The 111,715-nt window shown below is 73.1% G+C and carries 103 protein-coding genes, 1 tRNA gene and 1 pseudogene (2 of these 105 running past the window's edge); 36 read left to right on the top strand and 69 right to left on the bottom strand.

The annotated features are described in order from the left end of the window. The 4 genes from ABD954_RS18865 to ABD954_RS18850 form a co-directional block, all read right to left on the bottom strand. Positions 1-360: the 5' portion of a coiled-coil domain-containing protein gene (locus ABD954_RS18865; RefSeq protein ID WP_345487209.1), read on the bottom strand. It extends 732 nt beyond the left edge of the window; 360 of the gene's 1,092 nt are visible here — the first part of the coding sequence; it begins with the start codon at positions 358-360; its stop codon lies off the left edge, out of view. 131 nt (positions 361-491) lie between these two features. Beyond that, positions 492-1,481, bottom strand: coding sequence for an ABC transporter substrate-binding protein (locus ABD954_RS18860; protein WP_345487208.1), 990 nt, complete (start codon positions 1,479-1,481; stop codon positions 492-494). A gap of 18 nt (positions 1,482-1,499) precedes the next feature. Further along, on the bottom strand, positions 1,500-2,165 hold the full coding sequence (locus ABD954_RS18855) for an ABC transporter permease (RefSeq protein WP_345487207.1): 666 nt from the start codon (positions 2,163-2,165) through the stop codon (positions 1,500-1,502). Further along, on the bottom strand, positions 2,162-2,857 hold the full coding sequence (locus ABD954_RS18850) for an ABC transporter permease (RefSeq protein ID WP_345487206.1): 696 nt from the start codon (positions 2,855-2,857) through the stop codon (positions 2,162-2,164). Before ABD954_RS18850 ends, ABD954_RS18855 begins: the two co-directional genes overlap by 4 nt. 182 nt (positions 2,858-3,039) lie before the next feature. Between ABD954_RS18850 and ABD954_RS18845 the strand changes: the two genes are divergently transcribed. Next, positions 3,040-4,077 carry an ABC transporter ATP-binding protein gene (locus ABD954_RS18845; protein WP_345487205.1) on the top strand — a complete coding sequence of 346 codons (1,038 nt, stop codon included), beginning with the start codon at positions 3,040-3,042 and terminating at the stop codon, positions 4,075-4,077. Here the strand turns inward: ABD954_RS18845 and ABD954_RS18840 are convergent. Further along, positions 4,064-5,176: an alpha/beta hydrolase gene (locus ABD954_RS18840; protein ID WP_345487204.1), complete on the bottom strand. Its 1,113-nt coding sequence runs from the start codon at positions 5,174-5,176 to the stop codon at positions 4,064-4,066. The genes ABD954_RS18845 and ABD954_RS18840 overlap by 14 nt on opposite strands. A gap of 172 nt (positions 5,177-5,348) precedes the next feature. Between ABD954_RS18840 and ABD954_RS18835 the strand changes: the two genes are divergently transcribed. From ABD954_RS18835 to ABD954_RS18810, 6 genes are all read left to right on the top strand, one after another. Further along, positions 5,349-7,202 carry a phosphatidylglycerol lysyltransferase domain-containing protein gene (locus ABD954_RS18835; RefSeq protein ID WP_345487203.1) on the top strand — a complete coding sequence of 618 codons (1,854 nt, stop codon included), beginning with the start codon at positions 5,349-5,351 and terminating at the stop codon, positions 7,200-7,202. Between the two features lie 38 nt (positions 7,203-7,240). Continuing rightward, entirely contained in the window at positions 7,241-8,101 is an 861-nt protein-coding gene (gene folP, locus ABD954_RS18830; RefSeq protein WP_345487202.1) for a dihydropteroate synthase, read from the top strand. A gap of 62 nt (positions 8,102-8,163) precedes the next feature. Beyond that, positions 8,164-8,562: a nuclear transport factor 2 family protein gene (locus ABD954_RS18825; RefSeq protein ID WP_382745735.1), complete on the top strand. Its 399-nt coding sequence runs from the start codon at positions 8,164-8,166 to the stop codon at positions 8,560-8,562. A 131-nt stretch (positions 8,563-8,693) separates the two neighbouring features. Further along, positions 8,694-9,053: a dihydroneopterin aldolase gene (gene folB / locus ABD954_RS18820; protein WP_345487200.1), complete on the top strand. Its 360-nt coding sequence runs from the start codon at positions 8,694-8,696 to the stop codon at positions 9,051-9,053. Further along, positions 9,050-9,649 carry a 2-amino-4-hydroxy-6-hydroxymethyldihydropteridine diphosphokinase gene (gene folK, locus ABD954_RS18815; protein ID WP_345487199.1) on the top strand — a complete coding sequence of 200 codons (600 nt, stop codon included), beginning with the start codon at positions 9,050-9,052 and terminating at the stop codon, positions 9,647-9,649. The genes folB and folK overlap by 4 nt, the downstream gene beginning before the upstream one ends. Before the next feature lie 58 nt (positions 9,650-9,707). Beyond that, positions 9,708-10,196 (top strand): DUF3180 domain-containing protein, encoded by a 489-nt coding sequence (locus tag ABD954_RS18810; RefSeq protein ID WP_345487198.1) that lies wholly within the window; start codon positions 9,708-9,710, stop codon positions 10,194-10,196. 85 nt (positions 10,197-10,281) lie between these two features. On the opposite strand, the gene folE is transcribed toward ABD954_RS18810, so the two are convergent. From folE to dacB, 6 genes are all read right to left on the bottom strand, one after another. Next, on the bottom strand, positions 10,282-10,887 hold the full coding sequence (gene folE, locus ABD954_RS18805) for a GTP cyclohydrolase I FolE (protein WP_345487197.1): 606 nt from the start codon (positions 10,885-10,887) through the stop codon (positions 10,282-10,284). Positions 10,888-10,998: 111 nt separating this feature from the next. Beyond that, complete coding sequence (ftsH, locus tag ABD954_RS18800) at positions 10,999-13,023, bottom strand: ATP-dependent zinc metalloprotease FtsH (protein ID WP_345487196.1); 2,025 nt, start codon at positions 13,021-13,023, stop codon at positions 10,999-11,001. Positions 13,024-13,212: 189 nt separating this feature from the next. Beyond that, positions 13,213-13,752, bottom strand: coding sequence for a hypoxanthine phosphoribosyltransferase (hpt, locus tag ABD954_RS18795; protein WP_132917781.1), 540 nt, complete (start codon positions 13,750-13,752; stop codon positions 13,213-13,215). 42 nt (positions 13,753-13,794) lie between these two features. Continuing rightward, positions 13,795-14,817, bottom strand: a complete 1,023-nt coding sequence (gene tilS / locus ABD954_RS18790) for a tRNA lysidine(34) synthetase TilS (protein WP_345487195.1) — start codon at positions 14,815-14,817, stop codon at positions 13,795-13,797. Positions 14,818-15,013: 196 nt separating this feature from the next. Next, on the bottom strand, positions 15,014-16,153 hold the full coding sequence (locus tag ABD954_RS18785; RefSeq protein ID WP_345487194.1) for a zinc-dependent metalloprotease: 1,140 nt from the start codon (positions 16,151-16,153) through the stop codon (positions 15,014-15,016). A gap of 71 nt (positions 16,154-16,224) precedes the next feature. Then, a complete protein-coding gene (gene dacB / locus ABD954_RS18780) occupies positions 16,225-17,652 on the bottom strand; it encodes a D-alanyl-D-alanine carboxypeptidase/D-alanyl-D-alanine endopeptidase (RefSeq protein ID WP_345487193.1) in 1,428 nt (475 codons plus the stop codon). Between the two features lie 105 nt (positions 17,653-17,757). Here dacB and ABD954_RS18775 point away from each other — a divergent pair, with 105 nt between their 5' ends. Together ABD954_RS18775 and ABD954_RS18770 are read left to right on the top strand one after the other, a co-directional pair. Then, positions 17,758-18,249 carry an inorganic diphosphatase gene (locus ABD954_RS18775; RefSeq protein WP_345487192.1) on the top strand — a complete coding sequence of 164 codons (492 nt, stop codon included), beginning with the start codon at positions 17,758-17,760 and terminating at the stop codon, positions 18,247-18,249. Positions 18,250-18,415: 166 nt separating this feature from the next. Next, positions 18,416-20,074, top strand: a complete 1,659-nt coding sequence (locus tag ABD954_RS18770; protein ID WP_345492288.1) for a threonine/serine exporter family protein — start codon at positions 18,416-18,418, stop codon at positions 20,072-20,074. Positions 20,075-20,270: 196 nt separating this feature from the next. On the opposite strand, the gene ABD954_RS18765 is transcribed toward ABD954_RS18770, so the two are convergent. Continuing rightward, complete coding sequence (locus ABD954_RS18765) at positions 20,271-20,963, bottom strand: DedA family protein (RefSeq protein WP_345487191.1); 693 nt, start codon at positions 20,961-20,963, stop codon at positions 20,271-20,273. 185 nt (positions 20,964-21,148) lie between these two features. Between ABD954_RS18765 and ABD954_RS18760 the strand changes: the two genes are divergently transcribed. Next, positions 21,149-21,517, top strand: coding sequence for a YbjQ family protein (locus tag ABD954_RS18760; RefSeq protein ID WP_345487190.1), 369 nt, complete (start codon positions 21,149-21,151; stop codon positions 21,515-21,517). A 33-nt stretch (positions 21,518-21,550) separates the two neighbouring features. Next, positions 21,551-22,966: a glutamate decarboxylase gene (gad, locus tag ABD954_RS18755; RefSeq protein WP_345487189.1), complete on the top strand. Its 1,416-nt coding sequence runs from the start codon at positions 21,551-21,553 to the stop codon at positions 22,964-22,966. Between the two features lie 11 nt (positions 22,967-22,977). Here the strand turns inward: gad and ABD954_RS18750 are convergent, their stop codons facing one another. The 7 genes from ABD954_RS18750 to ABD954_RS18720 all read right to left on the bottom strand — a co-directional run bounded on the left by ABD954_RS18750 (position 22,978) and on the right by ABD954_RS18720 (position 30,258). Next, positions 22,978-23,982: a beta propeller repeat protein gene (locus ABD954_RS18750; RefSeq protein WP_345487188.1), complete on the bottom strand. Its 1,005-nt coding sequence runs from the start codon at positions 23,980-23,982 to the stop codon at positions 22,978-22,980. A gap of 436 nt (positions 23,983-24,418) precedes the next feature. After that, positions 24,419-25,264: an ABC transporter permease gene (locus ABD954_RS18745; RefSeq protein WP_382745719.1), complete on the bottom strand. Its 846-nt coding sequence runs from the start codon at positions 25,262-25,264 to the stop codon at positions 24,419-24,421. Next, positions 25,261-26,229, bottom strand: coding sequence for an ATP-binding cassette domain-containing protein (locus ABD954_RS18740; protein ID WP_345487187.1), 969 nt, complete (start codon positions 26,227-26,229; stop codon positions 25,261-25,263). The genes ABD954_RS18745 and ABD954_RS18740 overlap by 4 nt, the downstream gene beginning before the upstream one ends. A gap of 136 nt (positions 26,230-26,365) precedes the next feature. Next, positions 26,366-26,998 carry a PadR family transcriptional regulator gene (locus ABD954_RS18735; protein WP_345487186.1) on the bottom strand — a complete coding sequence of 211 codons (633 nt, stop codon included), beginning with the start codon at positions 26,996-26,998 and terminating at the stop codon, positions 26,366-26,368. Between the two features lie 113 nt (positions 26,999-27,111). Beyond that, the gene (locus ABD954_RS18730) at positions 27,112-27,675 is read right to left on the bottom strand and encodes a DinB family protein (protein WP_345487185.1); all 564 of its coding nucleotides are present in this window, start codon (positions 27,673-27,675) and stop codon (positions 27,112-27,114) included. A 78-nt stretch (positions 27,676-27,753) separates the two neighbouring features. Beyond that, positions 27,754-29,232 (bottom strand): aldehyde dehydrogenase family protein, encoded by a 1,479-nt coding sequence (locus ABD954_RS18725; protein ID WP_345487184.1) that lies wholly within the window; start codon positions 29,230-29,232, stop codon positions 27,754-27,756. A 153-nt stretch (positions 29,233-29,385) separates the two neighbouring features. Continuing rightward, positions 29,386-30,258, bottom strand: coding sequence for a helix-turn-helix domain-containing protein (locus ABD954_RS18720; protein WP_345487183.1), 873 nt, complete (start codon positions 30,256-30,258; stop codon positions 29,386-29,388). 334 nt (positions 30,259-30,592) lie between these two features. On the opposite strand from ABD954_RS18720, the gene ABD954_RS18715 reads away from it, so the two are divergent. After that, positions 30,593-31,108 carry an ATP-binding protein gene (locus ABD954_RS18715; RefSeq protein ID WP_345487181.1) on the top strand — a complete coding sequence of 172 codons (516 nt, stop codon included), beginning with the start codon at positions 30,593-30,595 and terminating at the stop codon, positions 31,106-31,108. Between the two features lie 99 nt (positions 31,109-31,207). Here the strand turns inward: ABD954_RS18715 and ABD954_RS18710 are convergent, their stop codons facing one another. The 5 genes from ABD954_RS18710 to rpmG all read right to left on the bottom strand — a co-directional run bounded on the left by ABD954_RS18710 (position 31,208) and on the right by rpmG (position 33,441). Further along, positions 31,208-31,420: a DUF397 domain-containing protein gene (locus tag ABD954_RS18710; protein WP_345492284.1), complete on the bottom strand. Its 213-nt coding sequence runs from the start codon at positions 31,418-31,420 to the stop codon at positions 31,208-31,210. A gap of 159 nt (positions 31,421-31,579) precedes the next feature. Then, positions 31,580-31,846 carry a 30S ribosomal protein S18 gene (rpsR, locus tag ABD954_RS18705; RefSeq protein WP_382745717.1) on the bottom strand — a complete coding sequence of 89 codons (267 nt, stop codon included), beginning with the start codon at positions 31,844-31,846 and terminating at the stop codon, positions 31,580-31,582. A 3-nt stretch (positions 31,847-31,849) separates the two neighbouring features. After that, the gene (locus tag ABD954_RS18700) at positions 31,850-33,019 is read right to left on the bottom strand and encodes a CobW family GTP-binding protein (protein WP_345487180.1); all 1,170 of its coding nucleotides are present in this window, start codon (positions 33,017-33,019) and stop codon (positions 31,850-31,852) included. Further along, complete coding sequence (locus tag ABD954_RS18695) at positions 33,019-33,273, bottom strand: type B 50S ribosomal protein L31 (RefSeq protein WP_345487179.1); 255 nt, start codon at positions 33,271-33,273, stop codon at positions 33,019-33,021. Before ABD954_RS18695 ends, ABD954_RS18700 begins: the two co-directional genes overlap by 1 nt. A 3-nt stretch (positions 33,274-33,276) precedes the next feature. Next, positions 33,277-33,441, bottom strand: coding sequence for a 50S ribosomal protein L33 (gene rpmG, locus ABD954_RS18690; protein ID WP_149184451.1), 165 nt, complete (start codon positions 33,439-33,441; stop codon positions 33,277-33,279). 73 nt (positions 33,442-33,514) lie between these two features. Between rpmG and rpmB the strand changes: the two genes are divergently transcribed. Together rpmB and rpsN are read left to right on the top strand one after the other, a co-directional pair. Then, a complete protein-coding gene (rpmB, locus tag ABD954_RS18685; RefSeq protein WP_345487178.1) occupies positions 33,515-33,751 on the top strand; it encodes a 50S ribosomal protein L28 in 237 nt (78 codons plus the stop codon). Continuing rightward, the gene (gene rpsN, locus ABD954_RS18680) at positions 33,751-34,056 is read left to right on the top strand and encodes a 30S ribosomal protein S14 (RefSeq protein ID WP_345487177.1); all 306 of its coding nucleotides are present in this window, start codon (positions 33,751-33,753) and stop codon (positions 34,054-34,056) included. Before rpmB ends, rpsN begins: the two co-directional genes overlap by 1 nt. Positions 34,057-34,215: 159 nt before the next feature. On the opposite strand, the gene ABD954_RS18675 is transcribed toward rpsN, so the two are convergent. The 6 genes from ABD954_RS18675 to ABD954_RS18650 form a co-directional block, all read right to left on the bottom strand. Beyond that, on the bottom strand, positions 34,216-35,145 hold the full coding sequence (locus tag ABD954_RS18675) for a hypothetical protein (RefSeq protein WP_345487176.1): 930 nt from the start codon (positions 35,143-35,145) through the stop codon (positions 34,216-34,218). Next, positions 35,142-35,732, bottom strand: coding sequence for a SigE family RNA polymerase sigma factor (locus tag ABD954_RS18670; protein ID WP_345487175.1), 591 nt, complete (start codon positions 35,730-35,732; stop codon positions 35,142-35,144). The genes ABD954_RS18675 and ABD954_RS18670 overlap by 4 nt, the downstream gene beginning before the upstream one ends. 84 nt (positions 35,733-35,816) lie before the next feature. Then, positions 35,817-36,398 (bottom strand): hypothetical protein, encoded by a 582-nt coding sequence (locus tag ABD954_RS18665; protein WP_345487174.1) that lies wholly within the window; start codon positions 36,396-36,398, stop codon positions 35,817-35,819. A 102-nt stretch (positions 36,399-36,500) separates the two neighbouring features. Further along, positions 36,501-38,690: an FUSC family protein gene (locus tag ABD954_RS18660; RefSeq protein WP_345487173.1), complete on the bottom strand. Its 2,190-nt coding sequence runs from the start codon at positions 38,688-38,690 to the stop codon at positions 36,501-36,503. A 346-nt stretch (positions 38,691-39,036) separates the two neighbouring features. Further along, positions 39,037-40,221, bottom strand: coding sequence for a DUF2786 domain-containing protein (locus ABD954_RS18655; protein WP_345487172.1), 1,185 nt, complete (start codon positions 40,219-40,221; stop codon positions 39,037-39,039). Then, positions 40,218-40,622, bottom strand: coding sequence for a winged helix-turn-helix transcriptional regulator (locus tag ABD954_RS18650; protein WP_345487171.1), 405 nt, complete (start codon positions 40,620-40,622; stop codon positions 40,218-40,220). Before ABD954_RS18650 ends, ABD954_RS18655 begins: the two co-directional genes overlap by 4 nt. Before the next feature lie 91 nt (positions 40,623-40,713). Between ABD954_RS18650 and ABD954_RS18645 the strand changes: the two genes are divergently transcribed. The 4 genes from ABD954_RS18645 to ABD954_RS18630 all read left to right on the top strand — a co-directional run bounded on the left by ABD954_RS18645 (position 40,714) and on the right by ABD954_RS18630 (position 46,222). Further along, positions 40,714-41,541 carry an NAD(P)H-binding protein gene (locus ABD954_RS18645; RefSeq protein ID WP_345487170.1) on the top strand — a complete coding sequence of 276 codons (828 nt, stop codon included), beginning with the start codon at positions 40,714-40,716 and terminating at the stop codon, positions 41,539-41,541. 485 nt (positions 41,542-42,026) lie between these two features. Continuing rightward, the gene (locus ABD954_RS18640) at positions 42,027-42,761 is read left to right on the top strand and encodes an ABC transporter ATP-binding protein (protein WP_382745733.1); all 735 of its coding nucleotides are present in this window, start codon (positions 42,027-42,029) and stop codon (positions 42,759-42,761) included. Beyond that, positions 42,755-45,223 (top strand): FtsX-like permease family protein, encoded by a 2,469-nt coding sequence (locus ABD954_RS18635; RefSeq protein WP_345487168.1) that lies wholly within the window; start codon positions 42,755-42,757, stop codon positions 45,221-45,223. The genes ABD954_RS18640 and ABD954_RS18635 overlap by 7 nt, the downstream gene beginning before the upstream one ends. A gap of 378 nt (positions 45,224-45,601) precedes the next feature. Further along, the gene (locus ABD954_RS18630) at positions 45,602-46,222 is read left to right on the top strand and encodes a hypothetical protein (RefSeq protein ID WP_345487167.1); all 621 of its coding nucleotides are present in this window, start codon (positions 45,602-45,604) and stop codon (positions 46,220-46,222) included. 48 nt (positions 46,223-46,270) lie between these two features. Here the strand turns inward: ABD954_RS18630 and ABD954_RS18625 are convergent, their stop codons facing one another. Next, complete coding sequence (locus tag ABD954_RS18625; RefSeq protein WP_345492280.1) at positions 46,271-46,726, bottom strand: DUF4265 domain-containing protein; 456 nt, start codon at positions 46,724-46,726, stop codon at positions 46,271-46,273. Between the two features lie 350 nt (positions 46,727-47,076). Next, positions 47,077-47,994: an NADP-dependent oxidoreductase gene (locus ABD954_RS18620; protein WP_345487166.1), complete on the bottom strand. Its 918-nt coding sequence runs from the start codon at positions 47,992-47,994 to the stop codon at positions 47,077-47,079. Between the two features lie 154 nt (positions 47,995-48,148). Between ABD954_RS18620 and ABD954_RS18615 the strand changes: the two genes are divergently transcribed. Continuing rightward, a complete protein-coding gene (locus ABD954_RS18615) occupies positions 48,149-49,540 on the top strand; it encodes a LuxR C-terminal-related transcriptional regulator (protein ID WP_345487165.1) in 1,392 nt (463 codons plus the stop codon). A 344-nt stretch (positions 49,541-49,884) separates the two neighbouring features. Continuing rightward, positions 49,885-51,597, top strand: coding sequence for a bifunctional 3'-5' exonuclease/DNA polymerase (locus ABD954_RS18610; protein ID WP_345487164.1), 1,713 nt, complete (start codon positions 49,885-49,887; stop codon positions 51,595-51,597). 45 nt (positions 51,598-51,642) lie between these two features. On the opposite strand, the gene ABD954_RS18605 is transcribed toward ABD954_RS18610, so the two are convergent. After that, on the bottom strand, positions 51,643-52,920 hold the full coding sequence (locus ABD954_RS18605) for a hypothetical protein (RefSeq protein WP_345487163.1): 1,278 nt from the start codon (positions 52,918-52,920) through the stop codon (positions 51,643-51,645). A 107-nt stretch (positions 52,921-53,027) separates the two neighbouring features. Continuing rightward, positions 53,028-53,537 carry a SigE family RNA polymerase sigma factor gene (locus tag ABD954_RS18600; RefSeq protein WP_345487162.1) on the bottom strand — a complete coding sequence of 170 codons (510 nt, stop codon included), beginning with the start codon at positions 53,535-53,537 and terminating at the stop codon, positions 53,028-53,030. Between the two features lie 250 nt (positions 53,538-53,787). On the opposite strand from ABD954_RS18600, the gene ABD954_RS18595 reads away from it, so the two are divergent. Continuing rightward, positions 53,788-54,180 carry a DUF6479 family protein gene (locus ABD954_RS18595; RefSeq protein ID WP_345487161.1) on the top strand — a complete coding sequence of 131 codons (393 nt, stop codon included), beginning with the start codon at positions 53,788-53,790 and terminating at the stop codon, positions 54,178-54,180. 15 nt (positions 54,181-54,195) lie between these two features. Beyond that, complete coding sequence (locus ABD954_RS18590; protein WP_345487160.1) at positions 54,196-54,711, top strand: sigma factor-like helix-turn-helix DNA-binding protein; 516 nt, start codon at positions 54,196-54,198, stop codon at positions 54,709-54,711. A 169-nt stretch (positions 54,712-54,880) separates the two neighbouring features. Here ABD954_RS18590 and ABD954_RS18585 read toward each other — a convergent pair whose 3' ends face one another. Beyond that, on the bottom strand, positions 54,881-55,222 hold the full coding sequence (locus ABD954_RS18585; protein WP_345487159.1) for a VOC family protein: 342 nt from the start codon (positions 55,220-55,222) through the stop codon (positions 54,881-54,883). A gap of 615 nt (positions 55,223-55,837) precedes the next feature. Between ABD954_RS18585 and lepB the strand changes: the two genes are divergently transcribed. Beyond that, a complete protein-coding gene (gene lepB, locus ABD954_RS18580) occupies positions 55,838-56,602 on the top strand; it encodes a signal peptidase I (RefSeq protein ID WP_345487158.1) in 765 nt (254 codons plus the stop codon). Positions 56,603-56,649: 47 nt separating this feature from the next. Here the strand turns inward: lepB and ABD954_RS18575 are convergent, their stop codons facing one another. From ABD954_RS18575 to ABD954_RS18500, 16 genes are all read right to left on the bottom strand, one after another. Beyond that, entirely contained in the window at positions 56,650-56,799 is a 150-nt protein-coding gene (locus ABD954_RS18575) for a hypothetical protein (protein ID WP_345487157.1), read from the bottom strand. Between the two features lie 109 nt (positions 56,800-56,908). After that, positions 56,909-56,982: transfer RNA gene (locus ABD954_RS18570), tRNA-Thr, on the bottom strand. 96 nt (positions 56,983-57,078) lie between these two features. Continuing rightward, the gene (locus tag ABD954_RS18565; RefSeq protein WP_345487156.1) at positions 57,079-58,626 is read right to left on the bottom strand and encodes an alpha/beta hydrolase; all 1,548 of its coding nucleotides are present in this window, start codon (positions 58,624-58,626) and stop codon (positions 57,079-57,081) included. A gap of 250 nt (positions 58,627-58,876) precedes the next feature. Further along, entirely contained in the window at positions 58,877-60,079 is a 1,203-nt protein-coding gene (locus ABD954_RS18560) for a DNA polymerase III subunit delta' (protein WP_345487155.1), read from the bottom strand. Positions 60,080-60,489: 410 nt separating this feature from the next. After that, a complete protein-coding gene (tmk, locus tag ABD954_RS18555) occupies positions 60,490-63,846 on the bottom strand; it encodes a dTMP kinase (protein WP_345487153.1) in 3,357 nt (1,118 codons plus the stop codon). A gap of 130 nt (positions 63,847-63,976) precedes the next feature. Then, positions 63,977-66,841 carry a type I DNA topoisomerase gene (gene topA, locus ABD954_RS18550; protein WP_345487152.1) on the bottom strand — a complete coding sequence of 955 codons (2,865 nt, stop codon included), beginning with the start codon at positions 66,839-66,841 and terminating at the stop codon, positions 63,977-63,979. A gap of 256 nt (positions 66,842-67,097) precedes the next feature. Then, positions 67,098-67,295 (bottom strand): hypothetical protein, encoded by a 198-nt coding sequence (locus tag ABD954_RS18545; protein ID WP_345487151.1) that lies wholly within the window; start codon positions 67,293-67,295, stop codon positions 67,098-67,100. A gap of 305 nt (positions 67,296-67,600) precedes the next feature. Continuing rightward, a complete protein-coding gene (locus ABD954_RS18540; protein ID WP_345487150.1) occupies positions 67,601-68,392 on the bottom strand; it encodes an ABC transporter permease in 792 nt (263 codons plus the stop codon). 12 nt (positions 68,393-68,404) lie between these two features. Further along, complete coding sequence (locus tag ABD954_RS18535) at positions 68,405-69,190, bottom strand: ABC transporter permease (RefSeq protein WP_345487149.1); 786 nt, start codon at positions 69,188-69,190, stop codon at positions 68,405-68,407. After that, a complete protein-coding gene (locus tag ABD954_RS18530; RefSeq protein WP_345487148.1) occupies positions 69,187-70,365 on the bottom strand; it encodes an ABC transporter ATP-binding protein in 1,179 nt (392 codons plus the stop codon). The genes ABD954_RS18535 and ABD954_RS18530 overlap by 4 nt, the downstream gene beginning before the upstream one ends. A 58-nt stretch (positions 70,366-70,423) precedes the next feature. Then, complete coding sequence (locus ABD954_RS18525) at positions 70,424-71,434, bottom strand: ArsR/SmtB family transcription factor (protein WP_345487147.1); 1,011 nt, start codon at positions 71,432-71,434, stop codon at positions 70,424-70,426. Between the two features lies 1 nt (position 71,435). Continuing rightward, entirely contained in the window at positions 71,436-72,983 is a 1,548-nt protein-coding gene (locus ABD954_RS18520) for a DUF7059 domain-containing protein (RefSeq protein WP_345487146.1), read from the bottom strand. Between the two features lie 357 nt (positions 72,984-73,340). Then, a complete protein-coding gene (locus ABD954_RS18515) occupies positions 73,341-73,982 on the bottom strand; it encodes a prolipoprotein diacylglyceryl transferase (protein WP_345487145.1) in 642 nt (213 codons plus the stop codon). Between the two features lie 176 nt (positions 73,983-74,158). Beyond that, complete coding sequence (locus ABD954_RS18510; protein ID WP_345487144.1) at positions 74,159-76,513, bottom strand: sodium-translocating pyrophosphatase; 2,355 nt, start codon at positions 76,511-76,513, stop codon at positions 74,159-74,161. 280 nt (positions 76,514-76,793) lie between these two features. Next, positions 76,794-77,252: an ATP-binding protein gene (locus ABD954_RS18505; RefSeq protein WP_345487143.1), complete on the bottom strand. Its 459-nt coding sequence runs from the start codon at positions 77,250-77,252 to the stop codon at positions 76,794-76,796. 62 nt (positions 77,253-77,314) lie between these two features. Further along, on the bottom strand, positions 77,315-77,668 hold the full coding sequence (locus tag ABD954_RS18500) for an STAS domain-containing protein (RefSeq protein WP_345487142.1): 354 nt from the start codon (positions 77,666-77,668) through the stop codon (positions 77,315-77,317). Between the two features lie 79 nt (positions 77,669-77,747). On the opposite strand from ABD954_RS18500, the gene ABD954_RS18495 reads away from it, so the two are divergent. After that, positions 77,748-80,225 (top strand): DEAD/DEAH box helicase, encoded by a 2,478-nt coding sequence (locus tag ABD954_RS18495; RefSeq protein WP_345487141.1) that lies wholly within the window; start codon positions 77,748-77,750, stop codon positions 80,223-80,225. Between the two features lie 194 nt (positions 80,226-80,419). Here the strand turns inward: ABD954_RS18495 and ABD954_RS18490 are convergent, their stop codons facing one another. The 7 genes from ABD954_RS18490 to ssd form a co-directional block, all read right to left on the bottom strand. Beyond that, positions 80,420-80,809, bottom strand: coding sequence for an Rv3654c family TadE-like protein (locus ABD954_RS18490; RefSeq protein WP_345487140.1), 390 nt, complete (start codon positions 80,807-80,809; stop codon positions 80,420-80,422). Further along, entirely contained in the window at positions 80,806-81,147 is a 342-nt protein-coding gene (locus tag ABD954_RS18485) for a TadE family type IV pilus minor pilin (protein WP_345487139.1), read from the bottom strand. The genes ABD954_RS18490 and ABD954_RS18485 overlap by 4 nt, the downstream gene beginning before the upstream one ends. Continuing rightward, positions 81,134-81,367: a DUF4244 domain-containing protein gene (locus ABD954_RS18480; RefSeq protein ID WP_345487138.1), complete on the bottom strand. Its 234-nt coding sequence runs from the start codon at positions 81,365-81,367 to the stop codon at positions 81,134-81,136. The genes ABD954_RS18485 and ABD954_RS18480 overlap by 14 nt, the downstream gene beginning before the upstream one ends. 154 nt (positions 81,368-81,521) lie before the next feature. Continuing rightward, positions 81,522-82,259 carry a type II secretion system F family protein gene (locus tag ABD954_RS18475; protein WP_345492278.1) on the bottom strand — a complete coding sequence of 246 codons (738 nt, stop codon included), beginning with the start codon at positions 82,257-82,259 and terminating at the stop codon, positions 81,522-81,524. Between the two features lie 26 nt (positions 82,260-82,285). Then, entirely contained in the window at positions 82,286-83,149 is an 864-nt protein-coding gene (locus ABD954_RS18470) for a type II secretion system F family protein (protein ID WP_345492276.1), read from the bottom strand. Between the two features lie 5 nt (positions 83,150-83,154). After that, a complete protein-coding gene (locus ABD954_RS18465) occupies positions 83,155-84,306 on the bottom strand; it encodes a TadA family conjugal transfer-associated ATPase (protein WP_345487137.1) in 1,152 nt (383 codons plus the stop codon). After that, positions 84,303-85,346 (bottom strand): septum site-determining protein Ssd, encoded by a 1,044-nt coding sequence (gene ssd / locus ABD954_RS18460; protein WP_345492274.1) that lies wholly within the window; start codon positions 85,344-85,346, stop codon positions 84,303-84,305. The genes ABD954_RS18465 and ssd overlap by 4 nt, the downstream gene beginning before the upstream one ends. A gap of 674 nt (positions 85,347-86,020) precedes the next feature. Here ssd and ABD954_RS18455 point away from each other — a divergent pair. Further along, the gene (locus tag ABD954_RS18455) at positions 86,021-86,920 is read left to right on the top strand and encodes an HAD family hydrolase (RefSeq protein ID WP_345487136.1); all 900 of its coding nucleotides are present in this window, start codon (positions 86,021-86,023) and stop codon (positions 86,918-86,920) included. Between the two features lie 309 nt (positions 86,921-87,229). On the opposite strand, the gene ABD954_RS18450 is transcribed toward ABD954_RS18455, so the two are convergent. Continuing rightward, positions 87,230-88,048, bottom strand: coding sequence for a Fic family protein (locus ABD954_RS18450; protein ID WP_345487135.1), 819 nt, complete (start codon positions 88,046-88,048; stop codon positions 87,230-87,232). Between the two features lie 102 nt (positions 88,049-88,150). Between ABD954_RS18450 and ABD954_RS18445 the strand changes: the two genes are divergently transcribed. Further along, entirely contained in the window at positions 88,151-89,137 is a 987-nt protein-coding gene (locus ABD954_RS18445; RefSeq protein ID WP_345487134.1) for an ATP-binding protein, read from the top strand. A gap of 194 nt (positions 89,138-89,331) precedes the next feature. On the opposite strand, the pseudogene ABD954_RS18440 reads toward ABD954_RS18445, so the two are convergent. Then, positions 89,332-90,650 (bottom strand): annotated as a pseudogene (locus ABD954_RS18440) (polysaccharide deacetylase family protein). 256 nt (positions 90,651-90,906) lie between these two features. Between ABD954_RS18440 and ABD954_RS18435 the strand changes: the two are divergent. The 6 genes from ABD954_RS18435 to ABD954_RS18410 all read left to right on the top strand — a co-directional run bounded on the left by ABD954_RS18435 (position 90,907) and on the right by ABD954_RS18410 (position 98,974). After that, positions 90,907-93,381, top strand: a complete 2,475-nt coding sequence (locus ABD954_RS18435; RefSeq protein WP_345487133.1) for a SulP family inorganic anion transporter — start codon at positions 90,907-90,909, stop codon at positions 93,379-93,381. A gap of 193 nt (positions 93,382-93,574) precedes the next feature. Further along, positions 93,575-95,530, top strand: a complete 1,956-nt coding sequence (acs, locus tag ABD954_RS18430) for an acetate--CoA ligase (protein WP_345487132.1) — start codon at positions 93,575-93,577, stop codon at positions 95,528-95,530. 282 nt (positions 95,531-95,812) lie between these two features. Further along, positions 95,813-97,210 (top strand): Na+/H+ antiporter NhaA, encoded by a 1,398-nt coding sequence (gene nhaA, locus ABD954_RS18425; protein ID WP_345487131.1) that lies wholly within the window; start codon positions 95,813-95,815, stop codon positions 97,208-97,210. Between the two features lie 37 nt (positions 97,211-97,247). Then, the gene (locus ABD954_RS18420; protein ID WP_345487130.1) at positions 97,248-97,742 is read left to right on the top strand and encodes a phage holin family protein; all 495 of its coding nucleotides are present in this window, start codon (positions 97,248-97,250) and stop codon (positions 97,740-97,742) included. Continuing rightward, positions 97,739-98,686 carry an alpha/beta fold hydrolase gene (locus ABD954_RS18415; RefSeq protein WP_345487129.1) on the top strand — a complete coding sequence of 316 codons (948 nt, stop codon included), beginning with the start codon at positions 97,739-97,741 and terminating at the stop codon, positions 98,684-98,686. The genes ABD954_RS18420 and ABD954_RS18415 overlap by 4 nt, the downstream gene beginning before the upstream one ends. Before the next feature lie 99 nt (positions 98,687-98,785). Next, positions 98,786-98,974, top strand: a complete 189-nt coding sequence (locus ABD954_RS18410) for a hypothetical protein (RefSeq protein WP_345487128.1) — start codon at positions 98,786-98,788, stop codon at positions 98,972-98,974. Between the two features lie 172 nt (positions 98,975-99,146). On the opposite strand, the gene ABD954_RS18405 is transcribed toward ABD954_RS18410, so the two are convergent. The 3 genes from ABD954_RS18405 to nth form a co-directional block, all read right to left on the bottom strand. Then, on the bottom strand, positions 99,147-100,346 hold the full coding sequence (locus ABD954_RS18405) for a MarP family serine protease (RefSeq protein WP_345487127.1): 1,200 nt from the start codon (positions 100,344-100,346) through the stop codon (positions 99,147-99,149). 48 nt (positions 100,347-100,394) lie between these two features. Beyond that, positions 100,395-101,093: an NUDIX hydrolase gene (locus ABD954_RS18400; RefSeq protein WP_345487126.1), complete on the bottom strand. Its 699-nt coding sequence runs from the start codon at positions 101,091-101,093 to the stop codon at positions 100,395-100,397. A gap of 74 nt (positions 101,094-101,167) precedes the next feature. Then, on the bottom strand, positions 101,168-102,238 hold the full coding sequence (gene nth, locus ABD954_RS18395; RefSeq protein WP_345487125.1) for an endonuclease III: 1,071 nt from the start codon (positions 102,236-102,238) through the stop codon (positions 101,168-101,170). A 144-nt stretch (positions 102,239-102,382) separates the two neighbouring features. Here nth and ABD954_RS18390 point away from each other — a divergent pair, with 144 nt between their 5' ends. Continuing rightward, entirely contained in the window at positions 102,383-103,057 is a 675-nt protein-coding gene (locus ABD954_RS18390) for a Crp/Fnr family transcriptional regulator (protein WP_046910193.1), read from the top strand. A gap of 99 nt (positions 103,058-103,156) precedes the next feature. Here ABD954_RS18390 and ABD954_RS18385 read toward each other — a convergent pair whose 3' ends face one another. The 5 genes from ABD954_RS18385 to sp36 form a co-directional block, all read right to left on the bottom strand. Continuing rightward, positions 103,157-104,041: a prohibitin family protein gene (locus ABD954_RS18385; RefSeq protein WP_345487123.1), complete on the bottom strand. Its 885-nt coding sequence runs from the start codon at positions 104,039-104,041 to the stop codon at positions 103,157-103,159. 108 nt (positions 104,042-104,149) lie between these two features. Continuing rightward, positions 104,150-104,980: an MBL fold metallo-hydrolase gene (locus tag ABD954_RS18380; protein WP_345487122.1), complete on the bottom strand. Its 831-nt coding sequence runs from the start codon at positions 104,978-104,980 to the stop codon at positions 104,150-104,152. Continuing rightward, positions 104,977-106,107, bottom strand: a complete 1,131-nt coding sequence (locus tag ABD954_RS18375; protein ID WP_345487121.1) for an NUDIX hydrolase — start codon at positions 106,105-106,107, stop codon at positions 104,977-104,979. Before ABD954_RS18375 ends, ABD954_RS18380 begins: the two co-directional genes overlap by 4 nt. Positions 106,108-106,217: 110 nt before the next feature. Beyond that, the gene (locus ABD954_RS18370) at positions 106,218-106,691 is read right to left on the bottom strand and encodes a RidA family protein (protein ID WP_345487120.1); all 474 of its coding nucleotides are present in this window, start codon (positions 106,689-106,691) and stop codon (positions 106,218-106,220) included. Beyond that, positions 106,688-106,849, bottom strand: coding sequence for a Sp36 family protein (gene sp36 / locus ABD954_RS18365; protein WP_005314434.1), 162 nt, complete (start codon positions 106,847-106,849; stop codon positions 106,688-106,690). The genes ABD954_RS18370 and sp36 overlap by 4 nt, the downstream gene beginning before the upstream one ends. Before the next feature lie 143 nt (positions 106,850-106,992). On the opposite strand from sp36, the gene bagA reads away from it, so the two are divergent. Together bagA and bagB are read left to right on the top strand one after the other, a co-directional pair. Next, the gene (gene bagA / locus ABD954_RS18360) at positions 106,993-107,955 is read left to right on the top strand and encodes an ATPase BagA (RefSeq protein ID WP_345487119.1); all 963 of its coding nucleotides are present in this window, start codon (positions 106,993-106,995) and stop codon (positions 107,953-107,955) included. A gap of 164 nt (positions 107,956-108,119) precedes the next feature. Further along, positions 108,120-109,409: an ATPase BagB gene (gene bagB, locus ABD954_RS18355; protein ID WP_345492272.1), complete on the top strand. Its 1,290-nt coding sequence runs from the start codon at positions 108,120-108,122 to the stop codon at positions 109,407-109,409. Between the two features lie 98 nt (positions 109,410-109,507). On the opposite strand, the gene ABD954_RS18350 is transcribed toward bagB, so the two are convergent. Then, the gene (locus tag ABD954_RS18350; RefSeq protein ID WP_207926774.1) at positions 109,508-109,852 is read right to left on the bottom strand and encodes a WhiB family transcriptional regulator; all 345 of its coding nucleotides are present in this window, start codon (positions 109,850-109,852) and stop codon (positions 109,508-109,510) included. A 361-nt stretch (positions 109,853-110,213) separates the two neighbouring features. Between ABD954_RS18350 and ABD954_RS18345 the strand changes: the two genes are divergently transcribed. Beyond that, positions 110,214-111,715, top strand: partial view of a transglycosylase domain-containing protein gene (locus ABD954_RS18345; RefSeq protein ID WP_345487118.1) — the 5' portion only. Its footprint extends 751 nt past the window's final position; only the first 1,502 of its 2,253 coding nucleotides appear in the window; the start codon lies at positions 110,214-110,216; the stop codon falls past the right edge of the window.

The raw sequence follows: 111,715 nt of genomic DNA, 5'->3' as shown, positions 1-111,715 counted from the left end.
GCGGAGTCCGGCCAGCTCGACGCGCTTGGCGCGGAGCTTGGCGTCGAGGCGGGCGCGCAGCTCGCGCGACTCCTCCAGGTCGGACTCCAGTTCGGCGATCCGCTCCTCGGTCTTCCACTGGTCGGCGGTGCGGGCCCGGTTCAGCTCGGCCACCTGGCGGCCGGCGCTGCGGTCCCAACTGCGCATGAGGACGGCACCGGTGACGGCGGCGGCCGCCGCGGCGGCGACGAGCAGCCGCAGCACCACGGGGTCACCGAGCAGCCAGGCGACCGCGGCACAGACGACCGACGCCCCGGCGACCGCGGAGGGCGGCAGGAGCTTGTGCAGAGGTGGGGAATGGCGGTGACGTCCACGTGGCATGGCCTGAAATTTACCGTGCGTAGGCGCGGTATGGGGGGTCGGCCCGGCAATCTCTTGGCGAGTTCTCGTCGTCGCCTGCCGGGGGGATCCTCATTCCCCGCCGGGCCCGGCCGACTCCCCTTACCCGGCGCCTACTTCTTGAGCAGCCCCTTCGACTCCAGATAGTCCTTCGCCACGTCCTCGGGCTTCGCCCGCTCGGCGTCGACCTTGCGGTTGAGTTCGGCGAGATCCGCCGTCGTCAGCACCTTCGTGATCTTGTCGAGGGCGGCGGCTATCTCCGGCGATCCGGCGTCCTTCGCATTGACCACGGGAAGGACGTTGTCGGCGTTCTGCAGCTTCTTGTCGTCGGCGAGGAAGACCAGTCCGAAGGACTCGACGGTGGCGTCCGTGGTGGTGGTCAGGACGAGCTGGTCGATCCCGTCCTTGACGGCCTGCTTGGCCTGCGGGGTGCCGACTCCCCGGGGGTCGACGCCGATGACGTCGATGCCGTAGGTCTTCTTCAGGCCCGGCGCGCAGAAGGGCCGGATCTCGCATTCGTCACCGGCCGCGATCTTCACCTTCAGCTTGGCGCGGCCGAGATCGGAAAGCGTCCTCAGCTTGTTCTTCTCCGCGAATTCCCTGCTCACGGCGAAGGCGTTCTGGTCGACGGCCCGGCCGGCCGCGAGCACCTTCAGTCCTCGCGGCTCGGCGAGCTTCTTCAGCGCCTCGGTGGTGGCGGCCACGTCTCCCGAGGCGACCGGCTTCTCCACGGGCGCCTTGGGGCCGTTCGCCTTCGCGTTGAGGAATTCCGCGAGGGTCGCCGCGTATTCCGGAACGACGTCGATCTCGCCCTTCTCCAGGGACGGTTCGTACAGCTCGCGGTTCTTCACCGTGGTGACGCTCGCGGAGTATCCGGCGTCGTCGAGGACCTGGGCGTAGAGCTCGGCCAGCACCTTCGACTCGGTGAACGCCGCGGCGCCGACGACGATCGCGCCCTTGCCGCCGCCCGTGCTCCCGCCCGGGGAGCCGCCCTTCGACTGCTCCAGGCTGTCGCCGCCGCACGCGGCGAGCGATGCCGTCAGTGCCGCCGTGCCCAGTGCCGCGCCCACGAGGCGCGAGGTCCTGCTCACACAATCACCCATCTCCGTCGTTGTCCTTGCTCACCGCGGGGCGCCCCGGCCGAGGAGCCGGTCCGCGGCCACCAGCAGCACCTCCACGAGGAGCGCCAGCAGAGCCACGAGCACGGCGCCGGCGACCACCCGCGGGGTGTCGTACGTGTTGAATCCGGCGGTGATGATCCGGCCCAGGCCGCCCTGGCCGACCATGGCGGCGATCGTCGCCGTGGCGATCACCTGCACGGCCGCCGACCGCAGACCCGTCATCAGCATCGGCCGGGCGAGCGGAAGTTCCACCGCGCGGAAGAGCTGGCCGCCGGACATGCCCATGCCGCGCGCGGCCTCCACGACGGCGCGGTCCACCTCCCGTACGCCCACATAGGCGTGAGTGAGCAGCGGGGGTATCGCGAACAGCACGAGCGCGGCCACCGTCGGCACGTACCCCGCGTTGCGCAGCGGCGAGACCATGAACAGGCCGAGGACGGCGAAGACGGGGACGGCCCGGCCCGCGTTGGAGACGTTGACGGCGAGGGCGCCGCCCCGGCCCAGGTGCCCGAGCCACAGGCCCAGGGGAAGGGCGAGGGCGCAGGCCAGCAGCAGGGCGGTCCCGCTCACGTACAGGTGCTCGGCGAGCCGGTGGGCGATGCCGCTCTCGCCCGACCAGTTCGCGCCGGTGCTCAGCCAGCTCCACGCGTCCGCGACGACCGTCATCCCGGCCTCCCCGCCGTGCGCCGGGCCCGCGGCCGCGTCCAGGGGGTGAGGAGCCGCTGGAGGCCGAGCAGCAGCAGGTCGGCGGTGACGGCGAGCAGCACGCACAGCACGGAGGCGGCGAGCACCTGGGCCTTGAAGAAGGTGGGCAGCGCGTCCTCGATGAGGTTGCCGAGGCCGCCGCGGCCGACGATGGAGCCGACCGTGGTGAGCGCGATCGTGGAGACCGTCGCCATCCGTATGCCGGCCATCAGCGCGGGCAGCGCGAGGGGGAGTTCGACCTCCCAGAGCAGCCGGCCCGGCCCGTACCCCATGCCGCGGGCGGCCTCCCGCGTCTCGGCGGGCACGGCCGCGAGCCCGGCGAGGACGCCCCGCACGAGGATGGTCAGCGAATACAGCACGAGCCCGGTCACCACGAGCGCCGAGGACAGTCCGAGGAAGGGCAGCAGCAGCGAGAACATCGCGAGGGACGGGATCGTGTAGAGCAGGGTGGTGAGTCCGAGCACGGGCCCGGCGAGGCGCGGTCTGGCCCGCACGAGCAGCGCGAGGGGAAAGGCCACGGCGAGGCCGAGCAGCACCGACACGGCGGTGATGCCGACGTGCTGGAGGGTGGCGTCCGTCAACTCCTGGGCGCGGCTGCGCAGATACGCACCGCAGATCCAGTCGTTCGCCACCAGGCAGTCCGCCGCGGCCATGTCCACCCCCCGTCACCACGCGCCCTTCTCACCGGGCGGAAGACCCGGACCGAAGATCGAACGTCTGTCTGGCGACCCTAACTCCCGCCACCGACAGTCCGCCGGGAATCCCCCAGAAGCGCCACGATGTGGAAATACTTCCTTCACACAGACCCGGCCGCGAGGGGTCAGAATGGGGAACCATGATCCGGTTCGAGCACGTGACCAAGCGGTACGAGGACGGCACCACCGCGGTGGACGACCTCTCCTTCGAGGTCGCCGAAGGCGAACTGGTCACGCTCGTCGGCCCGTCCGGCTGCGGCAAGACCACCACGATGAAGATGGTGAACCGGCTCGTCGAGCCCACCGAGGGGCGGATCCTGATCGGCGGCGAGGACGTCTGCGCCCTCGACCCCGTCCGCCTGCGCCGCACCATCGGCTACGTCATCCAGCAGGTCGGCCTCTTCCCGCACCGCACCGTCCTCGACAACACGGCCACCGTCCCCGCCCTGCTCGGCTGGAAGAAGGCCCGGGCCCGCGAGCGCGCCGCCGAGCTCCTCGACCTGGTCGGCCTCGACCCCGGCACGTACGGCCACCGCTACCCCGCACAGCTCTCCGGCGGCCAGCGCCAGCGCGTCGGCGTGGCCCGCGCCCTCGCCGCCGACCCGCCCGTGCTCCTCATGGACGAGCCCTTCGGCGCCGTCGACCCGGTCGTCCGGGAACGGCTCCAGACCGAGTTCCTGAGCCTGCAGGCCACCGTCCGCAAGACGGTGCTGCTCGTCACCCACGACCTGGAGGAAGCGGTCCGGCTCGGCGACCGGATCGCCGTCTACGGCCAGGGCCGCATCGAGCAGTTCGACACCCCCGCCACCGTGCTCGCCGCCCCCGCCACCCCGTACGTCGCCGATTTCGTCGGCGCCGACCGCGGCCTGAGGCGACTCGCCGTCACCCCCGTCACCGAGGCCGACCTGGAGGACCCGCAGGCACCGCAGGACCCACACGGCCCGCAGGCACCGCAGGACCCACAGGCCGGCCGGGACCCGCTGGGCGCCGGCCCGGCCGCGGCCGCCGTTCCCCTCGGTGCCTCCCTCAAGGACGCCCTCGCCGTCCTCCTCCAGCACGACTCCGGACGCATCGCCGTGCACGCCCCCGACGACCCCGGCCGCGTACTCGGCACCCTCACCACCGCAGGCGTCCACCGCGCCCTGCGCAGGGCACCCCAGTCGGTCAGCTCGCGCTGAGGCGCCCGCTCATCCACACCAGACCCGGCGGGATCTCCCGGTTCCAGGTGTTGAAGTTGTGGCCCCCGCTGTCCAGCGTGATGGACGAGACCCGCGCCGGGGCCTTCACCTTCTTGATGAAGGCGAGCGTCCCCTTCAGGTTGCCCTCGCCCTTCTTCGACGTCGTCACCAGGAACGACGACTTCCCCTGCGGCCGGTTGTCCAGGCTCCACAGCAGGTCCGCACGCTTGCGCAGCTCCTTTTTCCCGTGGAACAGATCACCGGTCGTCACGTCCTCGGCCGCCTTGTAGTACGCCGAGAACCCCGCACCCGCCGCGAACCGGTCCGGGTGGTGCAGCGCGATCTTCAGAGCGCAGTAACCGCCGGTCGAGTTCCCCATGAAGCCCCAGTTCCGCGGCTTCGTCCCCACTCGGTACGTCTCCGAGATGGCCTTCGGCAGGTCCTCGGCGAAGAACGTCTCCGTCTGCGGCCCGCCCGGGATGTCCACGCACTCGGTGTCCCGCGGCGGCGCCACCGTCGGACGCAGCATCACCAGGATCATCGGCTGCATCTTCTTGTCCTTGACCTGCTGGTACGCCGTCTTCGGGTACTTCAGGCCCTTCAGCAGGTTCTCCGCCGTACCCGGGTAGCCGGTCAGCACCACCGACGCCGGGAACGTGGACTTCGCGTACCGCCCCTGGAAGTACTCCGGCGGCAGGTACACGTACGCCGGCGAGTCGATCTTCGACTTCTCGCCCGCGATGACCACCTTCTGTATCTGCCCGCCGACCGCCGGCCGGCTCCCGCCCGGCACGTCCAGCGCCTGCGTACCGACGACCTTCACGTCCCTGGAGCCGGCCGAGTGGTCCACCACCACGCCCATGTCCTGCTCCTGACCGAACAGGTCGGCCCAGGAGCCGTAGAACAGGAACGAGTTGTTCGCCGCGAGCCCCACCGAGGCGAACAGCGTCAGCTGGGTGGCGAGCAGCAGCCCGACCCGCCCCAGGACGGACTTCCAGCCGCCACGCGCGAGCCGCGGCCACAGCCAGATCGTGGCGACGAAGAACACCACGGCCAGCGCTACCGCCAGGGCGAGGACCTTGTTGCTGGTGAGACCCATGAGACGTCCGAGCTTTCTTCCTGATTTTTCCCTGAAAATTTCCCTGACGGCGAGTGAACCCGCCCCATCGCTCCTCCGTCCTAGAAGGCGCAAACCTCCGGCACGCCCGCCCGACCAGCGCGGCCCGCCGGATCAACGATCTCTCGCGAAGCCACGGGAAGCACGGGAAACGATGTCTGTCACGGTAGATGGGGACAAATCTCGATCGGTTCCGGATCGCGTACGCCGGATTCTGCGCGGCCCCCGACCCGAAAAGGTCCCCGCCCTCGTCGGAACCGCCTGCACGCTCATCGGCCTGATCGACATCGCCGCCGGCGTCTTCCCGCGCTTCCGCGCCAGCCGCATGCACGCCCTCGCCGAAGTCCTCCCCGGCACCCTCGGACCGCTCTCCGCGGCCCTCTCCCTCAGCGCCGGCGTCCTGCTGCTCCTGCTCGCCCACGGCCTCAAGCGCAACAAGCGCCGCGCCTGGCGCGCCGCCGTCGTCCTCCTCCCCCTCGGCGCCGTCGCCCAGTTCGTCTGGCGCCACTCCCTGGCCGGCGCCCTGCTCTCCCTCGCCCTCCTGGCCCTCCTCGTCCGCCACCGCGACGAGTTCGCCGCCCTGCCCGACCCCCGCAGCCGCTGGCGCGCCCTCGCCAACTTCGTCGTCATGGGCGCCGGATCCATCGCCCTCGGCCTCGTCATCGTCAGCGCCCACCCCCGCCGCATCGTCGGCAGCCCCAGCCTCACCGACCGCCTCGAGCACGTCCTCTACGGCCTGTTCGGCTTCGAAGGCCCGGTCGCCTACACCCGCGGCGTCGACTGGACCGTCGGCTACTCCCTCGGCGCCCTCGGCATGCTCACCGCGCTGACCACCATCTACCTCGCCTTCCGCCCCGAGCACCCCGCCGCCCGCCTCACCGAGGACGACGAGACCAAGCTCCGCGCCCTCCTCGACAAGCACGGCGCCCGCGACTCACTCGGCCACTTCGCCCTCCGCCGCGACAAGGGCGTCGTCTTCTCCCCCAGCGGCAAGGCCGCCGTCTGCTACCGCGTCGTCTCCGGCGTCATGCTCGCCAGCGGCGACCCCATCGGCGACGTCGAAGCCTGGCCCGGCGCCATCGAACGCTTCATGGACGAAGCCAAGGCCCACTCCTGGACCCCCGCCGTCATGGGCTGCTCCGAGACCGGCGGCCACGTCTGGACCCGCGAGACCGGACTCGACGCCCTCGAACTCGGCGACGAGGCCATCGTCGACGTCGCCGACTTCTCCCTCTCCGGCCGCGCCATGCGCAACGTACGCCAGATGGTCAAGCGCATCGAACGCAACGGCTACACCACCAAGGTCCGCCGCGTCGCCGACCTCAGCGACGCCGAACTCGACCGCATCCGCCGCGCCGCCGACGACTGGCGCGGCACCGACACCGAACGCGGCTTCTCCATGGCCCTCGGCCGCATCGGCGACCCCGGCGACGGCGAGGCGGTCATAGCGACCGCCCACAAAGAGGACGACCCCGACACCCCCGGCACCCCCTACGGCGACCTGAAGGCGATCATCCACTTCGTCCCCTGGGGCCCCGACGGCATGTCCCTCGAACTCATGCGCCGCGACCGCTCCGCCGACCCCGGCATGAACGAGCTCCTCATCGTCGCCGCCCTCCAGAACGCCCCCCGCCTCGGCATCAAGCACGTCTCCCTCAACTTCGCCATGTTCCGAGCCGCCCTCGCCCGCGGCGAGAAGATCGGCGCCGGCCCCGTCCTGCGCCTCTGGCGCGGACTGCTCGTCTTCCTCTCCCGCTGGTTCCAGATCGAATCCCTCTACAAGTTCAACGCCAAGTTCCAGCCCCGCTGGGAGCCCCGCTTCGTCGTCTACCGCAAAAGCCGCGACCTCCCCCGCATCGGCTTCGCCGCCATGCAGGCCGAGGGCTTCGTGAACCTCAGCCTCCCCAGCCCCCTCGCCCGCCTCACCCGCCGCACCCGCACCACCGCCCCCCGCCCCTGCGCCCACATCGTCCCCACCCAGACCGAACACGAGGTCCGCGCCGCCTGACCCCGCCCCGCCCCCCGAGCAGGCCCTACGCTGGACGCATGAGTACGACGATCGACCGGGGCACGCCACTCGGCCTGCCGGAGTGGAACCGCTGCGCGGTCATGGGCGTGGTCAACGTGACCCCCGACTCCTTCTCCGACGGCGGCCGCTGGTTCGACACCACGGCCGCCGTCAAACACGGCCTCGACCTCGTCGCCCAAGGCGCCGACCTCGTCGACGTCGGCGGCGAATCCACCCGCCCCGGCGCCAGCCGCGTCGACGAGGACGAAGAACTCCGCCGCGTCATCCCCGTCGTCCGCGGCCTCGCCGCCGAAGGCGTCACCGTCTCCGTCGACACCATGCGCGCCGGCGTCGCCGCCCGCGCCGTCGACGCCGGCGCCCGCCTCGTCAACGACGTCAGCGGCGGCCTCGCCGACCCCGCCATGGTCCCCGTCGTCGCCGCCGCCGAAGTCCCCTTCGTCGTCATGCACTGGCGCGGCTTCAGCAAGGACATGAACAGCCTCGCCGTCTACGACGACGTCGTCCACGAAGTCGTCACCGAACTCCGCACCCGCATGGAAGCCGTCATCGACGGCGGCATCGCCCCCGAACGCCTGATCGTCGACCCCGGCCTCGGCTTCGCCAAGCTCGCCCCCCACGACCTCGCCCTCGTCGCGCACCTCCCCGAGCTCCGCGCCCTCGGCCGCCCCCTCCTCGTCGCCGCCTCGCGCAAACGCTTCCTCGGCCACGTCCTCGCCCACGACGGCGCCACCCCACCCCCCGCCCGCGAACGCGACGCCGCCACCGCCGCCGTCTCCGCCATCGCCGCCCACGAAGGCGCTTGGGCCGTCCGCGTCCACGAGGTCCGCGCCACCGCCGACGCCGTACGCGTCGCAAGAGCCGTCGAAGGAGCCAGGTGACCCCCGCCACCGAGGCCGACCGCACCGCCGTCGAAGCCACCAACACCGCCTTCTACGAAGCGATGGAACAAGGCGACTTCGACACCGTCACCGACCTCTGGCTCGACGACCCCGCCGCCCCGGTCTCCTGCGTCCACCCCGGCTGGCCCGTCCTCACCGGCCGCGGCGAAGTCCTCCGCTCGTACGCCCTGATCATGGCGAACACCGATTACATCCAGTTCTTCCTCACCGACATCGAGATCTCCCTCGCCGGCGACGTGGCCATCGTCACGTGCACCGAGAACATCCTCAGCGGCGGCCCCGCCGAGGACGGCGCCGAACTCGGACCCCTCCTCGGCGAGCTCGTCGTCGCCACCAACGTCTTCCGCCGCACGTCAGAGGGCTGGCGCATCTGGTCCCACCACGGCTCCCCCGTCCTGCCCGACACCGACGACGACAACGCCCCCGACACCGACTCCTGAGCCCCCCGCCCCGCCTCCCACCAGAGGCGCCGCCCCGGCTGTCAGCACCCGCAGGTAGATTCGATGGTGGACACCCGGCCGTCCGCACCCGGCTGCGTGGCCACCGACCTACGACAGCAGGAGTGATTCGCGTGGATCGTGTCGCGCTGCGCGGCCTCAAGGCCCGAGGACACCACGGCGTCTTCCCCAAGGAACGCGAAGAGGGCCAGACCTTCATCGTCGACCTCACCCTCGGCCTCGACACCCGCCCCGCCGCCGCCGACGACGACCTGACGAAGACCGTCCACTACGGCATCGTCGCCGAAGAGGTCGTCGACGTCGTCCAGGGCGAGCCCGTCGACCTCATCGAAACCCTCGCCGAACGCATCGCCCAGCAGTGCCTCAAGCACGCCGGCGTCCAGGAGGTCGAAGTCGTCGTCCACAAGCCGGACGCACCGATCACCGTCCCCTTCGACGACGTCACCATCACCATCACCCGGAGCCGCGCATGAAGCCCCCGCACAGCGACCCCACCGTGCAGCCCGTACCGGCCGCGGTGACCGCCGCCGTCGACGCGGCCGACATCACCCTCTCCAACCCGAAATGGGCCGTCCTCGCCCTCGGCGCCAACCTCGGCAACCGCCTGGAAACCCTCCAGGGCACCGTCGACGCGCTCGAGGACACCCCCGGCCTCCGCGTCAAAGCCGTCTCCCCCGTCTACGAGACCGAGCCCTGGGGCGTCGATCCGGGCACCCAGCCCTCGTACCTCAACGCCGTCGTCCTCGTGAAGACCACGCTCCCCCCCTCCTCCCTCCTCGAACGCGCACACGCCGTCGAAGAAGCCTTCCACCGGGTCCGCGAAGAGCGCTGGGGGGCCCGCACCCTCGACGTCGACATCATCACGTACGCCGACGTGACCTCCGACGACCCCCTCCTCACCCTCCCCCACCCCCGCGCCCACCAGCGCGCCTTCGTGCTCGCCCCCTGGCACGACGTGGACCCCGAGGCCCAGCTCCCCGGACACGGACCCGTCACGCAGCTCCTCGCCACCGTCGGCCACGAAGGCGTCACGCCGCGCACCGACCTGGAACTCCGACTCCCCGAGTAGTCGTTACGCTCCTGACAGACACCACGGACAGGCGCACGGACCACACGAAGGGCACCCGGTGAAACAACTGCGGCTCAAAGTGCTCGCCGGACTCTTCGTCGCGGCCGGCATCCTCTCCTGGGGCGCCGCCCGCCTCTGGGACTCCGTCGGCACGCTCCCCAGCGTGCCGCTCGCCGCCCCCATCGTCCTCGCCGCCATCGCCGTCGTCCTCACCGCCACGGCCCTCTCGCTGCGCGCCCGCCTCAGGGCCCAGCGCGAGCGCCGTCCCGGCGCCAAGGGCGTCGAGCCCCTCATGGCCGCCCGCGCCGTCGTCTTCGGCCAGGCCAGCGCCCTCGTCGCCGCCCTCGTCGCCGGCATGTACGGCGGCACCGGCGTCTTCCTCCTCGCCTCCCTCGACGTCCCCGCCCGCCGCGACCAGGCCCTCTACGCCGGCTTCTCGGTCCTCACGGCCATCGGCGTCATCGCCGCCGCCCTCTTCCTGGAGCACGTCTGCAAGCTCCCGGAAGACGGCGACGACACCGGCAGCGGCCCCGCCCCGGCCGCCTGACCGCCCCTTTCCGCGTTCCCGCGCTACCAGGGCTCCCGTACGAGGTGCCCCTTCACCAGGAACGTCGGGTGCGGACAGCCCTCTACTAACGGGCCAATATCAGGGACATGGCCTCAGCTCGTGTAGTAGCGTCACGAAGTTGGCCACGAACCGCCGAGGTCGTCGTCTTCGCGCCCGGCTTCCGGATGCCGCGCAGCGACATGCACATGTGCTCCGCCTCGATCACGACGATCGCGCCACGCGCCTCGAGGACCTCCATCAGCGAATCGGCGATCTGCGTCGTCAGCCGCTCCTGCACCTGCGGACGACGCGCGAAGACATCGACCAAGCGGGCCAGCTTCGACAGACCGGTGATTTTGCCCGTTTCAGCCGGGATGTAACCAATGTGAGCCACGCCATGGAATACCAACAAATGATGCTCACACATACTGGTCAGTTCGATGTCCTTCACGAGCACCATTTCGTCGTGCCCCAGGTCGAACGTCGTCGTCAGGACATCCTCCGGCTTCTGCCAGAGCCCCGCGAACAACTCCCTGTACGCCCGCGCCACCCGCGCCGGCGTTTCGCGCAGCCCCTCGCGGTCCGGGTCCTCCCCGACCGCGATGAGGAGCTCCCGTACGGCGTTCTCGGCGCGCTTCTCGTCGAACTCGCCGATCGTGCCCTCGCCGTCCAGCGTCACCGGGTCGGTCATGTGTGCCTCGTTCCGTCTGTCTGACATGGCGCGAAAAAAGCCGCGCCCCCACAGGCTAGAACCTGTGGGGGCGCGGCTTCCATTCCGGGCCCGTCGCCGGGTTTACGGAGCTCAGGACTCCGGGGTGTCCTCGGGGGCCACCTCGATGGGCTTGGTGGTGTCCACCGAGGGGGTCGTGGAGGAGGAGCCGTTGGCGCTGTTGGTCAGGGCCAGCTCCTTGGGGGAGAGGACGGGCGGGCGGGTGGAGGGGGTGCGGCGGGAGGAGCCGGTCCAGGCCGGGCGGGCCGGGCGCTTGACGATGGGGGCGAAGATCTCCGCGATCTCCTCCTTGCCCAGCGTCTCCTTCTCCAGCAGCGCGAGGACGAGGTTGTCGAGGACGTCGCGGTTCTCGACGAGGATCTCCCACGCTTCGTTGTGGGCGGTCTCGATGAGCTTCTTGACCTCTTCGTCGACCAGCGCGGCGACTTCCTCGGAGTAGTCGCGCTGGTGTGCCATCTCGCGGCCGAGGAAGGGCTCGGTGTTGTCGCCGCCGAACTTGATGGCGCCGAGTCGCTCGGTCATGCCGTACTGGGTGACCATCGCGCGGGCCGTGGCGGTGGCCTTCTCGATGTCGTTGGCGGCGCCGGTGGTCGGGTCGTGGAAGACCAGTTCCTCGGCGGCGCGGCCGCCCAGCATGTAGGCCAGCTGGTCGAGCATCTCGTTGCGGGTGGTCGAGTACTTGTCCTCTTCGGGGAGGACCATGGTGTAGCCCAGGGCGCGGCCGCGGGACAGGATGGTGATCTTGTGGACCGGGTCGGAGTTGGGTGAGGCCGCCGCGACGAGGGCGTGGCCGCCCTCGTGGTAGGCGGTGATCTTCTTTTCCTTGTCCGACATGATCCGGGTGCGCTTCTGGGGGCCGGCGACCACGCGGTCGATGGCCTCGTCGAGCGCCTTGTTGTCGATCAGCTTCTTGTCCGAGCGGGCGGTCAGGAGGGCCGCCTCGTTGAGGACGTTGGAGAGGTCGGCGCCGGTGAAGCCGGGGGTGCGGCGGGCGACGGCTCCCAGGTCGACGTCGGGGGCGACGGGCTTGCCCTTCTGGTGGACCTTGAGGATCTCCAGTCGGCCCTGCATGTCGGGGCGGTCGACGGCGATCTGCCGGTCGAAGCGGCCGGGGCGCAGGAGGGCGGGGTCGAGGATGTCGGGCCGGTTGGTGGCGGCGATGAGGATGACGCCGCCCTTCACGTCGAAGCCGTCCATCTCGACGAGGAGCTGGTTGAGGGTCTGCTCACGCTCGTCGTGTCCGCCGCCGAGGCCGGCGCCGCGGTGGCGGCCGACGGCGTCGATCTCGTCGACGAAGACGATCGCGGGTGCGTTGGCCTTGGCCTGCTCGAAGAGGTCGCGGACGCGGGAGGCGCCGACGCCGACGAACATCTCGACGAAGTCGGAGCCGGAGATCGAGTAGAACGGGACTCCGGCCTCGCCGGCGACGGCGCGGGCGAGGAGGGTCTTGCCGGTGCCGGGCGGGCCGTAGAGCAGCACGCCCTTGGGGATCTTGGCGCCGACGGCCTGGAACTTGGCGGGTTCCTGGAGGAATTCCTTGATCTCCTGGAGTTCCTCGACCGCCTCGTCGGATCCCGCGACGTCGGCGAAGGTCGTCTTGGGGGTGTCCTTGGTGATGAGCTTGGCCTTGGACTTCCCGAAGTTCATGACGCGGGAGCCGCCGCCCTGCATCTGGTTCATCAGGAAGAGGAAGACGACCACGATGAGGACGAAGGGCAGCAGGGAGAGGAGGACCGAGACGAAGGGGGACTGCTTCGTCGGGGAGACGGTGTAACCGCCCTCGATCTGTCCGGCTTCGAACTTCTCCTGGAGCTTGTCGGCCAGGTCGGCGCCCTGGGTGCCGATGTAGCTGGCCTGGACCTTGCTGCTCTTGTCGATCTTCTGGCCGTCGGCGAGCTCGATCTTGACGATCTGCTCGTCACCGGTGGTGAGCTTTGCGCTTTTGACCTGGTTCTTGTCGATCGCCTGGACGACCTTGCCGGTGTCCACCGTCTTGTAGCCCTCGGACGAGCCGACGACCTGCATCAGCACGACCACGGCGAGGACGGCCAGCACGATCCACATGACCGGCCCGCGGAAGTATCGCTTCACGTCCATCCATACGGGGCGTGCTCGACGCCCCGTCCCTCCTGCCCGTAGGTGAATGCTGCTGAGTAGCTGCTGTTGTTTGGAGCTGCGGTATGAAAAAGCTGTTCTTCGGACGGTACCCCAGCATTGTCACCCGCGGCCGTCTTCCTTTGCTTCAACGGTGGGACGGCGGTGCGGGTTCCCATGGGGTGCGGGCCCTCAGCCGCCGTAGACGTGGGGGGCGAGGGTGCCGACGAACGGGAGATTGCGGTACTTCTCGGCGTAGTCGAGGCCGTAGCCGACGACGAACTCGTTGGGGATGTCGAAGCCGATCCACTTGACGTCGATGGCGACCTTGGCGGCGTCCGGCTTGCGCAGGAGGGTGCAGACCTCCAGGGAGGCCGGCTCGCGGGAGCCGAGGTTGGACAGGAGCCAGGAGAGGGTCAGGCCCGAGTCGATGATGTCCTCGACGATCAGGACGTGCTTGCCCTTGATGTCGGTGTCGAGGTCCTTGAGGATGCGGACGACGCCGGAGGACTGGGTGCCGGCTCCGTAGGAGGAGACAGCCATCCAGTCCATGGTGACGGGGGTGGACAGGGCGCGTGCCAGGTCCGCCATCACCATCACGGCTCCCTTGAGGACGCCGACGATGAGCAGGTCCTTGCCCGCGTACTCCGCGTCGATCTTCGCGGCCAGTTCGGCCAGCTTCGCGTCGATCTCTTCCTTGGTGATGAGCACCGACTTGAGGTCGGTGCCCATGTCCTTCTCGTTCACCCGGGTCACTTTCGTTGCAGCCTTGCGTCAGCCTTGCCGAATCACCAGTCTGCCACCCTGGCGGCGTGCCTCGACGCGGCCGGGCAGGTTGATGGCTCCTTGGCCGCGCCAGCCGGTGATGAGCCGGTCGAGTTCTTCGATGTGGCGGGCGAAGAGGGAGCCGGCGGGGGCGCCTTCGGCGATGACGGCGCGGCGCAGGATGCGGCGGCGTACGGCGGGGGGAAGCCCGTGGAGCTTGGCGCATTCGAGGCGGCCGGCTTCGTCGCGTACGGCGGCTTCGGCGTCGGCGGCCCAGGAGTCGAGGGCGTCGGCGTCGTCGCGGGAGAGCTGGGCCGTTCGGGCGAGGGCTTCGACGACGCCCTTGCCGAGTGCTTTTTCGAGGGCGGGCAGGCCCTCGTGGCGGAGGCGGGAGCGGGTGTAGGCGGGGTCGCTGTTGTGGGGGTCGTCCCATACGGCGAGTTCCTGGGCGATGCAGGCCTTGCGGACGGTCTGGCGGTCGAGCTCCAGGAAGGGGCGGCGGTAGCGGCGTGCGGTGCCGGAGACGGCGGCCATGCCGGAGAGGGAGCGGATGCCGGAGCCGCGGGCGAGGCCGAGGAGGACGGTTTCGGCTTGGTCGTCGCGGGTGTGGCCGAGGAGGACGGCGGCGGCGCCGTGGCGTTCGGCCGCGTCGTCGAGGGCGGCGTAGCGGGCGTCGCGGGCGGCGGCTTCGGGTCCTCCGTCGCGGCCGACGGTGACGGCGATGGCTTCGACGGGGTCGAGGCCGAGTGCGGTCATGCGGTCGGTGACTTCGGTGGCGCGTTGGCCGGAGCCCTGCTGGAGGCCGTGGTCGACGGTGATGCCGCCGGCGCGGACGTGGAGCTTGCGGGCTTCGAAGGCGAGCGCGGAGGCGAGTGCCATGGAGTCGGCGCCGCCGGAGCAGGCGACGAGCACGAGGGGGTGTTCGCCGGGTGCCGTGCCGGGGGTGGTGGTGTCGCGGTGTTCGGTGAGGACGTCGTGGAGTACGCGGCGGACCGCCAGGCGTATCGCCGCGACCGCGGGATGGGGACCCATGTCCGGTGCCCTTCGTGGTGAGTGTGGGTGCCTCGGTCGGTGTCTTAACGGTCGGAAGTGGGGGTTCGGTCACTGAGAGTGCGTCGATGGTGACAGAACCTGGCCGTTACCCGAGCATTGCACGCCTTACCCGCCGTCTACGGTCCCTCGGATGGGTGATGGTGGGGGTGTTCTTCGGTCATGCGACGCAGCTGTCTCAGGAGTCTGCCCTACGGTGCACCCTCGCCACCCAGTCGGCGGGGTGGGCGATCTCGGTTTTGGTGGGGAGCGTGTTGGGAGAGGTCCACACGCGGTTGAAGCCGTCCATGCCGACCTGGTCGACGACGGCGCGGACGAAGCGTTCGCCGTCGCGGTACTGGCGGAGTTTGGCGTCGAGGCCGAGGAGCTTGCGCAGGGCGAGGTCGAGGCGGGAGGCGCCGCGGGCGCGGCGCTGCTGGAACTTCTCGCGGATCTCGGTGACGGAGGGGACGACGTCGGGGCCGACGCCGTCCATGACGTAGTCGGCGTGGCCTTCGAGGAGGGACATGACGGCGGTGAGGCGGCCGAGGATCTCGCGTTGTTCCGGGCTCTGGACGAGTTCGACGAGGGAGGGGGCGGGTTCGCCCTGTTCGCCTTCGGGGCGGCTGCCGGTGAGGGCTTGGACGGCTTCGCGGAGGCGTTCGATGACGGTGCCGGGGTCGACGTCGGTGGCGGCGAGGAATGACTGGATCTCGCCTTGGAGGTGGTCGCGGAGCCAGGGGACGGCGGTGAACTGGGTGCGGTGGGTTTCCTCGTGGAGGCAGACCCAGAGGCGGAAGTCGTGGGGGGAGACGTCGAGCTCGCGTTCGACGTGGACGATGTTGGGGGCGACGAGGAGGAGTCGTCCGGCGCCGTCGGTGCCGGCGGGCAGGTCGCGGGTGGCCGGGGCGAAGGTTTCGTACTGGCCGAGGATGCGGCTGGCGAGGAAGGACAGGAGCATGCCGAGTTCCACGCCGGTGACCTTGCCGCCGACGGCGCTGAGGACGGTGCCGCCGGGGGTGCCGGCGCGGCGTTCCTGCATCTTGTCGAGGAGGGGGGACAGCAGTTCGCGGAAGCCGGCGACGTTGGCCCTGATCCAGCCGGCGCGGTCGACGACGAGGACGGGTGTGTCGTCGGGCTCGTGGCCGTCGGGGACCATCCGGGTGTAGGCGCGGACGTGTTCCTCGGCGGCTTTGGCGTGTCTGCGGAGTTCCGCGACGACCGCACGGGCCTCGTCCCTGCTCACCTCGGGGCCCGGACGTACCAGGCGGGTCGCCGTCGCGACGGCGAGATTCCAGTCGACCATCCCCGATGTGCCTGCACCACCGATGCTCGTCATGCGTCAACCGTACGTTCTCGGCGTGCGTTCGGTGAGGGTTCGGGTGAGTCTTTCGCCCGGGTCCGGCCCGGTCAGCGGGGTGGGGCGAGGGCGGCGGAGAGGCGGTCGAGGGCGGGGCGGGCGGTGAACGGGGAGGTGGTGTCGCCGGCGAGGAAGGCGAAGGCGAGGAGGCGGCCGTCGGCGGTGACGACGGTGCCGGCGAGGGTGTCGACGCCTCTGAGGGTGCCGGTCTTGGCGCGTACGGTGCCGGCTCCGGGGGCGGTGGCGGGGTCGTCGTAGCGGTCGGCGAGGGTGCCGCTGAAGCCGCCGACGGGCAGTCCGGTGAGGACGGGGCGCAGGGTGGGGCGGGTGGGGTCGGCCGCGCGGGTGAGGATGCCGGTGAGGAGGGCGGCGGAGATCCGGTCGCGCCGGTCGAGGCCGCTGCCGTCGGCGAAGCGGGCGCCGGCGAGGGGCAGGCCGAGGCGGGCGAGCTCGTCGTGGACGGCCTTCGCGGCGCCGGTGAAGCTGGCGGGCTGCCGGTGGGCGAGGGCGGTCTGGCGGGCGAGGGCCTCGGCGAGGTCGTTGTCGCTGTGGGTGAGGGTGCGTTCCACGAGGTCGGCGAGGGGTGCGGAGTCGGTGCGGGCGAGGGGTGCGGCCTTCGCGCCCCGGGGGGCTTTGCCGGGGGCGGGGGCGCCCTGGACGGTGATGCCGGCCTGGTGGAGGAGGTCGGCGAAGGCGGTGGCGGTGTCGCGGGCCGGGTCGGAGCTGCGGGCGGCGGTGCCGGTGCGGCTGTCGTCGAGCCGGCCGGCGTTGGTCATGAGGGCGGTGACGGGGGCGAGGTTCTCGTTGGGGCCGATCGGGTGGAGGGTGGGCCCCTGGTAGAGGCTGGTGTCGTAGGCGAGGCGTACGGACGGGGTGCCGCGGGCCTTGAGGGCGCGGGCGGTGGCGCCGGCGAGGGCCCGCAGGCGGGTGTGGTCGAGGGTGGGGTCGCCGCCGCCGACGAGGGTGACGGTGCGGCCGTCGGGGCCGGCGGTCGTGGTGGTGGCGATGCGGTGGTGGGGGCCGAGGGCGGAGAGCGCCGCGGTGGTGGTGGCGATCTTGATGGTGGAGGCGGGGGTCATGGGGGTGGCGGCGCCTTCCCCGTAGAGCTGCCGGCCGGTGCCGGCGTCGACGACGGACGCGGTGCGCAGCGGGCCGAGGGCGGGGTCGGCCAGGAGGGGGACGAGGGCGGCGGCGAGGTCGTCGCCCGGTCGGGTGGTCGTGCCGGTGGCCCCGGCCGCGTCGAGGGCGCGGAGCACTCCGGCGGCGCTGGGGGCGGGGGCGGGACGGCGCGGGGCGGGGCCGCCGGGGGCGCCGGCGTGATGTGCGCCACCTGTCGTCGCGAGGGTGACCGCTCGGGCCCGCTCGGCCTTACGCTGACCCGTGTCCCACGGGCCGGCCGCGGCCACCGCGCCGGTGGCCAGGGCCAGACCGAGCACGGCGGAGCCCGCCACGAGCTGCCAGGTTCTCGGCTCCGGCATGTGATGACCAGCCCCTTTCGCGATCAGGACCCTGCGTGAGGGACACTTAACCACCGCGCGTCGTCGCGAGCATTGACATGTGTTGATTCAGGAGGAGATCCACCCGTGGAGTTCGACGTCACCATCGAGATCCCCAAGGGGTCGCGGAACAAGTACGAGGTCGACCACGAGACCGGTCGGATCCGCCTGGACCGCCGTCTCTTCACCTCGACCGCCTACCCGACGGACTACGGCTTCGTCGAGAACACCCTCGGCGAGGACGGCGACCCGCTGGACGCGCTGGTCATCCTGGACGAGCCGACCTTCCCGGGCTGCCTGATCAAGTGCCGTGCCATCGGCATGTTCCGGATGACGGACGAGGCCGGCGGCGACGACAAGCTGCTGTGCGTGCCGGCGACGGACCCGCGGATGGAGCACCTGCGCGACATCCACCACGTGGCGGAGTTCGACCGCCTGGAGATCCAGCACTTCTTCGAGGTCTACAAGGACCTGGAGCCCGGCAAGTCCGTCGAGGGCGCCGACTGGGTCGGCCGCGCCGAGGCCGAGGCCGAGATCGAGAAGTCGTACGCGCGCTTCAAGGAGCAGGGCGGCCACTGAGGCTCGTGTTGCTCCGGGCGGGTCGGGCGTCGTGGCCTGATCCGGTCGTGTGAGAGGGCGGTGCACCTGCTGAGGTGCGCCGCCCTTCGCGCGTTCATACTGGCGGGAGCCGGGCTCGTATGGGGCCCGGACGTGCGGGTACGAGGCCGGAATGAGGGCGAGCAGAGTGGTGGCGAGGCCGGACGGGCCGGAGGAGGTCCCGGAGGACCGCAAGCCGCCGTCGGACGAGGCACGCAGCGCGTTCGTCCCGCCGGCCGGTGTGGAGCCGCCCGAGCCGGTGGAGGACGAGCATCCGACGTCCGAGTTCGCGCTCCCGCAGGGGCTGGCTCCGGAGCCGCCGGTGGAGCAGGAGGGTTCCGCCTTCGCCCCGCCGTCGACGTACTCGGTGCAGGACTCCCCGCCCGCCTTCACGCCCGCGTACGGCATACCGCTGGTGAGGATGGCGCAGGACGCGCCGTGGCAGGACCGGATGCGGACGATGCTGCGCCTTCCGGTGGGCGAGCGGCCGATGCCGGAGGCGCCGCGGAAGGCGGACGAGGGCGGGCCGCCGGTGCCGCGCGTGCTGGACCTGACGCTGCGTATCGGTGAGCTGCTGCTCGCGGGCGGTCAGGGCGCGGAGGACGTCGAGGCGGCGATGTTCGCGATCTGCCGTTCCTACGGGCTCGACCGCTGCGAGCCGACGGTGACGTTCACGCTGCTGTCGATCACCTACCAGCCGTCGCTGGTGGACGACCCGGTGACGGCGAACCGTACGGTGCGGCGCCGGGGCACCGACTACACCCGCCTGGAGGCGGTCTACCAACTGCTCGCCGACATCAACGACCCGGACCACGAGGTGTCGCCGGAGGAGGCGTACCGGCGGCTGGCGGAGATCCGCCGCAACCGGCATCCGTATCCGGGGTGGGTCCTGACGAGTGCGGCCGGGGCGCTGGCGGGTGCGGCGTCGGTGCTGGTGGGCGGCGGTGCCACGGTGTTCTTCGTGGCGGCTCTCGGGGCGATGCTGGGTGACCGGCTGGCGTGGCTGTGCGCGGGGCGGGGGCTTCCGGAGTTCTACCAGTTCCTCGTGGCGGCGATGCCGCCGGCCGCGATGGGGGTGGCGCTGACGGTGCTCCACGCCGATCTGCGGCCCTCGGCGGTGATCACGGGTGGCCTGTTCGCGCTGATTCCGGGGCGGGCCCTGGTGGCGGCCGTGCAGGACGGTCTGACCGGCTTCTACATCACGGCGTCGGCCCGGCTCCTGGAAGTCGGGTACTTCTTCGTGGCGATCGTGGTGGGCGTGCTGTCGGTGCTGTACGTCGCGGTGCAGTTCGGCGCGCAGCTGAACCCGGAGGGGTTGCTCGATCCGGTCGAGCGGCCGGCGACGCAGATCGTGGCGTCGATGGTGCTGTGCGCGACCTTCGCGATCCTGTTGCAGCAGTCGCGGGCGACGGTGTTGTTCGCGACGCTGAACGGCGGGGTGGCGTGGGTGATCTACGCGTCGATCGCGGTGACGGCCGACGGCTCGACGGTGATGGCGACGGCGGTGGCGGCGGGGCTCGTGGGCCTGTTCGGGCAGCTGATCGCCCGCTACCACCACACGTCGTCGCTGCCGTACGTGACGGCGGCGATCGGGCCGCTGCTGCCGGGGTCGGCGACGTACTTCGGGGTGCTGGCGATCGCCCAGAACAACCTGGACCAGGGCTTCGCCTCGTTGGCGAAGGCGTCGGCCCTGGCGCTGGCGATCGCCATCGGCGTGAACCTGGGAGGCGAGCTGGCCCGTCTCTTCATGCAGGCCCCGGGCGCGGCGGCGGCCCGCCGCGCGGCCAAGCGGACCCGCGGTTTCTGACCCTTTTCTGAAGCTGGGTCCGCCCTTGGGCGGGTGAGCCGAAGGGCGCCGCGGGCATCGAAAGGGAGAGCGCGCGGAGTCCGCGAGGAACGAGCGGACGAGCGGACCAGCGGACGAGCGGACGAGCACGGTCGACCGTCGATGCACGCTGAAGGCGCCCGGAGGTGAACCGAGCCTCAAAAAGAGGGGGCCTGCTTCAGCGCTTGGCGTGGCGGCCGCGCTCCGGGTTGGGGGTGCCGGGGGCGTCGTCGTCGTTCTGCTGCTGCTTCTTCGACTGGGAGCGGGCCCGCAGGTACTCGATCACGATCGGGATCACGGAGATCAGCACGATGAGGATGAGGATGGCCTCGATGTGCTCGTGGACGAAGTCCACCTTGCCGAGCGACGCGCCGAGGAGCGTCACGCCCGCGCCCCACAGGATGCCGCCGATGATGTTGAAGGTGATGAACGAGCGGTAGTTCATCCGGCTGACGCCGGCGATGATCGGCGTGAAGGTGCGGACGATCGGCACGAAGCGGGCCAGGATGAGGGACTTCGGGCCGTGCTTCTCGAAGAAGTCGTGGGCCTTTTCGACGTTCTCCTGCTTGAAGAGCCGGGAGTCGGGGCGCTTGAAGAGGGCGGGGCCGACCTTGCGGCCGAAGAGGTAGCCGACCTGGTCACCGATGATGGCCGCGGCCACGATCAGCGTGCACACCAGCCACAGCGGCTGGTCCAGCTTGTCGGTGGTGACGAGCAGGCCGGTGGTGAAGAGCAGGGAGTCACCGGGCAGGAAGAAGCCGATGAGCAGTCCGGACTCGGCGAAGACGATGACGAGGACACCGATCAGACCGAAGGTCTGGATCAGATAGTCCGGGTCCAGCCAGCTCGGTCCGAGGGCAAGCGTGTTCACGGGTTCCGGGCTCCTGCGGTCGGTGGGGGCGGGAAGGTCACGTGGGGGATTGTCGTACGGGACGGCCGCCCCAAGCTATCAACGTACGGTGAACGTCCTCGGTTCCACCCGGCTCCCGGCCGGCCCAGTCCCGGATGCGCGCGGGCGGTGCGGGCCCCAGGCTGAGCCGCAGGAGGTGGATGCGCATGGGCATCGACGAGTACGGCGGCGGTCAGGTGGCCCAGTCGGACGTGCTGGTGGTCACCACGAACGACGTGCCGGGACACGAGGTTCGGCAGGTGATCGGCGAGGTGTTCGGGCTGACGGTCCGCTCGCGGCATCTGGGCAGCCAGATCGGCGCGGGTCTGAAGTCGATGATCGGCGGGGAGCTGAAGGGGCTGACGAAGACCCTGGTGGAGACCCGTAACCAGGCGATGGAGCGTCTGGTGGAGCAGGCGCGGGCGCGGGGCGCGAACGCGGTGCTGATGTTCCGTTTCGATGTCACGGAGGCCGCCGACGTGGGCACGGAGGTGTGTGCGTACGGCACCGCCGTGGTGATCGCGCCGCGCGTCTAGGGCGGCCCGCCCGCTTCCAGGAAGGAGTTCGTCGTGGCGCTGCACCAGGGTCCCGAGGAGCAGGACGGCGCCCCCTTCCGGCGCCTGGCCTTCAACCCGTTCTACGGTGAGGCCGACCCGGTCGGCGGCATGACCGAGGCTCCGCCTCGCCACCGGCTGCCCGACGGGCCGCTGCCGCCGGCGACGGCGTACCGGCTCGTCCACGACGAGCTGATGCTCGACGGCAATTCCCGGCTCAATCTGGCGACCTTCGTCACCACGTGGATGGAGCCGCAGGCCGGGGTGCTCATGGGCGAGTGCCGCGACAAGAACATGATCGACAAGGACGAGTATCCGAGGACGGCCGAGCTGGAGCGCCGCTGCGTCGCCATGCTGGCCCAGCTGTGGAACGCGCCCGATCCGTCGGCCGCCGTCGGCTGTTCGACCACCGGCTCCAGCGAGGCCTGCATGCTGGCCGGACTGGCCCTCAAGCGCCGCTGGTCGCAGCGCAACGCGGACCGCTATCCCGGTGCCCGGCCGAATCTGGTGATGGGCGTCAACGTGCAGGTCTGCTGGGAGAAGTTCTGCAACTTCTGGGAGGTCGAGCCGCGCCTGGTGCCCATGGAGGGCGACCGCTTCCACCTCGACGCCGCCTCCGCCGCCGCGCTGTGCGACGAGAACACCATCGGTGTGGTCGCCGTCCTCGGCTCCACGTTCGACGGCTCCTACGAGCCCGTCGCCGACATCTGCGCCGCCCTCGACGATCTCCAGGCCCGCACCGGTCTCGACGTCCCCGTCCACGTGGACGGGGCCTCCGGCGGCATGATCGCCCCCTTCCTCGACGAGGACCTCGTGTGGGACTTCCGGCTGCCTCGGGTCTCCTCGATCAACACCTCCGGGCACAAGTACGGACTGGTCTATCCGGGCGTCGGCTGGGCGCTGTGGCGCTCGCCCGCCGAACTGCCCGAGGAACTCGTCTTCCGGGTCAACTACCTGGGCGGCGACATGCCTACCTTCGCCCTCAACTTCTCCCGCCCCGGCGCCCAGGTCGTCGCGCAGTACTACACCTTCCTCCGGCTGGGCCGGGAGGGCTACCGGGCGGTCCAGCAGGCCGGCCGGGACGTCGCCCGCGGCCTGGCCGAACGGATCGAGGCCCTGGGCGACTTCCGCCTGCTGACCCGGGGCGACCAGCTGCCGGTCTTCGCCTTCACCACCGCACCCGACGTCACCTCCTTCGACGTCTTCGACGTCTCGCGCCGCCTGCGCGAACACGGCTGGCTGGTCCCCGCCTACACCTTCCCCGCGCACCGGGAGGACCTGTCGGTGCTGCGGATCGTCTGCCGCAACGGCTTCTCCGCGGACCTGGCCGGGCTCCTCGTCGAGGACCTGCGCCGGCTGCTGCCCGAGCTGCGGCGCCAGCCGCACCCCTTCACCCGGGACCAGGGCGCCGCGACCGCCTTCCACCACTGAGCGGCGCGGCCTCACGCACCGCCGCCGACCGGGTCCTCGCAGGCCAGCCGGAACTCCGACCAGCGCACCCCGTCCCGGGTCGTCGCGTAGGCGCAGCGGTCGCCGGCCTCCCGCAGCAGCCCGATCCCGGTGCGCCGCACCCAGGAGGAGCCCCACTCCGTGGCCGCGAAGGTGCGGCCGCCGTCCTCGCTCGTGTACGCCCGCAGGTCCGCGTCGACCCGCAGCCGGCCGCCGGGGCCGGGCACCGGCAGGCCCAGGAGGCTGCGCGGCTCCGCGTCGGGCCGGGTGGTCCGCACGCGGGTCCAGGTCCGGCCGCCGTCGGCCGAGCGGTACAGGGCCCGCAGCGGGTTCTTCACCGGCTCGCCGCCGTCGAGCTCGCCCAGCTCCGCCGCGTACACCGCGTCCGGGCCGACCACGACGGCGACTCCGTGGGCGGGCCGGCCGGGCGTGCTCGGCAGCGGGGTCGGCGACCAGCTGCGGCCCGCGTCACGGGAGACGGCGAGCGCGGTCCTTCCGGTGAGCGGATCGGTGCCCGACACCCACCACGAGCCGTCCGGCTCCGGCACGGCGGCCGGGCGCGGATGCGCCCCGAGCGCGGGCACCCGGGCCAGCGCCCGGCGCCGCCCGTCCTGCGGGGAGATCACGACCAGCCGTTCGCGGGCGCACTCCTCCGGCGTGGCCGCCGGGGGCGCCACGCACGCGGTGGTGAGGACCGCGCCCGCCGGTATCAGCGGGGCCGTGCCGGCCGTGCGCCGGTCGACCGCCCGCCAGCTGCGGCCCCCGTCCCGGGTGAACCAGGTCCGCTCGGGCTCCTCCCCTCCCCCGTCCTCGATCAGCGCCCGGCCCGGCCCGAGCACCGTCAGCCCGGCCGAGACGCCCCGCGAGGGCGGTATCTCCGGAAGGGGCGTGGGCCGCAGCGCCCAGGACCGCGCGCCACGGTCGAGGGCGGCGACCTGCTGGCGGCAGAAGCCGCCGTCCGGCCGCGCCCGGTCCGTCACGCACTGGACGAGCAGCACGAAGCCGCTGCCGTCCGCCGCGAAGCCGAGGCTGTGCGCCCAACCGGGGAGGCCCGGCGCGGACGGTATCCGCGCCGGAGGCCCGTACGGCGCCGGCGTCGCCGTGCCCGCAGGCGGCGGACCTCCCGCCGGCGGTGCGGAAGGCCCGCCGGCCGGTCCGGCCGGCCGGGGCGCCCCCGTACAGGCGGCGAGCACCAACAGGAGCAGCGCGGCACACACCACCGTCCGGGAACCGCGCGTGGAACGACGTGTGGAACGGTGCGTGGAACGACATGTGGAACCGCGCGTGGATCGCCCCATCGAACTCCCCCTGTCCTCGGTCCGTCGCGGTGAAGACCCGCTGCCTCTGTTACACCGCCCACCGCCTCCGGGTTCCCACCTCCGCCCCGCCTTTTTCCGGAGCCGGCCGCCCCGCTATCTCCAGCCGGCCGCCCCGCTATCTCCCGAGCCGGCCGAACTTCCGCACGGCCAGCGGGAAGAACACCGCCGTCAGCACCACCGGCCACACCACCGCGGCGCCGACCCAGCCCGGTTCACCGCCCGGGCCGCCGCACAGGTCCCGTACCGCCGTCGCCGTCGCCGACATCGGGTTCCACTCCACGGCCGCGCCCAGCCAGGCCGGCATGGCCTCCGGCGAGGCGAACGCGTTCGACAGGAAGCCCACCGGCCAGACCAGGATCTGCACCGCCTGCACCAGCTCCGCCCGCCCCGCGACCAGGGCGAGGTAGATCCCGATCCACAGCATCGCGAACCGCAGCAGGAGCAGTAGCCCCATCACCCCCAGGAAGGCCCAGAGACCCCCGTGCGCCCGCCAGCCGATCGCGTAGCCGACGCCCGTCATCAGGAGCAGGCCCACCGTCGACTGGAGCATGTCGGCGGCCGCCCGGCCCACGAGCACGGCGCCGTCGGTCATCGGCATCGAACGGAATCGGTCGATCACGCCCTTGTTCAGGTCCCGCGTCACCGCCGTCATGGTGCCTTCGAGCCCGAACACCATGGTCAGGGTGAGCATGCCGGGCACGAGGAAGTCGACGTAGTCGCCCTCGACCGCGCGGCCGCCGCCGACCAGGTAGCCGAACATCAGCAGCATCATGACCGGGAAGACCAGTCCGACCACGACCTGGACGGGCTGCCGCGCCCAGTGGGCCAGTTCCCGCCGGGTCATGGTCCAGCAGTCGCTCACCGCGTTCGCCGCGGTCGTGCGGCCGCCCCCGTACGCCGCGGTCGTGCGGCCGCCCCCGTACGCCGCGGTCGTGCGGCCACCCGCGTCCACCGCGCTCATGCGGCCACCTCCTCGCGCTCACCGGTCAGATGCAGGAAGACCTCGTCGAGGGTCGGCCGCCGCAGGGCGATGTCCTCCGCCTCGATGCCGGCCTCCTCCAGGGCCCGTACGGTCCTGGCGAGGGAGGCCATCCGGTCGTCCACGGGCGCGCTGACCCGCCGCCGGTCGCGGTCGACCTCCGTCTCGCCGGGGACGAACGGGAGCAGCTTCACCGCCTCGTCGAGCCGGGCCGCGTCCCGTACGACCACGTCGATGCGGTCCCTGCCGACGCGGGTCTTCAGTTCGCCGGGGGTGCCGTCGGCGACCACCCGGCCGCGGTCGACGACGGAGACGCGGTCGGCGAGCCGGTCGGCCTCCTCCAGGTACTGGGTGGTCAGCAGGACGGTCGTCCCGGCCCCGACCAGGGAGCGCACCGAGTCCCACACCTCGCCCCGGCCGCGCGGGTCGAGCCCGGTGGTCGGCTCGTCGAGGAAGAGCACCTCCGGGTCGGTGATCAGCGACGCGGCCAGGTCGAGCCGTCGCCGCATGCCTCCGCTGTACTGCCGTACCGGCTTGCGGCCGGTGTCGACGAGCCCGAAGCGCTCCAGGAGCTCGTCCGCGCGCCGCCCGGCGCCCCGCGCCCCCAGGTGGTGCAGCCGCCCGAACATCTCCAGGTTCTGCCGGCCGGACAGGTCCTCGTCGAGGGCCGCGTGCTGGCCGAGCAGTCCGATCCGCCGCCGGACGTCGGCGGCCTGCCGGCGTACGTCGTACCCGGCCACCCGCACCTCGCCCTCGTCGTGGCGCAGGAGGGTGGACAGGACCCGTACGGTCGTGGTCTTCCCGGCGCCGTTGGGGCCGAGCAGGCCGTGCACGGTGCCGCGCCGGACGGCCAGGTCGAGGCCGTCGAGTGCCTTCTTCTCGCCGTAGCGCTTGTGCGCACCGTCGACGACGATCGCGTGTTCCGCTTCTCTTGGGTCGGCTGGCATACCCGTTCCTCCCGAAAAATCCGTAGTCAAATTTGACCACTCGCCCGCGCCGGAGGGTATGCCCCGCGGGGAAGTTAGTCAAACTTGATTAGCTGTCGCAGTCGCCCGGTGATCAGCTGTCGCAGCCGCCCGGCGATCAGCTGTCGCGCCGACGGTCCGCCGCGTAGGGGTTCTCCTGCCCCTCCGCGAGGACGCCGACGAAGGGCTCGCCCTCCCCGGCGAAGGTGTACGCCCCCGCCTCGATCCGGTCGATCAGACCGAGCGTCCACTCCCGGCCCGCGTCGGCCGTGTGCACCCACAGGTGCATGATCTCCCCGATGTGGCCGAGCTGACCCGGCCCGCCCTCGGGCGTGTAGTACTCGGTGACCGACGCCCGCCACTCGTCCAGGCCCCGCACCCGCGCCCGCAGCAGCTCCACGGCCTCCGCGCGCGGCAGGTCCACGATGAAGCCGATGGCGGAGGACAGCACGTCCATCTCCTGGTCGTACGTGGCCAGGGCCTCGCGCAGCAGCCGGAAGTACTCCGCCAGGCCCGCGTCCGTGATCTCGTACTCGACCCGCGGCGGGCCGCCGGCCGTGCTCGGCGCGATCTCGTCGGCGACCAGCAGTCCCTGCTTCGCCATCTGCTTGAGCGCGTGGTAGATCGAGCCGGGCTTGGCGTTGGACCACTCGTGCGCGCCCCAGAACTCCAGGTCGTTGCGCACCTGATAGCCGTGGGCGCGGCCGTGCTGCTTGACCGCGCCGAGGACGAGAAGACGGATCGCTGACATGCTCCGAGTCTAATGAGGCACTGGTCAAGCTTGACCAGTGCGGTCGGCCCGGCCCGGCCCCGCGGACACGAGGACTCCCGGGGACGAGGAAGCCGCCCCGGGCCTCCCGAGTGCTACGAAGCGGTGCCCGGGCCCCCGGCCGCCGCCTTCTCCATCTCGATCAGCTCGAAGGAGCCCTTGCCGTCCAGGGACTCCCGGATGATGTCCGCGTGGCCGGCGTGCCGGCCCATCTCCTGGACCAGGTGGAGCAGCATCCAGCGGACCGTGACCCGCCCGTCCTTCGGGAACCAGGGCGCCGGCGGCAACGGGAAGGTCTCGTCCAGGCTGGGGACGCTCCGGACGAATTCCTCCGTCTCCTTGGCGACGCCCTCCCAGAAGGCGAGGGTCTCGGGGACCGTCTCGCCGTCCACGAGCCGGAACGCCTCGCCCCAGGTCTCCTGGGTGCGCTGCCGCTCGTTGGGCCGCTGCTGGGCGAGCCGCAGCCAGTTGAGCTCGACCTCCGCGACGTGCTTGATCAGGCCGGAGAGCGACAGCTCACTGGCGCTGGGGCGGCTCGCCGCCTGCTCCTCGGTGAGGCCGAAGGCGGCCCGGACGAGCGCGGCCCGCTGCGCCTCGATGAAGTTGAGGAGCGCGCCGCGCTCGTCGCCGGGAGCCTCCGCGGGAACGAGAGCAACCATGGTGTCCGCCTTCCGTCGTGCCTACGTGAACCTTCTCGACACCGACCACGCTACGGACCCTTGCGGACAGCTGCGGTCCTAAAAGGGAAACCGGCTGCGCCCGTGCTGGATGGAGATCCACTTCTGGGTGGTGAACGCCTCGATCGTCGCCTCGCCGTTGAGCCGGCCGATGCCCGACCGCTTCTCTCCGCCGAACGGCACGATCGGCTCGTCGTGCACGCTGCCGTCGTTGATGTGGATCATGCCGGTGTGGATGCGCTTGGCGATCCGCACGCCCCGCTCGATGTCGCCGGTGTGCACGGCGCCGCTCAGTCCGTAGGGGGTGTCGTTGGCGATCCGTACGGCCTCGTCCTCGCCGTCGAAGGGCACGAGCAGGGCCACGGGGCCGAAGATCTCCTGGCCGAGGACGGGCGCGTCGGGGGCGATGCCGGTGAGGACGGTCGGGGAGACGAGGCTGCCCTCGACCGAGCCGCGCAGCAGGGCGGTGGCCCCGGCGGCGACGGTCTGGTCGACGACCGAGGAGACGGCCTCCGCCTGCTGGGCGTTGATGAGCGGGCCGATGTGGGTGGCGGGGTCGGCCGGGTCGCCGACCCGCAGCGTCTTCACCTTCGCGACGAACTTCTCGGTGAACTCGGCCTCCAGGGTGCGGTCCACCAGGATCCGGTTGGCGGCCATGCAGACCTGCCCCTGGTGCACGAAACGGCTGAAGACCGCCGCGTCCACGGCGTAGTCGACGTCGGCGTCGTCGAGGACGATCAGGGCGCTGTTGCCGCCGAGTTCGAGCACGGCGTGCTTGAAGTGCTGGGCGCAGACGGTGGCGACGTGGCGGCCGGTGCGGTCGGAGCCGGTGAAGGAGATGACCTTCGGGACCGGGTGGGTGAGGAGGGCGTCGCCGATCTCGGCGATGTCGGTGACGACGACGTTGAGGAGCCCGGTGGGCAGTCCGGCGTCCTCCAGGACCTTCGCGACGAGGGTGCCGCCGCAGATCGGGGTGTTCTGGTGGGGCTTGAGGACGACGGCGTTGCCGAGGGCGAGCGCCGGGGCGACCGACTTGACCGACAGGAAGAAGGGGAAGTTGAAGGGCGAGATGACGCCGACGACACCGACCGGGACGCGGTAGACCCGGTTCTCCTTGCCGTCCACCGGGGAGGGCAGGATGCGGCCCTCGGGGCGCAGCGCCAGCTGCATCGCCTCGCGCAGGAACTCCTTGGCGAGGTGCAGCTCGAAGGCGGCCTTCAGGCGCGTCCCGCCGAGCTCGGCGACGATCGCCTCGGCGATCTCCTCCTCGCGCTCCTCGACGATCCGCAGGGCCCGTTCGAAGACGAGCCGGCGGGTGTACGGGTTGGTCTCGGCCCACTCGGCCTGGGCGCGCTCGGCGGCCCGGTAGGCGCGGTCCACCTCGGTGGCGGTGGCGACGGTGATGGCGGCCAGCTTCTCGCCGGTGTACGGGTTGAAGTCGATGATGTCCCAGGAACCGCTGCCCGGCTTCCACTCGCCGTCGATGTACTGGTGGGCCAGTTCGGTGAAGTAGTCGCTGGACGAGGAGGACGGTGCCATGGAACGAGACCCCTTACCCGCGGTGGCGGACGTCGGCACGGACGACTGCCGCGTCACAGCCGCCTCACTGATGTCCCGTCATCGTACTGACGTATCAGCCGAGTTGTAGTGCCTCGCGGGTGCCGGCCCCGGGATTCGGGGCGGCTCGGGGGCTCAGGAGAGCTGGAGGAGCCCCCGCAGCAGGTCGCGGCTCTCCGCGGGGCCGGGGCTGTCCTTCTGCAGCCGCTCCATCACGCGCGCGTACTGGGCGACCTCCTCGCGCTTGTCGAGGTAGAGGGCGCTGGTCAGCTGCTCCAGGTAGACGACGTCGGAGAGGTCGGACTCGGGGAAGCTCAGCATCGTGAAGGCGCCGCTCTCGCCCGCGTGGCCGCCGAAGCTGAAGGGCATGACCTGCAGGGTGATGTTGTGGTGCTCGGAGACCTCGATGAGGTGCTTCAGCTGCCCCCGCATCACGGACCGGTCGCCGTACGGGCGGCGCAGCGCGGCCTCGTCGAGGACGGCGTGCAGGTGCGGCGCGTTCTCCGAGACGAGGACCTTCTGGCGCTCCAGGCGCAGGGCGACCCGGCGGTCGGTCTCGGCGCGCGGGGCGTCGGGCATGCCGCGGGTGACGACGGCGTGGGCGTACGCCTCGGTCTGCAACAGGCCGTGCACGAACTGGACTTCGTAGACGCGGATGAGGGAGGCGGCGCCCTCCAGGCCGATGTACGTCTGGAACCAGCCCGGCAGCACGTCGCCGAAGCTGTGCCACCAGCCGGCGACGTTGGCCTCGCGGGCCAGGCCGAGGAGCGCACCGCGCTCGGCCTCGTCACTGACCCCGTAGAGGGTGAGCAGGTCCTCGACGTCCCTGGCCTTGAAGCTCACCCTTCCCAACTCCATACGGCTGATCTTGGATTCGGACGCCCGGATCGAATAGCCGGCGGCCTCCCTGGTGATGCCACGGGACTCGCGCAGTCGCCTCAACTGGGAGCCCAGCAGGATGCGGCGCACCACGCTCCCGCTCGCCCCGCTCGATTCGCCTGCCGTCACGGCTCCAGCCTCCCCTTCACGGTGCTGCTCTCGCTCTCGAGCCCCCGTCGAGCCCCGGATTCTGCCACTAAACGCTTCAGCGCGTACACATTCGATTACGGATAGGGGGCGGGTTCCGGGCAGCTTCGACCCGTGGAGTGGTCCAGGGGTGGACGACTTATGCACAGATTCGGCACGGGGACGGACAGGTCCGGCGCGTGCACGTGCATCTGCCCTTGCATCCCTTGGGCGCATTCGGAACCATGGTGCTCGCGCAGCCGCGTCCTCGCGCGGTGCCGCACCGTTGTCGCACCGCCTTGTCGCACCACCGCCGCGATTCCCGGGAGTGCCTCGCATGGGACCGAATGGATCGACCATGCTCGAGCCGTTACGGCAGGGGCTTCCGCCGATCGATCCCTCGACCGTCTCCAACTCGGCCTCCTGCGCCCTTCCGCCCCGTTACGAAGCGGTGCGCGGCGCACGGAACTTCACCAGCCAGACGCTCAGCAACTGGGATCTCGCGGACCGCTTCGACGATGTCGCCCTCGTGGTCTCCGAGCTGGTCACCAACGCGCTGCGCCACGCACTCCCGGCGGAGGCGGCGGACGGCCAGGACCGCGCGGCCGAGGACGGCCTGAATCCGCCCGTCCGGTTGCACCTGATGCGCTGGGCCTCCCGTCTGGTGTGCGCCGTGCGCGACCCCAGCCGGGAGAGCCCGGAGGCACGGGAGGGCGAGGAGGACTTCGCCGCCGAGTCGGGGCGCGGGCTGTTCCTGGTGGAGTCGTTCAGCGACAGCTGGGGCTGGCACCCGCTCGCCGGCACCCTCCAGGGCAAGGTGGTGTGGGCGCTGTTCCGGCTGGGCCCGGAGTAGCCCGCTCACGCGCGCACGGCACTCGGCACCCCTGTCGTACGCGAAGGGCCCCGACGGCAGTCGCCGTCGGGGCCCTTCGTCGTGTGCCGGTACGTTTCCTCACACCAGGTGGTCGAACTCCCCGTCCTTCACGCCCAGGATCAGCGCCTCGATCTCGGCGGGGGTGTAGACGAGCGCGGGACCGTCGGGGTGCCGGGAGTTGCGGACGGCGACGTCCCCTCCGGGCAGTTTGGCGAACTCCACGCAGGAGCCCTGGGAGTTGCTGTGCCTGCTCTTCTGCCACACGACACCACGAAGCTCCGTGGCCGCCATGCCGTTGTACGCGTGGTGCGCGTGATGCACTGGTAGCTCCCCGAGAAGATTGGTGCAGGTGTCAACTTCCTCGGATCATAGCTGTGTTCATATGCGGATGCGCGGGCAGATGCAAGAGCAGATGCACGTGCACGAGAGGTCGCGTAGTGACTACGCGACTCAGCGTGCCGCCGACGCGTACGGCAGCAGCGCCATCTCCCTCGCGTTCTTCACGGCCCGCGCGATCTGCCGCTGCTGCCGCGCCGTCACCCGGGTCACCCGACGGCTCCTGATCTTGCCCCGGTCGGAGATGAACCTCCGCAGCAGGTCGGTGTCCTTGTAGTCGACGTACGTGATGCCGGCGGCGTCCAGCGGGTTGGGGCGTGCGGCGGCGGATCGGCGCCCGGTTCTGCCGGGCTTGGGGGACTTGGGGGGCTTGGGGGACACGGGTCAGACCTCCAGGAGGGTGTCGAAGTCGGACGGCAGCCGCTTCCAGGCGTCGCGCCCGGCGGCGTACTCGGCGTCGGTGAGCAGGCAGGAGCCGAGGAGCTCGGCGAGGCCCTCGCGGTCCAGGCCGGGCGAGGTGAAGACGAGGTGCTGGCAGCGGTCGCCGTGCTCGGGGTGCCAGTCGAGCGCGGCGGCGGCCCGGCGCATCGGCGGGACCATCTCCCAGGCGGCGTCCGGCAGCGAGGCCAGCCACGGCCCGGCGCTCTCCACGCACAGCGCGCCGCCCGCCGCGTCCCAGCCGAGCAGGGTGTCGGGCCGGTCGGCGAGGTAGAAGCGGCCGCGACTGCGGGCGGCGGCACAGGTCAGGTCCTCGAGCGCGGCGTACAGCCGGCCCGGGTGGAAGGGCCGGTGGTGGCGCCAGACGAAAGTGGCGACGCCGTGCTCGTCCGCCTCCTGCGGCAGCCGCGCGCACGCCGGGTGCTGGGCCGCGGCGGCGGCCTCCACGTCGAAGCCGGCGAGTGCGGCGGCGGCGAGCGCGTCCGGTTGGTCCACGGGGATCCGGCGGGCGGTGGGGTGGAGCTGGGCGAGCAGGGCGCGGTCCTCGTCGTCGGCCTCGGGGCTGTCGACGACGGCGAGCACGGGCGCGTACTCCAGCTGACGCGCCCAGGTGTCGGCGACGGTCCGCTGATCGGTGGCGGCCGCGGCGAGGCCGGCGTCGGCCAGGTCGTCGCCGTTGCCGAGGTACGGCAGCAGCAGGGCCGGGTCGACGGCGGTGACGACGCCGCCGATGCGCAGCCCGGCGGCGGCGACCACCTCGGCCATCGCCTTGGGTTCGACGGAGTCCCACAGCTCGACGACCGCCAGCCGGGTCCGGCCCTCGGACGCCTCGTCGGCGAGCCGCTCCAGCTCGGGGACGAGGTCCTCGCGCAGGGCGCAGCAGGCGCAGTCGTTGACGAGCGGCGTCTCACCGGTGCGGAGCCGGCCGTCGGCGTCGCGGACGGTACGGGTCACGGTCCCGGTGAGCGGTGCCGTGGACAGGTCGTGGTGGAGCGCCACGCTGCCGGGGACGGCGGCGAGCAGCCGGTCCACCGCGGTGCGGCGGGCGTCGGAGTGGAGACCACCGACGAGGACGACGGAGAAGGCGGGCGGCGTGGCCCCGGCGCTCGCGGACATCAGCGGGCCTCGCGCCGTCCGTAGCGCTTCTCGAAGCGCTCCACGCGGCCGGCGGTGTCGAGGACGCGCGCGGTGCCGGTGTAGAAGGGGTGGCTCGCCGAGGAGATCTCCACGTCGACGACGGGATAGGTGCGGCCGTCCTCCCACTCGACGGTCTTGTCGCTGGTCATGGTCGAGCGGGTGAGGAAGGCGAAGCCGCCGGCCCGGTCGCGGAAGACGACGGGGCGGTAGTCGGGGTGGATGCCGGGCTTCATGGCTCAGCGCTCCTCTCGGAAGTCGACGTGCCGGCCGGCGACCGGGTCGTACTTGCGCAGGGTGAGACGGTCGGGGTCGTTCCTGCGGTTCTTGCGGGTGACGTAGGTGTAGCCGGTGCCGGCGGTGGACCGGAGTCTGATGATCGGACGGAGTTCGTTGCGGGCCATGGTGTGTAGAGTAAATGAAAACGATTCCCATTACCAATGCCTCCTCGGTGGAGGCTGGAGAGGCAGGTCCCCCGTGTCCGCCCACTGTCAGCTCACCGGAGCCCGGCCCGGCTTCGGCAACCGCATCTCGCACTCCCACCGCCGCACCTCCCGGCGCTTCGACCCCAACATCCAGCGCAAGCGCTACTGGCTGCCGAGCGAGGGCCGGTACGTCCGGCTCGTCCTCAGCGCCCGCGCGATCAAGACCGTCGACACGATCGGCGTCGAGGCGGCCGTGGCCCGCATCCGCGCGCGGGGGGTGAAGGTCTGATGGCGAAGGCGAGCAAGATCGCGCGCAACGAGCACCGCAGGGCCGTCGTCGCCCGGTACGCGGTGCGCCGCGCCTTCCTCAAGGCGGTCATCCGCGACCGCTCCCTCCCGGAGGCCGAGCGCGAGGCAGCCGCCCGCGAGCTGCGCCGCCAGCCGCGCGACGCGAGCCCGACCCGTATCCGCAACCGGGACGCGGTCGACGGCCGCCCGCGCGGCCACCTGCGCACGTTCGGGCTGTCCCGGATCCGCGTACGGGAGCAGGCGCACGCCGGATTCCTGCCGGGGGTGCGCAAGTCCTCGTGGTGAGGGGTGCATCGGGGCGCGCGTGGGGCGGGGCGCTCAGGGGGCCGGTGTGACGGGGCGGGCGGTACCAGGGGTGCCGGGGTTAGGGGGTGCCGGGGTTAGGGGGTGCCGGGGTTAGGGGGTGCCGGGGCCAGGGGGTGCCGGGGCCAGGAGGTGCCGGGGCTAGGGGGTGCCGGGCAGGCCGGTGAGTTCGGCCAGGCGCTTGCCCGCCCGGTCGTAGAGGGACACGTCCGGGGTGCTGCCCGGGTCCTTCTTCGAGGGCGGGGTGTACGCGTACCAGACGCCCCACCCCGGGCGGCCCGGCAGCTCCAGGAGCACCGCCGAGGCCGTCCGGCCGTCCGCGTCCCGCAGCTCCACCCGGCCCGCCGCCCGGGTGCCGTAGTAGAGGCCCGAGTGGAAGGCGCCGGACGCGTCGCCCTCCGACTGGTGGGAGATGCCGGGCCGGGACGTCTCGACGTTGCCGTCCGTGACGCTGCGGAAGTTCTCGTAGCCGTCCGGCCCCGACCAGTACTTGCCCCGGCCCGTCAGCCACACCCGCCAGCCGCGGCCCGCGTCCACCCGCTGCCCGGCCCCCACCACGCGGACCTCCGTCACCGGGTCCGCGCCCGAAGCCGTCACCGGTGGCGCGACGGCCCCGGTGGGCAGCGGTGGGACGGGCGGCACCAGCGGGTCGGCGGAGGCCGCCGCGGCCGGGTGCGCCGGCCGATGGCCGGGCAGGGACAACACCGCCACCGTCGCCGCACCGGACACCGACAGCACCGTCAGCGCGACCAGCGCCACCGCGCGGCGGCGCCGGCGGGCCCGCCCACGGCGGCGGACGGCCACGAGGGGCACGGGCCCCGGGGTGATGTCGTACGCGGTCAGGGCGAAGGCGGCACGGAGCTGGCCCTCCGTGTCCGCGTCGGCCTCCGGCTCCGCGTCGGCCTCCGTCTCCGCGTCAGCCTCCGCGTCCGCGCCTGCGTCCGCGTCTGGGGCGGCATGCGGGGTGCGCCCGGGGGCCACGGCGGAACGGGGGCTCGGAGCGCGGTCGGGGCCCGGATCGCGGTCGGGGTCCGGGGCGGGCTCGGGATCGGGCTCGGGGTCGGGGGTCATCGTCGGGCTCCGGTGGGGGTGGCGGGGGAGGGAGCGGGCGCGGAGGCGGGCCGCCGGGGCGGACCGGGCAGGGTCAGGCCGGGGTGGGCCCGCAGTGCCGCGAGGCCGCGCCGGGCATGCGTCTTGACCGTACCGATCGAGCAGTTCAGCACCGCCGCGATCTCCTGCTCGCCCAGGTCCTCCCAGTACCGCAGGACCATCACGGCCCGCTGCCGCGCCGGCAGGTCGGCGAGCGCCGCGAGGAGCGCGGTGCGTTGCTCGACGGCCTCCGCGTGGCCCGCGTGGGCGTGCCGCACCGACTCGGGGAGCACCGGGGTCAGCAGGTGCACCACCCGCTTCCGGCGGAGGCGGCTGAGGTTGTTGTTGATCAGCGCCCGGCGCACGTAGAGGTCGATCTCGTCGCGCGGGACCCGGCGCCAGCGGCCGTACACCTTGACCAGGGTCGTCTGCACCAGGTCCTCGGCCTCGTGGAAGTCCCCCGTCAGCAGCTGTGCCGTGCGCACCAGCCTGGGCCAGGCGGCCACGGCGAACGCGGCGAAGCCGTCGTCCTCGTCGGTGGACGCCTGCGCCGCGGGCTCGTACGACACGGTGACGGACCTCGCGCTCGCTGGGGGAAGGAGGCAGGGCCCGCCCCGTGCCGGGCCCTGCCGTGGAACACGCACGACGAGCCGTCAGGCGTTCCAGCCCGGCAGTTCGGCGAGCAGCCGTCCGTTGCGGTCGTACAGCGCGACGGACGCACCCCCGTCCTTCTCCGGCCCGGTGTGCGCGTACCAGACGCCCCAGCCGGGACGGCCGGGGAGTTCGAGCAGGGTCGCCGTGGTCCTCGTCCCGTCCGTGCCCGTCAGGACGACCTTTCCGGCCTTCTTGGTGCCGTAGTGGAGGCCGGAGTGGAAGACGCCGGCCGCGTCGCCCTCGGACTGGTGGCTGACGCCGGGCCGGGACAGGTCGACGTTGCCGTCGACGACGCTGCGGAAGTTCTCGTAGCCGTCCGGGCCGGACCAGTGCTTGCCCTCCTCGGTCAGCCACACCGTCCAGCCGCGACCGGCGTCGACCCGCTCGCCGGATCCGACGACGCGGACGGGCGACGGGGCCTTCGCCCCGGCGGTCCGCGCGACGGCCGGAGCCGGGGCGGGGGCGGATTCGGCGACGGCGGGGGCCGGGACGCGGGCGGACACGGCGGCGGCGGCGGGGGCGGCGGTCGTGAGCGCGGCGGCGACGACGACGGCGCCGGCGGTCAGCAGGTACTTCTTCATTGCGGGGGCTCCTGGCTTCCGATGAGCGGTCCTCATCTCCTCCAACTCCCGCGGGCGCCGGTCCGGATGACAGAGGGGCGGATATTTCCGCGGCGGAGCCCGTCAGCGCGCGAGCGCGCCCGACAGCTCGTCCAACGCCTCCAGGAGCAGCACCGCCGCCTTGCGCAGCAGGAAGTGGTCCGGCGCCCCGCCGCCCTCACCACTGCCGTCGCGCTCACCACTGCCGTGGCCCTCCCCCCTGCCCTCGTCCTCACCTGCGCCGTCGTCCTCACCGCCGCCCTCTCCCCCGCGGCCGTCCCGTCCCCCGGCCCGTGCCTCGTCCCGTTCCCAGGCCCGTTCCCAGGTCCCGACGACCGCCCGCAGCTCGTCCCAGCCCGGCACTCTCCGTTCGCGCAGCTCCTTCGCGCCCCGCTCCGTCGCCCGGCGCAGCGCCTCTGCCAGGTCCGCGGCCTGCGGTACGGGTGGGGTGCCGCGCTCGGGAAGATGGGCCTCCAGGAGCATCGCGACCCGCCCGAACTGGGCCAGCGCGTCCTCCGCGTCGCCCACCGCCGCGTGCGACAGTCCCCGGTGCCGTACCGGTTCGTGGGTGGCCCGGGCCACGGCCTCCTGCCAGCCGATCCGGGCCTCCCGGGTGCCGAGCAGCGCCTCGCGGACGTCCGGGCACGCCTGGCCGGCGGGATCGGCGTAGTGGGCGACGACGGCGGCGGCGTACCGCCCGTCCGCGGTCAGCCAGTCGGCGAGCCGGCCGCGCAGCCGCGGGGTCTCCCAGGCCGGGTACACGGCGTACGACACCATCGCGAGCAGACCGCCGAGCAGGGTGAGCAGGACGCGTTCGCGGACGGTCTGGGTGAGGCCCGCGCCGTCCATGCCGAGCAGGAAGACGACGTACGCGGCGACGAAGACCTGGCCGGCGGCGTAGCCGGTCCGCATGAGGAGGTACATCCCGAAGGCGCACAGCACGGCGAGGGCGGCGGAGAGGTACGTGCCCGGGTGGGCGGCCTGGACGACACCCGTGGCGAGGGTGACACCGAGGAGCGTGCCGCCGAGCCGGGCCACGGAACGCGCGTACGTCTGCGAGAAGTCCGGGCGCATCACCATCACCGCCGCCATCGGCGCCCAGTAGCCGTGGCCGAGGGGCAGGGCGGTGCCGAGCGCGTAGCCGGCGGTCGTCACCACCGTGACCCGGACCGCGTGCCGCAGGACCGGCGAGTCGTGCCGGAGTTCCGCCCGCATCCGGGCCAGCGCGACCGGGACGAGCCGGACGAGGGCGGGGCGGGCGCGGGCCGCGGCGGCCGTCTCCGTCCGCGGCTCGGCCGTCTCCACGACATCGCCGAGCAGCGCGGCGAGCCGGGTCGCGGCGCGGCGGGGCGCGCCGGAGAGGATCGCGCCGGTGTCGGGGGTGCGCAGGGCGGCGAGGGCGGGGGGCGGGAGGTCGACCGGTTCGCCGTGCCGGATCGCGTGGGCGCACGCGTCGAGGACCTCGCCGGCCGCGCCCAGCAGCTCCCGCACCCGGTCGCGCTCCGGCCCCTCGGCGGGCGCGCCGACCGCCGGGTCCGCGAGCGAGGCGAGCACGGGCCTGATCCGCTCGGCGAGCCCGCGGGCGCCGTGCAGTTCGGCCGGGCGGCGGCGGGCCTGGCGCGCGGTGACGGCGGCGGCGCTGCGGGCCGTCATCAGCGGTACGGGGTCGAAGGAGGCGGTCGGGTCGTGGCGCAGCCGGCGGGCGTAGTCCGCCTCGGCGGCCAGCGCGTCGGCGAGGGCGTCGCGCTGGGCGCCCCAGCGGCGGACCGGCAGCAGGACGATCAGCGCGGCCTGTACGAGGCCGCCGACGGCGATCATCGCGGCGTGGCCGGCGGCGGTGGCGACGGAGGTGGGGAGGGTGACGGTGACCAGCATGATCGCCACGTTCGAGGAGGCGATGATGCCGACGGTCGGGCCCGCGGCCCAGGCGAGCCCGGCGAGGAAGGTCCACAGCGCGAGCAGCGCCAGGAAGGGACCGGGGTGCGCGCCGGCGCCGGTCACGTACCCGAGGAACGTCGACACGGCGAGGCTGGCGCCGGACGCGAGCGCGAGGGTGGGGCGGGGGCGGTACGAGCGCTGGAACGTCGCGATGGCCGCCTGGAACGCCCCGAACGCGGACGACACCGCGACCGCGGGCCCGAACAGCGCGAGCGCCCCTCCGACCACGATCGCCAGCCCCACCGCCCCCCGGCCCGCGACCACCGGCTCCAACCGCCGCCGCTCGACCGCGAACCCCGACCGCGCGGTCTCCTTCAGGGCACGGAGCCAGCTCATGGGGCGAGCGTAGCGGGGGGCTGGAGCAAAAGAGGGTGTTCGGGGCGAGGCGGGGCGATCTCGGGCATCCTGACGGCGGTACGGGCGAGCGGGCGAGGGGCCCGAGCGGGCCCAGCGGACTGAGCCGGCCGAGCGGGCGAGCGGGCGAGCGGGCGAGCGGGCCCAGCGGACCGAGCGGACCGAGCGGACCCAGCGGGCCCAGCGGGTCGAGCGGGTCGAGCGGGTCGAGCGGGGCGAGCGGGGCGAGCGATGATCGTCGCTCGGTCTCGCCGGGGCGCCGCCACACACCCGCAGGGCGGATGGGCGCCCGCGCGGGCGGGCCACGCCCGGCGGGGTCCGCGTCGCCTTACGGCCGGCCCGGGAGGTGGGGCCTCGGGTGGAGGCCGGCGCGGTCGGCGGCCGTGGTGCCGTGGGTCCACCCCGCCTCGTCCCACGCCGCGCGCACCCGGCTCGCGCGCGTCTCCGGGAAGAGTTCGTCCGTGCGGGCGGTGACCGCCACCTCGCGGGAGGCCAGCGCCGGAAGCAGCGTGGGCGCCTCCGCCGCCACCCGCCGGGAGGTCGCCGCGAGCCGGGCGCCGAGCCGGTTCGCGTAGGCCAGCAGGAAGGACTGCCGGAAGGACTTGGTCCGCTTGCGTCCGCCCGCCCGCTGCTCCGCTTCCGCCCGGGTCATCGCGGCCGTGCCCTGGACGAGCAGCGAGGTGTAGAGGAGTTCCACCGGCTCCAGGTCGGCCTCGAAGCCGACGACGGTCGAGAAGCCGAAGCCCTCGTTCCACACGGCCCGGCAGTGGTTCGCCGTCGCCACCGCGTCCAGGAGGATCGCCTTGGCCTGCTCGTACGGCGGGTCCACCCCGATCCGGATCGCCCCCGGAGTCTCCGGCGAGGGCGCGCCCGCGGCCAGGGTCGCCTCGTCGAGGCTGTGCCGGGCCATCAGCTCCTGGGCCTTGGCGGTCAGGGCCTCGGCCTCCTCCGCGTACGTCGTCGCCTCCGCCTTGGCGAGCAGCGCCCGGATCCTGGTGAGCGTCTTCGGCTCGCCCGCGACGGCGGGCGGCAGGGCCTCGCCCGGGACCGGCCCGACGGCGTCGAGGCGCGGCAGCCGGACGAGGAGCCGGTAGAGCTCCAGGACGGCGGTCGCGTACGAGAAGCGGTCGGGGGCCGTCCAGGCGGTCAGCTCGTCGAGCGCGTCCAGCTGCGCCTGCCAGCGGTGCGGGAGCCGTTCGTACCGCGCGGTCTGCGACCTGACGATCCCGGCGAGCAACCGCACGTGCTCGTCGGCCAGTTCGCGGCGGGCCATGCGCACGAGGTCGGCCGGCTGCCAGCCGCGGGTCCACAGGGTGCGGACGAACTCCTCGCCGCGCCGGTTCAGTTCGGCGTCGGCCGAGGGATCGGCGGCGAGGAGGGATGCCGCGCCGTCGAGGGCGTGGTCGTCACTCCGGCCCCGCTTCCGGCCCGTACCCGTGCCCGTGCCCGTGCCCCCGCTGCCGCCTCCGTACAGCGCCTTCAGCGCCTCCTCGACGGTGTCCGCGCCGCTCATGCCGAGTGCCTCGCGTCCCACTCCTCGCGCGAGCGGGCGATCGCCGACCGGTGGTCGAGGGACCAGTCGATCAACTGCTTGATCAGGTGCGTCATGCTGTGCCCGGTCTCGGTGAGGGAGTACGCGACCTGCGGCGGCGTCGTCGGGAACACCTGCCGCGACACCAGCCCGTCCCGCTCCAGGCGGCGCAGCGTGAAGGTCAGCATGCGCTGCGAGACGCCGTCGACCAGTCGCTGGAGCTCCTTGAACCGCCGGGGCCCCGCCGCCAGTTCGACGACCACGTGGACGGTCCACTTGTCACCGAGCCGGTCCTGGACGTCCCGTACCCCGCACTCCTCGGCGCAGCTGACGACCGGCTCGCCGGGTGCGGGGGTGGTGACATCCGTGTGCCCCTCCGACATCAATGTGCCTCCTTCCAAGATCGCGCGCACGGCGCAACGATGGTCCCAGGCACCTCGCCTGCACCGCCATTCTCGGCCCTCAGGGGGAACCATGCTGCTCGTCACCGGCGTCTCCGGCGCCCTCGGCTCGCTCGTCGCGGAACGGGTCGCCGGCCGCGACGACGTCGTCCTCGGCACCCGCGCCGGTCGTCCCGGCACCCGGCTCGTCGACTTCGACGACCCGTCGACCCTCCCGGACGCCTTCGCCGGGATCGACACACTGCTGCTGATATCCGCCGGTTACGGGGAGGACGACGTCGTCGTCGCCCGCCACGAGGCCGCCGTCTCCGCCGCCGAGCGGGCCGGGGTCGGCCACGTCGTGTACACCAGCCTCTCCGGCGACGGCGACCACCTCACGTACGCGCTCGCCCACCGCTGGACCGAGCGGCGGCTCCAGCGGTCCTCGCTGAACTGGACCATCCTGCGCAACGGCCTCTACGCCGAGTTCCTGACCTGGATCGCCACCCCCGACGCCGACAACCGCATCACCGGACCGCTCGGCGACGGCGGGCTCGCGGCCGTCGCCCGGGCCGACCTGGCCGACGTCGCGGTCTCCGTCGCCACCGATCCGGCCCCGCACGCGGGTCGCGTCTACGAGCTCGTCGGCGACCGGCCGCTGGGCGGCGCCGAGCTGGCGGAGGCGCTGGGGGCCACGTACGCGCCGGTGACGCTGGCGGAGGCCCGTACCGCCATCGCCGCCTCCGGCGCGCAGGCCTTCCAGGTGCCGATGCTGGCGAGCACGTACTCGGCGATCGCCCACGGCTTCCTGGACGGCTCCGGCGTCAAGAGCGACCTGCGCGAACTGCTCGGCGGACGCGAGCCGCTGGACGCCCTGGAGGTGTTCGTGGCGGCCGTACGCGAGGGAGCCGCGGCCGCCTGAGCGGGCGGCCGCGGACCGGCCCGAGCGGGAAACCCGAGCGGGAAAGGGGAAGGGGAAGGGCCGGCCTGAGCGGTAGGGAAGCGGGAGGGGAGCGAAGGGCCGGGACGGAAGGCCGGGACGGAAGGCTGGGGCCGGGACGGAAGGCCGGGGCCGGCGCGGCTGAGGGACCCGGGGACGACACGTGCGCGGGAGGTATGCCTGGCCCTACCCCGGGGACGCCCGCTGGCGGTCGTGATCGGGGCGGGCGGAAACGGTTCGCTTGAGGCATGACCTCGACGAACACCACGGCCGGTACGGATCCGGGCCACCCGACCGGTGCGGGTGCCCGGCCCCGCCGCGAGACCGGTACGGGCGCCGGCGCCCGGCCCCGCCGCACCGGCTCCGCTCCCGCCGTACGGCTCCGCGGCCTGCGCCGCCACCACCGGGACGTCCGCGCCCTCGACGGCGTCGACCTGGACTTCCCCGCCGGGACGTTCACCGCCGTCATGGGCCCCTCCGGCTCGGGCAAGTCCACGCTCCTCCAGTGCGCTGCCGGTCTCGACCGGCCGACGGCGGGCAGCGTGGAGATCGACGGCGTCCCGCTCGCGGGTCTGAGCGAGCGGCGGCTGACGCTGCTGCGAAGGGACCGGATCGGTTTCGTCTTCCAGTCCTTCAACCTGCTGCCCTCCCTCACGGCCGCCCAGAACGTGGCCCTCCCGCTCCGCCTCGCCGGCCGCCGCCCCTCCCGCACCGAAGTGCGCGAGGTGCTGGCCCGGGTCGGCCTCGCGGGCCGCGAGCGCCACCGCCCCGGCGAACTCTCCGGCGGCCAGCAGCAGCGCGTCGCCCTCGCCCGCGCCCTGATCACCCGGCCCGCGGTCCTCTTCGGCGACGAGCCGACCGGCGCCCTCGACTCCACGACGGGCCGCGAGGTCCTGTCCATGCTCCGCGAACTCGTCGACCGGGACGGCCAAACCGTCGTCATGGTCACCCACGACCCGATGGCGGCCGCCCGCGCCGACCGGGTGGTCTTCCTCGTCGACGGCCGCCTGGCCGGCGAGCTGCACGCACCGACGCCACAGGCGGTGGCGGCACGGATGGCGGGCCTTGAGGCACCGAAGGGGCCGGCCGCGGCCGTCGGCGCGACGGCCGTGTCCGCCATGACCGGCCTCCCCGTCATGACCACCACGACGGCCATGAGCGCCGCGACCGACACGACGGCGAAGGCGGGTGGCCCGTGCTGACCGTCGTACTCGCCGGGATGCGGGCCCGCTGGGCGTCCCTCGTCGGTGGGTTCACCGCGCTCGCACTCGGCGTCGGGCTGGTCGCCGTCATGGGGCTCGGGCTGTCCGCGACCCTGAACGCGCCCGAGCGCGCTCCGGTGCGATTCGCGTCGGCGCCCGTCGTCGTGCAGGGTCATGACCGGCTCGCCGTCGAGGTACGGCGAGGGCCCGGCAAGGCGGTCGCGACCGCACCGCTGGACCGTCCACAGCCTGTGGACGACGAACTCCTGCGCGAACTCCGCGCCCGCTGGAGCGTCACCACCGCCGACCCCGGCTCCCGCTCCGGCCACCCCTCGCACGACGGCTCCAGCCACCCCTCGGACGACGGCTCCGGCCACCCCTCGGACAACGGCTCCCGCTCCGGCGCGGCAGGCGCGGCAGGCGTCCCCGGGCCCGACGCCGTCGGGGTCGACGCCCCGGCGGCCGAGGTCCGCGCCCTCGTCGGTGACCGGGCCCGGGTCCTCACCGGTGCGGAGCGGCGGGCGGTCGACCCCGAGGCCGCCCGGGACGCCCGCGCCCTCGTCGCGCTCAACGCCCTGCTCGGCACCGCGGGCGGCGTGGCCGCCTTCGTCTCCGTGTTCGTCGTCGCCTCGACCTTCGCCTTCGCCGTGGCGCTGCGCCGCCGCGAGTACGGTCTGCTGCGCACCGCCGGTGCCACACCCGGTCAGGTCCGGCGGATGCTGCTCGCCGAGGCGGCGGGCCTCGGCGTCCTCGCCTCGGCCGTCGGCTGCCTGCTCGGCGCATGGGGGGCGCCGCTGCTCGCCCGGGCGCTGGTGGACGGCGGGGTGGCCCCGTCCTGGTTCACGATCGGGACCGGCGGCGCCCCCGGTCAGCCCTTCCACGCCGCCCACTGGATCGCCTTCGGCACCGGAGTGACCGTCGCCCTCGCGGGCGCCGTCGCCGCCTCCCGCCGGGCCGGACGGGTCGGGCCCACGGCGGCGCTGCGCGAGGCGGACGTCGACACCGACGTCCTGCCGCGCGGCCGGGCCCTGTGCGGCGCGGCCCTGCTGCTGGCCGGGATCGGCCTGCTGGCGTGGACGGGGGCGACGGACCCGTCCACGCTCCTGAAGCGCAAGACGTACACGACCCAGCCGATGCTCCTGATCTCCGGCGTCGCCCTGCTCGCCCCGCTCCTCGTCCGGCCCGCCGCCCGTGCGCTGCGGCTGCCGGGGGCCGTCGGCACCCTCGTCCGGGAGAACAGCGCGGCCGCCGTACGCCGTACCGCCGCCGTCGCCGCCCCGGTCCTGGTCACCGTCGCCCTCGCCGGCACCCTGCTCGGCTCGGCGGCGACCGTGACCGCCGCCAAGGCGGCCGAGGCACGGGGGCAGACGACGGCGGCGTACGTGACCACCGGCCGTGACCTGCCCCGCACGGGCACGGCCACCGGTGCGACCTCCGTCTTCGTACGGGACGGGGCGGAGGCCCTGGTCAAGTACGGGGCGCGGGCCGTGGCCGACCCGGCGGCCTGGGCCTCCTCCGCGCGCCTGCCGGTCGTCGCGGGCGACCTCCGGAACCTGGACGACGGTTCGATCGTCGTGAACGAGGAGTTCGAGCGCCGGACCGTCGGCGAGGGCGTCGAGGTGTGGCTGGCGGACGGCAGCGGCCCGGTGCGCCTGCGCGTCGCGGCGGTGCTCGCCCGGGGCACCGGCGACAACGGCCCGTACGTGACCTGGGCGAACGCCCCGGACGCGACGGCGGACCGGATCGACGGGACGGGGCCGCCCGGGGAGGGGTCCGGTACGGGCCACGCCCACAAGGGCGGCACCGGCGCGGACCGGCCGGGCACGAGCGCCGCGGGCGGCGCGGGCGGCGCGGGCGGCGCGGGCCCGGCCGGGGGCCCGGGCGCTCACCGGACCGGTGCCGGAGCGGCCGTGGCCGTCACCTCGACAGCGCCCCCGACCACCGAGCAGACCCCGGCCCCGGGCTCAGCCCCGGCCCCAGACTCGACCTCGGCCTCGACATCGACATCGGCCCCGGGTCCGGGTCCGGCGGGCGGCGTCACCCGCACCGTCGACGACTGGGCCGCCGCCACCCACCCGGCCATGACCCCCCAGACCCGCCTGGGACTGCTCCTGGTCCTCGGGATCGCCCTGGTCTACACGGTGATCGCCCTCGTCAACACCCTGCTCATGGCCACCTCGGTACGCGGGCCCGAACTGGTCGCACTGCGCCTGGCGGGCGCCACCCGGGCACAGGTCCTGCGCGTGGTCGTGGGCGAGTCGCTGCTGGCGGTCGGCATCGGCACGGTCCTGGGACTCGGGGTCACGGCCGTCTGCCTCGGTGGTCTGGGCGCGGGCCTCGCGGCGCTCTCCGCGCCGGTGGCGCTCACCGTGCCGTGGGGGACGGTCGGCGCGGCGGCGGGGGTGTGCGCGGCGGTCGCGGCGGCCGCCTCGCTCCTCCCCGCGTGGCGGCTGACCCGCTGAGGGGTCACCCTGGTAAGTCGGGACGGGACAGGGACTGGGGTCGGAGCCGGGTCCCCGTCCCGTCCCGCCTCCCCGGCCGCCGACCCGGCCGACCAGTACCGGGCCCTGCCCGTACGGCCTGAGCCCGTCCCAGCCCGCCCCGGCCCGTACGGACCTTCGTCCGGCCCGCCCCCGCGACCGGCCGGGCGCGCGGCCGGTCGCCGATCGCCAGTCACCGGTCACGAGTCACTGGTCCCTGGTCACTGGTCATCGGCCCCAGGTCACTGGTCACCGGTCACCGGCCCCGGGTCACGGAAGGGCGGTCTCCCCGTCACTCACACGGGTGGTCATATGCCAGAGGCATCTCCGGCGCCGCGCTCGCCGCCCTACCGTGCGGCCATGCTCACGCTCCCCCGCTTCACCCCAACCCCCGTCTTCCGCCTCCTGGGCCTGCCCCGCCCGCCCGACGCGGTGGTGCAGGTCCTGCCGTCCGCGCCCGGTGTCGACAGCGTCCTCCGGGTCCTGCCGCCCTCGCCGGGCCGGGCGTTCGTCCTGGCCCTGGACGTGCGAGGGCGCCGGGATCCCCTGCGGGCCAGGGCATGGACCGCCTGCCTGCCGGGCCTCCGCGAGCGGTACGGCGCCCCCGCCGTCCTCCTCGCCGTCTGCTCCGACCGCTCCACGGCCACCTGGGCGGCGGGCCCCTTCACCACCGGTCTCGGCTGCTGGCCGGCACTGAGCCTGCGCCCCCTTGTCCTGGGCCCGACCGACACCCGGCCCGTCACCACGGCGCCGGCCGCGAGGGCCGACCTCGCCAGCGCGGCGCTCTCCGCCCTCGCGCACTCGCGCGGCTCCCGCGCCGGGGCCGCCCTCGCCGCGCTCTCCGAGGCCCTGCGCACGGCGGCCCCGGAGACCCGCGCGTACTGCTCCACCCTCCTGGAGACGGGCCTGGGCGACAGCCTCGCGGGGGCGGCCTGGCGACGGCTCACCGGGCTGCGCCGTGCTGCCGGCGGCACGCGCTGAAGAACGGCCCGTACGGCTTGGCCGTACGGGCCGGTCCCGGAGCCGCGCTCAGGCCGCGTTCCACGCCTCCGTCGTGCAGCCGGTCTCCCAGTGCCACCACCCGTCCCGCGTCCCCCGTTCGAGGAGGGCCTTGATCTCCGTCAGAGGGGCGTCAGCCGGGACGTTGAGGGCCACCAGCGGGAACTCCGCGCTGAACGACTCGCCGCCGAGACCGAAGGGAGCGAGCCGTTCGTGCACCGCGCGGGCGCTCCGCCCGAGCGGCCCGGAGGCCACCGGCAGGACGCGGACCGTGACGTTCCCGGAGGCGGCGGCCCGAGCGGTCGCCCAGTGCAGGCCCTCGCCGTCGGTCCGGTACCGCACGACGTCCCCCTCGGCCACGCCGTCCTGGAGGAAGGGCACGTTCGTCACCCGAGCCGTGTCCGCGCCCGTCCGTACGGCCCACAGCCCCTCGGTGTCCTGCGGAAGCCAGCCCTCACGGGGGACGAAGCGGAACCAGATCTTGATGGGGTCGGGGGCGGCCCCGCCGTCGTCGCCACGGTCACGGCCCTGGTCCCCGTCCTGGTCGCCGCCCTGGTCGCCGTCCTGGCCCAGGTCCTGCTCCAGGTCACGGTCTCGGTCTCGGTCGCCGTACGTCTCGGTCACCCCGCGAGGCTAGCCCCGGGCCGACGGCCCCGGGACCTGACGGCTCCGACGGGACCGACGGCACCGACGGGACCGACGACCCCCGCACCTCCCACCGGACCCCCGCCCCCCAGCGGTCCCGGCCTCCCCCGCACCTCCCACCGGCCCCCGCCCTCAACCGGCCCCCACCTCCCCCGGCCATCCCCGGTCATCCCCGGTCACCCGCCCGAGCCCTACGGCAGCAGCACCAGCTTGCCCCGCACGTGCCCCCACTCGCTCAGCTCCTGCGCGCGGGCGGCCTCCTTCAGGGAGAAGGTCTCGGCCACGTCCACCCGGAGACCGCCCGCGGCGGTCAGTTCGGCCAGCTCGGTGAGCCAGGCGCGAGCGGTCTCCCCTTCGACGGTGACGCCGGAGAAGACGATGCCGTGGTCGGCCGCGTCGGGTGCGGCGATCGTGACGATCCGGGAGGTCTCGCCGCCGAGCAGCTCGATCGAGACGGGCAGCGTGTCGCGGCCGGCCGCGTCGAAGACCGCGTCGACGCCCTGCGGGGCGGCCGCGCGGACCCGGTCGGCGAGGCCCTCGCCGTACACCACGGGGATCACGCCCAGCTCGCGCAGGAAGCCGTGGTTGCGCTCGGAGGCCGTGCCGACCACCGTCACGCCCGCGGCGACGGCGAGCTGGGCGGCGACGGCGCCGACCGCACCGGCCGCGCCGTGCAGGAGCAGCGTCTCGCCGCGGGTGACACCGAGGAGCTCCAGGACGCGGCGGGCGGTCTCGCCGGCGACCGGGATGCTCGCGGCGAGCTCCCAGGAGAGGCCGGCGGGCTTGCGGGCGACGGTGTCGGCGATGGCGTACTCGGCATAGGCGCCGGTCTTCGTCCAGCCGAACACCTCGTCACCCACGGCCAGTTCGGTCACGCCCTCGCCGAGCGCCTCGACCGTCCCCGCGAACTCCAGGCCGGGCACGGCCGGGAAGGTCGTCGGATAGAACTCCTCCACCCAGCCGTAACGCCGCTTCCAGTCCACGGGGTTGACGCCGACGGCCGCCACCTTCACCCGCACCTCGCCCGGTCCGGGCTCGGGGACGGTCACACCCGACGTGTGGCGCAGCACCTCGGGGCCGCCGAACTCCTCGTACACGATCGCTTCCATGGTTCCCCCTCGTGATCCGTGGGCACCGGCCCCTCGTTGCCCGGGGGCCGCCCCGTTCTGTTGACGGATCAAGCTTCCGCCGAGAACGGCCCCCGCCCGGCCATCCGAACGGACAGTCCCACCTGACCGAAAGGCCAGCCGTAGCCTGTCCCCCATGGAAGCCACCGCCGAATTCGTCCCCGAACTCGTCCCTGAACCCGTCCCCGAGCTCTCCCCCGGGACCGCCTCCGAACCTCCCGCCGCGCCCGCCGCACCCACCGCACCCGCCCGCGAGCTCAGCGCCGAACACGCCACCGTGCAGGCTCTGTTAGCGGTCCACGACATCATCCGGCAGCCGCTGGGCGAGATCCTGCCCCGGCTCTCCCAAACCCTTGCCCCGCTGATCCCGCACCTGGCCGCCGCGGAGCTGTCGACGCACTGCGCCCACTCCCCCTTCAAGCGGACCGGCGACCCCGGCCTGCCGTTCACGGCCGCCGAACTCACCCCGCTGCTCGCCGCCGGAATCCCCGGCCGGCCGTGGCAGGGGCGCGCCACCGTGGGCGGGACCGAGCGCGCGGTGATCGCGGTACGGAGCGACGCCACGCCCCGCGGCTCGGTCCTGGTCCTCGTACGGGAGGACGGTGCCGCGCCGGCCGCAGCGGCCGAACTCGCCGTCGCCCAGGCACTGTGGGATCTGGTGACCAGCCACTTCGACCGGTTCGCGAGCGAGGCGGTGCCCGGTGCGCTGGCCCGTGCGCGGGCGGCCGCGGACACCCGGGCAAGGGTCACCGCCGAGCTGACCACCGCGCACGCCGCCGCGCTCTCCGGTCTGCTCGGGGTGCTCCGCAGCCGCGCCCTGGACGACTCCTCGGCCCGTGCGACCGCCACCGACCTGGCCGTGTCGGCGCTGATCGACCTGCGGGCCGAGTCCGAGCGGGACCGCTCGGTCGCCGAGGAACCCCTCTTCGAGGCGTTCGCCCGGCTCGCGGACGCGCTGCGCCCCATGCTGCGGCACAGCCCCGTACACCTCGAACTCGGCCCGCCGGACGGCCCGGAGGCCACCCGCACCCTCCCGGCCGACGTGGCCCACGGCGCCCGCGCGATCGTCCGCGCGCTGCTCCTGGTGGTCCTGGAGCAGGAGGGGGTGTCCCGGGTGCGCGTGGGCTGGTCGCTGACCGAGAACGAACTGCGCGCGACGGTAAGGGACGACGGCCCCGGCCTCCTCGACAGCTGCCCGTTGGGCGCGGGCAGCGTCACCGACCGCCTGGAGGTGCTCGGCGGGCGCCTCGACCTGGACGCGGTGCCCGGCTGGGGCACCACCATCACCGCGACCGTCCCCCTGTCCACGCCCGAACCGCCGGCCTCGGCCATGGACCCGCTGAGCGAGCTCGGCGAGCGCGAGCTGGAGGTCCTCACCCACCTGGCCCTCGGTCACCGCAACCGGCAGATCGCGCAGGAGCTGCACATCAGCGAGTCCACGGTGAAGTTCCACGTGGCGAACATCCTGCACAAGCTCGGCGTCGGCTCACGCGGCGAGGCGGCGGCCCTGTTCCACCGGGCGGCGTAGCCGGCGGGTGGCGCGGGCGGTGACAGACACGGCCGGTGGCAGACACGGCCGGTAGGGGCCACGGCCGGTAGGGCCACGGCCGCCGTGCGCAGCCGGTGCGGCCCAGCCGGTGCGGCCCAGCCGACGGGAAGCAGCCGGTAGGGGCGCGGGCGGCCGACGGCACGGCCGACGGGCGCAGCCGACAGGGACCGGAGCCGGCCAGGACCGCAACCGACAGGGACGCGGCCGGGACAAGGGCCCAGCGGTCCTCCCCGTCCGGCCGGGGCAAGGGTCCAGCGGCCCTCCCGTCCGGCCGGGGCCGCGTCTCACGTGCGCTGTCAGTGGCGGGTGCCAGACTCGCACCCGTGAACGAAAGGTGGGCTCTCGCGCCCGAGCCGGAGGGCGACGGGGCGCTGCTCGTCGCCCTCGGCGGCGACGGGCGGCCCGTCGGGGAGGTGCGGCGGGAGCCCGATCTGGTGGCGGCCGTGCGGGCGCGGCCGGACGTCACCCGGTGGGTGTGGCGCGCCACCTCCGAGGTGTATCCGCGGCTGCTCGACGCGGGGGTGCGGGTGGAACGGTGCTACGACGTGGAGGTGGCCGAGCAGCTGCTCCTCGGCCATGAGGGGCGCCTCGGCGAGCCCCGTTCCGCCGCCGCGGCCTGGGCCCGGCTGCGGCACGAGCCGGTGCCGCCCGACCCGCTGCCGAGGGCCGCCGAGCCGAGAGCCCAGGACTCCCTCTTCGAGCCGGCGCTCACCGCCGCGCCCCTGTCCTTCGACGCCCTGATCCAGGTGTACGCGGAGCAGCAGCGCCGGCACGACCGCGCGGAGCACCCGGGCCGGATGCGGCTCCTGACCGCCGCCGAGTCGGCCGGCATGCTGGTCGCCGCCGAGATGCACCGGGCCGGGCTGCCCTGGCGGGCCGACGTGCACCGGGAGGTGCTGCACGGCCTGCTGGGCGAGCGGTACGCGGGCGGCGGCGAGCCGCGCCGCCTCGCGGAGCTGGCGGACGAGGTGTCGGCCGCGTTCGGCCGGCGGGTGCGGCCCGACCTGCCCGCCGACGTGGTGAGGGCCTTCGCGCAGGCCGGGATCCGGTTGCGGTCGACCCGGCGCTGGGAGCTCGAGGAGATCGACCACCCGGCGGTCGCGCCCCTCGTCGCATACAAGCAGCTGTACCGGATCTGGACCGCGCACGGCTGGTCCTGGCTCCAGGACTGGGTGCGCGACGGGCGCTTCCGCCCCGAGTACCTGCCCGGCGGGACGGTGAGCGGCCGCTGGACCACCAACGGCGGCGGGGCGCTGCAGATCCCCAAGGTGATCCGGCAGGCCGTGGTCGCCGACCCGGGCTGGCGGCTCGTCGTCGCCGACGCCGACCAGATGGAGCCCCGGGTACTGGCCGCGATCTCCCGCGATCCGGGCCTCATGGAGGTCGCCGGGCACCCCGACGACCTGTACACCCGCCTGTCCGACCGAGCCTTCTCCGGCGACCGCGCGCACGCCAAGCTGGCGCTGCTCGGCGCGATCTACGGGCAGACCAGCGGCGACGGACTGAAGAACCTGGCCGCGCTGCGGCGCCGCTTCCCGCGCGCGGTGGCGTACGTGGACGACGCGGCCAGGGCCGGCGAGGAGGGCCGGCTCGTCCGCACCTGGCTCGGCCGGACCAGCCCGCGGGCGGTGGGCGCGGACGACGACGGAGAGGCGGGCCTCCCGCAGGCCGGCGGTGGCGACGCCGTGCCCGGGGACGGCGCCGACGGCCCGGACGGATACGTGCCGGGGTACGCGTCGACCGACGCCCGCGCCCGGGGCCGCTTCACGCGCAACTTCGTCGTCCAGGGAAGCGCCGCCGACTGGGCCCTGCTGATGCTGGCGGCCCTGCGCCGGGCCACCGTCGGCCTGCGGGCCGAGCTGGTCTTCTTCCAGCACGACGAGGTGATCGTGCACTGCCCGGCAGAGGAGGCCGAGGCGGTCGCGGAGGCGATCCGCGCGGCGGGCGACGAAGCGGGTCGGATCGCGTTCGGGGAGACGCCGGTGCGGTTCCCGTTCACGACGGCGACGGTCGAGCGCTACTCGGACGCGAAGTGACGCCCGCGACGCCTCGCCGCCGCGCGGCTGCACCGGCGACCGGCCCTACTTCTTCATCAGCGCCCGCCACTTCGGGCTGAGCGCGATCGCCTTCAGCTGGTCGGTGGTGAGGGCCGGTTCGGCACGGGTGGCCGCCTCGTGCTGGGCGCCGGCGTTGAAGGCGGAGACCACGACACGCAGGCCGTCCTTGGCCAGCGTGTCGGCGCTCCACCAGACGACGCCCTTGCCGCCCTTCTCGCCGGCCTCCTTCGACACCTTCACCCGGGTCTCGTCGGCGGTGAACTCGACGTCACCGTCGCTGAAGAGCTCATTCCGGATGTCGTCCATGGCGGGCTGGACGTTGATCTGGACGAAGCTCCGGCCCTTGCCGTCGTCGACGACGAGATAGGCGTATCCCTCCTGGCCGCCCTGATCGACGACCCGGAGGTCCTGCCCCTTGGGCAGCAGCGAGCGGAGGGTCGACCGGATGACGGTGGCGCCGGGTGCCGGCGGCGGGCCGGCCTGGGAGGAGCCGGGCCACTGCGGCACGGGCTCCGGGAGCTGCTTCAGGAGCGGACGCCAGCCCTCCGCCAGGACCAGGGCCCTCAGCTGCGCCGGGTCGAAGGGCGGATTCGGCCGGCTGACCGGGGAGTCCTTCTGGGTCGCCGCGTTCCACTCGCTCACGTCGATGAGGAAGCCGTCCTCGGTGAGCAGCACGGCCCGCCAGTTCTTGGTCTCCACGCGCCTGTCCGGGTACTCGTAGCCCTGGAGGATCATGAGCCGCCCGATGCCGACCATGCGCTCGGTGGTGCAGTCGTCGTGCGGGACCAGTGCCTCGTTCGGACAGGTCACCTGACCCCGGCCCGATTCCTCGGTGTCGCCCGCCCGATAGAGCCCCACGGAGACACCCGCCTTCCCCTCGCCGTCGTCGTACACGCCGGTGACCGACTGCCCGACGCCGTCGGCGTCGTCGATCTGCCAGGTGCCGGCCGGGGTGTTCGCCTTGAGGACGGCGGCGAGGTCGGCGACGGGGATCCCGGCGTTCGCCGACGGGTCCTGGGTGGCGGCGGTCGGCTTCCCGCCCGCGGTCGGCTTCGGGCCGGCGACGGAGACCGTGTCGACGCCGTCACCGGCACCCAGGAGGGCGCCTCCGGAGACCCCGCCGACGCCGATCGCCGCGAGGGCGAGGGCACCGCCGACCAGGGCGAAGCGGCGGCGCCGGACCCGGCGGCGGCCGCGGGCGAGGCCGCCGGTGACCAGATCGCGGCGGTCGTCGGCCTCGAAGCCCGCTCCGGTGCGGCGCAGGACGGCGCCCAGTTCCTCCTCGAATCGTCCGTTCGTCACGTCGTGCTCTTCGCGCTGGGGCATGGCGGGATCACGTCTCCGGTCATCAGGTCGGGGAAGGAAGGATCAGGGGTGGTGGTGCGGGGCCGCCGGTCGCGTCGGCCCGGTCAGCGGGTGGCGAAGGCGGCGAGGCTGCCGCCGAGCCGCTCGCGCAGCTTCGCCAGGGCGCGCACCGAGCGGGTGCGGACGGCCGCGGAGCTGACGTGCAGCGCGTCCGCGGTCTCCTCGACGCTGCGGTCCTCCCAGTACCGCAGGACCACGACCGCCCGGTCCTTGGGCGCGAGGCCCGCGAGTGCGTCGAGCAGGGCGATGCGCAGGGCCGGGTCGTCGCCGGTCTCGGGAAGCCGGTCGGGCAGCTCGCCGAGGGGGCGTTCGGTGGCCGAGCGGCGCCTCTGGTGGCTGAGGAAGGTCCGTACGAGCACGGTCTGCGCGTAGCCCGCCGGGTTTCCGATACGGGCCATCCGCCCCCACAGGGCGTACATCCGGCCCAGCGTCTCCTGCACCAGGTCTTCGGCGAGGTGGACGTCGCCGCTGGTCAGAAGGCACGCCGAGCGGAACAGATGCCCCGATCGGGCGGAGGCGAACTCCAGGAACTCGTCCGCGCGGGACGCTCTCATGTCCCTCCCCTCCGTCGCTGTCACGAGTTCGCTCGCGTCACCCGTCCGGTTCCCCGGGCGCCGTGCCGGCCTGGCCGGCCTGTCGGCCTGCCGGCGGCCTCTTGGCGACGCGCTTACACCTCACTGACGCGACGGCCGGCGGGAAATGTTTCACATCGTTTCGCCCGCGATCCCGCGGGTCCCCGTCCGCGGTCGCCAATCCACGGCAACCCGCAGGAGCAAATAGGCAGAAACGGGGTAATCCTGATGTATGAAGACTTTCCTTGTGGGTTCCACTCAGGTCAGCACGGCGGCGGGTGTCTGGCAGTCAGGACTCGCCCAGGTCGTCGGCGGTCTCATCGTGGTGGCCGTCCTCATCGGTGCCTTCGTGCTCGGGTTCAGGATCATGAAGAAGGAGCTTCCCCCACCCGATCCCGAGTCGCAGCCGCAGCGGCCCGACACCGGTCAGCTGCCCGGTGAGGTCTCGGAATACCGCCGTCCGGCGGAGATGCCCCGGACCGACGGCGAGCACCGGCTCATGCCGTACCAGCTGAAGGACGCCGGCACCGAGACCTCGCCCGAGCCGCCGAGCGAGGAGAAGCGCAAGTGGGGCGGCATCTCCAGCGGCGGCTTCGGCAGCGGCGGCACGGGCCACGGCGACTGACCGGGTGAGCGCGCCGTGCTCACCCGGAGCGCCGAAGAGCACCGGACGCGGCTGAGGTCGGTCGCGTACCGGCTGCTCGGCACGTACGAAGAGGCCGACGAGGCCCTGCGGGCGGCCGCGGCCCGGTCGGCCGACGCCGACACGCGGGAGGCGGACCGGGACGCCGTCGCCCGCGTCTGCCTGGAGCGGCTGCACCTGCGCGAGTCGCGGCACGGGCGAGAGGACCCGGCCGACCGTGCCGCCGCGCACCCCGATGCGGCGCGGCACCGCCCGGACGGCCCCGAGGAGCCGGAGGCGGCCGCCCTCGACGCCCTGCCGCCCACCGAACGGGTCGTCTTCGTGCTGCACGACGCCTTCGCGGTCCCGTACGAGGAGATCGCCCCGGTCGTCGACCTCACCCCGGCGGGCGCGCGACAACTCGTCGCGCGGGCACGACGCAGAGTGGAGGGCACGGAGGAGCTGCCGGTGCCGGACGGCCTCGACGGGCCGGACCTGCGACCGCTGGAAGGCGACGACCGACACCACCGGTAGACGCCCGCCCCGCCCGGCCCACCCTGCCCTGCCCCACGACCCACCCTGCCCTGCCCCGTCCGGCGGACGACTCCGCCCGCCCCGGCCCGACCGACGCCACCCCCGCCGACGTCCGGCACGCGTCCGCATCCCTGTCCGGCCCGCGCGCGCCCTCGTCCGGGCCCCTCGTCTACTCGGCGGACGCCCGCAGACCGACCATGTTGCCGTCCGCGTCCTTGACCGTGGCGATCTGCAGGCCGCCGCCCACTTCCTGCACGTCCTGCACCAGCTCCGCCCCCGCGGCGAGCAGCGCCTGGAGCGTGCCGCGCAGGTCGTCGACGTCCCAGAAGGCGACGGCCCCGGTCAGGCCCTTGCCGTACCCGTTGGGGTCGAGACCGAAGTGCTGGCCGTCGACGTCGTAGCCGACGTAGTACGGCGCGTCCACGCTGGGCCCGGTCCCGAGCAGGGCCGTGAACAGGGCCTTGGACCGCTCCAGGTCCCTCACCGGGTAGATCACCGTGTTCATGGTCATGACGTGCTCCTCGGGGTGCGGGTGACGGGAGGTCTTCCCAGTCATGCCCCGCGGCCCGCCCGGAGTGCGGTGATCCGCCCCGTACGTGCTCCGTCCGGGCGAACCGGCGCTCCCCGGAACACCTGGAGTCGGAGCAGACGCCGGAGCCACCGCCGTGGGAAACCGGGAGCCACCGCCGAAGTCGGGAGCCACCGCCGTGGGAAACCGGGAGCCACCGCCGCAAGCCGGGAGCCACCGCCGAAGCCGCAGGCCGCCGCAAGCCGGGAGCCTCCGCCGAAGCCGCAGGCCGCCGCAAGCCGGGAGCCACCGCCGTGGCGAACCGGAACCCGCCGCCGTGAGGGACCGGGAGCTGCCGCCGGAAGCCTCAGGCCGGCGCAGCCGCAGGAACGCCGGCCCTCAGCCGCCGTTCACGTCCTCGGGCGGCCCGCCCACGACCCGCCCGGCCCGCTCGGCGGCGTGCGCCGGCGGCTGGATGCCGGCCGCCAGGAGCGGGAGGTGGCCGGGGGTCACTCGTACGTGGTGCAGAGCCGCCGAGGGGCGCCGGCCGGACGCCGTGGGGCCGTAGGGTCGGTGGACACGGCATGGGATCGACGGAGCCAGGGGTAGAGGACGGACATGGGCAACTCGGTGATCGACGCGCGCTCCGACGGGCAGGGACCGGACGACACTTCCTCCGACGAGGCGGTCGCCGCCGGGAAGCGGCAGAAGCCGAAGCGGCCGTTCTGGGTGGAGCTGCCGATCCTCGCGTGCGTGGCGCTCGGTCTGGCGTTCCTGATCAAGACCTTCCTGCTCCAGGCGTTCCTGATCCCGTCGGGCTCCATGCAGAACGCGCTCCAGGAGAACGACCGCGTCCTGGTCGACAAGCTCACCCCCTGGTTCGGCTCGGAACCGGCGCGTGGGGAGGTCGTGGTCTTCCGGGACCCGGCCGGCTGGCTCGCCGGGAACCCGGTGCAGGAGCCCAACACGGCACAGAAGTTCCTGAGCTTCGTGGGGCTGATGCCGGCCGCCGGGGAGCAACACCTGATCAAGCGGGTGATCGGCGTGGCCGGTGACACCGTCGAGTGCGCGGGCGCGGGCCCGCTGAAGGTGAACGGCAAGCCGCTCACCGAGCCGTACGTCTACCCCGGCAACACGGCGTGCAGCACGGACCCCAGCGGCCAGTTCAAGGTCACGGTGCCCAGCGGCAGCCTCTGGGTGATGGGCGACCACCGGCAGAGCTCGCTGGACTCCCGCTACCACCAGAACGACACCCACGGCGGCATGGTCCCCGCCTCGGACGTCGTGGGCCGCGCCGTGGTGGTCGCCTGGCCGATCAGCCACTGGGCGACCCTGCCCGTCCCGGACACCTTCGACCAGCCGGGCCTCGCACCGACCCGGTGAGGTGCGGGGCAGCGCCCCGCACCTGGCTCACCCCTCGGGCGCGGGCCCTACCCGAACACCAACTCGGCGAGCTCCTCCAGCCAGTACCGCACCCGGTGCCACCGGGTGCAGAACCGCTTCGGCCGCCCCCACCGCCGCTCCCCGAGCGGCCGGTGGCACTGCTTGCACCGTCTCGTACGCGTCTGCCGTTCCCCCATGGCCGCGACTCTAGCGCCCCCGCCCGACCAGGCAGAACGGCGGCGGACCGGCCTGATCCGGGCAACGGAGAAGGCCCGGTCGGACAATGTCCGACCGGGCCTTCTTCCGAGCCGCCTTCGGGATTCGAACCCGAGACCTACGCATTACGAGTGCGTTGCTCTGGCCAACTGAGCTAAGGCGGCAAGCCGTGCGGTCCCATGGTGGGTGCAGCAGCGTCGCCAAGTCTACACAGTTTCCGGGAGTGCTCCGACCACCCCCGGAAGGGGGCCGTCCAGGGGCTATGAGCAGCGCTTTCCGTCCTTCGGGGCGATGCCTTCCAGGAGGTAGGCGTTGATCGCCGTGTCGACGCAGTCGCTGCCCCGGCCGTACGCGGTGTGGCCGTCGCCGTCATAGGTGAGGAGGAGGCCGGAGGAGAGCTGCTCGGCGAGGGCGCGGGCCCACTTGTAGGGGGTCGCGGGGTCGCGGGTGGTGCCGACGACGACGATCGGCGGGGCGCCCTCGGCGGTGATGCGGTGGGGGCGGCCGGTGGCCGGGGTCGGCCAGTAGGTGCAGTTCAGGGCGGCCCAGGCGAGGTTGCGGCCGAACACCGGGGAAGCCTTCTCGAAGGAGGGCACCGCCCGCTCGACCGCCGCGGGGCCCGTGAACGCGGGCGGCAGGTCCAGGCAGTTCACGGCCGCGTTCGCGAACATCAGGTTGGCGTAGGAGCCGTCCGCCTCCCGCTCGTAGTACGTGTCGGCCAGGGCGAGCAGCGCCGAACCCTCGCCGCCCATCGCCCGGGTCAGCGCCTCCCGCAGCTGCGGCCAGGCGGCCTCGTCGTACATGGCGGTGATCACCCCGGTGGTGGCGAGGGACTCGCCCAGCTTCCGGCTCCCGTCCGTCGGCACCGGCTTGGCGTCCACCTCCCGGAAGAAGCGCTTCAGGTGGGCGAGGGCCGCCGGGACGGACTCCGTGCCCAGGGGGCAGTCGGTCTTCTTCACGCAGTCCGCGGCGAAGGCGTTGACCGCCGTCTCGAAGCCGGCGGTCTGGTCCCGGTTCAGCTGCTCGGCGCTCAGGGAGGGGTCCATCGCCCCGTCGAGGACGAGCCGCCCGGCCCGCTCGGGGAACAGCTCGGCGTACGTGGCCCCGAGGAAGGTGCCGTACGAGGCGCCCACGTACGTCAGCTTCTCGTCGCCGAGGACCGCCCGCACGATGTCCATGTCACGCGCCGCCGCCACGGTGGAGACGTGCGGCAGCACCTTGCCCGAGCGCTTCTCGCAGCCGGCCGCGAACTGCTTGAAGGAGCTTTCCAGAGCGGTCCGCTCGGCCGCGTCGTCGGGCGTCACGTCGACCTGCGTGTACGCGTCCATCTCCGGACCCGTCAGGCACTCGACCGGCGCGCTGCGCGCCACGCCGCGCGGGTCGACGCCCACGATGTCGTAGCGCGCCCGCACCGGGGCCGGGTAGCCGATGCCGGCGAAACCCTGGACGTAACCGACCGCCGAACCGCCCGGCCCGCCCGGGTTCACCAGGAGCGAGCCGAGCCGCTTGCCGGGACCGGTGGCCCTCGACCGGGAGACGGCGAGCTCGACCTCGTCGGCGCCGGGCTTCGCGTAGTCGAGCGGCACCCGCACCGTGGCGCACTGGAAGTCGGCGACGCCGCAGTCCCGCCAGCTCACCTTCTGCGCGTAGTACCGCGCCAGGGCGGCCTGGGCGGCCGGCTCCCCCGAGACGGCGGACCGGCTCGACGAGGGCGCGGCGGCGCCGCTCCCGCTCGTACAGCCGGAGAGGACGAGGCCACCGACCGCGAGGGCGGTGGCGGAGATGCGGAGCAGGCGCCTGGAGTCCATCCCCGGAGCGTATCCGGACGGGTACGGAACGTGTCCAATCGGGTCCTGTGGACAACCCGGCCCCTGTGGAATACCGGGGCTCGCGGAACCGGGCCTACCGACCGGGGGGAAGAACGACCGGGGGAGAACAGCGGAGGGAAGAGACGAGCGGGGGCGAGCGGCCCCCACGGCCTCGCGGTCGGCCGGGACTCCTCGGCCCTGGCGAGGCCCGGCCTCCGGCCACGTCCGCCCTGCCGAGTCCCGACCCCGGTCAGCCCCGCAGGGCCATCGCCATCGCCTCCACCGCCAGCAGCGGCGCCACGTTCCGGTCGAGGGCCTCGCGGCAGGCCAGCACGGCCTCGATGCGGCGCAGGGTGCGCTCGGGGGTGGAGTCCCGGGCGACCTGCTCCAGGGCGTCCCGCACGTCCTCGTTCGCCAGCGGGGTCCTCGCGCGGAGCTGGAGCGCGAGCACGTCGCGGTAGAAGCCGGTCAGGTCGGTGAGCGCGAGGTCGAGACTGTCGCGCTGGGTGCGCGTGCGGCGGCGCTTCTGCCGCTCCTCCAGCTCCTTCATCGCCCCGGCCGTGCCCCGCGGCATCCGGCCGCCCTGGGCCGCGCCGAGCGCCGTCTTCAGGTCCTCGGTCTCCTTGACGTCGACGTCCTCCGCGGCCTGCTTGGCGTCCTCGGCGGCCGCGTCGATCAGCTCCTGCGCCGCCCGCAGACCGGCTCCGACGTCCCCGACCCGCAGCGGGAGCTTCAGCACCACGGCACGGCGGGCCCGGGCCCGCTCGTCGGTGGCGAGCCGGCGGGCGCGGTCGATGTGCCCCTGGGTGGCCCGCGCAGCCGCGTGCGCCGCCTCCGGCTCGACGCCGTCGCGGCGGATCAGCACGTCGGCGACGGCCTGCACGGAGGGTGTGGTCAGGGTGAGGTGCCGGCAGCGGGAGCGGATGGTGGGCAGCACGTCCTCCAGGGACGGCGCGCACAGCAGCCACACCGTCCGCGGCGCGGGCTCCTCCACGGCCTTCAGGAGCACGTTGGCCGCGCCCTCGGTCAGCCGGTCGGCGTCCTCCAGGACGATGACCTGCCAGCGGCCGACGGCGGGCGACAGCTGGGCCCGCCGGACCAGGTCACGGGTCTCCTTCACGCCGATGGAGAGCAGGTCCGTGCGGACCACCTCGACATCGGCGTGGGTCCCGATGAGGGCCGTGTGGCAACCGTCGCAGAACCCGCAGCCGGGTGCGCCGCCGAGCGCCCGGTCGGGGCTCACGCACTGCAGAGCCGCCGCGAACGCCCGCGCCGCCGTGTCCCGACCGGACCCGGGGGGCCCGGTGAACAGCCAGGCGTGCGTCATCTTCGACGCGTCGGGAGCGGGCTCGCCGGCGGCCTGCGCGGTCACGAGGGCGTCGGCGTCGCGCGCGGCGGCGGCCAGCTGCTCCTCGACCCGCGGCTGCCCCACGAGGTCGTCCCATACGGCCATGTCTGCTGCCCCTCCTCAGGTACGCCTCCCATTGTGGGGCACCGCACCGACAGTGCCGTCGACGGCGACGAACGGGAGGAGGGTCCGGGTCCGGCTGCGGGTGCGGATTCGGGTCCGGGTTCGCATCCGGGTCCGGGTCGGGGTCCGGGTCCGGGTCCGGGTCCGGGTCCGGGTCCGGGTCGGGGTCCGGGTCCGGACCCAGGTCCCGAGTCCGGGCCCCGGGCGCAGCCCCCCGGCGTAGACCGGGCCACCGGCCGGACCGGGCCACCGGCTGGACCGGCCACCGGCCACCGCTACGGCCCGGGACCGACGGCCGGACACCGGGCGGCGGGCACCCGGCCCCGGCCACCGGCCACCGGCTGACGGCCACCGGCCGACGGCGGGCGCCCGGGCCGGGCGCCCGCCTGACGTCAGCGCCGGCGCCGGCGGTCGTCCTCCCCGTCGTCCCCGAACGAACCGAGCAGTTCATCGGCGAGGGTCGGCAGGTCGTCGAGCGGGGTCTCCTCGGCCCAGTCCGAGCGGCGCCGCGGCCTGCCGTGCTCGTCGAGCTGGGGCAGCTCCCGGGTGCGGTCGTTGGCGTCGGCGGTCCCCTCGGTCCGGTCGTCCTTGTCCCCGTCGCGCTCGTCGCGGAAGAAGTCCTTCGGCACCCGGTCGGCGGGGTCGGAGTTCCGTACGGGAGGGAGCACGGCGGTCTCGTCGACGTCCCGCACCAGCGGCAGCACCGCCGTCTCCTCGGCGTCCCGGATCCGCGGGATGACCGTGGTGTCCTCGTCGAGCCTGACGACCGGGGTGGGCACGGTGACCTCGTTCGGGGACACGGTGGGCGTGTCGTCGGATGCGCCCGTGCCGGTCTTCGAGGCGCCCGGCTGCCGCGGGTCGGCCTTCCCGGAACCGGCCTTGCCCGGGTCCGACGTGCCGCGGCCGGGCTTCCCCGGACCCGGCTTCCCGGCGCCCGGCTCCACCCTGTCCGGCTCCACCCTGTCCGGCTCCACCGTGTCCGGCTTCACGATCGGCGTCGTCACCGTGACCTCGTTGGCCGACTGCTCCAGCGTCCGCGCCTCGGCGGCCCTGCGCTCGGCCTCCGCCTTCTCCGCGGCTGCCTTCTCCTCCGCCTCGCGGGCGGCCTGTGCCGCCGCCTGCTCGGCCGCCGCCTTCTCCGCGGCGGCCTTGCGGGCGGCTTCCTCCGCCGCCTTGCGGGCCGCCTCCTCGGCCGCCTTCGCGGCCGCGGCCTCGGCGAGCCGGCGAGCCTCCTCGGCGCGGATCAGCGCCTCCTCGGCCTTGCGCTGCTTCTCACGGCGGCGCTCCTCGGCCTCGGCCCGCAGCCGGGCCTCCTCCTCGGCCTGCTTGCGGCGCCGGGCCTCCTCCTCGCGACGAGCCTTCTCCTCGGCCTCGCGCCGCCTGCGCTCCTCCTCGGCGGCGATCCGGGCCTCCTCGGCGCGCTGCCGGGCCTCCTCCGCCTGGCGCTCGGCCTCCAGGCGGCGGGCCTCTTCCTCCTCGCGCCGCTTGCGCTCCTCCTCCTCGGCACGGAGCCTGGCGAGCTGTTCCTGGCGCTCGCGCTCCAGGCGCTCCTCCTCGGCCTTGCGGGCGGCCTCTTCCTCCGCCTTGCGCCGGGCTTCCTCCTCGGCCTTGCGGCGGGCCTCCTCCTGGGCCTTCACCTCGGCCTCGGAGAGCGGCAGCATCCGGTCGAGACGGTGGCGCACGACGGTGGTGACGGCCTCCGGCTCCTGGCCGGCGTCGACGACGAGGTAGCGGCCGGGGTCGCCGGCGGCGAGTGCGAGGAAACCGGCCCGTACGCGCGCGTGGAACTCGGGCGGCTCGGACTCCAGCCGGTCCGGGGCCTCGGTGAAGCGCTCGCGGGCCGTCTCCGGGGAGACGTCGAGCAGCACGGTCAGGTGCGGGACGAGGCCACCGGTCGCCCAGCGGTTGATGCGGGCGATCTCGGTCGGGGACAGATCGCGGCCGGCGCCCTGGTAGGCGACGGACGAGTCGATGTACCGGTCCGAGATCACGACCGCCCCGCGCTCCAGGGCGGGCCGGACCAGCGAGTCGACGTGCTCGGCGCGATCGGCCGCGTACAGCAGCGCCTCGGCGCGGTTGGACAGTCCGGCGCTGGAGACGTCGAGCAGGATCGACCGGAGCCGCTTGCCGACCGGGGTGGCGCCGGGCTCGCGGGTGACGACCACCTCGTGCCCCTTGGCGCGGATCCACTCGGCGAGCGCCTGGACCTGCGTGGACTTGCCGGCGCCGTCGCCGCCCTCCAGGGCGATGAAGAAGCCGGTCGCCGACGGGGTCTGGGCCGGGTCGGCGCCGCGCAGCGCGTCGCGCAGGTCGCGGCGGAGCGGGACGCCCGCCCGGTCGTCGGTCTTGGCGAGGACGAACGCGGCCACGGGCAGGAGCAGTGCGCCGACCAGCATCAGCGTGAAGGCGGCGCCGCCGTGGGCGAAGACGAAGCTGCCGGAGGCGAGCCGGTGCCGGCCGATGCCGGCGGCGAACAGCGGGGCGCCGAGCGCGCCGATGCCGACGGCGACGCGGACGACGGCCTGCAGGTGGGCGGTGACGCGGGCCCTGCGGGTCTCCTCGGTCTCCTGGTCGATCAGGCCGTGGCCGGTGCGGGCGGCGACACCGGCGGCGTAACCGGCGAGCGCGGCGAGCGCGAGCACGGTCGCGGTGTCCGGCACCAGGCCCATCGCCAGCAGCGCCACACCGGTGACGGTGAGCGCGAGGGCGAGCAGCCGGCGCCGGGAGAGGACGGTGAGGACCGATCCGGCGGTGCGGATGCCGATCGCGGTGGCGCCGCTGAGCGCGAGGATCAGCAGGGCGTACGTGACGGGGCCGCCGTCCAGGTCGACGGCGTGGAGCACGGCGACGGACGCGGCCGCGGCGATGGCGGCGGCCACGGTCGCGCAGGCCAGGACGAGCAGCCCGAGCGCGCCGGTGCGGCCCTTCTCCGCGGGGAGCCTGAGGCCCTCCAGGGGCGAACGGGGGCGCGGGGTGCGGTCGCCGGGCAGCTCGAGGAACCACAGGACGGAGACGGAGGCGGCGAAGAGTCCGGCGGCGGCGTAGGAGCCGAGGGCGGCCTGGTGCCGGCCGAACCAGTCGATGCCGCTGCCGAGCAGGTTGCCGACCAGCGTCGCGAGGAGCAGGACGCCGGCTGCGGCCGGCACCGACAGGAAGCCGGTGCGCAGGCTGAGGGTGCGCAGGGCGCCCAGGTGGTCGGGCAGCGGCCGGACGGCGGCGCCCTCGACCGGCGGGGCGGGCAGCAGCGCGGGGGCGGCGCTCTCCTTGGCGATCGTCCACACGCGTTCGGCGGCGCCGGTGACGAAGACGGTGCCCAGGAGGCAGGCGAGGGCGCCGTCGGGTGTCCAGTCGATCCACAGGGGGGCGACGACGAGCAGCGCGAGCCGCAGCCCGTCGGCGCCGATCATGGTCCAGCGGCGGTCGAGCGGGCCGCCGGGGGCGATCAGTGTGGTGAGCGGGCCGAGCAGCACGGCGCCGAAGAGGACGGTGGCGACCATCCGCGCGGCGATCACGGTGGCCACGGCCAGCGCGGCGCCCCGGTACCCGCCGCCGAGGGCTCCGGCGGCGACGGCCGCCTGGAGTCCGAGCAGGACGAGGACGAGGAGGGCGAGGGCGTCGCCCGTGCCGCCGACGAGCTGGGCGCTCCACAGCCTCCGCAGGGGCTGGTGGCGCAAGAGGGCCCGTACGGCACGCTCCCGGGAATCGGCGACGAGTGCGGCGTCGGTGTCTGGCTGCTCTGCTCGCGTCATCCGTCCACCCTATCCGGACGCCCTTGCTCCCTGCGGCGCCCGCCCGAACAAACAGACGGGGGGTGCGGACCCTGAGGTCCGCACCCCCCGTGCTGTCGGGAAGGTCACTCCGGTTCGGCGGCGGGTGCCGTCATTCCGACGGTGCGCCGGCCGTCTTCTTCGCGGCGGTGGTCTTCTTGGCCGCCGTCTTCGTCGCGGTCTTCGCCGTGGTGGTCTTGGCGGCCGTGGTCTTCTTCGCGGCCGTCTTCTTGGCGGTGGTGGTGGTCTTCTTCGCCGCCGTCTTCTTGGCGGCGGTCTTCTTCGCCGGCGCCTTCTTGGCCGTCTTCTTCGCCGGGCCCTTGGCCCGCTTCTCGGCGAGCAGCTCGTAGCCGCGCTCGGGCGTGATCGTCTCCACGCTGTCGCCGGTGCGCAGGGTGGCGTTGGTCTCGCCGTCGGTCACGTACGGGCCGAAGCGGCCGTCCTTGACGACCACGGGCTTCTCGCTGACGGGGTCGGTGCCGAGCTCCTTCAGCGGGGGCTTGGCGGCGGCGCGGCCACGCTGCTTGGGCTGGGCGTAGATCGCCAGCGCCTCCTCCAGCGTGATCGTGAACAGCTGGTCCTCGCTGGTGAGCGAGCGCGAGTCCGTGCCCTTCTTCAGGTACGGGCCGTAGCGGCCGTTCTGCGCGGTGATCTCGACGCCCTCGGGGTCGGTGCCGACGACCCGGGGCAGCGACATCAGCTTGAGCGCCTCCTCCAGGGTCACCGTGTCGATGGACATCGACTTGAAGAGGGAGGCGGTGCGCGGCTTGACCGCGTTCTTGCCGGTCTTCGGGGTGTCCTCGGGGAGGATCTCCGTCACGTACGGGCCGTAGCGGCCGTCCTTGGCGACGATCATGTTGCCGCTGACGGGGTCCTTGCCCAGCTCGAAGTCGCCGCTGGGCTTGGCGAGCAGTTCCTCGGCGTACTCGACGGTCAGCTCGTCGGGAGCCAGGTCCTCGGGGACGTCGGTGCGCTGGTGGCCTTCCTGGTCCTTCTCGCCGCGCTCGACGTACGGGCCGTAGCGGCCGACGCGGAGCACGATGCCGTTGCCGACGGGGAAGGAGGAGATCTCCCGGGCGTCGATGGCGCCGAGGTCGGTGACCAGCTCCTTCAGTCCGCCGAGGTGGTCGCCGTCGCCGTTGCCGGCGTCCGCGGCGCCGCCCTGCGCCTCCGCGGAGCCGCCCTCACCGAAGTAGAAACGCTTCAGCCACGGAACGGCCTGGGCCTCGCCGCGCGCGATGCGGTCGAGGTCGTCCTCCATCCTGGCGGTGAAGTCGTAGTCGACGAGCCGCCCGAAGTGCTTCTCCAGGAGGTTGACGACGGCGAAGGAGAGGAACGACGGCACGAGCGCCGTCCCCTTCTTGAAGACGTAGCCGCGGTCGAGGATGGTGCCGATGATCGAGGCGTATGTCGACGGGCGGCCGATCTCGCGCTCTTCCAGCTCCTTGACCAGGCTGGCCTCGGTGTAGCGGGCCGGCGGCTTGGTGGCGTGGCCGTCGGCGGTGATCTCCTCGGCGGCCAGCGCGTCGCCCTCGGCGACCTGCGGCAGGCGCCGCTCGCGGTCGTCGAGCTCGGCGTTCGGGTCGTCGGCGCCCTCCACGTAGGCCTTCATGAAGCCGTGGAAGGTGATCGTCTTGCCGGAGGCCGAGAACTCGGCGTCGCGGCCGTCGGCGGCCGTGCCGCCGATCTTCACGGTGACCGAGTTGCCGGTCGCGTCCTTCATCTGGGAGGCGACGGTCCGCTTCCAGATGAGTTCGTAGAGCTTGAACTGGTCGCCGGTCAGACCGGTCTCCGCCGGGGTGCGGAAACGATCACCCGAAGGCCGGATCGCCTCGTGCGCCTCCTGGGCGTTCTTGACCTTGCCGGCGTAGACGCGGGGCTGCTCCGGCAGGTACTCGGCGCCGTACAGCTGCGTGACCTGCGCCCGGGCCGCGGCCACGGCGGTCTCGGACAGCACGGTGGAGTCCGTACGCATGTAGGTGATGAAGCCGTTCTCGTACAGCTTCTGCGCCACCTGCATGGTCGCCTTCGCACCGAAGCCGAGCTTGCGGCTGGCCTCCTGCTGGAGGGTGGTGGTGCGGAAGGGGGCGTACGGGGAGCGGCGGTACGGCTTCGACTCGACCGAGCGGACGGTGAAGCGGGTGTCGGCGAGGGAGGCGGCCAGTGCGCGGGCCTTCTCCTCGTCGAGGTGGAGGATGTTCGCGGTCTTCAGCTGTCCGTCGGCGCCGAAGTCACGGCCCTGGGCGACCCGCTTGCCGTCGACCGTCGCGAGCCGCGCGACCAGCGAGGACGGGTCGGACGGGTCACCGGCGCGGCCGGTGGAGAAGGTGCCGGTGAGGTCCCAGTACTCGGCGGAGCGGAAGGCGATGCGCTCTCGCTCGCGCTCGACGACGAGCCGGGTGGCGACGGACTGGACGCGGCCGGCGGACAGGCCGCGCATGACCTTCTTCCACAGGACCGGCGAGACCTCGTAGCCGTAGAGGCGGTCGAGGATGCGGCGGGTCTCCTGGGCGTCGACCATGCGCTTGTTGAGCTCGCGCGGGTTGCGCACGGCCTGCTGGATCGCGTCCTTGGTGATCTCGTGGAAGACCATCCGGTGGACCGGGACCTTGGGCTTCAGGACTTCCTGGAGGTGCCACGCGATGGCCTCGCCCTCGCGGTCCTCATCGGTGGCGAGGAAGAGCTCGTCGGACTCGGCGAGCAGCTCCTTGAGCTTCCTGACCTGCGCCTTCTTGTCGGCGTTGACGACATAGATGGGCTGGAAGTCGTGGTCGACGTCGACGCCGAGGCGGCGCACCTCGCCGGTGTACTTCTCCGGCACCTCGGCCGCGCCGCTCGGGAGGTCGCGGATGTGCCCGACGCTCGCCTCGACGACATAGCCGGGGCCGAGGTAGCCCTTGATCGTCTTCGCCTTGGCAGGCGACTCGACGATGACGAGTCGGCGGCCGCCCTGTGCGGTCTCGCTGGTCGGGGACAACTTCGCTCTTCTCTCCGGTCGACGCTCTCTGGCACGTACTGACTGCGTACGGACGGCGCAGCGTACGTACGGCGCTGGCACGCACGGCGGTGGCACGAACGGTGACACTGCCGTCGCTGCGGAGTGTGACGGTACAACCCGCCCCCGTGTCAAACGGCGAAAGCCCGCAACGGCCACTCGAACGGTAACCCGACTTCTGCCCTTCCTGCCGCCCGGACTCCCGGACGGGCGGGGCGTCGCTCCGGCCGGGCGTGCCTCACAGCCGCCCGAAGCACCAGATCCCGAGGAGGAGGAAGCAGGCCCCGAAGAGGGTGGTGAGCGCGACGGCGGCACGCGGCGCGACGCCGAGCGCGACGGGCTCGCCCTGCCGCGCCCGGACGCCGGTCCACAGCAGCAGCGCGGCTCCGAACAGCGTGAACGCCGCTCCCGCGAAGATCGCCGGCCCGCTCTCCATGCCCGTACCCCGTTCCGTCGCCCGTGGCTCTTCGGCCCCCGTAGCCGAGGCTGGCACCTCGCGGAGTCGTAGGGGCGAATTCCCGGTGAACGGCGCGGAGGGTCCCGAACGGTTTCACGAGGATGGCCGGTACTCCTGCCTCCTCCTCCCTTCTTTCGTCATATCGCTCACATCACGTCGCTGCTCGGATCACGTCGTCACTCCTCCCGTCGCTCACGTCAGGTCCCGCACGTCCCGCACGTCCCGTACGTCAGGTCCCGCACGCCCCGCAGGTCAGGTCCCGCAGGCCCCGCACCTCGCGTCCCTCACATGACGTCGAGCGTGGCGCGCCGCCTGCTCCCCCGCTCGAAGAGGGCGAGCAAGGTCACCGCGAGGACCGCGTAGCCCGCGCCCACCAGGAGCTCGGCGGCGAGCAGCCCCGCGTCGAGACCGTCGCCCGCGGTCAGCCGGCGCGCCGCGTCCGCCGCGTGGGTCAGCGGCAGCAGCTCGCCGGCGGTGCGCATCCACTCCGGCAGGGTCTCCCGGGGCACGGCGGCACCCGTCAGCAGGAGCAGCGTCGAACTCGCCACGTTCGACACCAGGAACACGTCCCGGAAACGCAGCCCGAGCGCCCCGAGGGCGAGCCCGAACGCCGAGCACGCGACGGCCCCGAGGAGCAGGACCAGGCCCAGGCCGGGCACCGCGCCCGGCGGCACGGGCAGATCGAGCACGGTCGCGGCGGCGGCGAGCACGAACGCGCTGATGAGCAGCCCGTTGAGCACGTACGGCAGAGCGCGACCCGCCCACAGCGGGACCCGGTGCCGGGGCGAGAGCAGGACGGCGCCCAGGGTGCCGTACCGGCGCTCGTTGGCGACGGCCATCGTCCCGCCGTACACGCAGGAGGCGGAAGCTGCGAGCACGGCGTTGCCGACGAGATGGAAACGGTCGTCGGCGACGCCGAGTTCCCGTCCGAGGTAGACGAAGAAGAAGACCTGGAGGAGCGGTCCGACCAGCAGAGTTCCGATGAACATCGGCGGGGTCGTCCAGTTGAACAGGGCGCGGTAGGAAAGGGCCCCGCCGATGAGCAGCAGCCGGGCGGAGCCGAGGAAGCGGAACATCTCCGGTGCCTTTCAGGCGAGGGCGAGGGTCGCGGCGGCGCGGGCCCGGCGCTCCACCCGGCCGAGGACGAGGACCGCCGCGAGGGCGTAACCGGACCCGAGCGCCACGGCGGCGAGCAGCGGGACCAGGACCTCTCCCGCGCCGGGTCCGCCGGAGGTCGCGGCGTGCACGGCCCGCGCGCCCCAGGTGGTGGGAAGCGCCCAGGACAGCGGGTGCGTCCAGGCGGGCAGCACGGTGATCGGGACCAGGAGTCCGGAGAGCAGCCAGACGGGTGTGTCCAGCGGGTTGGCCAGGGCGTTGGCGTTGCGCAGCAGGACGAAGGTGGCGGCGAGCAGCAGGCCCGTCATACCGAGGGCAAGGACGCAGACCGGCACCGCGAGGAGGAAGAGCAGCGGGTGCGCGAAGTCCAGGGGCACCCCGAAGAGGAGCACGCCCCACAGCACGGTCGCGCCCATCGCGTACGTGCCGATCACGGCCGTGGCCAGGGTGACCGGCAACAGCACCAGGGCGAGCGGGGTCGGGGCGACGACCAGGGTCTCCAGGGTGCCGAGCCAGCGCTGGTTCTGCACGGCGCCGCCCGAGCCGAAGAGCACCGAGCCCCAGATGCCCATGAGCCCGGCGCCCACGGACGCGGTGAGCAGCCGGTCCGGGTCACCGGCGGCGCGGAACAGGTGGACGGCGAGCGTCGCGTAGACGAGGGGGACGAGGACGGCGAAGGTGATCTCGATCGGCGAGCGCGACATGTACGAGACGTGGGTGCGCACCCCGACGACGACCAGCCGCAGCACACGGATCACGCCGGCACCTCCTGCGTCCCCGGGTGCTCCGGTCCGCGCGGCGCCGGCCCGGGCCACGCCGAGTCGGGCCGCGCTGGGCCGCGCCGCTCCGGGCCGGGTCCGTCGGCGTGGGACTCCCCCGGGCCGGGTCCGTCGGCGTGGGACTCCCCCGGGCCGGGTCCGTCGGCGTGGGACTCCTCCGGGCCGGCGCCGTCGGCTTCGGCCCGCTCCGCGTCCTCCACGATGGCGATGTAGGCGTCCTCCAGGGACGGTTCACGGCTGACGACCCGTCCGACGCGTACGCCGTCGAGTGCCGCCAGGACCGGGGCGTGCAGCTCGGCACCGCGGTCGGTCTGCACGGTCAGGGCCTGTGCGGTGCCGCGCTCCTCCACGGCCGCGCCCCGGACGCCGGGGATCCGCCGGATGCGTTCGAGCCGGTCCTCGCCCACGCCGTACGCCTCGATCTCCAGCACCGCCCGTTCCCCGACCCTGGACTTGAGGCTCTCGGGGGTGCCCAGGGCACGGATCCGGCCGCCCGTGACGACGGCGACGCGGTCGCACAGCTCGTCCGCCTCGGCCATGTAGTGGGTGGTGAGCAGCACGGTGGTACCGGCGGCGGCGAGATCTGCGACCGTACGGCGCAGGTCGCGGGCGGCGACCGGGTCGACGCCGACGGACGGCTCGTCGAGGAAGAGGACATCGGGGCGGTGCAGCAGCCCGCGGGCGATGTGCAGCCGCTGCCGCATGCCGCGCGAGTAGCCCTCGACCCGCTCCCGCTCGCGACCCGCCAGGCCGACCAGGTCGAGCAGTTCGGTGATCCTCCGCCTCTGGGCGCGGGCCTCGACGCCGTACAGCTCGGCGAAGTACCGCAGGTTGTCGAGAGCGCTGAGCCGGTCGTAGAGACCGCGGTCGCCGCCGAAGACGTACCCGATCCTCTTCCGTACGGCGACCGGGTCGCGGGCCACGTCGTGCCCGAACACCCGCGCCGTGCCGGAGGTCGGCAGCAGCAGGGTGTTGAGCATCTTGATGGTAGTGGTCTTCCCGGCGCCGTTGGGCCCGAGCAGGCCGAAGAGCTCGCCGGGCGCCACGTCGAAGGTGACCGCGCGGACGGCCTCGGTCTCGGTCCTGCGCGGCCGGAGCCAGCCGGTTCTGTGGGTGTAGGTGCGGCGCAGCGCGTCCGCCTCGATCGCAAGCATGGCGCGAAGCTAGGAGGGGCCGCGGGCACCGGCCATCGATTCGGCGGCCCCCGAATCCTCACGCGATCGCGCCCAGCACCCCTTCACCGGCGAGGAGGGCGAGCAGCGAACGCCCGGTGTCCGTCAGCTGGTAATAGACCGAGCGTCCCACCCGGTGGCGGGTGACGACGCCCGCGCCGGCCAGCAGGGACAGGTGCTCGGACACGGTGCTGGGCGCGAGGCCCAGCCGGTCGGCGAGCCCCTGCGTCGTCAGCGGTCCGCCCAGCTCCCTCAGCACGGCGGCCCGGCCCCGTCCCAGGAGCAGTCCGAGCCGGTCCTCGGCGACGGATGCGGCCCGCTCCGCGCCTTCGCGCAGGGCGGCCGCGCCCCGCGCCTGGAAGTTGACGGTCAGCACCTCGGGGTCGTCTGTCGAGTACAGCCGGCAGCCCTCGGCGAAGACCATCGGGACGAGGACGAGCCGCCGTTCACCCGCCGCGTACTCCGCCTCGACCCACTTCGTCAGTTCGAGCACAGGCCGCTGCCAGCGGACCCGCGCCTCCAGGCCGGTGAACAGGGCGTCGATGCCCTCGGTGGCGAACGTACGGGCCCGGACGAGGACTTCGTCCTCCACGAGCCGGCGCATGACCGGCCAGTACGGCGCGATGGCGCCCTCCCACCACGCCGCGTACGCGTCGGCGAGCGCCGCGCACGCCGCCTCCGGGTCCGTCAGATACGGGCGCAGGAAGGGGGCGTCCTCCAGCCCGGCGTAGCAGTCGGCGATCCGCGCGCGCACCAGCGCGGGGTCGGTGGCGCGCAGCAGGTCGAGCTCCTCGTACACGTCGGCGGTGCCAACGGGCCGGGGCAGCAGCACGTCGGACACCCCGGGCCGGTGGGCGAGCAGATCGCGCAGCGGCCGGAGCCGGTCGTCCTCGCGCCACACCTCGCGCGCCGGCCCCACCCATTCCTGGTACGGCCAGGACGGGTTGCGGGAGGGCAGGGCCAGGTGGAGGGCGCAGAAGGCGTCCCGCAGGGGGCTCATCGCGATCCGGGTGGCGCCGAGCGCCCCTTCGTCGAGCTCGATCCGTATCACCTCAACCGGTCTCCTCTCCGGTGACCGGCAGCAGGAAGCCCTCTTCGACCAGGAGCCGAATGGCCTGCGGGGTGCGGTCCCGCAGCAGGACCGGGTCCTCTCCGGTGAGCTGGCCGATGGCGTCGAGGATCCGCCCGGCGCTCAGAGAGCCGTCGCAAACGCCCGCGAACCCGGCGGCGACGTGGTCGACGCGGGTGGCTCGGCGCATCCCGCGGTTCTGCCGGAGGAGCACGTGCTCCGGGTCCTCGGCGCCGGGCAGGCCGACCTGCTCCTGCACGACCTCGGGCGCGAGGACGAAGCGGTCGGCGAGCAGGGCGGCGTCGTCGTGCGTGCGCAGGTAGTCCTGGCGCTCGAAGTGGGCCCGTACGGTGTCGCCGAGCGGCTGCTCGACGGGGTGCGGCCACTCCTCCAGGACGATCGACGGCTCGATCGCGCCGGAGGCTACGGCGGCGTTCTTCCGCAGGGTGATCCAGCCGAAGCCGATGCTCCTGGTCTTCCCGGCCTCGAACTCGTCGAGCCACCGCTCGTACGCCCGGCGGTACTCCTCCGGGTCGCCGCGGTGCTCACCGCTGTCGCGCAGCCACAGCTCGGTGTACTGGGTGACGTCCTGGACCTCGCGCTGCACGATCCAGGCGTCGCAGCCGCGCGGCACCCAGGAGCGCAGCCGGTCCTGCCAGTCCTCGCCCTCGACGTGCTGCCAGTTGGCGAGGAACTGGGCGTATCCGCCGTCGTTGAGCCGGTCGCCGGCCTGCTGCACGAGCGTGCGGCACAGGTCGTCGCCGCTCATGCCGCCGTCCCGGTAGGTGAGCCCGGTGCCGGGGGAGATCACGAACGGCGGGTTGGAGACGATCAGGTCGTACGTGTCCCCGTCGACCGGCTCGAAGAGCGAGCCGCGCAGCAGCTCGGCGCCGCGGGCGCCGGACAGGGCGAGGGTGAGCCGGGTGAAGTCCAGGGCGCGCGGGTTGAGGTCGGTGGCGGTGACCAGGGTGGCGTGCTGGGCGGCGTGCAGGGCCTGGATGCCGGAGCCGGTGCCGAGGTCGAGGGCGGTGGCGACGGGGGCGCGGACGGTGATGCCGGCGAGGGTGGTGGAGGCCCCGCCGACCCCGAGGACGACCCCTTCGTCCTTCTTGCCGATGCCACCGGCGCCGCCGACGGCGCAGCCGAGGTCGGAGACGATGAACCAGTCCTCGCCGTCCGGTCCGCCGTACGGCCGCACGTCGACCGTGGCGGACACCGTCTCGCCCTCGCGGACGAGCCAGCCGTCGGCGAGCGCCTCCTCCAGGGGCAGCGCGGCCGCGGCCCGTGCCTGCTCGACCGGCTGCTGGAGCAGGAAGAGGCGGACGAGGGTCTCCAGCGGGGAGTCCCCGCGGGTGGCCCGGAGCGCGGGCACGGTCTCGCTGCGGGCGAGGGCGGCATAGGCCTGCGCACCGAGCAGGTCGAGCAGGCCGTCGGCGGTGAAGTCGGCGGCGAGCAGCGCCTCGCGCAGTCGGGCGGCGTGCGTGGGCACCGGAAGGCTGGGGGTCGTGCTGGTCGTACTCACGTGCCCCATTGTGACGGCCACCACGGACAACGGCCGCCACCGACGAGCCGGTCTGTGGACAACCGGCGGCACCGGGGGCCGCCCTGTGGACAACGACTACCCGCACGGCGTGCGGCAGCCGGGCCGGGAGGTGGCTGCGGGCGGCGCCACGCCTGGGACGGGCCCGGGGCGGGCGGCGGCGGCAGGCGGCACCGCGCCTGCGGCGGGCCCGGGTCGGGCGGGGGCGGCAGGCGGCGCCGCGCCTGCGGCGGGCGGGCCGGGAGGGGGCGGCCCGGCGGGCTCCGGGCGGGCGGCCGGGAACAGCGGCGGGCCGGCCCGGCGAGGACGCCGGACCGGCCCGTGACGCGACTGCCCCGCGGGTGAGGGCTACTCCTCGCTCTTCGCCGAGGCGCTGGGCTTCCCGGACGGGTTGGTGGCCGGCGTGCTCGCCGGGCCGCCCGCCTTCGGGGACGCGGGCGGGGTGGACGCCTTGGGCGTCTGGCAGCCCGGCTGCTTGGCCATGGCCTGGCCCAGCTCGCCCGCCTGGAGCTTGGCGACGGCGTCCTGGTCCATGTTCTGGATCTTCGCGAGGTTGTCCGAGACGACCTTGAGCCCGTCGGCAAACTTCTGCTGGTTCGACGTGTCGAGCGCGTCGACCTGCTTCTTCAGTCCGTCGTACGCGACCGCCGTGGCGTTGAGCTCCTTGATGGCGTCCTGCTGGACCTTCTCGCCGTTGTCGACGGGCGGCGCCCCGGCGCTCTCGACGGCCTTGGCGAGGGCCCGGTCGGCGTCGGCGATGTCCTGGAACGCCTTCGAGTCGGCCGCCTGGATCGTGGCGGGCTTGCTGTCCGCCGCCGTGGAGATGATCAGTTGGTTGGCGTTGGCCCGCTTCTGGATCTGCGGCTGCGCCTGATCGCAGAACGTCTTGGCCCAGTCGTTGACCTTGTCGCCCTCGTCGTCGCCGCAACCGGACAGCACGAGCACCAGTACCGCGCCGCCGGACAGTGCGGCCGCAAGCTTCTTGTTCACCGGATCGGTCCCTTCCAAGGCTCTCGGCCCCGGAACATACACGCCGTGCGGTCGTCTTCCACCGATCGTGCGACCGATTCATCCAATATTGAAGCCTTTTGCACCAAGGAGACAGGGGCGGACGTCACGTCAACACGCGATCCCCGCCCCCGCCGTGACTGCTCATCAGCGCGGCGCTACGGAGTGACCGCCGCGCCCTTCGAGGAGTCGTCCCGGTCGGCCGAGTCCGCCCCGACCGCCACCGACCGCCGCTTGGAGACGCGTACGGCGGCCACGATGACGGCGATCGCCAGGACGGCGATCAGCGCCCGCAGCCAGGGACTGGCGTCGTCGCCGTAGCTGAACTGCACCACGGCGGGCGCGATCAGCAGCGCGACCAGGTTCATCACCTTCAGAAGCGGGTTGATCGCCGGGCCCGCGGTGTCCTTGAAGGGGTCGCCGACGGTGTCGCCGATGACCGTCGCGGCATGCGCGTCACTGCCCTTGCCGCCGTGATGACCGTCCTCGACCAGCTTCTTGGCGTTGTCCCAGGCCCCACCGGAGTTGGCGAGGAAGACGGCCATCAGGGCACCCGTGCCGATCGCTCCGGCGAGGTACGCGCCGAGCGCCCCGACGCCGAGGGTGAAGCCGACCGCGATGGGCGCCAGCACGGCGAGCAGGCCGGGCGTGGCGAGCTCGCGCAGCGCGTCCTTGGTGCAGATGTCGACGACCCGGCCGTACTCGGGCTTCTCGCTGTAGTCCATGATCCCGGGATGCTCGCGGAACTGCCGGCGCACCTCGAAGACGACCGCGCCGGCCGACCGGGACACGGCGTTGATGGCAAGGCCGGAGAAGAGGAAGACGACGGCGGCGCCGAGGATCATCCCGAAGAGGTTGTTGGGCTGGGAGATGTTCATGGAGAGGTTCATCTCGCCGGCCTTCGCCCCCACTTCGGCGACGGACGTCGCGATGGCGTCCCGGTAGGAGCCGAAGAGCGCGGCCGCGGCGAGGACGGCCGTGGCGATCGCGATGCCCTTGGTGATCGCCTTGGTGGTGTTCCCCACGGCGTCGAGGTCCGTGAGGACCTGCGCTCCGGCGCCCTGCACGTCCCCGGACATCTCGGCGATGCCCTGGGCGTTGTCGGAGACCGGGCCGAAGGTGTCCATGGCGACGATCACGCCGACCGTGGTGAGCAGCCCGGTGCCGGCGAGGGCGACCGCGAACAGCGCCAGCGTGATGGAGACGCCGCCGAGCAGGAACGCCCCGTAGACGGCCAGACCGATCAGGAAGGCCGTGTAGACGGCCGACTCCAGGCCGATGGAGACCCCGGCGAGGACGACGGTGGCGGGGCCGGTCAGCGAGGACTTGCCGATGTCGCGGACCGGGCGCCGGCTGGTCTCCGTGAAGTAGCCGGTGAGCTGCTGGATGAGGGCGGCGAGCACGATGCCGATGGCGACCGCGACCAGGGCGAGCACCCGGGGATCCCCGCTGTGGGCGGAAATGGCGGGCTCGGTGACGCCCTTGAGGTCGGCGTAGGAGGACGGGAGGTAGGCGAAGACGGCGATGGCCACGAGGGCGAGCGAGATCACGGCGGAGAGGAAGAAGCCCCGGTTGATGGCGGTCATCCCGCTGCGGTCGGCGCGCCGCGGGGCGACCGCGAAGATGCCGATCATCGCGGTGACCACGCCGATCGCCGGCACGATCAGGGGGAAGGCGAGGCCGAGGTCGCCGAAGGCGGCCTTGCCGAGGATCAGCGCGGCGACGAGGGTGACGGCGTACGACTCGAAGAGGTCCGCGGCCATGCCCGCGCAGTCGCCGACGTTGTCCCCCACGTTGTCGGCGATGGTGGCGGCGTTGCGCGGGTCGTCCTCGGGGATTCCCTGCTCGACCTTGCCGACGAGGTCGGCGCCGACGTCGGCGGCCTTGGTGAAGATTCCGCCGCCGACCCTCATGAACATCGCGATGAGTGCGGCGCCGAGGCCGAATCCCTCCAGGACCTTGGGCGCGTCGGCGGCGTAGACGAGCACGACGCAGGAGGCGCCCAGCAGTCCGAGACCGACGGTGAACATGCCGACCACGCCCCCGGTGCGGAAGGCGATCTTCATGGCCCGGTGGGACACCGAGGCCAGGTCCTTCTCCGGTTCTCCCTCGGCCGGTGTGGCCTCCCTGGCCGCCGCGGCGACCCGTACGTTCGCACGGACGGCGAGCCGCATGCCGATGTATCCGGTGACCGCCGAGAACAGTGCGCCGACCAGGAAGAACAGGGACCGGCCCGCGCGCTGCGACCAGGTGTCCGCGGGCAGCAGGAAGAGGAGGAAGAAGACGACGACGGCGAAGACGCCGAGGGTGCGCAGCTGCCGGGCGAGATAGGCGTTCGCACCCTCCTGCACGGCCGCCGCGATCTTCTTCATGGCTTCCGTGCCTTCGCCGGCCGCGAGGACCTGGCGGACCAGAAGTTGCGCCACGACCAGCGCCGCGAGCGCGACCGCCGCGACGACGACCACGATCACACGGTTCTCCTGAGTGAGCACCGCGGCTGCGAGACCCGCCATTCCGTCCTCCTTGACGTCGCGTGGTCAAGACAAGGCGGATTGTAAGGAGAGAAACATGGTCAAAGCGGGGCGCCGCAGTCATCCTGCACGAATAGCTCGTAAGTACCACCGAATGCGGTAATGCAGCCGAAGCAGGAGATGTCATCCGAGAACGGAAGAAGAGGCCCTACGATGCAGGGCCTCTTCTTCGTGTCGCTCGGCGCGGCGTCCGCGGCGGGGCGGAGCGGTGACCGGCGGTGAGGGCAGCGGGTGTGCCGGTGCCCCGGCGCGGTCGCCGGGGTCAGGCGAGTGGGGCGTCCGGGTTGGCGGACCAGCTCATCCTGATGGTGCCGCCGTCCTCCCCGGCACTCACCTCCACGTCGTCGACGAGCCCGCGGATCACCGCGAGGCCCATCTCGTCCTCTCCGTCGGCGTCGTCGTACTCCTCGGCCGGCGCCGCGGCACGGGCACCGGGCACTCCGACGGCATCCGCTGCCGCCACGCCCGCGCCCGGGACCTCGTCGCCGACCTCGATGGAGAAAGTCTTCTCCTCCTCGGTCAGCACGACTCTGACCGGGGTGGTCACGCCGTTGCTGCGGTGCAGCCCGACCGCGCGGGAGCAGGCCTCGCCGACGGCGAGCCGGACCTCGTCGAGGACCGCCTCGTCGACCCCGGCCCTGCGCGCCACCGCGGCCGCCACCAGGCGGGCCGTGCGGACGTGCTCGGGCTGGGCGCTGAAGAGCAGTTCAACGGTGGCCATGCGATCGATCCCCCTGGGGTTCTCGGCGGCTGCGCGAAGCGGAGCGACGGCTGCTCGTGGCCTCAGTCCGCGGCGTTGATGGCCTCGTCGACCGAGGTGTGGATCGGGAACACCTTGGTCAGACCGGTGATCCGGAAGATCTTGAGAATGCGCTCCTGGTTGCAGACCAGACGCAGCGATCCCTCATGCGCGCGCACGCGCTTCAGGCCGCCCACCAGCACGCCGAGACCGGTCGAGTCGAGGAAGTCCACGCCTTCCATGTCGACAACCAGGTGGTAGCTGCCGTCGTTCACCAACTCGACCAACTGCTCGCGCAGCTTGGGCGCGGTATACACATCAATCTCGCCACCGACCTCGACGACCGTACGGTCGCCATTGGGGCCGGGCACAGTGCGAGTCGACAGAGACAGGTCCACGGGTCCTCCAGCACCTAGCTATCGAGCGGCCGTCCCTCGAGGTCTCCCGTGCGGAGCCACGGGACGGATGCCGGCCGCGATGGCATTCAATCACTTACCGGCAGCCATGCACGACGCCTTGGAAGCATTGTCCGTCACGCCGGTGACACACTCGGTGCCGATGGCCAAGAATCACCGTCCCAGCCGACCCACCGGGGAAACGGGCAGTCGCCCCTCTCCCGGTCAGGTCCTCGACCGGCTCTCGCGAGGCGAGAGCCGGGCCGCGCGCATCACCCATACGGAGCATCTGCCCGCCCGTGCGGGCCGTCATGCCGTCTGGCCGCACCGCATCCGTTCCGAGGTGATCGCCGCCGTCGAGAAGGCCGGCATCGAGCACCCCTGGGCCCACCAGGCGGAAGCCGCCGAGCACGCTCTGGACGGCGCCTCCGTGGTGATCGCCACAGGAACCGCCTCGGGCAAGTCGCTCGCCTATCTCACCCCGGTCCTGTCCACCCTCCTGGACGGCGCCGAGGCCGCCAACGGGCGCGGGACCACCGCCCTGTACCTGGCACCCACCAAGGCCCTCGCCGCCGACCAGCGGCGCGCCGTGCGCGAGCTGGCCGCGCCGCTCGGCAACCGCGTCCGGGCCGCCGTCTACGACGGCGACACACCCGTCGAGGAACGCGAGTGGGTCCGCCAGTACGCCAACTACGTGCTCACCAACCCCGACATGCTGCACCGGGGCATACTTCCCTCCCACCCCCGCTGGTCCTCCTTCCTGCGCTCCCTGCGCTATGTGGTGATCGACGAGTGCCACACCTACCGGGGCGTCTTCGGCTCCCACGTCGCCCAGGTGCTGCGCCGGCTGCGCCGGGTATGTGCCCGGTACGGCTCCGACCCCGTCTTCCTGCTCGCCTCGGCCACCTCCGCCGAACCGGCCCTCGCCGCCGGCCGTCTCACCGGCCTGCCGGTCACGGAGGTCTCCGACGACGCCTCCCCGCGCGGCGAGATGGTCTTCGCGCTCTGGGAGCCGCCGCTGACCGAGCTGCACGGCGAGCAGGGCGCTCCCGTCCGCCGCACCGCCACCGCGGAGACCGCCGACCTGCTGACCGACCTGGCCGTGCAGGGCGTCCGCTCGGTCGCCTTCGTCCGCTCCCGGCGCGGCGCCGAACTGATCTCGGTGATCGCCCAGGAACGCCTCGCCGAGGTCGACCGCTCCCTCGCCCGGCGTGTCGCCGCGTACCGGGGCGGTTATCTGCCCGAGGAGCGCCGCGCCCTGGAGCGGGCCCTGCACTCCGGTGAGCTCCTCGGTCTGGCCGCCACGACCGCCCTGGAGCTGGGCGTGGACGTCTCGGGGCTGGACGCCGTCCTGATCGCCGGCTACCCGGGCACCCGGGCTTCTCTGTGGCAGCAGGCCGGCCGCGCGGGGCGCAGCGGGGAGGGCGCGCTCGCGATCCTGGTCGCGCGCGACGACCCGCTGGACACCTTCCTGGTCCATCATCCCGAGGCGATCTTCCAGCAGCCCGTCGAGTCGACCGTCCTGGATCCCGACAACCCCTACGTCCTCGCCCCGCACCTGTGCGCCGCCGCCGCGGAGCTGCCGCTGACCGAGTCCGACCTGGCACTGTTCGGTCCCGCCGTGCCGGATCTGCTGCCGCAGCTGGAGGCCGCCGGACTGCTGCGCCGCCGTTCCACGGGCTGGTACTGGACGCGCCGGGAGCGGGCCGCCGACCTGACCGACATCCGTGGTGGCGGCGGCGCTCCCGTCCGGATCGTCGAGACCGGCACCGGGCGGCTGCTCGGCACGGTCGACGAGGCCGCTTCCCACGCCTCCGTCCACGAGGGCGCCGTCCACCTCCATCAGGGCCGCACCTATCTGGTCCGCGAACTCGACCTCAAGGACTCGGTGGCCCTCGTCGAAGAGGCGAACCCGCCCTACTCGACCACCGCACGCGACACCACCCACATCTCCGTCCTGTCCACCGACACCGAGATCCCCTGGGGAGCCGGCCGCCTCTGCTACGGCTCCGTCGAGGTCACCAACCAGGTCGTCTCCTTCCTCCGCCGGCGCCTGATCACCGGTGAGGTGCTCGGCGAGACCAAGCTCGACCTGCCGCCCCGCACCCTGCGCACCCGGGCCGTGTGGTGGACGGTCACCGAGGACCAGCTGGACGCCGCCCGGATCAACCCGGAGATCCTCGGCGGCGCCCTCCACGCCGCCGAGCACGCCTCCATCGGCATGCTGCCGCTCTTCGCGACCTGCGACCGCTGGGACATCGGCGGCGTCTCCGTCCCGCTCCACCCCGACACCCTGCTGCCGACCGTGTTCGTCTACGACGGCCACCCGGGCGGCGCGGGCTTCGCCGAACGCGCCTTCCACACCGCCCGCTCCTGGCTCACCGCCACCCGTGAGGCCATCGCCTCCTGCGAGTGCGACTCCGGCTGCCCCTCCTGCATCCAGTCCCCCAAGTGCGGCAACGGCAACGACCCCCTCCACAAGCGAGGCGCGGTCCGCCTCCTGACGGAGCTCCTGCGCGAAGCCCCCGAGGAGGACACCAGCAGCCCCACGGCACCCTGAGGAGCGACGGGCCGGGCCCGGCAGCCAGACCGGCGGCCAGAATGGGGGTCGGACCAGGGGCCGGCCGCCGGGCAGGGCGCGGGCGTCCGGGCCCGGGGCCAGACCGGAGGCCGGACGCAGGGCAGGGCGCGGGCGGCGCCTAGCTGTTCTGTCCGGCGAGCCCGCGCCGGGCGGCTGCGAGGACGGGCTCCTGATCAGCCGTACGGGCGAGGCGCCCCCGGCGGCGGGCCGGGAAGGGGCGTCGCCGGCGGAGGGCCCGCGCGGGACCTGATCTCGGTCGTCCAGGCGCCGAGGGTCACGCGGGCGGTGACGTCCGCGATGTCCTCGCTGACCCCGCAGCGCACCAGCGTGGCGCCCTGGGCCGTGGCCACCCGGTTCGCGGCCGCACAGGCGTCCGCCTCGCCCCACAGGGCGCGGTCGGCGGCGGCGAGGGCGGCCAGGTCGGCCGCGCCGCCCGCGCGATGGCGTGCGGTGACGGCCTGGCCCAGCGCGAGGACGGCGCCGAACACCACGCACAGCGCACAGGCCGCGACCGCCGTCCACACGGTCGCCGCTCCCCGGTCGGCCCGGACGGTGCCCCTCATACCGTGTCCTCGGCGAGTGCCACCGCCGCCGCCCGCAGGGTGAGCCCCAGCCCGCCGGGCCCGGGTGCCGTCGACTCCACGGTGACCCGCCAGAGGTCGCCCTCGCGTACGACGCCGACTCTGGCGCCCTCGGGGGCAGCGGCCCTGGCCGCGGCCTCGGCGGCCGGCAACGGCTCCGAGCGGGCCACCAGCCGCGCTCCGGCCCTGGCCGCGTCGACGCACTGGATCTGCGCGGCCGCCGCGGCCAGTGCCCACAGCAGAGCCGCCGTGAAGAGGACCAGGGCGGGAAGCACGACGGCGGCCTCCGCGGTCACCGAACCCCGGTCAGAACGGCGCATCGAGGGCCTTCCCGATCACCGACTCCAGGGCCTTCGTGACCGCGCCGCTGGTGAGGACCTTGTACAGCACGGCGGCGAAGGCCGCCGCGGCGATCGTGCCCATCGCGTACTCCGTCGTGCTCATTCCGGCGTCCCGCCGGGCCGCGGCCCTCCGCGTCCGCCACCACGCGTTCAAGCGCTTCTTGATCTTCATCCCGTCGCTCCCGTTCGTCTCGCTCATGTCGTCGTCCCGTGTTGTCGCGGTGCCGTGTCGTCGTCGTCCCGTGTTGTCGCCGTGCCGCTGGCGCCATCCCGTGTTGTCGTCCCGTGTCGTCTTGCGTGGCGTGTTGTCGGCCTGCCGTGATGCCGTCGCGCCGCCGTGCGGGCCGGTGCCTTCACCGCCCGTTGAGCAGTCCGCTCGCCAGACCGATCACCACCGGTGCCACCCCCACCGCCAGGAAGGCGGGCAGGAAGCACAAGCCGACCGGCGCGGTGATCAGGACCTGTGCCCGCTGCGCCCGGGTGGTCGCCGCGCGGGCGCGGGCCGCCCGGAGGGCGTCGGCGTGCCGCGCCACGGCATCGGCCGCGGGAGCCCCGGAGGAGGAGGCGCGCTCCAGGCAGCGGGCCAGGCCCTCGGCACCGGGGGTCGCCCCGAACCGCCGCCACACCCCGGCCGGTTCGCCCCCGAGCCGAAGCTCCGCTGCCGTGCGGACCAGCCGCTCCCCCAGCGGGCCGCCCAGCGACCGGCCGACCGCCTCCGCGGACTCGCCCGGCCCCGCTCCGGCAGAAGCGCAGGCCGCCAGCAGGTCCGCCGCGAGTGGCAACTGCCGCGCAGCGTCCGTGTCGGCCGCGCCTTCCGCGTCCGCACCCCGTGGCCGTCGCGCCCGCCACCACCGCAGTCCCCAGGCCGAACCGATCCCGGCGAGGAGACCGAGCGGCTCGCCGACCAGCACGTACGCGCCGAGGCCCGCCAGACAGGGCAGGCTCCAGGCCCTCAGAGGGGTGGGGAACCCGCCCCTCCCGCCCGGGTCCGGGGCCGGCTGCGGCTGCCCGGCCGCGAGGAGTTCCGCCATCCGCCGGCGCGCCCGCCGGCAGCGGCGCCGGTCAGCGACGGCCACGGACACGGCCGCCATGGCGCACAGAGCCGCGAGAAGTGCCGTCACGGCCGCTCACCCGCCCGCACGATCCGGGCGGCCCACCAGAGCCCCAGGGCTTCCAGAACGCCGCCGACAGCCAGGCAGCCCAGGCCGGCGGGGGTGTGGAGCAGCACCCACAGCGGGCGGGCGCCGAGGGCCGCGCCCAGGCCGAGCCCCGCGACCGGCAGAACGGCGAGCACCGCGACCGTCGCCCAAGCCCCGGCCAGTTGGGAGCGCAGCCGCTGCTGCTGGTCCCGGTGGGCCCGCAGGGCGGCCTCCAGCCGGTCGAGGCCGGCGGCGAGACCCGCGCCGCCGTCCACGGCGACCTGCCAGCAGGCGGCCATTCCCGCGAGGCCGTCGGCACCCTCCCGGCGGGCCGCGCGCCGCAGTGCCTCGGGCACGTCACCGCCGAACCGGGCCGCCGCGAGGACCGCGGCCTCGTCTCCGTCGAGCGCCCCCGTCGTCCGCGCCGCGTAGGAGAGCGCCTGCGCCGGCTGCCGGCCGGCTCTGAGCTCGCCGGCGACCACCCCGCACAGGGTCACCACCCGGTCCGCACGCGCTTCCCGCTCACGCCCCGCGCGGGCCGCCCGCAACCTGCGCCCCACCAGCGGCACGGCGGCCGCCCCGGCGAGCAGCGGAAGGGGCGAGGCACCGAGGAGCGCGAGCAGTCCCGCGACCGGCAGGCACAGCCACTGCCGCCGGCCGCGCACCGCCTTCCACCACCGTCCGGCGACCGCCGGCCAGGGCGACACCACGGAGCCGTCCGGCAGGGCCAGGATCATCCGGGCCCTGCGGGCCGCCCGCTCCCCCTTCGCCGTCCACCACAGTGCCGCCACCGCGCACAGCGCCGCCGCGACCTGCGCCGGAAGTCCGCCCGGCATCGTCATCGTCGTCACCGCTCCCCTCCGATCAGCGACCGCAGTCGCTCCCAGCCCCGCTCCCGCTCGAATCCGTCCGCCGCCCAGCGCAGCGCGGGCACGGTCACCACCAGCCCGTCCCGGTCCCGCTCCAGGACGTGCACCTCGGCGATCCGCCGCTGCCCGGACCGGTCCCGCACCACGTGCAGCACCGCCGAGAGACCGGCGCCCAACTGGCTGTGCAGGGCCGCCCGGTCGAGCCCCGCCGCCGTCCCCAGGGCTTCGAGACGGGCGGGGACGTCCGCCGCCGTGTTGGCGTGGACCGTCCCGCAGCCTCCTTCGTGGCCCGTGTTCAGGGCGGCCAGCAGGTCGACCGCCTCGGAGCCCCGCACTTCGCCGACGACGAGCCGGTCCGGCCGCATCCGCAGCGCCTGCCGCACCAGGTCCCTCAGCGTCACGAGTCCTGCGCCCTCCTGGTTGGGCGGGCGTGCTTCCAGGCGCACCACGTGGGGGTGGTCGGGGCGCAGTTCGGCCGAGTCCTCGGCGATGACGATCCGCTCCCGGGCGCCCACCAGACCGAGCAGCGTGGAGAGCAGGGTCGTCTTGCCCGAGCCGGTGCCTCCGCTGACGAGGAAGGAGACGCGGGCCTCGACGAGCGCCCTCAGCACCGTCCCGCCACCCGGCGGGACGGTGCCCGCGTCGGCCAGCTCACGTAGGGAGAAGGCCCTCGGCCGCACCACCCGCAGCGACAGGCAGGTGGAGCCGACGGCGACCGGCGGAAGGACGGCGTGCATCCGGGTGCCGTCCGGCAGCCGGGCGTCCACCCAGGGCCGGGCGTCGTCGAGGCGCCGTCCGGCCACGGCCGCGAGCCGCTGGGCGAGCCTGCGCACCGCCGCCGCGTCCGGGAACGTCACCCCGGTCGGTTCGAGGCCCGCGCCGCGGTCCACCCAGACGCGGTCGGGCGCGGAGACCAGAACGTCGGTGACGTCCGGGTCCGCGAGCAGCGGCTCCAGCGGTCCGGTGCCGATCAGTTCGCTGCGCAGCTCCTCGGCAGCGCCGAGCACTTCGGCATCCCCGAGCAACCGGCCCTGGGCCCGCAGCGCCGCCGCGACCCGCGCGGGGGTCGGCTCGGCGCCGCTCTCGGCGAGCCGCTGCCGCACCGCGTCGAGCAGCCCCGCGCCGCTCATCCCGCACGCTCCGGGAGGAGAACCCGGTCCCAGAACGCGGCGCAGAACCGGGCGAGTCCCCCGCGGGCGTCGGCGCCGGGTGGCGAGCCGCCGTCTCCGGCCGCGCCGAGGCCGGGTTCGTAGGGGAGTTCGCCGGCGAGGGGAAGCCGGAGGGCATCGGCGATCCACCGCTCGTCAAGGCCGGGCGCGTAGGGCCCGCGCACCACCGCGCGGAGGTCCGCGAGCACCATGCCGACCGCGCAGGCCACCCGCTGGGCCGCGGCGACGGCCCGGAGTTCGCCCGGGACGAGCAGCAGGCCGAGATCGAGCTGGGCCAGGGCCTCGGTGGCGGCGCCGTCGATCGTGCGGGGCAGGTCGACCACGACGACCCCGTCGCGCCTGCGGGCGGCGGCGAGCACCGAACGCATGGCCTCGGGCGGCACGAGGACGGAGTCGCCCCGGTCCCAGCTGAGCACCCGCAGGCCCCGCACAGAGGGAAGGGACTCCTCCAGGGCGCCACCCGCGACGCGCCCCTTGGACGCGGCGAAGTCGGGCCAGCGCCGCCCTTCCGCCCGCTCTCCGCCCAGCAGCACGTCGAGTCCGCCGCCGAGCGGGTCACCGTCGACGAGCAGGGTGCGCCGGCCGGTGCGTGCCGCGGCGAGGGCCAGGGCGCAGGCGAGGGTCGACGCTCCGGCGCCGCCCCGTCCGCCGATGACGCCGACGGTCAGCGCCTGTCCGTCCGCTCCTTCGACCGCGTCGGCGATCAGGTCGACGAGGCGGCCCTCGGCATCGGGCAGGATCAGGACGCTCTCGGCCCCGATCTCGACGGCGTGCCGCCACAGGGCCGGGTCGTCCGGCTCCCGGCCGACGAGCAGCACGCCGGGCCGGCGGGTAGCGCCCCGGCAGCGCGCCGCCGCGTCGTCACCGACGAGGACGAGCGGTGGATCGGTCCAGGCCGCCCGGTGTTCGGGCACGGTGTGGTGCACCTCGGGCTCGGCACCGGCGGCGGCGCACAGCCGCAGCAGGTCGTCGAGGAGCACGAGGTCCTCGGTGACGATCAGCGGCCGGGCCGGCCGCGTCCCCTCCCCGTTCTCCCCGCGCTCGGCGGACTCCGCGGCCGCGTGCCCCGCCGATGCGGCCCTGCCCGCTCCCGGGCTGCCCCGTCCGCCCGCGCCCCGGCCCGGGGGTGATCCCGGGACCGTTGCCGAGGACCGAGCCGAGCTCGCGTACGGGCCGGTCGACGCTCCGTTTCGCGTCCGTGTTCCGGAAGCCTTCGATCCCTTCACGGCACACCCCTCACGTGATTCCTGCGGGCCGCGGACTTCGCGGGCCGGAATCACCGTGCGGGCATCTCGGAAATCTTGTGGATCTTGGTCAAAAACTGTGGATAACCCACCGCCTGTGAATAACTTCGCCACCCGAACAGGTACTGCCCGGAGAGCAGCCCTTCGACTACGTTGAGTGACGAAATGAGGCGACTCGCGCTCGGACGCCCGATGTCGGGCGGAGGGCGGAAGGAGAGGCGAAGATGGTGCAACGATGGACGAAAACGTGTCCGGACATGCGACGACCCCCGCCGGGGGGGAGAGCGGGGGTCGTCTCTCCGGCCGGCTCGGGGGGGGAGGAGCCGGTCCGGGTTAGCACGGTCGCGAACGATCCGTGACTTCCATGGTGTACCCGAGAGCCCTCTCAGGCAAACCCACACGCCCGAGCGTACGCCGAATGGCGGGCACCTATGCTCGGGCTCGTGGAAAACCACTCGATGCCGCGCGCAGCCGCCTTCTTTGACCTGGACAAGACGGTCATTGCGAAGTCCTCGACGCTGACCTTCAGCAAGTCCTTCTACCGGGGCGGACTGATCAGCCGCCGTGCCGCGCTGCGGACGGCGTACATCCAGTTCGTGTACCTGGTGGGCGGAGCCGATCACGACCAGATGGAGCGGATGCGCGAATACCTTTCGACGCTCTGCAAAGGCTGGAACGTCGCCCAGGTCAAGGAGCTCGTGGCGGAAACGCTGCACGACCTCATCGACCCGCTCATCTACGACGAGGCGGCCTCGCTCATCGAGGACCACCACGCCGCCGGCCGCGACGTCGTGATCGTCTCGACCTCGGGGGCCGAGGTGGTCGAGCCGATCGGCGAGATGCTCGGCGCCGACCGCGTGGTCGCCACCCGCATGGTGGTCGGCGACGACGGCTGCTTCACGGGCGAGGTGGAGTACTACGCGTACGGCCCGACCAAGGCGGAGGCGGTCCGCGAGCTCGCCGAGTCCGAGGGGTACGACCTGTCGCGCTGCTACGCCTACAGCGACTCCGCGACCGATCTGCCGATGCTGGAGGCCGTGGGCCACCCCTACGCCGTCAACCCGGACCGGACCCTGCGCCGTGAGGCGACCTCCCGGGACTGGCCGGTCCTCATCTTCAACAGGCCGGTCCGGCTCAAGCAGCGGCTTCCGGAGTTCCGCATGCCGCCCCGCCCGGCCCTCGTCGCCGCCGCGGCCGTGGGCGCGGCGGCGGCCACGGCCGGGCTCGTCTGGTACGCCAGCCGGCGTCGGCAGGCCGCGCTGACGCGTGCGACCGAAGCCGCCGGGGCCGCCGGGGCCGCCGCTCTCGCCGATCGCTTTGCCCGGATCTGAGACGAAAGCAAAGAAGCGGAGTCAGGACTTTCGCTTCGTTCCGGACAGGAGTAGAAAGGAATCAGGCCCGCGAGACCTAGGACATCCGAGAGGATCACCTGTTGAGCAAGAAGGCCCCACGGACCTAAGCACGGAAACCTGGCACCCACGCGACGTCGACCCTTCGATTAAGGGCCAGCCGCACCAGGCGAAGGGCAAAGTTCCCCGCCTGATGGGCACATATCGAGGACGCTTGGTAACTGGGCGGACGTGCCAGCGGCGGTACCGAAGTCTGGTACCGCCGCAACCCTTGTCCGGGTCTCTTCGGCCTCAGGCCGCGCCGCGCTGGAGCGCCTCGCAGACGGCCGTCGACTCCCGCACCCCGAGCTCCACCGCACGGCCGCAGTGCGCGATCCAGGCGGCCATGCCTTCCGGGGTTCCCGACAGGTAGCCCTCGAAGGCGGCCAGATAGGCCGCCCGCCCCAGTTCCGCGTGGCCGACCTCGGCCGGACAGATCGCCTTCGGGTCGAGCCCGCTGCCGATCAGCACGATCCGCTCCGCCGCCCGCGCCACCAGGCCGTTGCGCGAGGTGAAGGGCCGCAGCGCGAGCAGCTCGCCGTGCACGACGGCGGCCGTGACCAGGGCCGGGGCGTTGCCACCCGCGATGATCAGGTCGGCGAGGCCGTCGAGCCGTCCCGACACCTCCGCCGGGTCGGGCAGCGGCGCCTCGATCAGCGGTTCGTCCACCGCCTCGCCCGCCTGGCGCGGCCGGCCCGTCGCATCCCGCGGCTCGCCCTCGGCGACCAGATGGAGCCGGGCGAGCACCCGCAGCGGGGACTGGCGCCAAATGGACAGCAGCTGGCCGCATTCGGCCGTCAGCCGCAGTGCACCGCCGACCGTGCGGGCCTCCGCGTCCGCGCTGAAGTCCGTGCGCCGCCGGACCTCCTCCAGGGCCCAGTCCGCACCGGAGAGCGCGGCCGAGGCGCGCGCCCCGCGCAGCGCCGCCTCGGAGGTGATCTCGTTGCTGCGGCGGCGCATCACGCGGTGGCCGTAGACCCGGTCGACGGCCTTGCGTACGGAGTCCACCGAATCGGCGACGCCCGGCAGGGAACCGAGGGCGGCCAGGGGGTCAGAGGCGTGCGTACTCATAAGTAGGGAGGCTACGCGCCCAGCGCCTCCGCCCCACCTTGGAGTGGTCTTCTTCACGCACCTTGACCACAGCGCGCGAGCGTGGCACTACGCTAGGTGAACATGAAGATCGCTTTCGTGGGGAAGGGCGGCAGCGGCAAGACCACGCTGTCCTCGCTCTTCATTCGACACCTCGCCGCCACCGGTGCCCCGGTCCTCGCGGTCGACGCCGACATCAACCAGCACCTCGGGGCGGCGCTCGGCCTCTCCGACGAGGAGGCGGCGGCGCTGCCCGCGATGGGCGCGCACCTGCCGCTGATCAAGGAGTACCTGCGGGGCTCCAACCCGCGGATCGCCTCCGCCGACACGATGATCAAGACCACGCCCCCCGGGGAGGGTTCGCGGCTCCTGCGGGTCCGCGAGGACAACCCCGTCTACGAGACCTGTGCCCGCCCCGTGGCGCTCGACGACGGCGGGATCCGGCTCATGGCCACGGGTCCGTTCACCGAGTCGGACCTCGGCGTGGCCTGCTACCACTCGAAGGTCGGCGCGGTGGAGCTGTGCCTGAACCACCTGGTGGACGGCCCGGACGAGTACGTGGTCGTCGACATGACCGCGGGCTCCGACTCCTTCGCCTCGGGCATGTTCACCCGCTTCGACATGACCTTCCTGGTCGCCGAGCCGACCCGTAAGGGCGTCTCCGTCTACCGCCAGTACAAGGAGTACGCACGGGACTTCGGGGTCGCCCTCAGGGTCGTCGGCAACAAGGTGCAGGGTCCGGAGGACGTGGAGTTCCTGCGGGCCGAAGTGGGTGACGACCTGCTCGTGACGGTCGGCCACTCGGACTGGGTGCGCGCCATGGAGAAGGGCCGCCCGCCCCGTTTCGAGCTCCTGGAGGCCACGAACCGCACGGCCCTCCAGTCCCTCCAGGACGCGGCGGACGACTCGTACGCCCACCGCGACTGGGAGCGCTACACGCGCCAGATGGTCCACTTCCACCTGAAGAACGCCGAGAGCTGGGGCAACGCCAGGACCGGAGCAGACCTGGCGGCGCAGGTCGACCCCGGATTCGTACTCGACGAACGGCTGGCCGTACCGCAGCCGAGCTGACGACGTCCGAGCCGGGGGCCGGGAGCGCGGCCGGGCCCCCGGCCGATCCCGCGCCCGCACCACGACGGCACAGGCGCAGCAGCGCAGGCGGTACCGGCACCGGCACGGCCACAGCGGCAACGGCCCGGGCCGGACCTCATCGCGAGATCCGACCCGGGCCGTGCCGTCGACCGGTCAGGACATCGACCGCCGGCTCACCGGCGGGCGGCGGCCGGCTGGGTCGCCGGCGCCGGGGCACCCGCCGGGACCGCGGGCTGGGGTGCCAGGAAGGTCTGCCAGCCGCCCGGCGGGGCCTCGCCGACCTTCAGGGTGCGGAGCTTGGCGAGGACGCCCGGGTCCTGGGCGTCGAGCCAGTCGGCGAGCTGACGGAAGGAGACGCACTTGACGTCCTTCTGGACGCAGACCGTCGCGATCGTCTCCTCGATGGCACGCATGTAGGTGCCGCCGTTCCAGGACTCGAAGTGGTTGCCGATGATCAGCGGCGCCCGGTTGCCGTGGTACGAGCGCTGGAACGCCTGCACCAGGCCGTCGCGCATCTGGTTGCCCCAGAACCGGTGCATCGACGGGTCGCCCTTGGTCGTCCCGGACTGGTTGACCAGGAAGTTGTAGTCCATCGACAGCGTCTGGAAGGCGCGCCCCGGCATGGGGACGAGCTGGAGCGGTCCCACAGGCCCATGTCCTTCTTGGGCCAGACCTGGTCGTTGACACCGCTGGTGTCGTAGCGGAAGCCCATCTGGGCCGCCGCCCGGACGAAGTTCTTGCGCCCCTCCAGGCAGGGCGTGCGAGCGCCGACGAGCTCCTTGTCGTAGTCGAACGGAAGCGGCTTCTCCGCCTGCAGACCGGCGTTGGTCTTCCAGTTCTTGACGAAGGACTTGGCCTGGCTGATCTCGCTCTTCCACTCCTCGACCGACCAGGTGCCCACGCCTCCGTCCTTGCCGCAGAAGTGGCCGTTGAAGTGGGTGCCGATCTCGTTGCCCTCCTCCCACGCGCCCCGCAGCTCGCGCACGGTGTCGCGGATGCCCTCGACGTCGTTGAAGCCGATGTCGGAGCGGCCCGGGGAGTGCCGCGGCGGGTTGTACAGCTCGCGCTTCTCCTGCGGCAGGAGGTAGACGCCGCTGAGGAAGTACGTCATCGTCGCGCCGTACTTCTTGCCCACCTTGCGGAAGTGCGAGAAGAGCTTCTGGCTGTCCTCACCCGCCCCGTCCCAGGAGAACACCACGAACTGCGGCGGCTGCTGACCGGGCTTCAGGCGCTCCCAGACCGGCTGGTGGGGCTGGGCGCCGGTGAAGGCGGTGGAGCCGTCGCCGATCAGCCGCACCGCGCTCTGCGGGGCTCCCGCGGGGCCCTTCTCGGTCGCCGCGCCACCCGGCCCCCCGCCCGGGGCGGAACCGCCGGAGCCGGAACAGCCGGCCAGGCCGGTGGCGAGTGCGACGGCGAGCGCGCCGACGGCAAGCGCCCTCTTCTGGAGGAGCGTCCTCTTCTGGACTGCGGTCCTTCTCGCGGCGGCTGACATCCGCACACCTCTCCTCGGATCCTCGGATTTCCGTACGAGCGGCGTCAACGTCGCACCACGACGGCCGGAGAGCGTCAACGACAAGCGGCATGCGCACGTTCTGTCACCGGAATCGGTGAATCATTGCCCTGTTTGCCCCGAAAATAATGCCGGAGTCTTTACTCTCCATTACTGTTCATTTACCGAGCGTTGATCGGTATCCCGCCGCTGCACCCCGCACGAGCCGCGACCGCGCTGCCCCCGGAGGAGACGGGACATGACTCTCTGCACGCCTGACCGCACGACCGACCGACCCCGCGTCCAGCGGCCCCACAGCCCGCCGGACGGCGCGGACGGTCCCCGCCGCCGCTTCCGCATCGCCGGCGCGGACGTGTCCGCGTCGATCGCCGTCTTCCTGATCGCCCTGCCCCTCTCGCTCGGCATCGCCCTCGCCACCGGCGCCCCCCTCCAGGCCGGTCTGGTGGCCGCCGCCGTCGGCGGCATCGTGGCCGGCCGCCTCGGCGGCTCGCCCCTCCAGGTCAGCGGCCCCGCCGCCGGACTGACCGTGGTCACCGCGGAGCTGATCCAGCGCTACGGCTGGCGCACCACCTGCGTCATCACGCTCCTCGCCGGACTCGCCCAACTCGGCCTCGCCGCCCTGCGAGTGGCCCGCTCCGCCCTCGCCGTCTCCCCCGCCATCGTCCACGGGATGATCGCGGGCATCGGCGTCACCATCGCCCTCGCACAGCTGCACATCGTCCTCGGCGGCAGCCCCCAGAGCTCCGCCGTGGACAACGCCCTCGGGCTGCCCGCCCAACTGGCCGACGTTTCCCCGGCCGCGCTCGCCGTCAGCGCCCTCACCGTCGGCCTGCTGCTGCTCTGGCCCCGCCTGCCGGGCCGTACGGGACGGCTGCTGCGCACGGTCCCGGCGGCGCTCTCCTCGGTGGCCGCCGCCACCGCGCTCGCCGTGCTCGCCGGCCTCGGCGTCCCGCGGGTCGACCTGCCGGCCTGGACCAGCCACGCCCTGCCCGGCCTCCCGGACGGGCCGGTCCTCGGGATCGCGGCCGGGGTGCTCACCATCACGCTGGTCACCAGCGTGCAGTCGCTGCTGTCCGCCGTCGCCATCGACAAGCTGGCGGCCAAGCGCGCCGCCGACACCGGCGGCGGCAGCGTCCCGCGCTCCGAGCTCGACCGCGAGCTCGCGGGCCTGGGCGCGGCCAACATGGTCTCCGGGGCCCTCGGCGGTCTGCCCGTGGCCGGGGTCGCGGTACGCAGCGTCGCCAACGTCTCGGCGGGTGCGGTGAGCCGCAACTCGTCGATCCTCCACGGCGTGTGGATCGTGCTCGCGGCCCTGCTGCTGGTGCCGCTGCTCGAACTCATCCCGCTGCCCGCGCTCGCCGCCCTCGTCATGGTGGTCGGCGTCCAGATGGTCAGCATCACGCACATCCGCACGGTCACCCGCCACCGCGAAGTCCTGGTCTACGCGGTGACGGTGGCGGGTGTGGTGTTCGTCGGCATCCTGCAGGGCGTGGCCCTCGGCATCGCGGTGGCGGTCGCCGTGGCGATGCACCGGCTGGCCCGCACGCGGATCACCCTGGAGGAGCGGGACGGCCGCCATCTGGTGCGGATCCGCGGCCAGTTGACCTTTCTGGCGGTGCCGCGGCTGAGCCGGTCCCTGCATCAGCTCCCGGCGGGCGCCGACGTCGTCGTGGAGCTGGACGGTTCGTTCATGGACCACGCGGCCTACGAGACGCTACACGACTGGCAGACCTCGCACGTGGGCCGCGGCGGCAGCGTCGACATGACCGGCCCCGCCGGTCTGCGGATCACCGAACCGACGCACGGCCATGGACCGGCCGACAAACCCGACGCCGAGGGCTCCGGGTCCAGAGCCGGCTCCAGGTCCGGGTCCGGCGGGCACTCCTGCTGCCGGCCGTGGACGCCGTGGCGCAACCACCAGTGCCAGGTGCAGCCGGCCGGCGAGACCGGCGGCGAGGCGCCCCGGGCGACCGCGCACCGGCTGGCGAGCGGCATCGGCGCGTTCCAGCGGGACACCGCCCCGCTGGTCAGGGACGAGCTGGCCCGGCTGGCCCGGGAAGGGCAGCGGCCTTCCCAGCTCTTCCTGACCTGCGCCGATTCCCGACTCGTCACGAGCATGATCACGTCCAGCGGCCCGGGCGACCTCTTCACCGTGCGCAATGTCGGCAATCTGGTACCGCTGCCGGGCGAGGAGAGCGGGGACGACTCGGTGGCGGCGGCGATCGAGTACGCGGTGGAGGTGCTGCGGGTCGAGTCGATCACGGTCTGCGGCCACTCCGGCTGCGGCGCGATGCAGGCCCTGCTGAACAGCGGCCCAGACGACCCGCCGAGCCCCCTGCGCCGCTGGCTGCGGCACGGCCGGCCGAGCCTGGAGCGGATGGAGAGCCGCAGACACGCCTGGGCCAGGATCTCCGGACGGTTGCCGGCCGACGAGGTCGAGCAGCTCTGCCTGACCAACGTCGTACAGCAGTTGGAACACCTGCGCGCGTACGAGTCGGTGGCGCGACGGCTCGACGAGGGCACGCTGACCCTGCACGGGATGTACTTCCACGTCGGCGAGGCGCAGGCCTATCTGCTGGCCGGTACGGACGAGGTGCACAGTTACGACGACGTCTTCAACCACGTGCCGCCGACGGCGGCCGGGTCCGACGAGCCGCCCGGGGCGATGCCGCTGGCGGGCGCCGGCACCCGGGAGAGCGCCCGCGCGTCCTGAACCTTCCGCTCCGTTCGTCCGTGAAAGTGTGTGGCCCCCGCTCCCCTCCGCTCGGGGAGCGGGGGCCACCTCCGCATGCGGGCTCACAGGTCTAAACCAATTGCCCGGAGGCTCTTGTCACCCGGGCATCTGGCTGATGAGCTATGACGCGGGACACACAGGCACGTAGGACGCCCTGGGAATGGGAGATGTCGTGAGCAACGAATCCTTGGCCAATCTGCTCAAGGAAGAGCGCCGCTTCGCGCCGCCGGCCGAGCTGGCCGCGGACGCCAACGTGACGGCGGAGGCGTACGAGCAGGCCAAGGCGGACAGGCTGGGCTTCTGGGCCGAGCAGGCCAGGCGGCTCACCTGGGCCACCGAACCGACCGAGATCCTGGACTGGTCGAACCCGCCCTTCGCCAAGTGGTTCGCCGACGGCGAGCTGAACGTGGCCTACAACTGCGTGGACCGGCACGTCGAGGCCGGCCACGGGGACCGGGTCGCCATCCACTTCGAGGGCGAGCCCGGCGACAGCCGCTCCCTCACCTACGCCGAACTCAAGGACGAGGTGTCCAGGGCCGCCAACGCCCTCACCGAGCTGGGTGTCCGCAAGGGCGACCGGGTCGCCGTCTACCTGCCGATGATCCCCGAGGCCGCCATCACGATGCTGGCCTGCGCCCGCATCGGCGCCGCCCACTCGGTCGTCTTCGGCGGCTTCTCGGCCGACGCCGTCGCCTCCCGCATCCAGGACGCCGACGCCAAGCTGGTCGTCACCGCCGACGGCGGCTACCGCCGCGGCAAGCCGTCCGCGCTCAAGCCGGCGATCGACGAGGCCGTGGCCCGCTGCCCGCAGGTCGAGCACGTCCTCGTGGTCCGCCGCACCGGCCAGGAGACCGCCTTCACCGAGGGCCGTGACGTCTGGTGGGACGACATCGTCGCCCGCCAGTCCGCCGAGCACACCCCCGAGGCGTTCGAGGCCGAGCACCCGCTCTTCATCCTCTACACCTCCGGCACGACGGGTAAGCCGAAGGGCATCCTGCACACCTCCGGCGGCTACCTCACCCAGGCCGCGTACACCCACCACGCCGTCTTCGACCTCAAGCCGGAGACCGACGTCTACTGGTGCACCGCCGACATCGGCTGGGTCACCGGCCACTCGTACATCGTGTACGGGCCGCTGGCCAACGGCGCGACCCAGGTCATGTACGAGGGCACCCCGGACACCCCCCACCAGGGGCGCTTCTGGGAGATCGTGCAGAAGTACGGCGTCACCATCCTCTACACCGCGCCGACCGCGATCCGCACCTTCATGAAGTGGGGCGACGACATCCCCGCCAAGTTCGACCTGTCGTCGCTGCGCGTCCTCGGCTCCGTCGGCGAGCCGATCAACCCCGAGGCGTGGATGTGGTACCGCAAGCACATCGGCGGTGACAGGTGCCCCATCGTGGACACCTGGTGGCAGACCGAGACCGGCGCCATGATGATCTCCCCGTTGCCCGGTGTCACGGAGACCAAGCCCGGCTCCGCCCAGCGCCCGCTGCCCGGCATCTCCGCCACCGTCGTCGACGACGAGGCGAACGAGGTGCCGAACGGAGGCGGCGGCTACCTGGTCCTGACCGAGCCGTGGCCGTCGATGCTGCGCACCATCTGGGGTGACGACCAGCGCTTCATCGACACCTACTGGTCCCGCTTCGAGGGCAGGTACTTCGCCGGCGACGGTGCGAAGAAGGACGACGACGGCGACATCTGGCTGCTCGGCCGGGTCGACGACGTCATGCTCGTCTCCGGCCACAACATCTCCACCACCGAGGTCGAGTCCGCGCTCGTCTCCCACCCGGCCGTCGCCGAGGCCGCCGTCGTCGGCGCCGCCGACGAGACGACCGGCCAGGCGATCGTGGCCTTCGTCATCCTGCGCGGCACGGCCAGCGAGGACGACAGCCTGGTGGCCGAGCTGCGCAACCACGTCGGCGCCACCCTCGGCCCGATCGCCAAGCCGAAGCGGATCCTGCCCGTGGCGGAGCTGCCCAAGACCCGCTCCGGCAAGATCATGCGGCGCCTGCTGCGGGACGTCGCCGAGAACCGCGAGCTGGGCGACGTCACCACCCTGACGGACTCGTCGGTCATGGACCTCATCCAGACGAAGCTGCCCGCCGCCTCCAGCGAGGACTGAGCGGGGAAAACGCAGAGGAAATCGCAGGGAAAACCGCAGGCGAGCGCCCGTCCCGGCCCCCGGGGCGGGCGCCCTCGCGTTGTCCACAGGCGGTTGTCCACAGGCGGTTGTCCACAGGGCGTGCCGCTGTCCCCGTATGCACCTAAAGTGAAGATCGCCGGACGCCACGGAGCATCTTTAGGTAAGGTAAGGACCGCGTCGACGACGCGACAGGAACCTAGGTGCGCCGGGAAGTCTGGTCGGCATGTGCTCAGCGCTGCCCACCGACCGGAGGTTCTCACCGTGCCCGCGCCCGCCCCCCATCGCCCCAGCTTCCTCGGCCGCCTCTCGCTGCCCGAGCGCCGGTTCGTCGCCGCCGCGCTGCGCACCGAGACCGTCGGCGGTGTGCTGCTGCTCGGGGCCGCCGTCATCGCGCTCGTGTGGGCCAACACGCCTCTGAAGGACAGCTACGCCTCCCTCCGGGACCTCCACATCGGGCCGGCCTCCCTCGGGCTCGACCTGTCGGTCCAGCACTGGGCCGCCGACGGCCTGCTGGCGATCTTCTTCTTCGTCGCCGGCATCGAGCTGAAGCGCGAACTCGTCGCGGGCGAGCTGCGCGACCCCAAGGCCGCCGCCCTCCCGGTCATCGCCGCCGTCTGCGGCATGGCCGCGCCCGCCCTCGTCTACGCCCTGGTCAACACGATCGGCGACGGCAGCCTCGCGGGCTGGGCCGTGCCCACCGCCACCGACATCGCCTTCGCGCTCGCCGTCCTCGCCGTGATCGGCACCTCCCTGCCGTCCTCGCTGCGGGCCTTCCTGCTCACCCTCGCCGTGGTCGACGACCTGTTCGCCATCCTGATCATCGCGGTCTTCTTCACCGGCGACCTGAACTTCGCCGCCCTCGGCGGCGCCTTCGCCGGACTCGCCGTCTTCTGGCTGCTGCTGCGCAAGGGCGTCCGCGGCTGGTACGTGTACGTGCCGCTCGCCCTGGTCATCTGGGGCCTGATGTACAACAGCGGCGTCCACGCCACCATCGCCGGCGTCGCCATGGGCCTGATGCTGCGCTGCACCACCCGGGAGGGCGAGGAGCACTCCCCGGGCGAGCACATCGAGCACCTGATACGCCCCCTCTCCGCCGGCCTCGCCGTGCCGCTGTTCGCCCTGTTCTCGGCCGGGGTCGCGATCTCCGGCGGCGCCCTCGGCGACGTCTTCACCCAGCCCGTCACCCTCGGCGTCGTCCTCGGGCTCGTGGTCGGCAAGACCATCGGCATCTTCGGCGGCACCTGGCTCGCCGCCCGCTTCACCAAGGCGGAGCTCAACCCGGAGCTGGCCTGGCCGGACGTCTTCGCCGTCGCCTCGCTCGCCGGCATCGGCTTCACCGTCTCGCTGCTGATCGGGGAGCTCGCCTTCGCCGGCGACGCCGCCCTGACCGACGAGGTCAAGGCCGCCGTCCTCATCGGCTCGCTGACGGCCGCCGTGCTCGCCTCGGTGCTCCTGAAGCTGCGGGTCCGCAAGTACCAGGCGCTGGTCGTGGAGGAGGAGCGCGACGACGACGAGGACGGCATCCCCGACGTCTACGAGGAGCACACCCCCGAGTACCACCTGCGCATGGCCGCGATCCACGAGCGGAAGGCCGCCGAACACCGTGAGCGCGCCCGACTCGCGGGGGCACCGCGCGATGAGGCCGACCGTCCGGCATGATCTGAGGTCGGACCGTAGAAGAGGAGAGGGATCAGCCATGAGCGACCCGTTCGACGGAGCCGAGCGCAGCCTCGGCCAGCTGGTCGCCTCGGCGACCGCCGAGATGTCCGCACTGGTGCACGACGAGATCGCCCTGGCCAAGGCCGAGATCCGCCAGGACGTCAAGCGCGGCGCGATGGGCGGCGCGGCCGGAATGGCCGCGGGCGTCGTGCTGCTGTTCTCGCTGCCGCTGCTGAGCTTCGCGCTCGCCTACGCCATCAACGCCTGGACCGGGGGCCACAACGGCAACGGCGGCTGGAACATGGTCTGGTGCTTCCTGCTCTCGTTCGCGGCGAACGTGCTGCTCGCCGGGCTGCTGGCCGTGTTCGCCGTGGCCAAGTTCAAGAAGGTCAAGAAGCCGGAGAAGACCATTTCCTCGGCCAAGCAGACCGCGGCGATCATGCAGAACGTCAAGCCGCATCCGCGTCCGGTCACCGGTGCGGCGCCGATCGCCCTGGACAAGGCCCCGTCTGTGGCACGCTCGTCTGCATGACCGTCCCTGAGAGCAGCAGCGCCAACGGCGGAAGCCCCGTCCGCATCGACGGGCCGTGGACCCACCGTGACGTGGCGGCCAACGGTGCCCGCTTCCACATCGCCGAGATGGGCGACGGCCCGCTGGTGCTCCTGCTGCACGGCTTCCCGCAGTTCTGGTGGACCTGGCGCCACCAGCTGCCCGCCCTCGCCGAGGCCGGGTTCCGGGCCGTGGCGATGGACCTGCGCGGCGTGGGCGGCAGCGACCGTACGCCACGGGGTTACGACCCGGCCAACCTGGCCCTCGACATCACCGGAGTGATCCGCTCGCTCGGTGAGCCGGACGCCGCGCTCGTCGGTCACGACCTGGGCGGTTACCTCGCCTGGACGGCCGCCGTGATGCGGCCCAAGCTGGTGCGCCGGCTCGCGGTCTCCTCGATGCCGCACCCGCGCCGCTGGCGCTCGGCGATGCTCGCCGACTTCTCGCAGACCCGGGCCGGTTCCCACGTATGGGGCTTCCAGCGGCCGTGGCTGCCGGAGCGTCAGCTCGTCGCGGACGACGCGGCGCTCGTGGGCAGGCTGATCGAGGACTGGTCCGGGCCGAACCCCCGGTCGGCCGCCGACGAGGAGGCCCTGGAGGTCTACCGGCGGGCGATGTGCATCCCGTCGACCGCGCACTGCTCGATCGAGCCGTACCGCTGGATGGTGCGCTCGCTGGCCCGGCCGGACGGCATCCAGTTCAACCGGCGCATGAAGCGGCCCGTGCGCGTGCCCACACTGCACCTGCACGGCTCGCTGGACCCGGTGATGCGGACCCGCAGCGCGGCCGGCTCCGGGCAGTACGTGGAGGCCCCGTACCGCTGGCGGCTCTTCGACGGGCTCGGGCACTTCCCCCACGAGGAGGATCCCGTCGCGTTCACCACGGAGCTCGTCAACTGGCTCAAGGACCCCGAGCCGGACCGCTGACGCTCAGGAGTCCGTCGAACTGCCATGTGCCCCGCGCATACGCCAATTGGCGGGCGCCGGGGAGGTTACCGACCTTGGGCCCCGGGCACACGTCCCGGTATGGGCTGGACGCACGACTACGGTGACACGGCACGCGACCGCCGCTCGATCGGCGGATCGGGCGCTCCCGAGCGGGGCGCCACGCAGGACCACGGCCACCCGCATCCCGAGGGGGGCGTGGGAATCTCGCGCATCCTCCGCCGCCGGGCCCGCTGGGTATCGGCGCGGCTGCGTCACACCCGTACCTAGGGAGTACCGAGGGCGGGTCCCGCGGCCGTGAGGTCCGCGGGACCCGCCCTCGGGCGCTGTCCGGGCACGCTGTGGGCACGGTGCAGGCGTGTTCCGGGCGCGTCCCGTGCTGCCCCGGCAGGGGCGCGGCCCCGGCCGCGGGCCCGTGGCCACGGCGCCGGGGCCCGGCCCGCTAGAGGGCGCAGCCCTGGCTGTCGACCTGCTGGTTGGCCGCGCGGCCCCGGGTGATGTCCTCCTGGATCTCGTCGACCGTCAGCGCGTAGCCGGTGTTGGCGTCGTCGAGGGACCGGGCGAAGATCACGCCGTAGACCTTGCCGTCCTCGGTGAGCAGCGGGCCGCCGGAGTTGCCCTGACGGACCGTCGCGTACAGCGAGTAGACGTCCCTGCGCACCTCGCCGCGACGGTAGATGTCGGGACCGTCGGCGGTGATCCGGCCGCGCACGCGGGCCGAGCGCACGTCGTACGCGCCGTTCTCCGGGAAGCCGGCCACGATGGCGTTGTCGCCGCTGCGGGCGTCCCGGTCGGTGAACTCCAGCGGCCTGGCGTCCAGGTCCGGCACGTCGAGGACCGCGATGTCGCGCGCCCAGTCGTAGAGCACGACCTTGGCGTCGTAGAGCTTGCCCTCGCCGCCTATCTGCACGGTGGGCTCGTCGACGCCGCCCACGACATGGGCGTTGGTCATGACCCGGCGCTCGGCGAACACGAAGCCGGTGCCTTCGAGGACCTTGCCGCAGCTCGGGGCGGTCCCGACGACCTTGACGATGGAGCGCTGGGCGCGCTCGGCGACCGGGCTGCCGGCGAGCGCCGGGTCCGGCGGCCGCACCTCGGTGATGGGCTCGTTGGCGAAGGGGTTGAAGACCTGCGGGAAGCCGTTCTGGGCGAGCGTGGAGGTGAAGTCGCTGAACCAGCGGGACGCCTGATCGGGCATCACCTCCTCGACGCCCAGCAGCACCTTGGAGTTGCGGACCTGCTTGGCCCACGTGGGCACGGCGGTCAGGGCCAGGGCGGAACCGAGCAGCCAGGCGACCAGCAGCATCGCGACCACGTTGACCAGGGCGCCGCCGGTGGCGTCCAGGGCGCGTGCGGGAGTCCAGGTGATGTGCCGGCGCAGCTTGTTGCCGAGATGGGTGGTGAACGCCTGGCCGACGGAGGCGCTGACGATGACCACCATCACGAAGATGACCGTCGCGGTCGTGGTGACCTGGCTGTGATCGGTCAGCTGGTTCCAGATGACCGGCAGCAGCAGGACGGCGACGAGACCGCCGCCGAGGAACCCGATCACCGAGAGGATGCCGACGACGAATCCCTGGCGGTAACCGATGATCGCGAACCACACGGCGGCGAGCAGCAACAGGATGTCCAGCACGTTCACCGTCAATAGCCTCGCAGATTCGTCTTCGGTCGCCCCGGGGTCAGCCTGTCATGACCTCCAGTCGAGCGGGACCCGCTTGGACCGGTCCCAGGGGCGCTCCCAGCCCGCGTAATGCAGGATCCGGTCGATCACTCCGGCCGTGAAACCCCAGACCAGGGCCGATTCGACCAGGAATGCGGGGCCCGCGTGACCGCGGGGGTGGACGGCGGTCGCGCGGTTGGCGGGGTCCGTGAGATCCACCACGGGGACGGTGAAGACCCGGGCGGTCTCGGCGGGGTCGACGACACCGATGGGGCTGGGTTCGCGCCACCAGCCGAGCACGGGGGTCACGACGAAGCCGCTGACGGGGATGTAGAGGCGGGGCAGCACGCCGAACAGCTGGACGCCGGCCGGGTCGAGTCCCGTCTCCTCCTGTGCCTCGCGCAGCGCGGCCCGCAGCGGCCCGCTCCCGGCAGGGTCGCCGTCCTCGGGGTCCAGAGCGCCGCCGGGGAAGGAGGGCTGTCCGGCGTGGGAGCGGAGGCTGCCGGAACGCTCCATCAGCAGCAGCTCGGGGCCGCGCGCCCCCTCGCCGAAGAGCACGAGCACGGCGGACTGCCGCCCGGCGCCGTCCTCGGGCGGGAGGAAGCGGCTCAGCTGCTCGGGCGCGACCGTGCGGGCCGCCCGGTCGACGGGCTCCAGCCAGTCGGGCAGCCCGTGCCGGTCGAGCAGTCCGCCCGCTCCGTAGGTCTCTTCGTCAGTGCGCGTCATCGGCACCCCCGTGTTTCACAACGCGGCCGGAGTGTGGGTTCGTTCCCCGGGGGCTCCGGGGGCGGTGGGTGTCCTCACGAGCTCGCGCCCAGCGGGGGTGCGGGGCGGCCGGGGTAGTCCGGGGGCGGGTTGAGCCGCTGGCCCGGGAAGCCGCCCTTCTCGTACTTCAGGAGCTTCTTCGCCTTCTCCGGGTCCGTCTCGCCCTCCCCGTAGGCGGGGCAGAGGTGGGTGATCGGGCAGGCGCCGCACGCGGGCTTGCGGGCGTGGCAGATGCGGCGGCCGTGGAAGATCACCCGATGGGAGAGCATCGTCCACTCGCTCTTCGGGAAGATCTCGGCGATCTCCGCCTCGATCTTGACCGGGTCCTCCTGCTCGGTCCACTTCCAGCGGCGTACCAGGCGCATGAAGTGGGTGTCGACGGTGATGCCGGGCACACCGAAGGCGTTGCCGAGGACCACGAAGGCGGTCTTCCTGCCGACTCCCGGCAGCTTGACCAGGTCCTCCAGGCGTCCGGGCACCTCGCCCCCGAAGTCGTCCCGGAGGGCGGTGGCGAGACCCATGATCGACTTGGTCTTGGCGCGGAAGAACCCGGTCGGCCGGATCAGCTCCTCGACCTCCTCGGGGACGGCGGCGGCCAGGTCCTCGGGGGTCGGGTACTTCGCGAAGAGCGCGGGGGTGGTCTGGTTGACCCGCAGGTCGGTGGTCTGGGCGGACAGGACCGTGGCGACCAGGAGCTCGAAGGGGTTGCGGAAGTCGAGCTCGGGGTGGGCGTACGGATAGACCTCGGCGAGCTCGCGGTTGATCTTCCGGGCGCGCCGCACCATGGCGAGGCGGGACTCGGGCCTGGCCTTGACCGCGGGCCTGGTCTTGGCCGCGGCCCTGGCCTTGCCCGCAGGCCCGGTCTTGGCCGTGGGCCCGCCCTCGGCCGTGGGCTGCCCGGCCGGGGGCTTCTCGGCCGCCCTGTCCTCGCCCGGGGGCTTCTCGGCCGGGAGCTTCTCGGCCGGGAGCTTCTCGGCCGCCCCGCTCCGTGTGCGTTTCGTCACTTTCGTCTGTTTCGACACGCCGTGTTCGCCCACGGCGGAATTACTTTCGACCGGCACTCTTCCAGCCCCCTTGGCCTGTGCTCTCACCGGCGAGTTGGACACCCGGCCAGCCTAGGCGCCGTCACCGACATCCGCCCCGTTCCCACCGGATCGCGACCCAATCGGGCCCCTGACGTACGGAAAGGCCGTCCGGTGAGTCAAACTTGTTGTGATTGATCGCACTGAGGTCGACATAGGAGAGAACTCGTGGACGACGTTCTGCGACGTGCCCCGCTGTTCGCGGCGCTCGACGACGAGCAGGCCGCTGAGCTGCGTGCCTCGATGAGTGAGGCGACGCTTGCCCGTGGCGACGCGCTGTTCCACGAGGGCGACCCGGGCGACCGGCTCTACGTGGTCACCGAGGGCAAGGTGAAGCTGCACCGGACCTCGCCCGACGGCCGCGAGAACATGCTGGCGGTCCTCGGCCCCGGCGAGCTGATCGGCGAGCTGTCCCTCTTCGACCCGGGCCCGCGCACCGCCACCGCGACCGCGCTCACCGAGGTGAAGCTGCTCGGCCTCGGCCACGGCGACCTCCAGCCCTGGCTGAACGCCCGCCCCGAGGTGGCCAGCGCCCTGCTGCGCGCCGTCGCCCGCCGCCTGCGCAAGACCAACGACCAGATGTCCGACCTGGTCTTCTCCGACGTCCCGGGCCGTGTCGCCCGCGCGCTCCTCGACCTGTCGCGCCGCTTCGGCGTGCAGTCGGAGGAGGGCATCCACGTGGTGCACGACCTCACGCAGGAGGAGCTGGCCCAGCTCGTGGGCGCCTCCCGCGAGACGGTCAACAAGGCGCTCGCCGACTTCGCCCAGCGCGGCTGGCTGCGCCTGGAGGCCCGCGCCGTGATCCTCCTGGACGTGGAGCGCCTCGCGAAGCGCTCGCGCTGAGGCACCCCGCACAGCGCTGCCTCACACGGCTCGTACGTACGAGAAGGGGGCCGCCCGGTTCGACCGGGCGGCCCCCTTCCGTATCGGCTGCCGTCGGGACTAGCGCTTCGTGCCGTCCACGATCAGCGGGTTCGAGCCGCCGCCACCGCAGGGCACCGCGTAGACCGGGTTCTTCGCGGCGGCCTCCTTGTAGGCGTCGATGCACTGGTTCATCAGGACCTTGTCGGTCAGCGAGGCGTTGAGGATCTTGTTGGCACGGGCGATGCCCTCGGCCTCGATCCGGCGGCGGTCGGCCTCCGCCTTGGCCGTACGGGCGGCCTCCAGGGCCCGCTCGGTGGCCTGCTGCTGCTGGATCTTGCGGTCGATCTGGTCCTGCAGGGCCTCGGAGGGCTTCACGTTGCGCAGGTTGACGGTGGTGACGTCGATGCCGCGGGGGGCGAGGCGCTCCTTGATGAGTCCGGCGATCTCCGCGTTGATCTTCTCGCGGTCGGAGGCGTAGCCCTGCTCGCTCGTGTGGCGGGCGAAGACGTTGCGCACGATCTCACGGCTGTCCGGGTAGACCAGCCGCTGCTGGATGGCGTCCTCGCTGCCGGCCAGCTTGTAGAGCTCGACGGCCTTGGACGGGTGCACGGCCCACTTCACGGTGACCTCGGCGTACATCACGCCGCCCTGGGACGAGCGGACCTCCACCACGTCCTTGTCGGAGAGGTTCAGGTCTACGGGGCGCGTGGAGAAGGTCGTGACGCTGGTGAACGGCGACTTCAGGTGCATGCCGGAGGACATCGGCGTACCGACCTTGCCGAAGGCGACCGGCACGCCGACCTCGTACGCGCTGATCACGTACGTCATGCTCACGACCAGCGAGAACAGTCCGGCGAGCAGGGCGCCGACGGCACCGAGCTTGAGGCCGCGCGTGTCGTTCGCGCGGCCGACGAAGTAGAGCACCGCTGCCGCGATGACCAGCAGGATGGCTATGACGAACACGGGCTTCCCCCCGAGAGCTACGGCCAGATGTAAGCGGAGCGTAAGACACGTCTCGGGGCGCGAAGGTTCCCGGGTCCCTCGCGGAGGGCCCCGGGCCGGCGGACCGGCTCAGATCAGGCCGTGCTCCCTCAGGTACTCGAGCTGTGCCCGCACCGAGAGCTCGGCGGCCGGCCACAGCGAGCGGTCCACGTCCGCGTACACATGGGCCACGACCTCCGCGGCGGTCCGGTGGCCGTTCTCGACGGCCGTCTCCACCTGGGCGAGCCGGTGGGCGCGGTGCGCCAGGTAGAACTCCACGGCGCCCTGCGCGTCCTCCAGGACGGGTCCGTGCCCCGGCAGGACCGTGTGGACACCGTCGTCGACGGTGAGCGAACGCAGCCGCCGCAGCGAGTCCAGGTAGTCCCCGAGCCGCCCGTCCGGATGGGCCACGATCGTCGTGCCGCGCCCCAGGACGGTGTCCCCGGTCAGCACCGCCCGGTCGGCCGGCAGGTGGAAGGAGAGCGAGTCCGAGGTGTGCCCGGGTGTGGGGACGACCCGCAGTTCGAGCCCGCCGGTGGTGATCACGTCTCCCGCGGCGAGGCCCTCGTCGCCGAGCCGCAGCGCCGGGTCGAGCGCCCGCACCGAGGTGCGGGTCAGCTCCGCGAAGCGCACCGCTCCCTCGGCGTGGTCGGGGTGGCCATGGGTGAGCAGGGTGAGGCCGACCCGCTTGCCGAGCCGCTCGGCGGTCTCCACGACCCGCCGCAGATGGCCTTCGTCGAGCGGGCCCGGGTCGATGACGACGGCGAGGTCGGAGTCCGGTTCGGCGACGATCCAGGTGTTGGTGCCGTCCAGGGTCATCGCGGACGGGTTCGGCGCCAGGACGTTGACGGCGCGGGCGGTCGCGGGCCCGGAGACCACGGCCCCGCGCGGCTGCCCGGGGAGGGCGGCGGCGTCGCTCACGAGGCACCTCCCGGTTCTCCCACCGGCCCTGCGGACTTCCCCGGCTCCCCCGGTCCCGGCGACTCCCCCGGTCCGGGCGGCTCCGCCGACCCCACCGTCCCCGCCGGCTCCGCCGGGATGTGCTTGGTGAACTCGTCGTGTCCGGGCCAGCTCAGGATCACCGCGTCACCGTCGAGGCGCGCCTCGGCCAGTACGGGAGTCATGTCCTGGTCCGCGGCGGCGGCCAGGGCTTCCTCGGCGCTGCGGAACCGCTGGAGCGCACGCAGGGTCGAGATGGTCGGCGGCATCATCGTCAGCTCGCCGCGGTCGTAGCCGGCGGCCGCGTCCGCGGGGCGGATCCACACCGTGCGGTCGGCCTCGGTGGAGGCGTTCCGGGTGCGCTGGCCGGCCGGGAGGGCCGCCACGAAGAACCAGGTGTCGTAGCGCCGCGGCTCGAACTCGGGGGTGATCCAGCGGGCCCAGGCGCCCAGCAGGTCCGAGCGCAGCACCAGCCCGCGCCGGTCGAGGAAGTCGGCGAAGGACAGCTCGCGGGCGACCAGCGCCTCCCGGTCCTTCTCCCAGTCGTCGCCGGTCGTGTCGCCGACGACCGTGTCCGGCGTCTCCCCGGCGAGCAGGACGCCCGCCTCCTCGTACGTCTCGCGCACGGCGGCGCACACCACGGCCTGCGCCTGCGCCGGGTCGGTGAGCCCGAGCCGGGCGGCCCACGCCTCGCGGGAGGGGCCCGCCCAGCGCACCGGGTGCTCGTCGCGGGGATCGACCCCGCCGCCCGGGTAGGCGTACGCGCCGCCCGCGAAGGCCATGGAGGCGCGGCGGCGCAGCATGTGGACGAAGGGGCCGCCGCCCTCGGCCGCGTCGGACCTCCCGGACCCGGACCCGGACCTCGCGGCCCCGGACGTCCCGGACCCGGAGGTCCCGGCCCCGGCCCCCGCGGGGCCGGACTCGCCGGACCGCGTGGCCCCGGACGGCGTGGACCCGGACGACGTGGACCCGTCGGACTCGTCCCTCAGGAGCAGCACGGTGGCCGCCCGCTTGGGAGTCGCGGGGACCAGCTCGCCCGCGGCGAGGGCACGGATGAGGTCGGGCCACTCCGGTGGGTACCACTGACCATTCGACTGACCATTCGGCATGGCCGGATGCTATGCGCAAGCATGGAAATGCACGAGGGCCGGTTTTCCAGCCTGTGGAAAACCGGCCCTGAGCCGTGCCGTGTGGTTGCCTGCCGGGCTCGGTGCGCGGCTCAGGCCTCCAGCTCGACCTGGATCTCGAGCTCGACCGGCGCGTCGAGCGGGAGGACGGTGACGCCGACGGCGCTGCGGGCGTGCACGCCCTTGTCGCCGAGGACGGCACCGAGCAGCTCGCTGGCGCCGTTGATGACGCCCGGCTGCCCGGTGAAGTCGGGGGCGGAGGCGACGAAGCCGACCACCTTCACGACCCGCTTGACGTTGTCCAGGTCACCGGCGATCGACTTCACGGCCGCCAGCGCGTTCAGCGCGCAGGTCGCGGCGAGCTGCTTGGCCTCCTCGGCCGTCACCTCGGCGCCGACCTTGCCGGTCACCGGCAGCTTGCCGGCCACCATCGGGAGCTGGCCCGAGGTGTACACGTACACGCCCGACCGCACCGCCGGCTGGTAGGCGGCGATCGGCGGCACGACGTCCGGCAGCGTCAGGCCCAGCTCGGCGAGCTTCGCCTCGACGGCTCCGGTCCCGCTCACGAGGACTTCTCCCGCTTCAGGTAGGCCACGAGCTGCTCGGGGTTGTTCGGCCCGGGCACGACCTGGACGAGCTCCCAGCCGTCCTCGCCCCAGGTGTCAAGAATCTGCTTCGTCGCGTGCACCAGCAGCGGCACAGTCGCGTACTCCCACTTGGTCATGAGCCGACTGTAGCCGCTGCCGGAGGGCGGTCCTCCGAGGCGGTCCCCGGGGCACCCCCTAGGTGACGGCGGGGGCGCATTGGGGGGCGCGTCCGGGGCGACCCTCTGATTGGGCCGGGCCGCCAGTGGTTAGGCTCGAAGGCGTGAGCAGGCTCCAGGTCGTCAGCGGCAAGGGCGGTACCGGTAAGACGACGGTCGCCGCCGCACTCGCGCTCGCCCTCGCGACCGAGGGCAAGCGGGCCCTCCTCGTCGAGGTCGAGGGCAGGCAGGGCATCGCGCAGCTCTTCGAGACGGAGGCGCTGCCGTACGAGGAGCGGAAGATCGCCGTCGCGCCGGGCGGCGGCGAGGTGTTCGCCCTGGCGATCGACGCCGAGCGCGCCCTCCTCGACTACCTCCAGATGTTCTACAAGCTGGGCAGCGCCGGCCGGGCGTTGAAGAAGCTCGGCGCGATCGATTTCGCGACGACGATAGCCCCGGGCGTCCGGGACGTGCTGCTGACCGGCAAGGCGTGCGAGGCGGTCCGCCGCCGCGAGAAGCACGGCGGCTTCACCTACGACTACGTGGTGATGGACGCGCCGCCGACGGGCCGGATCACCCGCTTCCTGAACGTCAACGACGAGGTGGCGGGCCTGGCGAGGATCGGCCCGATACACAACCAGGCCCAGGCGGTCATGCGCTTCCTGAAGTCTCCCGACACGGCGGTTCATCTGGTGACGCTGCTGGAGGAGATGCCGGTCCAGGAGACGGCGGACGGCATCGCCGAGCTGCGCGAGGCCGAACTGCCGGTCGGCCGCGCCATCGTGAACATGGTCCGCCCGCACGTCCTGGACGAGGCGGCGGTACGGGCCGCCTCCGGCGACCACCGGGAGGCCATCGCCGGGACGCTGGCGGCCGTCGGCATCAAGGGCGGCACGAAGCTGGTCGAGCCGCTGCTCGAACAGGCCGCGGAGCACGCCCAGCGGGTGGAGCTGGAGCGCGCCCAGCGGGAGGCGCTGGACGCCATCGGGGTGCCGACGTACGAGCTTCCCTTCCTGGGCGACGGGGCGGACATCGCCGGGCTGTACCGGCTGGCGAAGGAGCTGCGGAGGCAAGGGGTGGGCGCGTGACGGAGAAGACGGTGACGGGACGGACCGCGGCCGGGGGGCCCGGGGCTGCCGAGGGGGCCGGGCGAGTTCGGAGGGCCGAGGGAGCCGGGGCCGCCGAGGCAGCCGGGGCCGCCGAGGGGTCCGGGGCCGCCGAGGGAGCCGGGGGCTCGAACGGGCTCGACACCGTGCCCGTGCTGGAGCTGGACCCGCTGATCGACGACCCCTCCACCCGGATCATCGTGTGCTGCGGCGCCGGTGGGGTCGGCAAGACGACGACCGCGGCGGCCCTCGGCGTCCGCGCGGCCGAGCGCGGTCGTCGCGTCGTGGTCCTCACCATCGACCCGGCGCGCCGGCTCGCCCAGTCGATGGGCATCGATTCGCTGGACAACGTGCCGCGCAAGGTGGAGGGCATCAAGGGCTCCGACGGCGGGGAACTGCACGCGATGATGCTCGACATGAAGCGGACCTTCGACGAGATCGTCGAGGCGCACGCGGACGCCGAACGGGCCCGGGCGATCCTGGAGAACCCCTTCTACCAGTCCCTGTCGGCCGGCTTCGCCGGCACGCAGGAGTACATGGCGATGGAGAAGCTGGGCCAGCTGCGGGCCAGGGACGAGTGGGACCTGATCGTGGTCGACACGCCGCCGTCCCGCTCGGCGCTGGACTTCCTGGACGCGCCGAAGCGGCTGGGGTCCTTCCTGGACGGCACCTTCATCAAGCTGCTCATGGCACCGGCGAAGGTGGGCGGCCGGGCGGGGATGAAGTTCCTCAACGTCGGCATGTCGATGATGACGGGGACGCTGGGGAAGCTGCTGGGGGGTCAGTTCCTCAAGGACGTGCAGACCTTCGTGGCGGCGATGGACACGATGTTCGGCGGCTTCCGGACCCGCGCGGACGCCACGTACAGGCTGCTCCAGGCGCCGGGGACGGCCTTCCTCGTGGTCGCCACGCCGGAGCGGGACGCGCTGCGCGAGGCGGCGTACTTCGTGGAGCGGCTGGCCGCGGAGAAGATGCCGCTGGCCGGTCTCGTCCTCAACCGGGTCCACGGCAGTGGCGCCGCCCGGCTGTCGGCCGAGCGGGCGCGGGCCGCCGCGGAAAATCTTGACGAGGGCCGCATTGTGGATCAGGGGGGCGGGAAGACTGCTGGACGTGGCCCCCGGGCCACTTCCCCCGAGCAGTCGGACTCCGCGGCGAAACCCGCCGCAGACCTCGCCACCGCCGCCGTACCTGCCGGGTCCGAGGCTGCCCCCACAGCCGAAGCGGACACGGATGTCCAGCAACTGACCGCAGGACTGCTCCGCCTCCATGCCGAGCGGATGCAGGTGCTCGCTCGTGAACAGCGCACACGCGACCGCTTCACCGCCCTCCACCCCGAGGTGGCGGTCGCGGAAGTGGCCGCCCTGCCCGGCGATGTGCACGACCTCGCGGGGCTGCGGGCGATCGGTGACCGTCTGACGCTCGGTCGCCTGCCGTGAGGGACACGCCGCCGCGACACGCGTGACGGGCGACGTGACAGGCGCGAGCCGGGCACAGCCGGCCGGCCCCGGCCGGCGCAGCAGGTGAGCCGGCGTGTCTAGCCCGCCGCCGCGTAGGTCTCGTACGTCGCGTCGTCGTCCATCGCCACGGGCAGCAGGCCCGCTCCGCGCTCGTACTCCGTGCGCGCGGTCTCCAGGAGCCGCCGCCACGAGGTGACGGTCGGCCGCCGGCGCAGCAGGGCGCGTCGCTCGCGCTCCGTCATGCCGCCCCACACGCCGAATTCCACGCGGTTGTCGAGGGCGTCGGCGAGACACTCGGTCCGCACCGGACATCCGGTGCACACCGCCTTCGCCCGGTTCTGCGCCGCGCCCTGCACGAAAAGTTCATCCGGATCGGTAGTGCGGCAGGCCGCCTGCGCACTCCAGTCAGCTACCCAGCCCATACCGGCGCCGTCCTCTCCCGAATCGAGGCTCCCCCACGGCGGTAGCGGCATATTCACCGCTGCCAGTTGGGACGTTACGGAAGGTGGGGACAGCGCAACACCCCCTTCGGGCCCAATCTTGGATGGCCCGAACGGACTATGCGTGCGCGGGAGATCACCCAGGGGAGTGACCCCAGGACATCACGCGCATACCGGACATGAGCCGGATTCGGGCACGAAGTCACCGCGCTTCGGGGACACGGGAATTCATGCCGACGTCACGCACGGGTCTTGCTGCGGGACCCCACTGCTGTGACAGTTGGGAGCAGCTTAGGCCAAGGCATATACGTGTGTCCGGCGAATGAGAACGTAGGCTGCCCCCATGGCAAAGAAGCGCTCGGGCGGAGGTCTGACCGGGACCCAGCAGGCCGCCAAGTTCCTCGGGGTCAGTGTGCTCTCCGGAGCCGTGCTGGCGGGCATCGCCCTGCCCGCGGCCGGGGCGCTGGGGCTGGCGGCCAAGGGCACGGTCGAGGGGTTCGACGAGATCCCGTCCAACCTGAAGACGCCGCCGCTGAGTCAACGCACCACGATCCTCGACTCCGAGGGCGGCCACATCGCCACCGTGTACTCGCGCGACCGTAAGGTCGTGCCGCTGGAGAAGATCTCCCCGTACATGCAGAAGGCGATCGTCGCGATCGAGGACTCGCGTTTCTACGAGCACGGTGCGATCGACCTCAAGGGGGTGCTGCGCGCGATCAACCGCAACGCGCAGTCGGGCGGGGTCGCGCAGGGCGCGTCCACGCTCACCCAGCAGTACGTGAAGAACGTCTTCGTCGAGGAGGCGGGCGACGACCCCGAGAAGGTCGCCCAGGCCACCCAGCAGACCCTCGGCCGCAAGGTGCGCGAGCTGAAGTTCGCGATCCAGGTCGAGGAGGAGCTGGGCAAGAAGAAGATCCTGGAGAACTACCTCAACATCACGTTCTTCGGGCAGCAGGCCTACGGCATCGAGGCCGCCTCCCAGCGCTACTTCTCCAAGCCGGCCGCCGACCTCGGCCTGGAGGAGGCGGCGATGATGGCCGGCCTCGTCCAGTCGCCGAGCCGCTACGACCCGGTCAACGACATCCAGGAGGCCACCAAGCGCCGGAACGTCGTCCTCCAGCGCATGGCCGACGTCAAGGACATCAGCCAGGCGGAGGCGGACGCGGCGAAGGCCAAGCCGATCAAGCTGAAGGTGAAGTCGCCGCGGAACGGCTGCATCACCGCCGTGGACGGTGCCGGTTTCTTCTGCGACTACGTGCGCAAGACGATCCTCACCGACCCCGTCTTCGGCAAGACGGCCGAGGAGCGCCAGAAGCTGTGGAACCTGGGCGGTCTGACCATCCGGACCACCCTCGACCCGCGCGCCCAGGCCGCCGCCAACGAAGCCGCCGTCGCCAGGATCGACAAGGACGACAAGGTCGCCGCCGCGGTGGTCCAGGTCCAGCCCGGCTCCGGCAAGATCCTCTCGATGGGCCAGTCCCGCCCGTACGGCCTCGACCAGAAGCTGCACCAGACGACGCTGAACCTGTCCGTCGGCAAGAAGATGGGCGGCACGACGTACGGCTTCCAGGTCGGTTCGACGTTCAAGCCGATCACAGCCGCGGCGGCACTGGAGAAGGGCCTGAGCCCGGCGCAGTCCTTCACCACCGGCTACAAGATCTCCGTCCCCATGAGCTCCTACCGCACCTGCGCGGGCGGGCCGGCCGGCTCCGGCAACTGGGACCTGTCCAACGAGGTCGAGTCCGAGACCGGCACCTGGGACATGACCAGCGCGCTCGGCAAGTCCATCAACACCTACTTCGCGCAGCTGGAGCAGCTGACGGGCCTCTGCGAGACGGTGACGAT

Source organism: Streptomyces roseoviridis (assembly GCF_039535235.1).
Lineage (GTDB): Bacteria > Actinomycetota > Actinomycetes > Streptomycetales > Streptomycetaceae > Streptomyces > Streptomyces roseoviridis.
This window is presented reverse-complemented; position numbering and strand designations above follow the sequence as displayed.

What these genes read in the sequence shown, in the direction of transcription:
- ABD954_RS18860 (WP_345487208.1), bottom strand. Translation starts at nt 1,481, where the DNA reads ATGGGTGATTGTGTGAGCAGGACCTCGCGCCTCGTGGGCGCGGCACTG.
- ABD954_RS18855 (WP_345487207.1), bottom strand. Translation starts at nt 2,165, where the DNA reads ATGACGGTCGTCGCGGACGCGTGGAGCTGGCTGAGCACCGGCGCGAAC.
- ABD954_RS18850 (WP_345487206.1), bottom strand. Translation starts at nt 2,857, where the DNA reads ATGGCCGCGGCGGACTGCCTGGTGGCGAACGACTGGATCTGCGGTGCG.
- ABD954_RS18845 (WP_345487205.1), top strand. Translation starts at nt 3,040, where the DNA reads ATGATCCGGTTCGAGCACGTGACCAAGCGGTACGAGGACGGCACCACC.
- ABD954_RS18840 (WP_345487204.1), bottom strand. Translation starts at nt 5,176, where the DNA reads ATGGGTCTCACCAGCAACAAGGTCCTCGCCCTGGCGGTAGCGCTGGCC.
- ABD954_RS18835 (WP_345487203.1), top strand. Translation starts at nt 5,349, where the DNA reads ATGTCTGTCACGGTAGATGGGGACAAATCTCGATCGGTTCCGGATCGC.
- folP (WP_345487202.1), top strand. Translation starts at nt 7,241, where the DNA reads ATGAGTACGACGATCGACCGGGGCACGCCACTCGGCCTGCCGGAGTGG.
- ABD954_RS18825 (WP_382745735.1), top strand. Translation starts at nt 8,164, where the DNA reads ATGGAACAAGGCGACTTCGACACCGTCACCGACCTCTGGCTCGACGAC.
- folK (WP_345487199.1), top strand. Translation starts at nt 9,050, where the DNA reads ATGAAGCCCCCGCACAGCGACCCCACCGTGCAGCCCGTACCGGCCGCG.
- folE (WP_345487197.1), bottom strand. Translation starts at nt 10,887, where the DNA reads ATGACCGACCCGGTGACGCTGGACGGCGAGGGCACGATCGGCGAGTTC.
- ftsH (WP_345487196.1), bottom strand. Translation starts at nt 13,023, where the DNA reads ATGGACGTGAAGCGATACTTCCGCGGGCCGGTCATGTGGATCGTGCTG.
- hpt (WP_132917781.1), bottom strand. Translation starts at nt 13,752, where the DNA reads ATGGGCACCGACCTCAAGTCGGTGCTCATCACCAAGGAAGAGATCGAC.
- tilS (WP_345487195.1), bottom strand. Translation starts at nt 14,817, where the DNA reads ATGGGTCCCCATCCCGCGGTCGCGGCGATACGCCTGGCGGTCCGCCGC.
- ABD954_RS18785 (WP_345487194.1), bottom strand. Translation starts at nt 16,153, where the DNA reads ATGACGAGCATCGGTGGTGCAGGCACATCGGGGATGGTCGACTGGAAT.
- dacB (WP_345487193.1), bottom strand. Translation starts at nt 17,652, where the DNA reads ATGCCGGAGCCGAGAACCTGGCAGCTCGTGGCGGGCTCCGCCGTGCTC.
- ABD954_RS18760 (WP_345487190.1), top strand. Translation starts at nt 21,149, where the DNA reads ATGGGCATCGACGAGTACGGCGGCGGTCAGGTGGCCCAGTCGGACGTG.
- ABD954_RS18745 (WP_382745719.1), bottom strand. Translation starts at nt 25,264, where the DNA reads ATGAGCGCGGTGGACGCGGGTGGCCGCACGACCGCGGCGTACGGGGGC.
- ABD954_RS18740 (WP_345487187.1), bottom strand. Translation starts at nt 26,229, where the DNA reads ATGCCAGCCGACCCAAGAGAAGCGGAACACGCGATCGTCGTCGACGGT.
- ABD954_RS18735 (WP_345487186.1), bottom strand. Translation starts at nt 26,998, where the DNA reads ATGTCAGCGATCCGTCTTCTCGTCCTCGGCGCGGTCAAGCAGCACGGC.
- ABD954_RS18730 (WP_345487185.1), bottom strand. Translation starts at nt 27,675, where the DNA reads ATGGTTGCTCTCGTTCCCGCGGAGGCTCCCGGCGACGAGCGCGGCGCG.
- ABD954_RS18725 (WP_345487184.1), bottom strand. Translation starts at nt 29,232, where the DNA reads ATGGCACCGTCCTCCTCGTCCAGCGACTACTTCACCGAACTGGCCCAC.
- ABD954_RS18715 (WP_345487181.1), top strand. Translation starts at nt 30,593, where the DNA reads ATGGGACCGAATGGATCGACCATGCTCGAGCCGTTACGGCAGGGGCTT.
- ABD954_RS18710 (WP_345492284.1), bottom strand. Translation starts at nt 31,420, where the DNA reads ATGGCGGCCACGGAGCTTCGTGGTGTCGTGTGGCAGAAGAGCAGGCAC.
- ABD954_RS18700 (WP_345487180.1), bottom strand. Translation starts at nt 33,019, where the DNA reads ATGTCCGCGAGCGCCGGGGCCACGCCGCCCGCCTTCTCCGTCGTCCTC.
- ABD954_RS18695 (WP_345487179.1), bottom strand. Translation starts at nt 33,273, where the DNA reads ATGAAGCCCGGCATCCACCCCGACTACCGCCCCGTCGTCTTCCGCGAC.
- rpmG (WP_149184451.1), bottom strand. Translation starts at nt 33,441, where the DNA reads ATGGCCCGCAACGAACTCCGTCCGATCATCAGACTCCGGTCCACCGCC.
- rpsN (WP_345487177.1), top strand. Translation starts at nt 33,751, where the DNA reads ATGGCGAAGGCGAGCAAGATCGCGCGCAACGAGCACCGCAGGGCCGTC.
- ABD954_RS18675 (WP_345487176.1), bottom strand. Translation starts at nt 35,145, where the DNA reads ATGACCCCCGACCCCGAGCCCGATCCCGAGCCCGCCCCGGACCCCGAC.
- ABD954_RS18665 (WP_345487174.1), bottom strand. Translation starts at nt 36,398, where the DNA reads ATGAAGAAGTACCTGCTGACCGCCGGCGCCGTCGTCGTCGCCGCCGCG.
- ABD954_RS18660 (WP_345487173.1), bottom strand. Translation starts at nt 38,690, where the DNA reads ATGAGCTGGCTCCGTGCCCTGAAGGAGACCGCGCGGTCGGGGTTCGCG.
- ABD954_RS18655 (WP_345487172.1), bottom strand. Translation starts at nt 40,221, where the DNA reads ATGAGCGGCGCGGACACCGTCGAGGAGGCGCTGAAGGCGCTGTACGGA.
- ABD954_RS18650 (WP_345487171.1), bottom strand. Translation starts at nt 40,622, where the DNA reads ATGTCGGAGGGGCACACGGATGTCACCACCCCCGCACCCGGCGAGCCG.
- ABD954_RS18645 (WP_345487170.1), top strand. Translation starts at nt 40,714, where the DNA reads ATGCTGCTCGTCACCGGCGTCTCCGGCGCCCTCGGCTCGCTCGTCGCG.
- ABD954_RS18640 (WP_382745733.1), top strand. Translation starts at nt 42,027, where the DNA reads ATGGGCCCCTCCGGCTCGGGCAAGTCCACGCTCCTCCAGTGCGCTGCC.
- ABD954_RS18630 (WP_345487167.1), top strand. Translation starts at nt 45,602, where the DNA reads ATGCTCACGCTCCCCCGCTTCACCCCAACCCCCGTCTTCCGCCTCCTG.
- ABD954_RS18620 (WP_345487166.1), bottom strand. Translation starts at nt 47,994, where the DNA reads ATGGAAGCGATCGTGTACGAGGAGTTCGGCGGCCCCGAGGTGCTGCGC.
- ABD954_RS18615 (WP_345487165.1), top strand. Translation starts at nt 48,149, where the DNA reads ATGGAAGCCACCGCCGAATTCGTCCCCGAACTCGTCCCTGAACCCGTC.
- ABD954_RS18600 (WP_345487162.1), bottom strand. Translation starts at nt 53,537, where the DNA reads ATGAGAGCGTCCCGCGCGGACGAGTTCCTGGAGTTCGCCTCCGCCCGA.
- ABD954_RS18595 (WP_345487161.1), top strand. Translation starts at nt 53,788, where the DNA reads ATGAAGACTTTCCTTGTGGGTTCCACTCAGGTCAGCACGGCGGCGGGT.
- ABD954_RS18585 (WP_345487159.1), bottom strand. Translation starts at nt 55,222, where the DNA reads ATGACCATGAACACGGTGATCTACCCGGTGAGGGACCTGGAGCGGTCC.
- lepB (WP_345487158.1), top strand. Translation starts at nt 55,838, where the DNA reads ATGGGCAACTCGGTGATCGACGCGCGCTCCGACGGGCAGGGACCGGAC.
- ABD954_RS18575 (WP_345487157.1), bottom strand. Translation starts at nt 56,799, where the DNA reads ATGGGGGAACGGCAGACGCGTACGAGACGGTGCAAGCAGTGCCACCGG.
- ABD954_RS18565 (WP_345487156.1), bottom strand. Translation starts at nt 58,626, where the DNA reads ATGGACTCCAGGCGCCTGCTCCGCATCTCCGCCACCGCCCTCGCGGTC.
- ABD954_RS18560 (WP_345487155.1), bottom strand. Translation starts at nt 60,079, where the DNA reads ATGGCCGTATGGGACGACCTCGTGGGGCAGCCGCGGGTCGAGGAGCAG.
- tmk (WP_345487153.1), bottom strand. Translation starts at nt 63,846, where the DNA reads ATGACGCGAGCAGAGCAGCCAGACACCGACGCCGCACTCGTCGCCGAT.
- ABD954_RS18545 (WP_345487151.1), bottom strand. Translation starts at nt 67,295, where the DNA reads ATGGAGAGCGGGCCGGCGATCTTCGCGGGAGCGGCGTTCACGCTGTTC.
- ABD954_RS18540 (WP_345487150.1), bottom strand. Translation starts at nt 68,392, where the DNA reads ATGTTCCGCTTCCTCGGCTCCGCCCGGCTGCTGCTCATCGGCGGGGCC.
- ABD954_RS18530 (WP_345487148.1), bottom strand. Translation starts at nt 70,365, where the DNA reads ATGCTTGCGATCGAGGCGGACGCGCTGCGCCGCACCTACACCCACAGA.
- ABD954_RS18520 (WP_345487146.1), bottom strand. Translation starts at nt 72,983, where the DNA reads ATGGGGCACGTGAGTACGACCAGCACGACCCCCAGCCTTCCGGTGCCC.
- ABD954_RS18510 (WP_345487144.1), bottom strand. Translation starts at nt 76,513, where the DNA reads ATGGCGGGTCTCGCAGCCGCGGTGCTCACTCAGGAGAACCGTGTGATC.
- ABD954_RS18505 (WP_345487143.1), bottom strand. Translation starts at nt 77,252, where the DNA reads ATGGCCACCGTTGAACTGCTCTTCAGCGCCCAGCCCGAGCACGTCCGC.
- ABD954_RS18495 (WP_345487141.1), top strand. Translation starts at nt 77,748, where the DNA reads ATGGCATTCAATCACTTACCGGCAGCCATGCACGACGCCTTGGAAGCA.
- ABD954_RS18490 (WP_345487140.1), bottom strand. Translation starts at nt 80,809, where the DNA reads ATGAGGGGCACCGTCCGGGCCGACCGGGGAGCGGCGACCGTGTGGACG.
- ABD954_RS18485 (WP_345487139.1), bottom strand. Translation starts at nt 81,147, where the DNA reads ATGCGCCGTTCTGACCGGGGTTCGGTGACCGCGGAGGCCGCCGTCGTG.
- ABD954_RS18480 (WP_345487138.1), bottom strand. Translation starts at nt 81,367, where the DNA reads ATGAGCGAGACGAACGGGAGCGACGGGATGAAGATCAAGAAGCGCTTG.
- ABD954_RS18475 (WP_345492278.1), bottom strand. Translation starts at nt 82,259, where the DNA reads ATGGCGGCCGTGTCCGTGGCCGTCGCTGACCGGCGCCGCTGCCGGCGG.
- ABD954_RS18470 (WP_345492276.1), bottom strand. Translation starts at nt 83,149, where the DNA reads ATGACGATGCCGGGCGGACTTCCGGCGCAGGTCGCGGCGGCGCTGTGC.
- ABD954_RS18465 (WP_345487137.1), bottom strand. Translation starts at nt 84,306, where the DNA reads ATGAGCGGCGCGGGGCTGCTCGACGCGGTGCGGCAGCGGCTCGCCGAG.
- ABD954_RS18455 (WP_345487136.1), top strand. Translation starts at nt 86,021, where the DNA reads ATGCTCGGGCTCGTGGAAAACCACTCGATGCCGCGCGCAGCCGCCTTC.
- ABD954_RS18450 (WP_345487135.1), bottom strand. Translation starts at nt 88,048, where the DNA reads ATGAGTACGCACGCCTCTGACCCCCTGGCCGCCCTCGGTTCCCTGCCG.
- ABD954_RS18445 (WP_345487134.1), top strand. Translation starts at nt 88,151, where the DNA reads ATGAAGATCGCTTTCGTGGGGAAGGGCGGCAGCGGCAAGACCACGCTG.
- ABD954_RS18435 (WP_345487133.1), top strand. Translation starts at nt 90,907, where the DNA reads ATGACTCTCTGCACGCCTGACCGCACGACCGACCGACCCCGCGTCCAG.
- ABD954_RS18420 (WP_345487130.1), top strand. Translation starts at nt 97,248, where the DNA reads ATGAGCGACCCGTTCGACGGAGCCGAGCGCAGCCTCGGCCAGCTGGTC.
- ABD954_RS18415 (WP_345487129.1), top strand. Translation starts at nt 97,739, where the DNA reads ATGACCGTCCCTGAGAGCAGCAGCGCCAACGGCGGAAGCCCCGTCCGC.
- ABD954_RS18410 (WP_345487128.1), top strand. Translation starts at nt 98,786, where the DNA reads ATGGGCTGGACGCACGACTACGGTGACACGGCACGCGACCGCCGCTCG.
- ABD954_RS18400 (WP_345487126.1), bottom strand. Translation starts at nt 101,093, where the DNA reads ATGACGCGCACTGACGAAGAGACCTACGGAGCGGGCGGACTGCTCGAC.
- ABD954_RS18375 (WP_345487121.1), bottom strand. Translation starts at nt 106,107, where the DNA reads ATGCCGAATGGTCAGTCGAATGGTCAGTGGTACCCACCGGAGTGGCCC.
- sp36 (WP_005314434.1), bottom strand. Translation starts at nt 106,849, where the DNA reads ATGACCAAGTGGGAGTACGCGACTGTGCCGCTGCTGGTGCACGCGACG.
- ABD954_RS18350 (WP_207926774.1), bottom strand. Translation starts at nt 109,852, where the DNA reads ATGGGCTGGGTAGCTGACTGGAGTGCGCAGGCGGCCTGCCGCACTACC.